This window comes from Vibrio sp. 10N.286.52.C3 (assembly GCF_041468865.1).
Lineage (GTDB): Bacteria > Pseudomonadota > Gammaproteobacteria > Enterobacterales > Vibrionaceae > Vibrio > Vibrio crassostreae_C.
Genome location: NZ_JBFRJM010000011.1, coordinates 61,957 through 145,729, shown reverse-complemented (window position 1 = coordinate 145,729; position 83,773 = coordinate 61,957). Strand labels below are relative to the sequence as shown.

The 83,773-nt window shown below is 44.0% G+C and carries 70 protein-coding genes, 2 tRNA genes and 3 pseudogenes; 35 read left to right on the top strand and 40 right to left on the bottom strand.

The annotated features are described in order from the left end of the window. The 7 genes from AB4138_RS04835 to purF all read left to right on the top strand — a co-directional run. Window positions 1-1,753 (top strand): FimV/HubP family polar landmark protein (locus AB4138_RS04835; RefSeq protein ID WP_372305157.1); only part of this gene is annotated, 1,753 nt, incomplete at its 5' end. A gap of 194 nt (window positions 1,754-1,947) precedes the next feature. Next, window positions 1,948-2,742, top strand: a complete 795-nt coding sequence (gene truA, locus AB4138_RS04830; RefSeq protein ID WP_004734161.1) for a tRNA pseudouridine(38-40) synthase TruA — start codon at window positions 1,948-1,950, stop codon at window positions 2,740-2,742. Window positions 2,743-2,918: 176 nt separating this feature from the next. Further along, window positions 2,919-3,845, top strand: coding sequence for an acetyl-CoA carboxylase, carboxyltransferase subunit beta (gene accD, locus AB4138_RS04825; protein ID WP_017062348.1), 927 nt, complete (start codon window positions 2,919-2,921; stop codon window positions 3,843-3,845). A gap of 42 nt (window positions 3,846-3,887) precedes the next feature. Further along, window positions 3,888-5,150: a bifunctional tetrahydrofolate synthase/dihydrofolate synthase gene (gene folC / locus AB4138_RS04820; RefSeq protein ID WP_017062347.1), complete on the top strand. Its 1,263-nt coding sequence runs from the start codon at window positions 3,888-3,890 to the stop codon at window positions 5,148-5,150. Continuing rightward, entirely contained in the window at window positions 5,151-5,726 is a 576-nt protein-coding gene (locus AB4138_RS04815; RefSeq protein ID WP_017063432.1) for an SPOR domain-containing protein, read from the top strand. A gap of 61 nt (window positions 5,727-5,787) precedes the next feature. Continuing rightward, complete coding sequence (locus AB4138_RS04810; protein ID WP_009848678.1) at window positions 5,788-6,279, top strand: CvpA family protein; 492 nt, start codon at window positions 5,788-5,790, stop codon at window positions 6,277-6,279. A 34-nt stretch (window positions 6,280-6,313) separates the two neighbouring features. Then, a complete protein-coding gene (purF, locus tag AB4138_RS04805; RefSeq protein ID WP_136978829.1) occupies window positions 6,314-7,828 on the top strand; it encodes an amidophosphoribosyltransferase in 1,515 nt (504 codons plus the stop codon). Between the two features lie 100 nt (window positions 7,829-7,928). Here purF and AB4138_RS04800 read toward each other — a convergent pair whose 3' ends face one another. Next, window positions 7,929-8,804: a LysR family transcriptional regulator gene (locus AB4138_RS04800; RefSeq protein ID WP_017062344.1), complete on the bottom strand. Its 876-nt coding sequence runs from the start codon at window positions 8,802-8,804 to the stop codon at window positions 7,929-7,931. Between the two features lie 228 nt (window positions 8,805-9,032). Here AB4138_RS04800 and AB4138_RS04795 point away from each other — a divergent pair, with 228 nt between their 5' ends. The 7 genes from AB4138_RS04795 (at window position 9,033) to recR (ending at window position 14,970) form a co-directional block, all read left to right on the top strand. Next, complete coding sequence (locus AB4138_RS04795) at window positions 9,033-10,136, top strand: response regulator (protein ID WP_102332530.1); 1,104 nt, start codon at window positions 9,033-9,035, stop codon at window positions 10,134-10,136. 148 nt (window positions 10,137-10,284) lie between these two features. After that, the gene (locus tag AB4138_RS04790; protein ID WP_372305154.1) at window positions 10,285-10,422 is read left to right on the top strand and encodes a hypothetical protein; all 138 of its coding nucleotides are present in this window, start codon (window positions 10,285-10,287) and stop codon (window positions 10,420-10,422) included. Window positions 10,423-10,496: 74 nt separating this feature from the next. Then, entirely contained in the window at window positions 10,497-10,868 is a 372-nt protein-coding gene (locus AB4138_RS04785) for a YbaN family protein (RefSeq protein ID WP_029225617.1), read from the top strand. A 161-nt stretch (window positions 10,869-11,029) separates the two neighbouring features. Then, the gene (gene apt / locus AB4138_RS04780; protein ID WP_017062340.1) at window positions 11,030-11,575 is read left to right on the top strand and encodes an adenine phosphoribosyltransferase; all 546 of its coding nucleotides are present in this window, start codon (window positions 11,030-11,032) and stop codon (window positions 11,573-11,575) included. Window positions 11,576-11,593: 18 nt separating this feature from the next. Then, window positions 11,594-13,810 carry a DNA polymerase III subunit gamma/tau gene (gene dnaX / locus AB4138_RS04775; protein ID WP_372305151.1) on the top strand — a complete coding sequence of 739 codons (2,217 nt, stop codon included), beginning with the start codon at window positions 11,594-11,596 and terminating at the stop codon, window positions 13,808-13,810. Window positions 13,811-13,962: 152 nt separating this feature from the next. Further along, window positions 13,963-14,292: a YbaB/EbfC family nucleoid-associated protein gene (locus tag AB4138_RS04770; protein ID WP_017062338.1), complete on the top strand. Its 330-nt coding sequence runs from the start codon at window positions 13,963-13,965 to the stop codon at window positions 14,290-14,292. 78 nt (window positions 14,293-14,370) lie between these two features. Then, window positions 14,371-14,970, top strand: a complete 600-nt coding sequence (gene recR / locus AB4138_RS04765) for a recombination mediator RecR (protein WP_019823189.1) — start codon at window positions 14,371-14,373, stop codon at window positions 14,968-14,970. A gap of 66 nt (window positions 14,971-15,036) precedes the next feature. On the opposite strand, the gene aqpZ is transcribed toward recR, so the two are convergent. The 5 genes from aqpZ to AB4138_RS04740 form a co-directional block, all read right to left on the bottom strand. Further along, complete coding sequence (gene aqpZ, locus AB4138_RS04760) at window positions 15,037-15,726, bottom strand: aquaporin Z (RefSeq protein ID WP_017099207.1); 690 nt, start codon at window positions 15,724-15,726, stop codon at window positions 15,037-15,039. Window positions 15,727-15,967: 241 nt separating this feature from the next. After that, window positions 15,968-16,774 carry an endonuclease/exonuclease/phosphatase family protein gene (locus tag AB4138_RS04755; protein ID WP_170962780.1) on the bottom strand — a complete coding sequence of 269 codons (807 nt, stop codon included), beginning with the start codon at window positions 16,772-16,774 and terminating at the stop codon, window positions 15,968-15,970. Window positions 16,775-16,853: 79 nt separating this feature from the next. Continuing rightward, window positions 16,854-18,482, bottom strand: coding sequence for a PTS transporter subunit IIBC (locus tag AB4138_RS04750; protein WP_017070319.1), 1,629 nt, complete (start codon window positions 18,480-18,482; stop codon window positions 16,854-16,856). Between the two features lie 59 nt (window positions 18,483-18,541). Beyond that, a complete protein-coding gene (locus AB4138_RS04745) occupies window positions 18,542-20,275 on the bottom strand; it encodes an alpha-glucosidase (RefSeq protein WP_102320046.1) in 1,734 nt (577 codons plus the stop codon). Window positions 20,276-20,343: 68 nt separating this feature from the next. Next, the gene (locus AB4138_RS04740) at window positions 20,344-21,309 is read right to left on the bottom strand and encodes a LacI family DNA-binding transcriptional regulator (protein ID WP_017070321.1); all 966 of its coding nucleotides are present in this window, start codon (window positions 21,307-21,309) and stop codon (window positions 20,344-20,346) included. 140 nt (window positions 21,310-21,449) lie between these two features. Between AB4138_RS04740 and AB4138_RS04735 the strand changes: the two are divergent. Then, window positions 21,450-21,791: pseudogene (locus AB4138_RS04735) on the top strand (DDE-type integrase/transposase/recombinase); the annotation flags it as partial. A gap of 20 nt (window positions 21,792-21,811) precedes the next feature. Here AB4138_RS04735 and AB4138_RS04730 read toward each other — a convergent pair. Then, window positions 21,812-22,060: a YkgJ family cysteine cluster protein gene (locus tag AB4138_RS04730; RefSeq protein WP_017059389.1), complete on the bottom strand. Its 249-nt coding sequence runs from the start codon at window positions 22,058-22,060 to the stop codon at window positions 21,812-21,814. A gap of 159 nt (window positions 22,061-22,219) precedes the next feature. On the opposite strand from AB4138_RS04730, the gene AB4138_RS04725 reads away from it, so the two are divergent. Further along, on the top strand, window positions 22,220-22,657 hold the full coding sequence (locus tag AB4138_RS04725) for a YcgN family cysteine cluster protein (RefSeq protein ID WP_017059388.1): 438 nt from the start codon (window positions 22,220-22,222) through the stop codon (window positions 22,655-22,657). A 105-nt stretch (window positions 22,658-22,762) separates the two neighbouring features. On the opposite strand, the gene AB4138_RS04720 is transcribed toward AB4138_RS04725, so the two are convergent. From AB4138_RS04720 to gap, 6 genes are all read right to left on the bottom strand, one after another. Then, window positions 22,763-24,649, bottom strand: a complete 1,887-nt coding sequence (locus AB4138_RS04720) for a BCCT family transporter (protein WP_017063436.1) — start codon at window positions 24,647-24,649, stop codon at window positions 22,763-22,765. Window positions 24,650-24,771: 122 nt separating this feature from the next. Further along, the gene (locus tag AB4138_RS04715) at window positions 24,772-25,125 is read right to left on the bottom strand and encodes a hypothetical protein (RefSeq protein ID WP_017070323.1); all 354 of its coding nucleotides are present in this window, start codon (window positions 25,123-25,125) and stop codon (window positions 24,772-24,774) included. 276 nt (window positions 25,126-25,401) lie between these two features. Then, window positions 25,402-26,355 (bottom strand): ChaN family lipoprotein, encoded by a 954-nt coding sequence (locus AB4138_RS04710; RefSeq protein ID WP_017059385.1) that lies wholly within the window; start codon window positions 26,353-26,355, stop codon window positions 25,402-25,404. Window positions 26,356-26,430: 75 nt separating this feature from the next. Further along, window positions 26,431-27,246 (bottom strand): 23S rRNA (guanine(745)-N(1))-methyltransferase, encoded by an 816-nt coding sequence (gene rlmA / locus AB4138_RS04705; protein ID WP_372305146.1) that lies wholly within the window; start codon window positions 27,244-27,246, stop codon window positions 26,431-26,433. A 111-nt stretch (window positions 27,247-27,357) separates the two neighbouring features. After that, window positions 27,358-28,242: a D-hexose-6-phosphate mutarotase gene (locus AB4138_RS04700; RefSeq protein ID WP_372305143.1), complete on the bottom strand. Its 885-nt coding sequence runs from the start codon at window positions 28,240-28,242 to the stop codon at window positions 27,358-27,360. 236 nt (window positions 28,243-28,478) lie between these two features. Further along, the gene (gene gap, locus AB4138_RS04695) at window positions 28,479-29,474 is read right to left on the bottom strand and encodes a type I glyceraldehyde-3-phosphate dehydrogenase (protein ID WP_017059382.1); all 996 of its coding nucleotides are present in this window, start codon (window positions 29,472-29,474) and stop codon (window positions 28,479-28,481) included. Between the two features lie 319 nt (window positions 29,475-29,793). On the opposite strand from gap, the gene msrB reads away from it, so the two are divergent. Beyond that, window positions 29,794-30,231, top strand: a complete 438-nt coding sequence (msrB, locus tag AB4138_RS04690) for a peptide-methionine (R)-S-oxide reductase MsrB (RefSeq protein WP_080582205.1) — start codon at window positions 29,794-29,796, stop codon at window positions 30,229-30,231. A 175-nt stretch (window positions 30,232-30,406) separates the two neighbouring features. On the opposite strand, the gene AB4138_RS04685 is transcribed toward msrB, so the two are convergent. Beyond that, entirely contained in the window at window positions 30,407-31,213 is an 807-nt protein-coding gene (locus tag AB4138_RS04685) for a DUF2989 domain-containing protein (RefSeq protein ID WP_017059380.1), read from the bottom strand. A 113-nt stretch (window positions 31,214-31,326) separates the two neighbouring features. Between AB4138_RS04685 and AB4138_RS04680 the strand changes: the two genes are divergently transcribed. Beyond that, the gene (locus AB4138_RS04680) at window positions 31,327-31,608 is read left to right on the top strand and encodes a YeaC family protein (RefSeq protein WP_010437067.1); all 282 of its coding nucleotides are present in this window, start codon (window positions 31,327-31,329) and stop codon (window positions 31,606-31,608) included. Between the two features lie 143 nt (window positions 31,609-31,751). On the opposite strand, the gene ansA is transcribed toward AB4138_RS04680, so the two are convergent. Next, a complete protein-coding gene (ansA, locus tag AB4138_RS04675; RefSeq protein ID WP_372305139.1) occupies window positions 31,752-32,768 on the bottom strand; it encodes an asparaginase in 1,017 nt (338 codons plus the stop codon). Between the two features lie 118 nt (window positions 32,769-32,886). Continuing rightward, window positions 32,887-34,737: a signal peptide peptidase SppA gene (gene sppA / locus AB4138_RS04670; RefSeq protein ID WP_102332522.1), complete on the bottom strand. Its 1,851-nt coding sequence runs from the start codon at window positions 34,735-34,737 to the stop codon at window positions 32,887-32,889. A gap of 279 nt (window positions 34,738-35,016) precedes the next feature. Here sppA and AB4138_RS04665 point away from each other — a divergent pair, with 279 nt between their 5' ends. The 3 genes from AB4138_RS04665 (at window position 35,017) to AB4138_RS04655 (ending at window position 40,591) form a co-directional block, all read left to right on the top strand. Then, window positions 35,017-37,026: an NADPH-dependent 2,4-dienoyl-CoA reductase gene (locus tag AB4138_RS04665; protein ID WP_017070327.1), complete on the top strand. Its 2,010-nt coding sequence runs from the start codon at window positions 35,017-35,019 to the stop codon at window positions 37,024-37,026. 207 nt (window positions 37,027-37,233) lie between these two features. Beyond that, entirely contained in the window at window positions 37,234-37,782 is a 549-nt protein-coding gene (locus AB4138_RS04660; RefSeq protein ID WP_017059376.1) for an NAD(P)H nitroreductase, read from the top strand. Window positions 37,783-38,596: 814 nt separating this feature from the next. Next, window positions 38,597-40,591, top strand: a complete 1,995-nt coding sequence (locus AB4138_RS04655; RefSeq protein ID WP_108207988.1) for a DNA topoisomerase III — start codon at window positions 38,597-38,599, stop codon at window positions 40,589-40,591. A gap of 18 nt (window positions 40,592-40,609) precedes the next feature. Here the strand turns inward: AB4138_RS04655 and AB4138_RS04650 are convergent, their stop codons facing one another. Further along, window positions 40,610-41,611 carry a DUF3080 domain-containing protein gene (locus AB4138_RS04650; protein WP_372305135.1) on the bottom strand — a complete coding sequence of 334 codons (1,002 nt, stop codon included), beginning with the start codon at window positions 41,609-41,611 and terminating at the stop codon, window positions 40,610-40,612. Window positions 41,612-41,618: 7 nt separating this feature from the next. After that, entirely contained in the window at window positions 41,619-42,305 is a 687-nt protein-coding gene (locus AB4138_RS04645; RefSeq protein WP_372305132.1) for an SDR family oxidoreductase, read from the bottom strand. 262 nt (window positions 42,306-42,567) lie between these two features. Between AB4138_RS04645 and AB4138_RS04640 the strand changes: the two genes are divergently transcribed. Both AB4138_RS04640 and AB4138_RS04635 read left to right on the top strand, forming a co-directional pair. Beyond that, on the top strand, window positions 42,568-43,488 hold the full coding sequence (locus AB4138_RS04640; protein ID WP_372305129.1) for a histone deacetylase: 921 nt from the start codon (window positions 42,568-42,570) through the stop codon (window positions 43,486-43,488). Between the two features lie 193 nt (window positions 43,489-43,681). Continuing rightward, window positions 43,682-45,808 (top strand): methyl-accepting chemotaxis protein, encoded by a 2,127-nt coding sequence (locus AB4138_RS04635; RefSeq protein ID WP_017071092.1) that lies wholly within the window; start codon window positions 43,682-43,684, stop codon window positions 45,806-45,808. Window positions 45,809-46,078: 270 nt separating this feature from the next. Here the strand turns inward: AB4138_RS04635 and AB4138_RS04630 are convergent, their stop codons facing one another. Further along, the gene (locus tag AB4138_RS04630) at window positions 46,079-47,071 is read right to left on the bottom strand and encodes a tyrosine-type recombinase/integrase (RefSeq protein ID WP_372057217.1); all 993 of its coding nucleotides are present in this window, start codon (window positions 47,069-47,071) and stop codon (window positions 46,079-46,081) included. A gap of 621 nt (window positions 47,072-47,692) precedes the next feature. Here AB4138_RS04630 and AB4138_RS04625 point away from each other — a divergent pair. The 3 genes from AB4138_RS04625 to mobV all read left to right on the top strand — a co-directional run bounded on the left by AB4138_RS04625 (window position 47,693) and on the right by mobV (window position 50,314). Further along, window positions 47,693-48,538, top strand: a complete 846-nt coding sequence (locus AB4138_RS04625) for a replication initiation protein (RefSeq protein WP_372305126.1) — start codon at window positions 47,693-47,695, stop codon at window positions 48,536-48,538. Window positions 48,539-49,048: 510 nt separating this feature from the next. Further along, window positions 49,049-49,318, top strand: coding sequence for a hypothetical protein (locus AB4138_RS04620; RefSeq protein WP_372057220.1), 270 nt, complete (start codon window positions 49,049-49,051; stop codon window positions 49,316-49,318). A 126-nt stretch (window positions 49,319-49,444) separates the two neighbouring features. Beyond that, window positions 49,445-50,314 carry a MobV family relaxase gene (gene mobV / locus AB4138_RS04615; RefSeq protein WP_372158522.1) on the top strand — a complete coding sequence of 290 codons (870 nt, stop codon included), beginning with the start codon at window positions 49,445-49,447 and terminating at the stop codon, window positions 50,312-50,314. A gap of 181 nt (window positions 50,315-50,495) precedes the next feature. On the opposite strand, the gene AB4138_RS04610 is transcribed toward mobV, so the two are convergent. The 6 genes from AB4138_RS04610 to AB4138_RS04585 all read right to left on the bottom strand — a co-directional run bounded on the left by AB4138_RS04610 (window position 50,496) and on the right by AB4138_RS04585 (window position 55,930). Next, window positions 50,496-51,506: a hypothetical protein gene (locus AB4138_RS04610; protein ID WP_372305123.1), complete on the bottom strand. Its 1,011-nt coding sequence runs from the start codon at window positions 51,504-51,506 to the stop codon at window positions 50,496-50,498. A gap of 217 nt (window positions 51,507-51,723) precedes the next feature. Next, entirely contained in the window at window positions 51,724-53,037 is a 1,314-nt protein-coding gene (locus AB4138_RS04605; RefSeq protein ID WP_372057226.1) for a tyrosine-type recombinase/integrase, read from the bottom strand. A gap of 90 nt (window positions 53,038-53,127) precedes the next feature. After that, window positions 53,128-53,218 (bottom strand) — tRNA-Ser (locus AB4138_RS04600). Between the two features lie 418 nt (window positions 53,219-53,636). Next, window positions 53,637-53,727, bottom strand: a tRNA-Ser gene (locus tag AB4138_RS04595). Between the two features lie 138 nt (window positions 53,728-53,865). Continuing rightward, window positions 53,866-55,674 (bottom strand): DUF3413 domain-containing protein, encoded by a 1,809-nt coding sequence (locus AB4138_RS04590; protein WP_017065981.1) that lies wholly within the window; start codon window positions 55,672-55,674, stop codon window positions 53,866-53,868. Between the two features lie 28 nt (window positions 55,675-55,702). Next, window positions 55,703-55,930, bottom strand: a complete 228-nt coding sequence (locus tag AB4138_RS04585) for a YejL family protein (protein ID WP_004734063.1) — start codon at window positions 55,928-55,930, stop codon at window positions 55,703-55,705. Window positions 55,931-56,014: 84 nt separating this feature from the next. Between AB4138_RS04585 and yejK the strand changes: the two genes are divergently transcribed. The 3 genes from yejK (at window position 56,015) to AB4138_RS04570 (ending at window position 59,783) form a co-directional block, all read left to right on the top strand. After that, window positions 56,015-57,019, top strand: a complete 1,005-nt coding sequence (gene yejK, locus AB4138_RS04580) for a nucleoid-associated protein YejK (RefSeq protein ID WP_017061190.1) — start codon at window positions 56,015-56,017, stop codon at window positions 57,017-57,019. Between the two features lie 105 nt (window positions 57,020-57,124). After that, window positions 57,125-58,528, top strand: a complete 1,404-nt coding sequence (locus AB4138_RS04575) for an Hpt domain-containing protein (RefSeq protein ID WP_372305120.1) — start codon at window positions 57,125-57,127, stop codon at window positions 58,526-58,528. Window positions 58,529-58,604: 76 nt separating this feature from the next. Further along, window positions 58,605-59,783, top strand: coding sequence for a hypothetical protein (locus tag AB4138_RS04570; protein ID WP_017061188.1), 1,179 nt, complete (start codon window positions 58,605-58,607; stop codon window positions 59,781-59,783). A 104-nt stretch (window positions 59,784-59,887) separates the two neighbouring features. On the opposite strand, the gene nhaC is transcribed toward AB4138_RS04570, so the two are convergent. Continuing rightward, window positions 59,888-61,324, bottom strand: a complete 1,437-nt coding sequence (gene nhaC, locus AB4138_RS04565) for a Na+/H+ antiporter NhaC (RefSeq protein WP_017063453.1) — start codon at window positions 61,322-61,324, stop codon at window positions 59,888-59,890. Between the two features lie 500 nt (window positions 61,325-61,824). On the opposite strand from nhaC, the gene asd reads away from it, so the two are divergent. Further along, complete coding sequence (asd, locus tag AB4138_RS04560) at window positions 61,825-62,943, top strand: aspartate-semialdehyde dehydrogenase (RefSeq protein ID WP_017061186.1); 1,119 nt, start codon at window positions 61,825-61,827, stop codon at window positions 62,941-62,943. Between the two features lie 152 nt (window positions 62,944-63,095). Here the strand turns inward: asd and AB4138_RS04555 are convergent, their stop codons facing one another. Further along, window positions 63,096-63,938 (bottom strand): ion transporter, encoded by an 843-nt coding sequence (locus tag AB4138_RS04555; RefSeq protein ID WP_029235134.1) that lies wholly within the window; start codon window positions 63,936-63,938, stop codon window positions 63,096-63,098. A gap of 149 nt (window positions 63,939-64,087) precedes the next feature. Further along, window positions 64,088-64,726: a YchE family NAAT transporter gene (locus AB4138_RS04550; RefSeq protein WP_017061184.1), complete on the bottom strand. Its 639-nt coding sequence runs from the start codon at window positions 64,724-64,726 to the stop codon at window positions 64,088-64,090. A 638-nt stretch (window positions 64,727-65,364) separates the two neighbouring features. Between AB4138_RS04550 and adhE the strand changes: the two genes are divergently transcribed. Continuing rightward, window positions 65,365-68,070 carry a bifunctional acetaldehyde-CoA/alcohol dehydrogenase gene (gene adhE / locus AB4138_RS04545; RefSeq protein ID WP_017061183.1) on the top strand — a complete coding sequence of 902 codons (2,706 nt, stop codon included), beginning with the start codon at window positions 65,365-65,367 and terminating at the stop codon, window positions 68,068-68,070. Between the two features lie 186 nt (window positions 68,071-68,256). Here adhE and AB4138_RS04540 read toward each other — a convergent pair whose 3' ends face one another. From AB4138_RS04540 to sodB, 3 genes are all read right to left on the bottom strand, one after another. Next, on the bottom strand, window positions 68,257-68,940 hold the full coding sequence (locus tag AB4138_RS04540; RefSeq protein WP_017061182.1) for an SDR family oxidoreductase: 684 nt from the start codon (window positions 68,938-68,940) through the stop codon (window positions 68,257-68,259). A 278-nt stretch (window positions 68,941-69,218) separates the two neighbouring features. Next, a complete protein-coding gene (locus AB4138_RS04535) occupies window positions 69,219-69,722 on the bottom strand; it encodes a VC2046/SO_2500 family protein (RefSeq protein WP_276605597.1) in 504 nt (167 codons plus the stop codon). A 247-nt stretch (window positions 69,723-69,969) separates the two neighbouring features. Further along, window positions 69,970-70,554, bottom strand: a complete 585-nt coding sequence (gene sodB, locus AB4138_RS04530) for a superoxide dismutase [Fe] (RefSeq protein WP_004734050.1) — start codon at window positions 70,552-70,554, stop codon at window positions 69,970-69,972. A 269-nt stretch (window positions 70,555-70,823) separates the two neighbouring features. Here sodB and AB4138_RS04525 point away from each other — a divergent pair, with 269 nt between their 5' ends. Continuing rightward, entirely contained in the window at window positions 70,824-71,162 is a 339-nt protein-coding gene (locus tag AB4138_RS04525) for a Grx4 family monothiol glutaredoxin (protein WP_004741702.1), read from the top strand. A gap of 98 nt (window positions 71,163-71,260) precedes the next feature. Next, a complete protein-coding gene (locus AB4138_RS04520) occupies window positions 71,261-71,890 on the top strand; it encodes a DsbA family protein (protein WP_372305117.1) in 630 nt (209 codons plus the stop codon). Between the two features lie 191 nt (window positions 71,891-72,081). On the opposite strand, the gene AB4138_RS04515 is transcribed toward AB4138_RS04520, so the two are convergent. Together AB4138_RS04515 and rnt are read right to left on the bottom strand one after the other, a co-directional pair. Continuing rightward, a complete protein-coding gene (locus AB4138_RS04515) occupies window positions 72,082-73,407 on the bottom strand; it encodes a Na+/H+ antiporter family protein (RefSeq protein ID WP_029235135.1) in 1,326 nt (441 codons plus the stop codon). Window positions 73,408-73,472: 65 nt separating this feature from the next. Further along, window positions 73,473-74,117, bottom strand: a complete 645-nt coding sequence (gene rnt, locus AB4138_RS04510) for a ribonuclease T (RefSeq protein ID WP_017061178.1) — start codon at window positions 74,115-74,117, stop codon at window positions 73,473-73,475. 188 nt (window positions 74,118-74,305) lie between these two features. On the opposite strand from rnt, the gene motY reads away from it, so the two are divergent. Continuing rightward, a complete protein-coding gene (gene motY, locus AB4138_RS04505; protein WP_017063457.1) occupies window positions 74,306-75,187 on the top strand; it encodes a flagellar protein MotY in 882 nt (293 codons plus the stop codon). Window positions 75,188-75,282: 95 nt separating this feature from the next. On the opposite strand, the pseudogene AB4138_RS04500 reads toward motY, so the two are convergent. Beyond that, a pseudogene (locus AB4138_RS04500) lies at window positions 75,283-75,717 on the bottom strand (DUF2753 domain-containing protein). A gap of 199 nt (window positions 75,718-75,916) precedes the next feature. Further along, window positions 75,917-76,333 carry a lactoylglutathione lyase gene (gene gloA, locus AB4138_RS04495; protein ID WP_004734046.1) on the bottom strand — a complete coding sequence of 139 codons (417 nt, stop codon included), beginning with the start codon at window positions 76,331-76,333 and terminating at the stop codon, window positions 75,917-75,919. A gap of 765 nt (window positions 76,334-77,098) precedes the next feature. Between gloA and AB4138_RS04490 the strand changes: the two genes are divergently transcribed. Next, entirely contained in the window at window positions 77,099-79,852 is a 2,754-nt protein-coding gene (locus tag AB4138_RS04490; protein ID WP_102321073.1) for a cation-transporting P-type ATPase, read from the top strand. A gap of 180 nt (window positions 79,853-80,032) precedes the next feature. On the opposite strand, the gene nth is transcribed toward AB4138_RS04490, so the two are convergent. The 5 genes and pseudogenes from nth to AB4138_RS04465 all read right to left on the bottom strand — a co-directional run. Next, window positions 80,033-80,668 (bottom strand): endonuclease III, encoded by a 636-nt coding sequence (nth, locus tag AB4138_RS04485; protein WP_048610522.1) that lies wholly within the window; start codon window positions 80,666-80,668, stop codon window positions 80,033-80,035. A gap of 206 nt (window positions 80,669-80,874) precedes the next feature. Continuing rightward, window positions 80,875-81,567, bottom strand: a complete 693-nt coding sequence (locus AB4138_RS04480) for an electron transport complex subunit E (RefSeq protein ID WP_004734044.1) — start codon at window positions 81,565-81,567, stop codon at window positions 80,875-80,877. After that, entirely contained in the window at window positions 81,567-82,196 is a 630-nt protein-coding gene (gene rsxG, locus AB4138_RS04475; RefSeq protein ID WP_108093286.1) for an electron transport complex subunit RsxG, read from the bottom strand. Before rsxG ends, AB4138_RS04480 begins: the two co-directional genes overlap by 1 nt. 13 nt (window positions 82,197-82,209) lie before the next feature. Then, a complete protein-coding gene (gene rsxD / locus AB4138_RS04470) occupies window positions 82,210-83,256 on the bottom strand; it encodes an electron transport complex subunit RsxD (protein ID WP_372220526.1) in 1,047 nt (348 codons plus the stop codon). Next, a pseudogene (locus AB4138_RS04465) lies at window positions 83,256-83,773 on the bottom strand (electron transport complex subunit RsxC); the annotation flags it as partial. The gene rsxD and the pseudogene AB4138_RS04465, both read right to left, overlap by 1 nt.

Here is an 83,773-nt window from a genome sequence, read left to right as displayed (position 1 = left end):
AGAGCCAGAGCCAGAGCCAGTTCGTGCTGCAAACATGCCAGAGATCATTCCAAATGAATTTGGTGTGCCAGAAGACGATGATTGGCTGATTGAAGATGAGGCGTCTGAACCAGAAGCATTAGCGGAAACTGACTTAACACCAGAGCTAGTGACACCTGTCGCTGAACCGAAAGTTGAAGCTACACCACAAGCGGAAGTAGCAGAACAAGCTGAAGTTCTAGGACAAGAAAGCGCAGAAGAATTCTCGTTTGATGACTTCGAATTGCCAGAGTTTAATGAAGAAGATGCACTAGCGGAAGCTGATGCTGAATCAACACCAGAACCAGTAACGCCAGCTATTGATGCTCAACCAAGTGTTGAGCCTCAAACTGAAGCCCAAGTTATAGCTCAGGCGCAAGACGACGAAGAGTTTTCGTTTGATGATTTCGACTTACCAGAGTTTAGTGAAGAAGACGCACTAGCGGAAGCTGATGCTGAATCAACAACAGAGCCAGCAACGCCTGCTATATACTCTCAATCAAGTGTTGAATCGCAACCTACCGCTGAGCCTCAGTTAGATGCTGCACCACAAGTTGAAACTGCGAAACCAGAAAGCGAAGAAGAATTCTCGCTTGATGACTTCGAACTACCAGAGTTTGGTGAAGACGATGCGTTAGCGGAAGTGGTGAGTGAACCAGATGAAGCACAGTTAGAGCAAGACTTAGCGCCTGACACAGAGAAGTTCGAGTTCGATGACCTTGATCTTCCGGAGTACGATGAAGAAAGCGCAAAAGCAGACTCTGTTTTAGATGATATTGAGCAAAGCAATGCCGAGCCGGTGGCGGAAGCCCAAGGCGTAGAGTTCGATGAGTTTGATTTACCGGAATATGGTGAAGATGAAGCCATCTCTGATGCGTTTGCTGAGAAGCCAACACCACTGACTTCTTTCAGCCCACAAGGCGAAGAGCAAGATGCGTTGCATGATCTGTTCTCAAATCCGCAGAGCTATAGTCAGGCTGATGATTTCTCGAATGCTGAAGACTCTGAACCGGCTGGTTTTGCACAGCCAGAACAATCACTGAGCGCGGCTTCAGAGCCAAACTCAACGCCTGCAGCGGTTCAAGACGAGCCACTAGAAGGCTTTGATGACTTTGATGAGACAGCATTAGCTGAGTTGCTTTCTGAATATGTTCAAGACTCTGTCGACAACATGTTCGATAAGCCATTGGACGCAACTTCGATTGATAGCGCAGGGTTAGATATTGACGCCATGCTTGAAGTCGGCGGCGAAGACTGGAAAGGCTTTAACCTAGCGCCAGAACAACAATCGAGCATGCATAATGATGTGCCTGATGACCAACAAGAGATTTGGGCATCGGCTGAACAGCAAGCTGAACCGAAAATCAAAGAAGAGAATTGGGCTGAACAAGACAATCTAACCGAATCAGGCAACAGTCGTGATAAGCAGTACATGACGATTGATGAGCTAATGGCTCAAGTCGAGCAAGAAGGTGAAGAAGTCATTAATCCAGACGATGAAGAGCTTAAACTGGATGTGGGTCTTAACGAATTCCCTGATGTTATCGGTGATATTGGCAATTATGATGTCGACAGCAATGCAGAAGCTGCGGGTAAGCTTGATTTAGCCAAAATCTACATCGAGATGAGTGACTCGCAAGGGGCAATTAAGCTTCTAGAAGAGGCAATCGTTGACGGCAGCGATGATATTCGTCGAGAGGCAAAAAATCTTATCGATACGTTAAACGGTCGATAAATTTACAAATCAGAAAGGGTAGCGTTGGCTACCCTTTATTTTAAGGCGATACAGAGCGCTATCGTTTCATTTGGTTTTTCAACAGCATCGTCTCGGTCGATGCTGATTGTTTATTGAAGTTTTAGCCCCATCCTATTTGGGCTAGCACTGATTTCCGTATATAATTCTCGCCCATTTTCAAAGAGAACAAGAACATGAAAATTGCTTTAGGTATTGAATATAACGGTACCCACTACTTTGGTTGGCAGCGCCAACGAGACGTGAAAAGTGTCCAAGAAGAATTGGAAAAGGCTCTTTCAGTTGTCGCGAATCACCCTGTAGAAGTTATGTGCGCAGGTCGTACAGATGCCGGTGTTCACGGTACGGGACAAGTCGTTCACTTTGAAACTAATGTCGATCGTAAAATGGTGGCATGGACAATGGGCGCGAATGCCAACATGCCAAAAGATATTGCGGTTCGTTGGGCGACAGAAGTGAATGAGGATTTCCATGCTCGTTTCTCGGCTACTGCCCGCCGTTATCGCTACATTATCTTTAACCATGCACTACGCCCAGGCATTTTGAATTCAGGTGTGAGCCATTATCATGGTCATCTTGATGAGAAAAAAATGCATGAAGCGGGTCAGTACTTACTTGGTGAGAATGACTTCACTTCGTTTAGGGCAACACACTGTCAATCTCGTAGCCCATGGAGAAACATGATTCACTTGAACGTGACTCGTCATGGACACTACATTGTGATCGATATTAAAGCGAATGCGTTTGTTCACCACATGGTGAGGAATATTACGGGTAGCCTTATTGCCGTAGGTAAAGGTGAGCAGAAACCAGAGTGGATCCAGTGGCTTTTAGAAGCTAAAGATCGAAAAGTAGCCGGCGCAACTGCAAAAGCGGAAGGTTTGTATCTGGTGGATGTTGATTATCCTGAACATTTTGAGCTACCACGAGAGCCAATTGGTCCTCTATTTTTACCGGATAATTTGAACTAAATGTGAGACTTAGGTTCAAAAATTATTACGGTTTAGTGCGTAAGATAGTCCCAGAAAATAGGTACAACCAGTTTTTTATCTACAGTCGCTGTTTTATGTGCTTTAATTCCCACGCATAATTCCCAAATTTATTTCTTTCGCAATCAAGCGGAAGAATCGAAACAAAAAGGTCTTCCATGAGTTGGCTTGAAAAGATTTTAGAAAAAAGCAACATCGTAACATCTCGTAAAGCGTCTATCCCTGAGGGTGTTTGGACGAAATGTACTTCTTGTGAGCAGGTTCTGTACCATGCTGAACTAGAGCGTAACCTAGAAGTATGTCCAAAATGTGACCATCACATGCGCATGAAAGCACGTCGTCGTCTGGATACATTCCTAGACAAAGGTGAGCGTGTTGAACTAGGTGCTGATCTTGAGCCACAAGACAAGCTGAAGTTTAAAGACTCTAAGCGTTACAAAGAACGTATCTCTGCTGCTCAAAAGAACAGTGGTGAAACAGACGCATTAGTTGCAATGAAAGGCGAACTATTGGGTTTACCTATCGTAGCGTGTGCTTTTGAATTCTCATTCATGGGCGGCTCAATGGGTTCTGTTGTTGGTGCTCGTTTCGTGAAAGCGGTAGATGCTGCTATCGAGAACAACTGTGGTTTAGTGTGTTTCTCTGCAAGTGGTGGTGCTCGTATGCAAGAGGCATTGATGTCTCTAATGCAAATGGCGAAAACCAGTGCTGCGCTTGAGCGTTTATCTGCGAAAGGCCTACCGTTTGTTTCAGTTATGACTGATCCAACAATGGGTGGTGTTTCTGCAAGTTTGGCAATGCTTGGCGATATCAATATTGGTGAACCAAAAGCACTGATCGGTTTTGCTGGACGTCGTGTAATCGAACAAACGGTACGTGAAGACCTTCCTGAAGGTTTCCAACGCAGTGAGTTCCTACTAGACCACGGTGCTATCGACATGATTGTTGACCGTCGTGAGATGCGTCAGCGCGTTGCAAGCCTTGTTGCTAAAATGACCAACCAGCCTTCACCATTAGTAGTTTCTGTGAACGATTCACCGAATGAAGCTACTTATGAAGTACCAGAAGCGCCAGAAAAAGGGTAAAGTACCTTCTAACAAACCAACTTAATTATGGTTATGAGTTAGATGAGTCAACAACCTATTCCTCAAGCCACATCCTCTTTGGAGATGTGGCTTGATTATTTATCAAACATCCACACAAGCGCTATTGATCTTGGATTAGACCGAGTTCAGGCCGTCGCCTCTAAGGCAAACCTCACCAAACCTGCTCAACATGTTATTACTGTTGCCGGAACCAATGGCAAAGGCTCAACATGTGCACTGATGGAAGCGATTCTATTGGACGCTGGTTACTCAGTTGGTGTCTACAGCTCTCCTCACTTAATTCGCTATAACGAACGTGTTCGTATCAACGGCCAAGATCTATCTGATGAAAAGATGGTTCAGTCTTTCGATTTCATTGAGAAAGAGCGTGGCGAAATCAGCCTGAGTTTTTTCGAATATGGCACTTTAGCGGCGTTACGTGCATTTCAAACTGAAGCGGTTGATGTTGTGCTTTTAGAAGTGGGTTTAGGCGGGCGTTTAGACGCGACCAATATCGTTGAGCATGATGTTTCTGTGATTACTAGTTTGGCTGTCGACCATGTTGACTGGCTAGGTGATGACATCAATGTGATTGGTTTTGAGAAAGCGGGCATTTATCGTAGCGGTAAACCCGCTATCTGTGGTCAACCCAAGCCACCGGCTACGGTTGCAGCGCACGCTGATGACATTAAGGCTGAGTTCTACCAAGTCGGTATTCAATACACTTATGATGTTGACGGTGATACGTGGAACTGGCGCAGTGGTGCATTCCAACTAGAATCGCTACCTATTCCAAGCCTGCCGTTACCTAACGCTGCAACAGCGTTGATGGCATTGGGCACATCAGAGCTTAGTATTAGCGACGTGAACGTGGTTAACGGCATGAAGAATGCGCAGCTTCCTGGGCGTATGCAGCAAATTAGCGAACAACCGGTGATTGTGCTTGATGTAGCACACAACCCGCATTCTGCTGAGTACTTTGCGCAGCAAGTCGCGAAGAAGTATGCAGGCAAAAATTTACACGTTGTAGTCGCCATGCTTCATGACAAAGATATCCCCGCGACATTGGAAGTATTAGCTCCAATAACAACACATTGGTACCCAGCTTCGCTGAACGGCCCACGAGCCGCAACAGCCGCTGAATTGTGTCAAAGCTTACCTGAAGGTGTAGAGCGGTATTCAAACCCTGTTGTAGCGTTTGAAGCGGCTTTAGCTTCTGTTAAAGGTGACGATGTTGTGTTGGTTGTCGGTTCTTTCCATACAGTGGGTGAAGTGTTGGAGCATTGGCAGAAAAAAGGAAACTAAATGGCAAGTAAATTCCAAAGCCGGTTAGTCGGCACCATCATTTTAGTGGCCATTGGCGTGATTGTATTGCCCGATGTACTAGATGGTAAGAAGCTCCACTACAAAGAAGAGTTTGCAAGCATTCCAATTAAGCCTGAGCTTGATAGTAATGTTGAAGTGTTTGAAGTACTCGATCCCGTTGAAGATCAGATAGCGCTACCGGATTCTCCGGTTGAGCAAGTGGTTGAAAGTGGTCGTACTGATAATTCAAACACGCAAACCGCGTCTTCTTCTAATGATAAAGAAGCAGACAAAGTGGCAGTTGTGGTTAAGCCGGTACCTGAAAAAAATGAATACCAAGACAGTGCTTGGATTATTCAATTGATGGCTTTGAAGAATGCTGACAACGCAAAAAACGTTGTTAAGGATCTGCAAAAGCGCGGTTATCAGGCTCACACCAAGCAAGAAAAAACTTTTACGCGAGTAATTATTGGCCCGGATGTCTCTAAATCCAAACTTGAGCGACAAATTAAGGAATTAGAAAAAATTACGGGTTCAAAAGGCCAGTTGCTCAAATTTAAACCGTTAAATCCATAAGAAAACGTTTGCGTCAGCATTTTTTCTGTTAAAATGCGCGCCAACTTAAGATGAAGAATTCATGAATTGGTTAGATTTTGTCATTTTAGGCGTGATCGGCTTCTCTGCCGTGATCAGTTTAGTTCGTGGTTTCGCTAAAGAAGCCTTGTCACTCGTTATTTGGTTTGGAGCATTTTTTATTGCTAGCCAGTACTACGCTAAATTAGCGATGTACTTCACCAATATCGAAGATGAGATGTTTCGAAACGGAACTGCGATAGCAGCATTGTTTGTTGCAACGTTAGTTGTGGGTGCCTTAGTTAACTATGTCATCGGTCAACTAGTTCAGAAAACAGGCCTGTCAGGTACAGACAGAATCCTCGGTGTCGTCTTTGGTGGCTTACGTGGTGTTTTGATTGTTTCTGCAGTGTTGTTTTTCATGGATGCGTTTACTGCATTCCCAAGTTCTGAGTGGTGGAAGAATTCGCAATTGGTTCCAGAATTTAGTCGAATCATTGCGCCGTTCTTCGAGCATTTACAAGCAACATCTAGTTTCTTATCTGGCGCGCTCTAGCGCCAGTTAATGTCGAAAAATCGAGGATTAGGACATGTGTGGTATTGTTGGAATCGTGGGTTCAACACCTGTAAACCAGTCTATTTATGACGCTTTAACGGTATTGCAGCATCGTGGCCAAGATGCCGCTGGTATTTGTACCATAGAAAGCAATCGTTTCCGTCTGCGTAAGGCGAACGGTTTAGTAAAAGATGTTTTTGAAGCAAAACACATGCAGCGCCTACAAGGTGAAGTTGGTATTGGCCATGTTCGTTATCCTACTGCGGGTAGTTCAAGTGCGTCTGAAGCTCAGCCTTTCTACGTAAACTCTCCTTTTGGCATTACGTTGGCGCACAACGGTAACCTGACGAACGCAAACGAAGTTCGTGAGAAGTTGTTCGAAAAAGACCGTCGTCATGTAAACACAACCTCTGACTCTGAAGTTCTACTGAACGTATTAGCTCATGAGATCGATACTGTTAAAGGTAACGTAACTTCAGATGACGTTTTCCGCGCTGTGGCAAATGTGCATCGTACAATTCGTGGTGCTTACGCCGTAACGGCGATGATCATCGGCCACGGTATGATCGCATTCCGTGACCCACATGGTATTCGTCCATTGTGTCTTGGTAAGCGTGAAGTTCAAGGTAAAACAGAGTACATGGTTGCGTCTGAATCGGTAGCACTCGATGCTGTTGGTTTCGACTTCATGCGCGACGTAGCACCAGGTGAAGCTATCTACGCAACGTTTGACGGTGAGCTTTTCACTAAGCAATGTGCAGACAACCCACAACTAAACCCATGTATCTTTGAGTTTGTATACTTTGCACGCCCAGATTCATTCATCGACAAAATCTCGGTTTACAGCGCACGCGTTGAGATGGGTGAGATGCTTGGTATGCGTATTAAAGAAGAGTACGCAGACTTAGACATTGATGTGGTTATTCCAATCCCTGAAACATCAAACGATATTGCGCTACGAATCGCTCAAGCGATCAATAAGCCATACCGTCAAGGTTTCGTGAAAAACCGCTATGTTGGCCGCACATTCATCATGCCAGGTCAGCAACAACGTAAGAAGTCGGTTCGCCGTAAGCTCAACGCAATTCGCTCTGAGTTTAAAGGTAAGAACGTTCTTCTGGTTGACGATTCTATCGTTCGCGGCACAACATCAGAGCAGATCATTGAGATGGCTCGTGATTCGGGTGCTAACAAAGTCTTCATGGTTTCAGCAGCTCCAGAGGTTCGCTTCCCTAACGTTTACGGCATCGATATGCCGAGCGCAACTGAGCTGATTGCTCATGGTCGTGACAACGAAACGATTTGTAAGCAGATTGGCGCAGACGCTTTGATCTTCCAAACGCTACCAGACTTAATCTCTGCAGTAGGTATGGGCAACCAAGACATCTCTCGTTTTGATACTTCTGTATTTAACGGTGAGTATGTAACGGGCGATATTGACCAAGCGTACCTAGATTTCCTAGACTCTTTACGTAATGACGACTCAAAGGTTCAACGTGAGATTCAACAAGATCTTGCTAACTTAGAGTTACACAACGAAGGCGCTTAACTAGCGTTTCGTTAGTCATACAGAGTTTCGCTAGCGATAGAGAAAATAAAAAACCAGAGCATCGGCTCTGGTTTTTTGTTTATAGAGAAGGGGATTGACCTTAATGAATGTGGTATGCGATCACAAAATCAATAAACAATCTCACTTTCTCTGGTAGATGGTCTTTGTGGTTATAAAGCATGTAAATATCACGAGGGTTAGCGCTCCAGTCTTCTAAGACTTGCACTAAGCTGCCATCTTCAATGTATTCACGAATCATCACGTCAGGCATCAGGGTGATACCTAGGCCTTCTGAGCACGCTTGTCTTACGACATTAAGCGCATTGGCGTTGAAACGGCCTTTCTCGCTATTCACCACCGTCTCTTCATTCGAATTACTCAGCTGCCACTTAATCAGCGGGTAGCCTTTGAGTAGCGAATGGTTCGCTAGCTCTTCAGCATGGCTTGGAGCTGGGTTCTTCGCTAAGTACTCAGGGCTCGCGATAAGAATATCTTTGACTTCACTGATTTTTCGAGCGATTAGGCTTGAATCACGCTGAGGGCCGACTCGGAAAATTACGTCCCACTCCGTTGGATCCAGCTGATCCGCTTGGTTGTTCATCATCAGCTCAATATTGATATCAGGGTATTGAATCATGAATTCACTGAACATTGGCATCATCATGCGCTTGGTCAGGTTTGAGGGTGCCGTAATACGAATCTTACCGGAAGCGCCTTTGCACACGTCAGTTAACTCTTCTGCAGTAGAAGAGAGACGTTGCAACAGCGGAGAGCATTCATTGAAGAAACGTTCGCCTGCCTCTGTTAAAGAAAGTTTACGCGCGTGTCTATTGAGAAGCCTAAGGTTCAAAGAATCTTCTAAGGCTTGGATGCGTCGTGTGATGGTCGCAACCGGAATCATAGTCTTGCGCGATGTTGCGGTGTAGCTCCCATTTTCAACGACGAGTCGAAAGAGGTTTAAATCATCTAATTTCATAAATCCAGACACATTTGTTTACAATCTCATCTAATTTATACGTAACAGTGAGATCAATGTTTGCGTTACGTCAACTCGTTGCACTATTTACAAGTATTCCAACCCTCGTCACGAATTACCAGTAAAGAGTGCAAATTTGTGTATTTAGCATTTTATTACTAAGTTTTATATTAGTTCTTAGAACAGATAACAATAATAATTCGACTTAGTTTTGTGAGGTTATAGATTATGTACAAAACTCACAGTCAGCCAGTAATGACCTCGGCTCAGGAAGTAATTAACCAAAAATGCGTGATGTTGGTTGATGATGATCCTATTTTTCGCCGTATAACCAGCGCGTACCTAGACAAGGTCGGTTATAAAGTGGTTGAGGCTGAAAATGGACTGGACGCTTTGCAGAAACTTAGAGACTCAGCGCCAGATTTAATTGTGTGTGACTTATCAATGCCAATACTTGATGGCATAGAGCTTGTGGAAGAGCTCAGTTTAGAGTACCCGTCACTGCCTATGATCGTTGTGTCTGGCACTGATGATATGTCTGACGTGGCGAAAGCCTTGCGATTTGGTATTAAAGACTTCTTGGCGAAGCCGTTAGAGGATCACCGTCACCTAGGAAGTGCGATTGCGAATACATTGACAGATTCGTTCGATAACATTTCAGACCAACGAGATTTTTCGAGCCAATGGTTCTGTGTGGATGATGGGGGAGAGATCCCTGAAGACCAAGAACTGCATTGGCACCTGAATTACCTTCAAGATAACCCAAGCGCAGCAAAAGACTTACTCCATGCGCTGCTTCCAGAGAAAGATACGCGACAAGGCTCATGGCGTTGCAGTTACCGGTTACTGCAATCAACAGAGATGATGCCACTTGTGTTTGACTATGCGTGGATGATGAACGGGCAGTTTGCTTTTTACCTCGTCGATTCATCGTCGTCTGATAATGGCGGCTCCGCGACAACATTGTTAGTGAGAGCGCTGTTCCACGATTACATAAGAAACAGAAAAGATTTTAATGTTGATCTCAAAGATATTGCTGAAATCTTAGAGAAGGGGATTCGTTGCTCTAAATGCTCCACCCCAGTGAATGCCTTGTTTGGTGTTGCTGACCTTGCCGAGGGAACCATCTCCATTTTGCCTGCGGGTCTAGACGGGCAATGGTCGAATGGTGAATTGAATCAATATATTGCAGCAGGTGAGCGCTTGGGTGAGAACTGCAAGAAGAACTTTATTACGCGGGACCTTCCGATCGAACAGGGCTGCCAACTGTCGTTGAGCCTACTTGGAGCGGCAAGTTTTAGTTTAGACATACACCAAGGGTCTACTGATTAACCCTATATTTCCTCGGTTTTTGTGAATAATTGATTAAGGTATAGTTGCGCAAATGGTGTGACTATGCCTTTTTTGTTAAATGTCGATTTAGCAAAGCGGGTTTGGTTCGCCGGATACTTACCTTCACTAACAAAAACAAGAAGCAATCATGGCAGATAACAAAGACTTTCAAGACCCGTTTAATGTATTCTACTTTTTAGGATTTTTAGCCGCATTTTTAATGATTCCATTGCTACCAGCAACACTTACGTTGATCCGTGTATTCAATTGTTACGCAACATTCTAGTTAAGCTGTCGTCGCCGATTGGTGATAGCTAACTCAAGGAGGCCACAATTAGCGTTCGAGTTTTAAGCCTCAATATTGCTGGTGGCCTTTGTATATTTCTCGCAGTTCTAGGGATAGTTTTGCCCGTTCTGCCAACCACTCCTTTTCTCCTTCTTGCCAGCGCATGCTTCATGCGAAGCAATCCGAAAGTTCATAAATGGATGCATGAGCACAAAACGCTGGGTCCTTTGCTGAACAATTGGTATCAACACGGTGCCGTCACCAAACAAGTTAAAACGCGTGGCGTATTCTTTATCTTGTTGAGTTTTGCGTTATCCATCTACTTTGCCCCTATCATTTGGGTCAAGGCTTTCCTAATTTGTGTACTTGTTATTCTTCTCACATGGTTTATGCGACTTCCAACCCATGAGTTGGTTGCTGACAGCAAAGAAAATCACTACCATTAAGCCAGTGTGCCTGCTTGTATAGCGGGCGTTTATTATTTCAGCAATCAGAGTTATGACTCTCGTTGCAATGAATACCAATCGTACCTTTCCTTAATTCCGAGCGTTGATGTTTGATTCGTTAACGAGAGTTTGGAAAGCGGCCTAATGAAGTGCATAAGATTATGAACACAGAAAAAATCTCTCTGATCAAAGCAAGCATCAAAAGCATTCCTGATTACCCTAAAGCGGGTATTTTGTTCCGTGACGTAACAAGCTTGATGGAAGATCCAGTAGCTTACAAAGCGACTATCGACCTGCTAGCGGAAACATACAAGGACATGGGCTTTACTAAGATCGTTGGTACTGAAGCTCGTGGTTTCCTATTTGGTGCGCCTTTGGCACTTGAGCTAGGTGTTGGCTTCATTCCTGTTCGTAAGCCGGGCAAGCTGCCTCGTCAAACTGTGGCACAATCTTATGAGCTTGAGTACGGCACCGACACTCTAGAAATCCATACTGATGCTATCGTTGAAGGCGATAAAGTGTTGATGGTTGATGATTTGCTAGCAACGGGCGGTACGATTGAAGCAACAACAAAGTTGATTCGTCAGCTTGGTGGTGTGGTAGAACACGCTGCATTTGTTATTAACCTTCCAGAAATCGGTGGTGACAAGCGCTTACAAGGCTTAGGTCTAGAAGTGTTTAGCATCTGCGAATTCGACGGTCATTAATCCTTTTCGGAATTATTCATGAGCTATCTTGCGTTAGCGCGAAAATGGCGACCAACCAAATTCAAAGAAGTGGTTGGTCAAGCCCATGTTTTAACAGCATTAGAGAATGCCCTTAGCCAGAATAGGTTGCACCACGCATACCTGTTCAGCGGTACACGAGGTGTTGGTAAAACAACCATCGGTCGTTTGTTTGCTAAGGGACTCAACTGTGAAACAGGCATTACCTCAACACCTTGTGGTGAATGTGCAACCTGTAAAGAAATCGATGAAGGTCGCTTTGTTGACCTGCTCGAGATCGATGCGGCATCACGAACTAAGGTAGAAGATACCCGCGAGCTTCTGGACAATGTTCAGTACAAGCCTGCACGTGGTCGCTTCAAGGTTTACCTAATCGATGAAGTTCACATGCTTTCCAGGCACAGCTTTAACGCGCTTCTAAAGACCTTAGAAGAGCCGCCTGAGTATGTGAAATTCTTGCTCGCAACAACGGATCCACAGAAGCTTCCAGTAACGATCTTGTCGCGTTGTTTGCAGTTCCATCTTAAGCCGATCAGCGTTGATAATATTCACGAGCAGCTCGATCATATTCTTGAACAAGAAGATGTGACGTCTGAATCTCGTGCGCTTGGAATGATTGCTCATGCTGCTGATGGCAGTATGCGTGATGCGCTAAGCCTTACAGACCAAGCTATCGCATTGGGTAATGGCAATGTCGTAACAGATACTGTTGCTCACATGCTCGGAACACTGGATACCGACCAAGCTATCCACTTGCTTGAAGCGATTAGCAGTAAGCAGCTACAGCAAGCGATGGCGTGTATCCAAAGCCTTGCTGAGAACGGTGTCGAGTGGGATGGTTTGCTGAATCAGCTTGCGACTCAACTGCATCGTCTTGCGATGTTCCAAGCTTTGCCATCCACACTAGATAAGGCACAGCCTGACGCTGAGAAGCTTGAACTACTGAGCAAAGCGTTTAGCCCACAAGACATTCAACTCTACTACCAGATCGTATTGAAAGGTCGTGAAGACTTACCATTGTCGCCAACCGCTCGCGTTGGTATTGAGATGGTGGTTTTACGCATGTTGGCATTTAGACCAGCTGAACAAGCGGTTGCTACGGCAATCTCGACTCAGTCGGCAAGCCCAGCGCCAGTTCCAGCAGCTCAAGCTCAGAACGTTGCTCAGTCAGTGAGTCAACCTGCGCCAATGGCAGCTCCGAGACAGCCTCAGATGCAACAACAGGCGCCTCAACAGCAAGCTATGCAGCAGCCACCCGTGCAACAGACTCCAGCACAGTATTCAGATTCGCAAGGTTACGCTGAACATTCAGGCAACCAAGGTTATCCTGAGCAGGATTACCCGCATAGCCAGTATGACGCGCCTCCTGCTTATGATGAGCGTCCAAGCTACGGTGCAGAGCAGCCTCAGCAGCAACAAACGAATTATCAAAACCAGAGTCCGGTTCAACAGCCAAGCGCTGCACCTTCTGCTCCGCAAGAGCAGCCAGCGCGTGCAACTTCGCCTGTGAGTGGTTTACGCCACCAATTACGTTCTCAACGTAGAGGCAGTTCGGCAACAGAAAACAAAGGCTCGGCGCCAAAAAAGGCTAAAGCGACACCAGCTAAAACTTCAGTTCTTGATCGAGTTGCTCAGCAACACGGTGGTTCTGAGCGGGTGTCGCCAGCTTCTTTATCATCCTCTTCGACAGAAAATGTGACCAACGATAATGAACCTTATCGCTGGAAACCGTCTAAACCTGTAGTGAAAGAGGTGAGCAAAGAGCTTACACCTACTCAGATCAAGCGTGCGTTGGAGCATATTAAGACACCAGAAATGGTCGATAAATTGCTTCAAGAGTCGATTGCTCAAGATGAATGGTCAGCCACGATTCAAAAGCTAGAGACAGCCAAGCTTGTTGAACAGTTAGCATTGAACTCAGTGTTTGCTAAAAACGACACATCAATCACTTTAACGTTAAGAGCGAGCCAAGCTCATTTGAATACCGACCGTGCGCAGAGTGAGCTATTGCAGTCTCTCAATACTGTGCTTGGAGAAGAGTGTCATTTGAGTGTTGAAATCGGTGATGGTGGAGAAACGCCGCTAGAATTACGAGAACGACTGTATCAAGGTAAGTTGAAAGACGCGTTTACCGCTTTAGAAAACGATGCCAACGTACAGTTCATTGAAAGACGTTTTGCCGCTGAACTCGACAGAGACAGCGTTCGTCCTATCTAGAACGTTTTCTTGTTTAGTGACCGGCATATCATCCCAGATAAGCAAATCTGAGAACTGAACATCGAGGGGTTGAATCACACTGTTTTAACCCCCATTTAAGCTCGTATAGCTTAATTAATTTTAATAAACCAATTAGACCAGAGAGTATTAACATGTTTGGTAAAGGCGGTATGGGCAACATGATGAAGCAAGCCCAGCAAATGCAAGAGCGCATGCAAAAGCTTCAAGAAGAAATCGCAAATATGGAAGTTACAGGTGAGTCAGGTGCTGGCCTTGTAAAAGTAACGATCACTGGTAGCCACAGCGTTCGCCGTGTTGATATCGATGAAAGCCTAATGGAAGACGATAAAGAGATGCTTGAAGATCTTATCGCTGCTGCTTTCAACGATGCGGCTCGTCGCGTTGAAGAAACTCAAAAAGAGAAAATGGCTAGCGTAACTGGCGGAATGCAACTTCCACCAGGTATGAAGATGCCTTTCTAAGTAACTTATTCTTAAAGGTTAATTCAGGTGGTGGTTTGTGTTGAACAGGCTATTACTTGAACATTAGAACGGTTAAATATGCGTACCAGTCATATGCTGGAGCATTTGATGGAGGCCTTACGTTGTCTACCTGGGGTTGGCCCCAAGTCGGCGCAGCGTATGGCCTTTCATTTGTTACAGCGCGATAGAAAAGGCGGCCTACAGTTGGCTGAAGCTCTTAGCCAAGCAATGACCGAAATTGGTCACTGTAATGAGTGCCGTACTTTTACTGAAGAAGATACTTGCCACATTTGTACCAATCCTAAACGTCAGGAAAATGGTCAAATCTGTGTAGTAGAGAGCCCTGCAGACATTGCAGCTATCGAAGCAACTGGCCAATATTCAGGTCGTTACTTTGTATTGATGGGTCATCTTTCACCACTTGATGGTATTGGTCCAAGCGACATCGGTCTTGATGTTTTGGACTACCGCCTGCGTCGTGGTGATATCTCGGAAGTAATCCTAGCGACTAACCCAACAGTTGAAGGGGAAGCGACAGCGCATTACATTGCTGAGCTATGTAATGCCCATGAAGTGAACGCAAGCCGTATCGCTCATGGTGTTCCCGTTGGTGGTGAGCTAGAGCTGGTGGATGGCACCACGCTTTCGCACTCCTTACTCGGTCGTCATAAGATCTAAAAAAGCCGCTTGGTGAAGCATCACTAAGCGGCTTTTTCTTTTATTGCTTTAGACGTTTTTCAGCGCTTAATCTGAACCTCTTACCGCTTTGTATATCATCGCGCCAATCACGGCACCAATAATCGGTGCAATCCAGAATAGCCACAATTGCGAAACGGCCCAATCACCGACAAATACAGCCACGCCAGTACTTCGAGCAGGGTTCACTGAAGTATTGGTTACGGGAATACTGATAAGGTGAATCAAGGTCAAACAGAGACCAATTGCAATGGGTGCAAACCCAGCAGGGGCTTTCGAATCAGTCGCACCCATGATCACGAATAGGAACACCATGGTCATGACCACTTCACAGACCAGTGCAGCGGTCAGTGAATAGCCGCCCGGTGAGTGTTCACCGTAACCATTTGAAGCAAAGCCAGATGCCGCAGCGTCAAAGCCTGCTTGGCCTGAAGCAATCACAAATAACACACCACCCGCGATAATACCCCCAATGACCTGGGCTATAATGTAAGGTGCGACGTCTTTGGCATCAAAGCGACCACCGCTCCAAAGACCTATTGTAACAGCAGGGTTGAGATGACAGCCTGATATATGGCCAATAGCAAAAGCCATGGTGAGTACGGTTAAACCAAAGGCGAGGGAAACCCCGAGTAAGCCGATACCTACATCGGGAAAAGCAGCGGCCAAGACGGCACTACCACAACCTCCTAACACCAACCAAAACGTACCAAACATTTCTGCGATATACCTATTCATAACGATCCTTATTAATCTGTACCAGTATCAACAAGATAGTTTAGATTTCGAAGAATTGTGAAATCTTGTGTATATAGTTGAAAGAAAGAACAGAGAATCTTATGTAATCACTTCGAACTCGCACTAAAAATCGTTAAGGTCAGTCGTATTCTATCGCTATTTTAGCAAGCAGAGTGATCTGATAATTAGCCGTATTTGTGTAGTATTCGTTTTTATTTAAACTACGATGAGTTGATAAAAATTAAGTAAGTTCTACTTCTACCAACACCCCAAAGTGATCTGATACAACCGGATAAAAATCGTGATTAAAAATCACCTTATGCTGCTTTACCACTACAGGCTGATTACTAAGTACTAAATCAATGCGTAGCGCTTGGCTATTTTGCTCCCAACCATCAATGTTTTTAATGACAGTGGTTCCATCATCTTTGATTTCAGCAACTTCATAACAATCCATCAAACCGCGTTGTAATACGTAATCATAGCCTTCATTACGTATATGGCTTGGGTTGTTGAAATCGCCTAATAGAAAGCTCAACTCTGTTGGTAAAGTTGCCTTGATTCGGTCGAACTGATCCTCAAATGAGTTCTCTGAGTCATTCCACCAGCCACAATGACAATTATAAAGATTAAAATCACCCTGTTGAGAGGTCACTTTAATACGCACTGCTCGCCGATGTTTCCAAAAGCTCACATCATAGCTATCACTTAAATCAATGACCTCATGTTCGACAATCGGTAGTCGCGTTAAAAATGAGAGCCCCTCTTGATATACTTCATAACTTTGATGAACGAAATCCCACGTAAGTTGGTAGTGATGACCGTATTCCATGAGTTTTTTCTGTAATAAATAACCATAGTTATTCGCCAACACAGTGTGATTGGTTAATATATTGGCATCAACGGCCGGGCTATCTTGATGTTGATTCACTTCCTGTAATGCAACCACATCGCACCCTTGCTCGATAATGGCTTGCGCGACCACATCTAACTTTTCTAGCTGTTTTTCTTCTTGCCAACTGTGGGTATTTAGTGTCATTAACTTCATTATTATTCACTTATTTATTCTAGTGAGATAAAACGCAGCGCAAGGCTGCGTTTCTCGAGGTTATTTGATCTAAAAAGAATTACGCAGGTTGTGCTGAATATTTCTCTATTAACTTAGATTTAATAACATCCACCCCAGGGCCATAAATAACTTGTACACCCTGTTCTTTAATCACAGCACCAAGAGCCCCTGTCGGCTTCCATGACGCATATTCAGCAACCAACTTCGGATCATTAACTGTAATACGCAAGCGAGTCATACAAGCATCAATCTCAGCAATATTGGCACGGCCACCTAAATTCTGAATAATAATGTTCATCTTCTCATCTTCTGACATCGATTCTGAGCTTTCATCCAGGTAGTTACCCATACGACCCGGTGTTGGTAACTTCAATTTCACGATTAGGAAGCGGAACAATCCATAGTTAACCACAAAGAAAACAATAGAAACTAATGCAAAGCGAACCAGATCACCACCGATGCCCGCTGAAACCATCATAGGTATACGAGTGAGTAACTCAATCAAACCAAAGGCATGTACACGTAGGTCCATCACATCGACCAACGCAAATGCAACTCCTGTTAACACAGCATGTGCAACATACAAAACGGGAGCGATAAACATAAACATGAATTCAATAGGCTCAGTTACACCGGTTAATAACACAGCAAGACAGGCAGATAAGAACATTGGCTTATATTGTGCGCGCTTATCACTATCAACACAGTGATACATCGCAAGTCCAATACCAATCAATGAAGAGGCTGCGATAATAACTTGGCCTGCTTTAAAGCGTGCTGGGTGCACCGTATCTAACAGGTGTTGGTAAGTTGTCGGATCGCTTAATTTAAGATTATTTAAATCGCTGACCCAAGCAAGCCATAATGGATCTTGACCATAAACACTTGAGCCCGCATTCATCCCAGTCAAAAGCTCATAAGTACCACCCAACTCGGTGTAATTCATTGGAATAGTTAAAGTGTGGTGTAAACCAAATGGCAGTAATAAACGCTCTAACGTACCATACAAGAAAGGAGCAGTGATCGGCGCAGTGTCTTTAGAGGTAGCAATCCATTGACCAAAATCATTAAGCGCACCTTGAATTAAAGGCCATATTACAGATAAACCAAACGCAATAATCAGCGAATAGAAAATAACAACAAAAGGTACAAAACGCTTACCGTTGAAAAATGCTAATGCCTGAGGTAAGCGAGCGAAGTCATGATAGCGGTTAAATAAGTTGGCACCTAAATAGCCAGACATAATACCGATAAACACACCCATATTTAGGGCAGGAGCACCCAAAATATTCGTGAAGAATTGAGAGACAGGTAACTCAGAACCAAATAGGCTCATCACAACCGCTTCTGGGTCACTGAGCATAGCGTTATCCACGCCCAATATAACCCCAGTGATACGGTTGATTAAGATGAAGGCAATTAGCGCGGCAAATGCGCCACCTGCACGCTCTTTTGCCCACGAGCCACCAATCGCGACCGCAAATAATAGGTGAAGGTTAACAATGATCCCCCAACCTATGTTTTCCATTATAGCGCCTAGTGTTTCAATGGCACCAAACCCACCCGCATACATTGCGACCACTTTACCTAGTGATATCATGATACCAGCGGCAGGCATCACCGCGATAACAACGATAAGGGACTTCCCAAATCGTTGCCAAAAATCAAACGATAGTAACTTACTCATAAATAGTTCCTTGATTTAAATACAGGCTAACGTTATCAGCGCCTAGCCATAAATATAATTTAGTGCTTTCTTGCAAATATATACGCGGCATAAGCGGGGGCTATTTGCGTTGTTATAAAATCTGAGCGAACGTGTTCATTGTTAATATTCTGATTATCAAGCATTAACTCGCCTAATTGGGTGCAGTCGATATCAACAACGCTCTCTTGTGGACTTAAATTGGTAATAATGGTCCATGTCATATCTTGAGCAACACGTTGATAAACATAGATATTAGGATCGTTAGCTAGCAGTAATTGATAACGGCCAACCACTAAGCTTTCATGTGACTTGCGCAAAGCAATCAACTGCTTATAGAAACCTAAGATCGAATTTGGATCTTGCTGTTGTTGCTCAACATTGATATCTGCATACTGTTGATTCACCGAGAACCAAGGTTGCACCTCAGAAAAACCGGCAAAATCCTGGTCATTCCATTGCATTGGCAAGCGACTGTGGTCGCGGGATACTTGATTTAACAAGGCTAAGATATCGGCATCGCTCTGACCTTGTTGCGATAGCTTTTGAATTAAATTTCTCGCAGACACATCGTTAAATTCGTCAAGAGAAGTAAACTGATGATTTACCATACCAATCTCTTGGCCCTGATAAATAAATGGAGTTCCTTTCATCAAGAAATAACAACTCGCTAACGCGGTAGCACTGGCATACCTAGAGTTAGGATCGGCAAAAGTATCAATACTACGAGCTTGATCGTGGTTTTCTAAATAAAGCGCATTCCAGCCTTTACCTTCTAAGGCATCTTGCCAACGCGATAAAATGCGTTTGAACGCCACGAGATCGAAATTCTCGTTGCTTTGTTCTTCCGACCATAGCTTCATGTGTTCAAACTGAAAAATCATGTTAAAAACACCACCTTGATCGTGCTCGGTCGCTTCAGCAACCCAAGGCAATGCGTTGTCGGCCGTCACCCCATTGGCCTCACCAACGGTCACGATATCAAAAGGCGAAAACGCCTGCTCTTTTAACTCATACAGATGTTTTTCAATCCCTGCCACATTCATATGATAATCGAATGAAGAGACATAGTTTTCACCCTTTGGATTGGGTAAAGAGGGTAAACCAGCTTGTTTTTGAATATGGCTAATTGCATCGACACGGAAACCATCAATACCTCGTTCCAACCACCAATGAATCATTTTAAATAGTGCTTGTTTAACTTCAGGGTTTTCCCAATTAAGATCTGGCTGTTTTTTAGAAAATAGGTGCAAATAATATTGTGCAGTTTTGTCATCATATTCCCATGCACTACCATGAAAAATACTTTCCCAGTTATTTGGTTCGCAAGTCGGCTTTTCAGCTGTAGGCTCACAACCATCACGCCAAATATACCAATCACGCTTAGGGCTATCTTTGTTATCTCGCGATTCGATGAACCATGGATGCTCATCGCTAGTGTGGTTTATCACTAAATCCATAATAATGCGAATGCCACGTTCATGAGCAGCAGTGATTAATTTATCCACATCCTCAAGGGTTCCAAAGTCAGGATGAATCGCTTGATAGTCACTGATATCGTAACCGTTATCATCATTCGGTGATGCGTAGAATGGGCAGATCCATATTAAATCAATGCCCAAATCAGCAAGATAATCTAGCTTAGCAATGATCCCATTGATGTCACCAATACCGTCCTGGTTTGTATCATAAAAACTACGGGGATAAATTTGGTAGGCAGTTGCTTTCTTCCACCACGCGAGTGGTTTTGAGTGTAGATTATTAGCGAGTGTCATCGGTTATACTATGTGTGTTATCGTTAACACATAGTGTTAAATGGAACCTATTTGGACTCAATACAATTTCAGAGAAACTGTGAACTTTCTCTCATTCTTATGTCGAATGTGCCTTCAACGGAACTGAAATCGCGCTTGAGCAATTTTTTGACAGCTTGGTAGCCCACTTGATAGTAGTTAAAAGCGACAGTAGTCAGGCTTGGGACTAACAAATCGCTGTAGTCATAGTCACCCATGCCTACAATCCATAAGTTATGACCAATCTTGAGTTGCTGTTCTTTGGCGCGACGATATAAACGAATAGCAATATTATCGGTGGCACAAAAGTAGACATGATTAGGCTGTAATTGAATTGCCTGGTAGCCGGCTTTGTCCTCCGAGTTGGCTAGAGCTTGTAGTGAAAAATTCAACTCAGGGACGGTGTCAGTAATGGTGGCTTGCATCAACTTAGTGCGGCTGGAAAGCATACGCTCATCATAAATATAATGTACGGCTGCCAGCGGTGCCTGCTGTTGTTTTAACTGAGTGATGGTTTGGGAAACGAGTGCTTTAATTGCAGCATGGTCGGGGTAATATAAACAGCAATGGTGGGGGGTGTTTTTACCAATAAATAACACATTGTCTAAGGTTTGATAAAACGTCTCTTCGACACTGTGCTTTGAAGCAATAATAATAGTGCCCAATGCATTTAAGCCATTAAACTCTCTCACAGCTTGGCATTCTGACTCATGGTTAAACCCTGAGGCATGAAAAAGCATTCGTACTTGTGATTCATTGGCAGCCGCCAGTGCCCCTTTGATTACTAAACTAGTTGTATATGACTCAATGCGAGGAGCAACGAAACCAATAATATTAGATTGGCTACGAATGGAACGAGCAAATATATTAGGGGTATAATGATTTTCTTTGACGATAGCATCAATTTTAAGGCGATTTTCAGCCGAGACATAACCGTCATTAAAGTAACGTGACACGGTCATTGTTGAAATTCCAAGCTGTCTTGAAATCTCCGCCATGGTCATTTTTTTACTCATCACATTTTCCTTCCATAATGTATTATTGCCATATTATCCAATATATTGGCTGACAACAAAGTAAATAAAAACGCTACCTGATGATATACACATAGTACTTCAAGTTTATAAGATATTGTCCACTTCTTGACCTGAACTGAATACCCGTAGTTACGGCCTTGCTCGCTCAGGTCTTCATTGCAACGACTGCTAATTTAAAAATGGGCAGGAGATATCACCGACGTAGCTACAAACAAATATTGGCTATAATTAGTTGCCATTATTGACCTTTATTCAAGGCAAGTTATTGGTTGGTTTATGGGTACGAGAATAAAGGCCTCATTGATCTGTGATGTCTTATCGATGGCTTTATTTCGCCGAGAGTTTCCTGAAACGGTTATTACTCATAGCGAGGTAGTCAGTATTGTTTGAAAGACTATTGAGGCCTCATAAGCACCTATAACCTAAAGCAAAGTATGAGTAGGAAAAGAAATTGCTGGGATATAGAAAAGGGCTAATACGCTTAGGTAATAGCTTCTAACTCGATCAGGTTATCAAGGGCTTCTTGGTCGGTTTTACCACAAATGACAGGGCAAGCTTTGAATTGGTGACATACCTTCGGGCGTGAAGGTTGACCAAATAATTTGCAGAGATCTTGCTCATTTAATTGGATGCAGCGTACCCCAGCAGGCTTACCATTAGGCATTCCAGGAATAGCAGATGTAATACTTGGAGCGATACAGCATGCTCCACAACCTAGGCGACATTCCATCAAATTAAACTCACTAAATAACAGGGTGCGCGATAGTAGCAAAAAATGATGAGAGTGACAGCTGTTGATTGAATCAAAGAATGAACAATTATTATCCTTGAACTTTTTATGGGCTAGCGGTATAACACGCACCCCAGTAAAAGAGTAAGAAGTAATCCTATGACGAATCCATTTTGGCAAGAAAAGACACTAGAACAGATGACCGAGAATGAGTGGGAATCACTTTGCGACGGTTGTGGTAAGTGCTGCCTACATAAACTAATGGATGAAGATAGCGATGAAGTTTACTACACCAATGTGGCGTGTAGCTGGTTAAACGACAAAACATGTTCGTGTAAAGATTACCCGAACCGCTTCACTTCAGGTGAAGAGTGTTTGAAGCTGACTCGTGACAAGATCGATGAGTTTCACTGGCTACCAGACACTTGTGCTTACCGCCTTTTATCAGAATCTAAGCCGATTCCTGAATGGCACCCGTTGATCACCGGATCAAAAACAGAGATGCATGCAGCAGGTGAAAGCGTTCGTAACAAAGTGGTATACGAAATCGATGTTGTCGATTGGGAAGATCACATCTTGAACCACCCGAACCGCTAGTTAACGAAGACTAGTCAATCACCCGAATAAAAAAAGGCTCACATTTCTGTGAGCCTTTGTCGTATTTAGGAGGGTCCAAATCAATGGACTGTGTCATGGCTAATGTCAAGCAAGCGGTAAGTCTGCAACCACCTGATTGAACGTGATACGAGCATTCTGAGCTTGCTCAGATAACTCGATCTTTTTCGCTTGTGCGGCACTAAGATTACTCTCGGCCTGCTCAAGTGCTTGTTGTAGGTTCTCTGGTAACTCGTGAGTTTCCATTTGTGAACCTTGTTCTAACACATAAGCGCGAATTTCTTTCTTCACTGCGGCAAGTTCTGTGTAAGCAACACGCTCAAGTTCTGCGGCTTCTTGTGCTGCATCTCTTTCTTTCTCAAACTGAGCCAACGCCATACCTTCAGCAGACCAAGGGTCCATGTCTGGCAGTTCTTCGATGTTGATCGTTGGCTCGATATACGCATCTTGATGGCGTAGGTCGAGGTTAGTCGCACGAACCGCTGAAATCATCAGCATCACAGAGATAGCAAGCAGTGGTAAGCCACCAACAATCGCCGCCGTTTGTAGCGTACTTAGACCGCCTAAGAACATTAGAATTGTTGGTAAGAACGACAGAGTAAATGCCCAGAACATACGGTTCCAGCGCATTGGCTCTTCGGTCACGTTATTTTGTACAACAGACGCTAGGATGTATGAGATAGAGTCAAATGTTGTTGCCGTGAAAATGATACACAGCATTGTAAATACAGCGATAACCAGCGTGCTCATTGGCAATTGTGCAAGCATCGAGAAGATAGCTTTGGTTGCGCCTTCCGCATTCAAAATGGCAACGACATCTAGCTCACCAGAAAGCTGCAGTGATAGGCCGTAGTTACCTAAGATCATGAAGAACAGGAAACAACCTAGAGAACCAAAGAAGATCGACCCTGACACCATTTGTTTGATGGTTCTGCCGCGAGAGATACGCGCAACAAACAGACCCATACTCGGTGCAAATACTAGCCACCATGCCCAGTAGAAAATCGTCCAGTCTTGTGGGAAGTGAGTGTTTTCGAATGTACCGTAACCACCAAATGGTTCAGCCCACGTTGCCATCACGAAGAAGTTAGACAGTAGACGACCAATTGAGTCTAAGCCTGTTTCTAACATGAAGATTGTTGGACCCGCGATCAGAACGAAAGCCAGTAGACCCATCGCACCCCAGAAGTTGATGTTACTTAGGATCTTGATGCCTTTTTCCAATCCAGCATAAGATGAGTAAGCAAAAATCGCAGTACACACTAAAAGCACCATCACTTGCGTTAGGTTATTTTTAGGTAGACCAAATAGGTGATTTAGACCTTCAGTGATCAGAGGAGCGGCTAAACCTAATGTTGTTGCAGCGCCGCCTAATAGACCGAAAATGAATAGGATATCAACGATCTTTCCTGGTACGCCTTTACTACGGTGTTCACCAAGAACAGGCATTAATGCGCTTGAAATCTTTAGAACAGGTTGTTTACGTACGTAGAAGAAGTAAGCGATAGGAATTGCCGGGATTAGGTAGATAGACCATGCGATTGGTCCCCAGTGGAATAGGCCGTAGGTCGCAGCCCAGCGTACTGCTTCTTCACTGCCAGGTTCTAGTTGGAAAGGCGGTGATTGGTAGTAGTAAGCCCACTCAATACAGCCCCAATACAAGATACTTGCACCGATACCGCCACAAAATAGCATGGCAGCCCATGATGCAGTTTTAAACTCAGGCTCTTCATCAGCTTCGCCTAGTTTAATTTGTCCCATATCACTGAATACTACGTACACCATAAATGCACAGGCTGCGAGACCTAGAGCAAGATACAGGAATCCGAGTTGATCAGTCATGAATGTTTTCGCAACCGCAATCCAGTCTGCGCCCTGTGCAGGGAACAAAATGAGCGGGAAAACTATCGTGAGTAGGAGTGCTATAGCACCAAAAAAGGTTGGCTTATCGATAAGCTCAAAAGTGTTTTTCACGAGTATTATTCCATTAAAATGAGAGCGGAATTATGGAATGAACTCGTTTTTTAGACCTAATCGGGTCTATTGTCGTAACGATAAATCGCTTTTATTCTAGAGAATGCGATAGGTTGGCAAGGCTAAATGAGTGCGAGAAGAATACCGCCTACGGTTGCCGCTGCGGACAGGTATTGCCCCGCTGAATAAGAACCATCATCTTCTTCTTCAATCTTATCTGGGTGATCCATACCCAAGGCACCATGAGCGAATGACTCAACTTTATCGGTAACTGTCGCGTTTTCTGCTTCGACTTTCTTCGCTTCTTTATCAATTTCTTTTAGGGCAGATAAGAGTGCTTTGCCTTCATCAGAAAGCCTAACCGTATTTTGCTCAACCTTAAGCGGTTTAGGCTTTTCAGCTTCGTTAGCTGAACTCTTAGCGTTCATCTGCGAAGGCGAATACAGCTGAGTATTACTCGTTCCTACTGGCGTCATATAGCTCTCCTTACCTATCCTTAAATATAGTATCGGCAGAGGTGTGAAAAACTTGTGCAATTAATCATCGATAGTGATGTTTTTTTATTCGCACATTACATTTTCGTCTGCTTGGTTAAATCGTCTATTTACTAAGCAAGTCTTGTGCCGATAAGAATGTTTGATTTTAGATAGAGTTAGGATGAATGACGGGAACGTGATCAAGTTGTGACGATGGGCTAATTATCTAGGATTAGCCCATCGACTCTTTAGCTTAGAAGAGTGGATCAACAGATCCTACTCACACTCTAGGCTAGCGCTACGTTTTGACAGATGCTTGTATGCCTTCATTCGGTTCTCTTTCTTTACAAAGCGAGCCGGCGGCGAAAGCACTTCAAGCTGATAATCACCGCTATCCGATGAGATCGCTTCAACCGGGCTGATGATGGCGATTTTTAAATCAGGGTTACGACGTAGAATTGATGCCGCCGTCCCTAAACCACCCTCGGTGTGGAACTTGCCAGCCACGTGAATCACTTGTTTATCAGGGTTTGATGCTAGGTAATCCACAATCGACTCAGCCATGGTTTCGTCCCAGGTAACCTGAGCGGCAAACTGCTTTTCTGTTTGCTCTGGCGTACCGTGATGCATAGAAGCCATGAACTTTTCTTTGTAAGGGCTATCGCCAGTATCCACTTCGGCAGCAATCCATTGGCGTTGCTCGGTCGATAATTGGTCTAGGTAAGGCAATCCTTTACGGCCAATACACTGCACGAATGGCTTTGGTGCATTTGCCGCAATAACATCGACGTCGTTGGCTTTTGCGAACTCAACTAACGCGCGGTAATCACTTTCGTAATTTGGCCAAGCTGCCGCTTGAGACATGAGAATTTGTTCGCCAATTTCGCCGTTTAAGTATTGGTCAAGTGTGGCTTGGTGCTCTCGAGTGAACTGTTCCATTGAAAGCGCAATGTTTGATGTTGCGTTGCGGCGCGCTTTTAAGAAGTCGGTTTGGAAGCGGTGAATGGCAGAATGCGTGTGCCATTCGCCAATTAGAACCACATCAGCGTCAATCAGCTGCTCGGGTAATGCATCGAGAGAAAGTGTTTCGCCTTGTGGAGAAGCGAACTGGTAGTCATAGAATGTGGAAACGGATTCCGTTTGAGCCACTTTTTGAGAAGTGTCTTTTGCAGGTTGACTAGCACAAGCCGTGAGAAGAGTAGCTAATCCGATAAGAATAATACGTTGCATGAAATGCCTCCTTGAAGAACACGCATACTAAAGGAGGCAAGATAAGATTTCAATGCAAACGATAATCAATATCAATTAAATTTGTTTGCGGTACACTCGCAGCATAAAGTCAGCTTCACAGTTGAATTGCTCTGCCTCGGTGAGTTGTAGTTTAAACTCTTCACTCGCCTTCCAAGCAAACGGCGTCATCTGTAGCAGGTCGAATGCATCTGACCCCGATAGTTCCATCATATAGTTTAGTTGCTCTTGATGCTCAAGCGTAAAACCTTCGATCACTTCTGGATCTTCGTCGTGCAAGCGAACGCCATCATAAATTGCATCACGCAGTTGATACAGGTGTCGGCTAGCTGGTGTCACGGTGATCACCACACCATTATCTTTGATGGTGCGTTGTAACTCTTCAGCCTTGCAAGGCGCGTAAATGCGTAGAATTCCGTCTAAGCTGTTTTCAGCAAAGGGTAGGCGATGGCTTGATGCAACTGAGAAGTCGACAGCAGGGTAGCGTTTAGCGGCGTATTTGATAGCAATCTTAGAAATGTCTAGGCCAAAAGTAGCCCCTTTCTTTTCTTGAAGATTCACAGCAATTTCGTTGGTGTAATAACCTTCGCCACAACCAATATCCAATAGGCTAGGCGTCTCTTCTGGTAGATAGCGAGAACACAACGTCACCACCGCTTGGCGCATTGGGTCATAGTGGTTACCTTCAAGGAAGCGACGACGTGCCTGCATCATCTCTTTGTTGTCACCTGGATCTTTTGAGCGTTTGTGGTGCGCAGGCATCAAATTGACGTAGCCTTGTTTCGCTAGGTCGAACTGATGGTTCTTTTCACACTTAAACGTACGATCGTTTTGAGATAAAGGTTGGTGACACAAAGGGCATTGGTAAGTCATGGAGACCTCTAAAGGAGAATAGACAGCGCAAGTGTAACGAGCTAAAACCAAAAAGTAAAAGAGCGACATAAAGCCGCTCAAAAATCGTTTTTTATAACTGTATTTATACGGTTATTGGGCACTAATCACAGTAATCAGCTGGTGGCTTTCACCAGGCTGTAATGTTTTTCCTGCTTCTAGGCTTGGTGCGTGCAGTGTTGATTCAACACATAGCATGGTTAGGTAACCGTCGTCTTGCATGTCGCCCATACCCGCAGCGCCTTCTGCCCACGGGTTCCACAGTACTGCAGAGTTATGACCGTGGTTTTCAACTGTTAGCGTGCGATCCAGCTTCTTGTCAGCAACAAAGATTTGCGCTTCTGGTTGCGTGTAAACGCGGTCAATCGTGTCGGTCAGTACCAGTTCAGATCCACCTTGGCAGATCTTGCCACCTTGCAGGCTATCAATGTACTCAGCACCCATACCAGTGGTGGTTGTGTTGTGGATATCGCCAACGTTTAGGTAAGTGTGTAGTGCACCAGAGAAAGTCCATGGCTGAGAATCAGTGTTCTTCACGTCCAGCGTTACTTTTAGTTGTTCACCGATCTCAACATTCAAGCGAGCATCAAACTGATGAGGCCATACTGCTAGCGTCTCTTCGCTTGGCTTCAGACCTAAGCTAACAATCACGCCAGCTTCGCTTTCACGGTGTTCAACCAATTGCCATTCACTTGAACGGGCAAAACCATGTGCTGGTGCTGCAATGCGGCCAAACCAAGGCCAACATACTGGAATGCCGCCACGCAGGGCTGTTTTGCCGTCGAATTTAGCTTGTTGGCTCATCCAAATTAGGTCTTCTTGGCCTTGCGGTTGGAATGACACGACATGGCCGCCAAACAGTGAAATAGCTGCGTTTGCTTTATCGTGGATAACACGAACCAGTTTTACACCTTCGTGCTCAACGATAGTCACGTTATCAGAAAGTACAGTCAGTGCAGGTAGAGTAGATAAATCCATTACATGATCCTTCTAAGGAAATTGAATTCAAATGCAGACTAGAGTGGTGCTTGTGCTTTCACGAGTAACAAGCAGAGTCAGTATTGGAATTAAATTTTGCGTTACCTTGATGAACTGAGATAGACGCGGTCTAAAAGATAGCAGGTATTAAAAAGGCGACACTAAGGTCGCCTTTTTCAAAGTCTGCTCAAAACAGTCTTCGCTAATGCTTATCTAAAGCTATTTCTAAAAAGAAATTACTTAGAGATGTGAGCGATTAGGTCTAGAACTTTGTTTGAGTAACCGATTTCGTTGTCGTACCAAGATACAACTTTAACGAATTTGTCAGTTAGAGCAACACCAGCTTTAGCATCGAATACTGAAGTTTGAACTTCACCGATGAAATCTTGTGATACTACTTGGTCTTCAGTGTAACCAAGAACGCCAGCCATTTCGCCTTCAGAAGCTTCTTTCATTGCAGCACAAATTTCTTCGTAAGATGCAGCTTCTTTTAGGTTAACAGTTAGGTCAACTACAGATACGTTAGCAGTTGGTACACGGAAAGCCATACCAGTTAGAAGGCCGTTTAGTTCTGGAAGAACAACGCCTACAGCTTTAGCTGCACCAGTTGAAGATGGGATGATGTTTTGAGAAGCACCACGGCCACCGCGCCAGTCTTTAGCAGAAGGGCCATCTACAGTTTTTTGAGTTGCTGTAGTAGCGTGAACTGTAGTCATAAGACCAGACTCAATGCCCCACTTATCGTTAAGTACTTTAGCGATAGGTGCAAGACAGTTAGTAGTACAAGAAGCGTTAGAAACGATGTCTTGACCAGCGTAAGATGCTTGGTTAACGCCCATTACGAACATTGGAGTTGCATCTTTAGAAGGACCAGTAAGAACTACTTTCTTAGCGCCAGCAGTGATGTGCTTACGTGCAGTCTCGTCAGTTAGGAAAAGACCAGTTGCTTCAGCAACTACGTCTACGTCGATAGCATCCCACTTAAGGTCTTCTGGGTTACGTTCAGCTGTAACACGTACAGTTTTACCGTTAACGATTAGGTTACCGCCTTCAACTTCAACAGTACCGTTGAAACGGCCGTGAGTTGAGTCGTACTTAAGCATGTATGCCATGTACTCTACGTCGATTAGATCGTTAATACCTACTACTTCGATGTCTGCACGCTCTTGAGCTGCGCGGAATACGAAACGGCCGATACGGCCAAAACCGTTAATACCTACTTTGATAGTCATTGTAGTTGCTCCACAACTTAATTTCTGATTAAAGATAACTGGTAGTAAAATTACAGAATCCAGTATACATCTGCAATAGATAATCCGACTTAACTTGTTTAATGTCAAAAAAAAGCGACGCTTTTCTTAACAATTGGGTGTAAGTGGTTGAAAATTGACCATTGCAAGTGGCTCTGTACCCTTCCAGTTGGGTAAAATACCCCTAAATGATGATTCACTTATGAGTGTATATGTACAATGTTTCCTGGTGAGAAAGTATGTGCTACAAAACGACTCATATGCAAGCCTTTATAGAAAAAAGTAAATATAATAACTGAGAATGTGGAGAGATATTAACGTGATTCAAAAGGGAGGAAATATGATAAAGCCTGATGAATACTGGCGTGAGCGCCTAACGGACGACGAATTTTCAGTGTGTCGTGAGCGTGGTACTGAAGCCCCATATAGCGGCAAGTTACTGCACAACCATAAGACTGGCGTCTATAGCTGCACATGCTGTGAAAGCCCTTTGTTTCTGTCGGATAACAAATATGACTCTGGGTGTGGTTGGCCAAGCTTTGATGCCCCAGTGAATGATGAAGCAGTACGCTATATAGAAGATCTAAGTCACGGAATGAAGCGTGTAGAGATCCGTTGTACCGCCTGTGATAGCCATTTAGGTCACGTTTTTCCAGATGGCCCAAAGACCACAGGTGAACGGTTCTGTGTTAATTCAGTGTCGTTAATTTTCAACAAAAATGACGAAAGTACGAAATAACTTGTAACTATTGTCTAATCCTTACAGGTCGCATTTGTCGATTTAGGAATGCTGAAACGCCCAAGATTTCAGATTTAACTCTAGTACAAATAAAAACAGCTACCAAAAAGGTAGCTGTTTTTATTTGAAAGCAGGTGAATAAGAAGCTTAAGTAAGAACACTATAAATGAAGCGTTCAGTAACTCGGGACGATTGAAGGGCTGTAAATTCCATCCTCAATCGCTTCGACGATGTTATCTGCGTCTTTATTTAGCTTCTTATAGGTTGCCTTGTCGAAATGGTACAACACCGTGAGCTCGGCTTCAGAAGCAATCGGCACGTCAAAGTCTTTGGCAACCATTGCCCAAACGTACGCTTTTTCCATATGTCCCAGGCTGTGGTTGATACTGGCCATCGACTTGAAGATTTCAGTGTTGGCTACCGAGCCATTAGAAAGCGTTAGCGCATTATTGAGTAGCTTAAGTGTCTTTATATGATTGCGGGTGGTATAGAAGGTTGCCAAGGCATATTGCATCTCAGCTGTGTTTAACGCTTCAGAGCCTTCTAGTTGTAGGAAACTGCGTCTGGCATTGGTGTCCCCAGTTTGCGACCACAAGAAGTAAAGCGTTTCCGGTGTATCAGATTTCGATAGCTCATCAACAATGCGCTCAGACTCTTCGATACTGTGCATTAAAGAGGTAAAGCGACGCTCTTGCAGCTTAGATTGATCGATCGTTTCGATCTGTGCCGCGAGCTCTAGGCACTTTTTGTAGGCAGTGACTAATTCGAATTCTTTAATTTTGTTGATTTCGGTGGGTTGCTTCTGAACTTCAAATCGATGCCAGATGAGGTCGGTACGTGCGACACGACATTGCCCATCGTTCATGTTCAATTGTTCACACTGAAGACCCGGATTGCTTTGGCACAGTTGATCGGTATTTTTGTTCCCTTCAAGACACCCAACCAGAGTGAAAGGCAATAGGCTAATCGCCAACCATTTCATAATTTTCATATTCCTTCACTTGTGATCAGATGCACTTATTATTGGTCAGGTTCTTGACTCAATTCTGTTACGGGTTATTTTCTGGTGAAAATTGTTAAAACTAAGGCTTTACCATGGATGCAGAACAACTTCTTAGCGCAATGACACCCGAGGTCTACGAACGTTTAACCTACGCAGTTGAAACGGGTAAATGGCCAGAAGGTACGGCGCTCTCAAAAGAACAGCGCGACTCGTGTATGCAAGCGGTTATGTTATACCAATCTAAACATAACTCTGAAGCTCAACATATGACAATTGCAGCTGGTGGTGAGATTAGCTTTAAATCTAAGTCTGAACTAAAGAAACAGTTTAAGTCAGATCAAGAAGACATTGTTAGGGTTAACCCGAATCATTAAGCTTAAATTACAACAAAGGGGTGGCAATGTGCCACCCCTTTTAGTTTAACTCTTTTATTTATAAGCAATAAAACGATTTAGTTCACGTTAAGCCGCCGTTACTTTCATAGAATAACTGGCTTTAACGTGAATCCTTGAACAGGTTATAAGCTCATCTCACCGCGCAATACTTGTTGCATCTGAGCCTTCACTTCTTCGTAGCCTAGGTTTTGGCTTAATAGATAATGCAACTTCGCCAGTGCCGCTTCTGGTGTCATATCGTAACCACTCACCACGCCCGCTTCTGCTAGTGCACAACCTGTCGCGTAACCACCCATGTTGACTTTACCAGCCAAACATTGAGTTAGGTTCACCACAATAACACCGCGCTCTGAGGCATCTTTCAGGTGCTGAAGCAGTTCTGGGTTTTGTGGTGCGTTACCCACACCGAAAGTAAGCAGAATCATCGCGTTAACAGGTTGTAATAGCGTGTTACGGATAACTTCGTGTGAGATGCCTGGGTACATTGTGATTACGCCGATAGGTTGCGGAGTAATGTTATGAACCTTGAAAGCACCTTTAGGTTGTTCGTTTACCTTTACGTTATTGCTAAGTTGGATATTGATACCCGCTTCTAGCAATGGATTCAGGTTTGGAGACGTAAACGCATTGAAGCCATCTGCGTGTGATTTTGTGCTGCGGTTACCACGCATCAACTTGTTGTTGAAGAACAGTGTCACTTCGTTGATAGGGTAGTTTGCGGCAATGTGTAGCGCATTCAGCAGGTTTGCTTGTCCGTCTGAACGAAGCTCTGCTAGTGGGATCTGAGAGCCCGTAACAATCACAGGTTTGCCGAGGTTTTCAAGCATGAAAGACAGTGCAGAGGCAGTGTAAGCCATAGTGTCTGTGCCATGCAGGATAACGAAACCATCGTACTTATGGTAGTTCGCGCGAATGTCATCAGCGATAGTCTGCCAATCAAGTGGCGTCATATCTGAAGAGTCCATTAATGGAGAGTATTCGTGAATGGTGTACTTAGGCATCTCTGGGCGATGGAATTCAGGCATGCCAGCTAGCTGCTTATCCATGAAACCTGCGACTGGAACATAGCCGTGGTCAATAGACTTCTGCATGCCAATTGTGCCGCCGGTGTACGCGATATAGATGTGTTTTCTTTCCATGGCGATTAATACTTAGTGTGATGTAGGGAACAAGGGGGCGATTATAGCGAATTATCATGCAATAAAAAGAGGCACCTCACACAGAGGTACCCCTTAGTCATTGAGTTATTGGCTCAACTTATTGAACTTGGCAATTTAAGCAGAAAGCGTATCGGCCTTGTGGGTCGTTAAAGCTGCCTAACAGCTGGCTATCTTGAGCTAACTGCTGAGTAACAGGTTGTAAACTGCTTGGTATCATCGATTGAATATCTAGGCCTATCGACATCTGAACTTGGTTCATAAATTCTTGAATAAATTGTTCAGTGGCCGAAAGTGGCTCTTCTACCCAGTAGATGTTGTAGCTTTCAAGCTCTGCAAGTGAAGCCGCAGCTGCAACCGCATCATCGAAATCACCAATCTCATCGACTAAGCCTTTCTGAATCGCATCTTGACCTGTCCAAACTCGACCTTGAGCAATCTTGTCGACAGCATCGACTTCCAGACCGCGATTTTCTCCAACTAGGCTGATGAATCGGCGGTATCCGTTTTCAATGCCCATTTGGAACGCGTCTTTCGCGCCATCGCTAAGTCCAGTTGTAATACCAAGACCTGAGAAAGGTGAGGTGCCAACGCCATCAGTGTAAACACCAATATCGTTCAACCCTTTTTCGAAGGTGGTGATAACACTGAAGATACCAATTGAACCCGTTAGTGTGGTTGGCTGAGCTAGGATCTTATCCGCACCCATCGAGATCCAGTAACCACCCGAAGCAGCAAGGCTCGACATCGACACAACAACCGGTTTACCCGCTTGCTTGATCGCTTCTATTTCATTACGGATAACTTCAGAAGCAAAGGCACTGCCACCTGGGCTATCGACACGAAGTACAACGGCTTTCACTTTATCGTCGTTACGTGCTTGGCGCAGTAGGGCTGCAGTGGTGTCTCCGCCAACGGTGCCACGCGGTTGCTTGCCATCCATAATTGCGCCGCTCGCTACAATCACGGCAACGTCGTGAGATTCACTGGTCATGTCTGGAAGCATGGTTGCACGGTATTCGTAGTAACCAAACGCGTTGTAGCTGTCTTGGCCGTCACTGCCGAAAACATCGGCAAGCTCTAGTCGAACTTGCTGGCGTGTCGCTAGCTCATCCACTAAGCCAAGTTTCTCAGCCAGTTTTGCAATGTCACCGTCCACCGACTCCAGTTCTTTCAAGAAGGTGTCCATGCTTGGATTCAGTGTTTTAGCATCGATCTGGCGGTTGTTACTGACGTCATCAACGTACGCACCCCATAGTTGGCTTAACCAACGAGAAGCGGACTCTTTCGCTGCGTCTGACATGTCGTCACGAATGAAAGGCTCGATAGCTGACTTGTAAGTACCCACACGGAACACGTGCGTGTTTACGTCTAGTTTCTCTAACAACGTTTTGTAGTAAAGCGAGTAAGCGCTATAGCCTTTAAGAAGAACCCCACCATCTGGTGATAGGAAGACCTTAGTTGCGTAGCTGGCTAGGTAGTATTGGCTTTGGTTGTAAAAGTCACCCACCGCATAAATCGGTTTGCCTGTTGCTTTGAACTCATTCAATGCTTTAGCAATGTAGCGTAGCTTGGTCAGGTTGGTTTCTGGCAGCTCTTTGAGAGCTAAAACGATACCAGTAACCTTGTCATCGTCTTTTGCGTAGCGAATCGTTTCAACGATATCAAACAGGATGTTCTCTTTTGGAAGGTCTTTGCCAAGTAGTGAACCTGTGACCGAATCCATCGGATTGATATAGCGGCTTTGTTCCACAATAGGGCCAGACAGATTAAGCACTAAAGCCGAATCCTGAGGAACCGTCGGTTGAGCCGTATCTGAATGGAAGTACACAAAGTAGATGATGGCGATACTGAGTAAAAAGACTAGGTTAACCAGCGCAAGACGTACAAACGTAATGAGCTTCCAAATCCCTTTAAAGAACATGCCTATAAATTTGAATATTTTTTTCATTCTGTCTCCGCAGTGAGATTACGTCGCTTTAACAAGCCGTAGTACCATTAATCTCAATAATATGAACTGCTTAGTATCCTACGATAATTCCCAAGCTCAAACTACACCAAGAATTGTTAATCGATATATATTCTCATTAAGTGTAGTCAAATTAAGGGCTTCTGAACGATTAATACGTGCAGCATTATGATCGGTGTTACAAAAATGTAAACGGTTGTTTGAACTTTTGGTAATTGAACTATACTGTGGTCAGACCACAAGGATAAAATAATAGAAGTGATGTCTGCCATGTACCCACATTTACTTGAACCACTCGATCTTGGATTTACCCAGTTACGTAACCGTGTATTGATGGGATCAATGCATACAGGTTTAGAAGAAAATAAAGAAGGTCTCCACAAACTCGCCGCGTTTTATGAAGAGCGAGCAAAAGGAGGCGTTGGCCTTATTGTTACTGGTGGTTTCTCTCCTAATTTACGTGGCAGATTAACCCCATTCAGTGCTGAATTCAGTAAAGTAAAGCACGCTAAAGCGCACCAAGTTGTTACCGAAGCCGTCCACAAGCACGGCGGTAAAATTGCGCTTCAATTGTTGCATGCAGGTCGTTATGCGATGCACCCATTTGCGCAAAGTGCGTCTGGCATTAAAGCGCCTATCGCTAAGTTCGCTCCAAGTGAGATGAGCCCTCGTCAGATTAAAAAGACCATTGGTGCCTTTGCCAACAGTGCCGAACTCGCCCAAGTCGCGGGTTACGACGGCATTGAGATTATGGGATCTGAAGGTTACTTGATTAACCAATTCATCTGTAAACGTACCAATATGCGTTACGACGAATGGGGCGGTTCTTATGAGAAGCGCATGCGTTTCCCGCTGGAGATTGTTAAATCGATTCGCGAAGCAGTGGGTGACGACTTCATTATTATTTTCCGACTGTCGATGCTGGATTTGGTTGAGCAAGGCAGCACCTTTGAAGATGTTGTTCTATTGGCTCAAAAGCTGGAAGAAGCAGGCGTGACTATTATCAATACCGGCATCGGTTGGCATGAAGCGCGTGTTCCGACTATCGCGACACAAGTACCACGTGGTGCATTCTCTTGGGTGACGGAAAAAGTGAAACCATACGTGTCGATCCCAGTGGTGACATGTAACCGAATTAATACGCCAGAAGAGGCCGAACGTATTCTTAGCTCTGGGCAGGCTGATATGGTGTCTATGGCGCGTCCATTCTTGGCAGACCCGGATTTTGTTAATAAAGCAGCTCAAGACCAAGCTCAGTTCATCAATACCTGTATCGGTTGTAACCAAGCTTGCCTTGATAACGTGTTTAAAGGTAAACGTGCGAGCTGTTTGGTGAACCCACGCGCTTGTTACGAGACTGAAATTGTTGTTCAGCCAGCGCAAGCGACTAAGACCATTGCGGTTGTCGGCGCAGGCCCAGCCGGTTTAGCCTGTGCAACGACTTTAGCTCAGCGTGGGCATAAGGTTGACTTGATTGAGAAAAATGACCGTATCGGCGGTCAGTTTAGATTGGCAATGCAGATTCCGGGTAAAGAAGAATTCAGAGAAACGATTCGCTACTTTGCTAACCAAATCGACGCATCAGGCGTGAACCTGAAACTGGATACTGAGGCAACGTTTGAGATGTTGTTGAAGTACGATGAAGTCGTGATGGCGGCTGGCGTAGAGCCAAGAAAGCTCGATATTGAGGGCATTGACCAAGAAAACGTGGTCGATTACCAAACCTTGATTCGTGAAAAGACACCAGTAGGCGAAAAGGTCGCGATTGTTGGTGCTGGTGGTATTGGTGTCGATGTGGCAACCATGCTGACAGAACCGACTTCACACAGCCTAGACGATTGGCTGCATGAGTGGGGCATCGATAAGAATATGGAACACCCAGGCGGACTTTACCCTTACCCTGATTCATTCAGCGATAAAACGGTGTGGGTGATGCAGCGTAAAGCGGGTCGTGTTGGTAAAGGTCCGGGCAAAACTACAGGCTGGATTCACAAACGCACACTAGAAAAACGCGGTGTTAATCTACTGGGTGGCGTGAGCTACAACAAGATTGATGACCAAGGTCTGCATATCAGCGTTGGTAAGAAAGAGCAGGTGCTGGATGCTGACTCGGTTATCGTATGTGCAGGTCAGGTTTCAGTTCGTCCATTCGAAGACATGTGGCAAGAGTTTGGTGGCAAACTGCATGTGATAGGCGGCGCCGATTACGCGGGTGAATTGGATGCAGTACGCGCAATTCGTCAAGGTGTTGAGCTAGCGATTAAGTTATAGAATCAGCTATCAAACTGTAATCTTATCAGTAGATATTGTTACTTAATTTGCTGAGTTAGATTTTGAACAAGGCTCCTAAGTCATAGATTTAGGAGCCTTTATTGTTTCTAATCTAGCCTAAATGGACAGCCGTTGAGATTTATTATCGTTTGTATTCTGTGCTAAAGTTCAAGTATACAAATAATAAAGAAATAGTAAGGACTTCAAATGGATGCTTTGGATCTATTGCTCAACAGACGCTCAATCGCAAAACTCTCTGATCCGGCACCTGAAGGTGTGGCGTTAGAAAACATCATCAAAGCAGGGCTGCGTGCTCCAGACCACGGTGCACTAACACCATGGCGCTTTGTTATCGCGCAAGGTTCAGGCCTACAAAAGCTTTCAGACATCTTGGTGCGCGCCGCTGAAGCGGATGACAGCGAAGAAGCGGTTATCGAGAAAGTAAAAAAAGCGCCGTTCCGAGCTCCGATGGTGATTACTGTGATTGCCAAAGTAACTGAGCACGAGAAAGTGCCTGCTATCGAACAACATCTGTCTGCGGGTTGTGCTGCACAGGCGATGCAAATGGCCGCAGTCGCACAAGGTTTCCAAGGCTTTTGGCGCTCAGGTAAATGGATGTTCCACCCAGAAGTACACCAAGCATTTGGCCTAGAAGGCGACGATGAAATTGTTGGCTTCCTATACCTAGGCACTCCAGGCTGTACACCAATGAAAGTGCCAGAGCGCGACTTCTCTAAGTTCGTTGAGTTTTTATAAGTGAGCAAAAGCAGCCCAAGATAGGGCTGCCCAACTAAATCTAAAAACTAAATCTGGTGATAAAAGCCATAATAGCTGTAGGTAGTTGAAAGTCTTCAGCAACTAAGAAGTCGATAATCGCTAAAACTGATTCTATTACATCTAGTAAAGAGTTTAACTTTTGAAACATGCCCATATACTCGTTTAAGTAAGTTTAGCACGTTGTTTTTTACATAGACTTTGATATGATTCGCCGTGAAACAAGCCATCATAATCGTTGTCTTAAAGTTTAAAGTCTTCTCCTACAAAGACTTTGAACTCTGCTTATTACAACGTGAGTGATACAGATAAATTAGCCCGCTTTGAGTGGGCTTTTTTATTGCTTAGAATAAGTCATGTTACCTCCCTAAATTCGATTTGTCCTTAGACTACATATAGCCTTAACTTGCACTTCTAATACAACATATTGTGCCCAATTAAACGAGAACCACCAACTTTGAGTATTGATTTAGGTCAATAAAAGCCCCAAGCTGACTAAGATCAATTCATTATTATTACGTTAGTTCTCTCTTTAGGAAAAAATAAACAAAACCAATTATATAGTGTCAAAATCGTTGCTTTTTCTAGAGCCATTGCAGGCAGTGGCCGCGTAGTTATTGGGAGATACAAAACAAGGCAGCTAGTTACGAAAGCTTGTATCAGGCATGTTTTAGTCGTGCATATTTAGTAGTCAGTAGTTTTTTGAATGCTAACTGTATAAACAACCAGTTTTTCTTGATTTATTAGGGTCACATTAGATAATGTGGCTCTAATTGTTTGTAGCATCTGGAAAAACATGTCTCGCCTTATTATTGCTGAAAAACCAAGCCTCGGCCGCGCGATCGCCGCTGCACTACCTAATCCACAAAAGAAAGACCAAGGGTTTATCAAATGTGGCAATGGGGATGTGGTGACTTGGTGTATTGGACACTTATTGGAGCAGGTTGAGCCGGATGCTTATGACGACCGTTATAAGAAGTGGAATTTAGCCGATCTTCCTATCGTGCCGGAGCAATGGCAGCTAAGACCGCGTAAGACTTCAAGCAAACAGCTCACGGTGATCCGAAAGCTATTGAAGGACGCCACTCAAATTGTTCACGCCGGAGACCCGGATAGAGAAGGGCAGTTGCTGGTTGATGAAGTGATCGATTACTGCAAGGTGTCTAAGGCCAAAAAAGAATCGATGGACAGGCTATTGATCAGCGACTTGAACTTACCTGCTGTGAAGCGTGCGCTCTCTCAAATGCGCAGCAACCGCGACTTTATTCCACTGTCTATTTCTGCTTTGGCACGCTCTAGAGCCGATTGGCTGTATGGCATGAACATGACTCGTGCTTATACCTTACTCGGTCAAAAGGCCGGCTACCAAGGTGTGTTGTCGGTCGGACGGGTACAAACGCCTGTACTTGGTTTGGTCGTAAGGCGCGATGAAGAGATCGAAAATTTCATTCCCAAAGATTACTTCACGCTGCACGCTTTGATCCCTTATCAAAATAACGGCCAGAGCTTTGATATTCGCGCACGTTGGAAGCCAAGCGAAGCATGTAAACCATGGCAAGATGAAGAAGGGCGCGTGCTCAATCGAAAGCTGGTTGAGAATGTGGCTAACCGAATTGCGAATCAACCCGCGACGGTGACGGAATCAGAGCAAAAGCAAAGTAAACAAGCTGCGCCACTGCCTTACTCGCTGTCAGCTTTGCAGATTGATGCGTCTAAGCGTTTTGGTATGAGTGCTCAGCAGGTGTTAGACACGTGTCAGTCATTGTACGAGAAACACAAACTCATCACTTACCCACGTTCTGATAGCCGCTATTTGCCTAAAGAGCACTACTCACAGCGAGAGTCGATCGTAGACGCTATCGCTAACAATGCCAAAGAGCTGCAAAGTGGTGCTCAAGGTGCGGATCTTTCTCTTAAATCCAAAGCATGGAACGACAGTAAGGTCGATGCTCACCACGCAATAATTCCAACACCGAAGAAATCATCGGTGAACGGCCTGTCTGCCAACGAGATGAAAATCTATCAGCAAATCGCTCGCCAGTATCTAATGCAGTTCTACCCACCTGCCGTTTTTGCCGATGCTAAGCTGGTCTTTGATATAGCTGGTGGCGTGTTCATTGCGAAAGGACGTCAGCTTATCAACCCCGGCTGGAAGGTGTTGATGGGTAAAACAGACACCGAAGAGAAAGGTGATGGTACTGATACGGTTCCTCCGTTAGATAAAGGCACTGTGCTCACCTGTCGTGAAGGTGTCATTGGCGATAAGAAAACCGAGCCACCAAAACACTTTACAGAAGCGACATTGCTCCAAGCGATGACAGGTATCGCGCGCTTTGTCGCGAACAAAGATCTCAAAGCCATTTTGAAAGAAACCGATGGCCTTGGCACAGAAGCAACCCGTGCGGGTATTCTAGATACTCTATTCAAAAGGCAGCTGCTAACGCGCCAAGGTAAGAGTATTCACAGTAGCCCTGCGGGCAGAGGCTTGATTCATGCCTTACCTGAGGATTCTACCTTCCCAGACATGACGGCACATTGGGAGCACCAGCTGCAAGGCATGGCAGAACGAAATCAAGCGTATCAGCCTTTCATGCAAGCGTTAGAAAGCAAGATTGATGGTTTAATGGGTAAAGTAAAAACGGGAGAAGTTCCTGAATCACTCCGCCACCTTCCTAAAGTCGAGAGACCTGCCTTCAAACGCCGTAAAGGCGGTGGGGCGAAGAAGTCTTACGCCAAGACAGGTACGTATGCTAAGAAAGGTACTTCCGCTAAAAAGAGCACTAAAAGCTAAGACTTATTGAGGTTAGGATTAGCGACCGACTTTACGGCCACAACGTTTAAACAGTTGCTGCCAATAGTCAACATGGCGACGAGTGGATGATCGAAAGGCTTGATGTGCATCTTGGATGGGAAAGTAATAACTGTGCAGTTCAGGTTGCGCGTCAAACATTCCTAGTTGCGGGGCTATGTGCTGATAGTAGCCATCCAGTTGCGCCATGTAAGGCTGAACCTTACCTATGTATTGTTGCTCGAACACATTGTTGAGATAGCGGAACTTAGTGGTGTCTCGTTGTTTACCACAGATGATCTTGTCATCAAAAGTTGTCAGCTGTTTGGTGATGGTATCAAGCTCAACTGACGCCCGAGCGAGCGAGTAGTATAAATCCCCAAGGGTCGAACTCTTCTCTAATACTTCTTGAACCTCAGTGGTTTTGCCGGAAACGAGCGATGTGTTTAACGCTTGATTGACGTGTTCTAACGCATCACTGGTTTGTCGTACCTGATCGCCTATATCAGCGCGTAACCACTGACTACCCCGCATTTGTGACTGCATAGCATCGCTGGCATAGATGAGATTCCATTGATGCAGTGGAAACTGTGCGAGTTTCTGTTGCTCAATTTCTCTTAGTAATTCTACGATCTCTGGGTCTAATTCATTACTGGATAAACACTTGCCCACGCCTTCAAGTAGCGCGACTTGATAATCGTAATTACGAAACTCATCCGCGACCTTGCCCAGAACCGAATTTCTTTCTGCAATCAGATTGAACAATCCACACTGACGAAGCTGGTAGCTGTCGATTAAACCGATAGAAAGCGATGGCACGTCAAGCAGCAGTTCTCTTTTTCTCGGTAGGCTCTCAAACTCCCAATCCTCTTTGAGTTCTTCAGCATCTTGTACTCTAGCGACCTTAGTTTGATAGTCGTCGAATAAGTCGCCGGGGCCATCACTGAAACAGCCAGCTAGCATCACTGTTAGACAAAACAGCGTTGAGTGTTTAACTAGGTTTGAGAGATGCCCTGCATTCATCTGTGGATTACCAGTCTATTTCGCTGCCATCGAAATTGAAGAAGTGACCACTCACTTCGGTATTCGCTGACTCGATGACTTTAATAAGGCCGGAAGCTGAAGTGTCGGTGTCGATCAGAGCATTAGGGCCACCCATTTCAGTCTGCACCCAACCTGGATGCAGTGCTAACACCGTAAAGCCATTCTCGGTTAAGTCGTTACTTAGGCTCTTCACCACGGAGTTTAGAGCGGCTTTAGAGGAGCGATAGATGTAACCGCCGCCTGAGGTGTTCTCTGACATACTGCCGACTCTAGAGGATAAACAAGCGACCTTTTTGATATGGCTGTCTTCTAATAAAGGCAATAGCGTTTCAACAAGTTTCAGCGGAGCGATGGTGTTGACTTCGAATACACGACGCCACTCTTCAACATCGGTATTACCCAGCCCGTAGCCTTTAGGGCCATAGTAGCCAGCGTTGTTGATCAAGATATCAATCGACTCTATTTGCGAAGGGAGTTGGCTTACTGCTTGGTAATCGGTTATCTCTAATTGAATACAGGTAAGGTTGGTGTTGTGGTCTGCGAGTGAGAGCAGTTCTTTTGCTGAATTGTCATCACGATAAGTCGCGTACACCTTGTGATTACTTTCCAAGTATTGTCGAGTCAGGCTTAAGCCAATGCCGCGGTTCGCTCCAGTAATAAAAATAACGCTCATGGTGATTCCTTTTCAGTTCAATTAGTTAAGTTTGATGGCTTAACACGAGAAAATCAACGCTCCACCAACTGGCCATTAGCATTCCTACAAAAATCATTACTGCTGCCGCTGAGCCGCAGATCACCCCAAAGATGAGTATTACGTTTTTCATTATGGTCTCTACTTTATAATTAATAACAATGATAACCATTATCATTAATTAAGGTTGTCGCCAAGTTTGAGGCTGTTATGATTTTGAGAAAGATACGCAATTAGCCTGATTATGATTCCTTTAATTTACCACCCAATCTATTCACAGTTACCTTTACCAGAAGGTCATCGCTACCCAATCAACAAATATCAGTTGCTGCATAGTGCTGTTGAGGCGCTGATAGATAGTGAACCTCGATGGAAGAGCAAGTTTGAAGTGTGCCAACCAATGCCTGTTTCGATAGAACAAGTAAAGCAGGTACACGATAGTGAATATGTCGATTTGCTTGTATCTGGTAATTTGCCTGCAGCAAAGATGAGACGCATCGGTTTCCCTTGGAGTGAGCAACTTATCGAAAGAACACTCTACTCAAGTGGTGGAACCTGCTTGGCCGCTGAAATGGCAATAGAGAGTGGTTTAGCGATTCATTTGAGTGGTGGTTATCATCACGCGCATCATGATTTTGGCAGTGGTTTTTGTTTGTTGAACGATTTGGTCTTAGCGGCAAAACACGCGCTGACCTTTGAACATATCGATAAAGTGCTGATCGTTGATAGCGACGTTCATCATGGTGATGGCACAGCAACTCTTTGCCAAGACAACGACGACATCATTACTCTGTCGTTCCACTGCGATAAAAACTTTCCTGCACGAAAGCCATTATCCGATTTAGATGTGCCGTTAAGTCGTGAAACAGAAGATGCAGAGTTCTTACGTTGTTTTGAACAAGTCACTAAGTTAGCGATTGCTCACCATCAACCTGATCTGATTATTTATGATGCGGGGATCGATATCCATCAAGACGATGAACTGGGTTATTTGAATGTCTCGACACAAGGGATATTTGAACGCGACTGTTTCATGATTGAATTAGCGAGATCAGAGTCTATTCCGATGGCCAGCGTAGTCGGTGGCGGATACCGCACTCAACACCAAGATCTGGTGCCGATTCACATGCAACTGTTAAAAGCGGCCTATCATGTTCACGGTTAGCCTCTCAAATTGGCGCCTGATAGCTCATTGAAATGATGGTGTGAAATAAGCGCATGTTGCACCATAAAAGACACAGCTGCACCATTATGGATCATTTAAAGTTCTTTTTTATTAATTAGTTACATATTTGTGTGATTAATTGTGGTCTGTAAATTGCTTTACCTATGTGTCTATAAAAACACAAGGGATAAAAATGAACCTGACGGACAAGGAACGTAGTTGGCTTAATTGGTTTGGCGCAACAGGAAAACTGGCTATGCGCAGAGCTTGTTTCCTCAATAGAAGTAGGACGGAAGAGCTTGAACAAGCTTTTGAAAGTATTGCTCACACGCGAGTTCAACTTCTGCATAATTGGGTCAAGAATCAATGGGATTTTTTAGAAGACTCTGCGGTTTATTTAGCAAGTCGAACGGAAGAACAAGCTCAGGGGACGTTAGCTAGTCTTCTTAAACGCAGTACGGATTTTTCTGAGTTGGCGATCGTCGATGCCAAGGGGATCGCACAAGCATCGAGTTATCATGAACATATAGGGGTTACTCTTGGAGACAAGAAGGCTTTAGTTGAAGGGGCTTCAAAGCGTTATCTTCATGGGCCGTATATGGATCCACGCACGTTGAACGTAGGGGCCTCGAGTTCATCGTTTCATGACCAAGTGACGTTGATGTTTTATGTCCCATTTTCTCGGGATGAAGGGGCGCCGCAATTCCTATGTGGTCGTGTTCCAAATGATGTTATTGGTGACATTATTCAAAGAGAAGCGGGGCATATTTATAGCGAGTCGGGTGATAACTATATCTTTATGGTCGACTCCATTCATGATCCTCATACTCAGCCGGGTGTTGCGCTCTCTCGTTCTCGCTTTGAAGATAATACCTTTTCACACGGCGAGAACTTAAAGCAAGGGATTCATACTGATTGGGGAACGGTTAAGATCCAGCACCACACCGAATTTGAGATTCGTTTTACAGACCCAGCCACTAATCAGCTTCACCCAGGCGTAAGAGAAACCATTAAAAATGGCAATAACTTGTTTATTGGTTATCCGGGGTATTCTGACTATCGCCACATACCCGTTATTGGCAAAGGTATCACTTTTCAATTGGATGGTTCACCAGATACCTTTGGCATGATGTGTGAGTCCGATTTAGAAGAGGTCTACAGAGACCGAAGTCTAAGTTATACCTTATCTAAGCACTTTATCAGCTGCATGCTACTGCCTCTATTTGTTCCATTACTGTTTGCCAACCTTTATACACTCACACCTTTTATGCAGAGTGGCATTATGTTCGCTTGCGCGTTGCTTTCATTGGGCTTATTCCGTTTAGTTAGCGCCAAACCACTAGCGAAGAAGATTCATGAAATGACCGGGGTAATGCAGACCTTAGCTGAAGGTGATGGCAACTTAAGTCGGAGACTTGATCCCACCACATTCAGTCATAATGAACTTGGCAACTTAGGGCGCTGGACTAACAGTTTTATCGACAATTTAGATAACACGGTGAGTGAGTTGATCCATGCGAGTCACGAAGTTAGAGAGGTTTCGGAATCGATGTTTCGTCGCAGTGTCGTGATGAAGCAAACCAGTGATGATGCATCACAAGCGTTAAGCAATATGCTTCAGTTGAGTCAGTATCAACAGAGCGAAATTACTCATGCGAGTGTCTCAGCAACGCAAATGGACACGGTGATGAAACAAGCCGTCCTGAGCGCAGAGAAGGAGTACAATCAGTCCGTCGAAGGCATGGAGATTGTTCGCAATATCGTAGAAAGCTCGGCGCATAGCGTGAATGAGGTGAATAATGAAATGACTAAGGTGTCTGACATTATAGATATCATTACTGACATTACCGCGCAGACTAACCTTTTGGCCTTGAATGCGGCCATTGAGTCGGCAAGAGCAGGTGAACACGGGAGAGGGTTCTCTGTCGTCGCTTCTGAAGTAAGAACTCTGGCTGACCGAACTTCACAAGCTGCTAACCATATTAGTGACCTAATGAAAGAGCTGCATAGTAAGTCTCGCAGTGCTGTTGAGTCCATGGAGCGAGGTGTCGAGAATGTGAGTAAAGGAAACTTAACAGTCGACTCAAATGCTCGCAGTGAGCAAATTCAATCAGCGGTGAGTGACCTCTTTACCACGATGTCTAACTTAGATGAAAACAGTCAGAAAAATGGACAAACGGCAGATAAAGCCCAACGTTCAATATCTGACTTACAACTGTCTACTAAGCAACTCGCACGTCGAGTGTCCTTGATGGGCAATGCATTGAGCCGTTTAGACCAATTGATTGGGCGTTTTGAAGTGAGCCGAAAGGTGGCGTAGTGGAAAATACGTAAGTTCTTTACGCAAACGCCAGATACAAAAAAGCCGCTGATTTCTCAGCGGCTTTCTTTAATGTGGTGGAGGGATAGGGATTTGAAAACTAGATAGCCCCACCATCTTTTATAATAAAATCAATGAATTACAAATGATTTTCTGCTTGAAAATTTGTAATATTTAGACAAATGTTACACTCTTTAGGTACACCTGTATAGCCGTAGGAGACGAAAAAAAACCGTTCAAGGTGAACGGTTTGTATTGAGTATTTTGATTTTAAAATAGATTATTCATCTGGGTGAGTACCTGAGCACCCTCTGCTGTTTTCCTATATAGTGCGTAACGAGTTTTCACCATTGTTGTTGAACTATGGCCTAACATTGACGCAATATTCTCAAATGAAATGTTTCCATCAGCACAAACTGTTGCGAAAGAATGTCGACAAGGCTGTACACCTCTATAGCAAACGCGGTTTTTTAAAGCGGCTTTACTACGATTATATAAACTTTTGGGATTAACAAATGCTTGGTTAGTCATCGGATCTCGAACAAGCGGCAGCTCTGATGAGCTGGATGACACAGCCTGTTCGAAGCCAATGTTGTTTCGGTTTGAAATTTTTTTGATAGCCTCAACACTTGATGTATTAAGTACAATCACTCGATTTGAGCTTCGGTTTTTTGTGCTCCTTGCGGTGGTTATTGCTAGTGCCTTGTTAATTACAAGTTCAAATGTGTCAGGCGTATCTCCTTTACGCAAGTCATTTAACGTCAGCGCAACTAACTCTGATGGGCGCAGCCCCGTACAGATCGCTAGCAAAAGAATCAATGCCATGTAGCTGGTTAACAAATCACTATCGTCATTGGCAATACGTTTAATTACAGCAATCTCATCATTCGTATACGGCTTTGCAACAACCTCTTCATCACGACCTAAAACCTCAAGCGCTTCAGCGCATGGATTAGATCTGAGTAGTCCTTGTTTGTAGATATATGAAAAAATACGCTTTAAGTATGATGCGTAGTTGTTCCGAGTTTTTTTAGCGTAACCAACGTCACCGTTTGGCTTAGTTGCGCTAAGCATCGTCACATTAACAAACTCTTCAAGATCATGAGTCGTCATGCTTGCTACTTTTTGGTCACCGATGAATTTATCAATAGTATTTGCATAGCTGCAATAGCCAAGATACGTAGATTCCGCAATGTGTGGCTTGATATGCTCTAAAAATTTTTTGTTCAGTTTATTGATTGTGATTGAGGTTGGACGCTTCATTTTCCACTTCTTATTTGCGTTAAGTTGAGAAAATTATTGCGTTCCAAAAGGTTTGGTTCAATACATCTCACGCCCAAATGGACAATTAAAAATCCATAATTATTAATAGGTTAGTGCGAAAACAACCTAAGTGCCTAAAATGCTTCAAATCTTGTGGCAAAATTTTTTTTGCACTAAACGATGAAAAATCACTAGATAATGCCCGTGTAGAACAGAGTCAATACAGAAACGATAAACAATGATATTGGTCAGGTGTGCCGCATACGTAATCATTGAAGGAGTGGTTTGTGTGATATTGCACCTATCCCTCCAAAATCCGCGACGAAGTCGCTGCTGTTGGCTTTAGATCGCTTGTCGATCACCCCGTCACTTGTTTCATGTGACTTAGTAGTAGGTAGTAATCTAGATCTTAAAAGAAAAGATACTAAGGGTCTCCGCAGGTCATTAGCACCAAGTGCTGCAGCGATTCTTTGGTACAGCTCGTGGGGAATATTGCTTGTTATGGGACAACGAAAAGGGTTGTGATGACAATGAGTGGGGCTTTCAGTTACAAAATTAAGGGAAAATTTTTGAGTTGCTATTGAAGGTGGCATTTTGATTCATTAACCTTCAACAAAAATCATGAATCAAACAAAAACTGAAGCTTTACCACAAATCAATCTAAATGATCTAACCCCACCATGTCCTTATAGTGGTGGCATACTAAAGCTCAAAAATGAGTGGGTATTTGCCGACTATGACATGTCGATTCAAGAAATACGCTTGATCTACTATGTTATTAATCGGTTCGATGTGTCGGTATATTTTGCTAAAGACGGAAATTTTATGTCTTCGGCGGAGTGCGATGCGATCCACAAATATGGAAGCGTTGAAAATCGCTCTATATTGCTTCCTCTTAAAGACATGCACAACGCCATATCTTGTAATAGCAAGAGCAAGTCGTACAGCCCGATAGTTAATGCCGCTTATTCACTGGTTAACAAACAAATCAAGTTAAACAATCAGGATAAGTCCTCTGAGGTGATAGATGTGCTGAAGTCAGCATCAATCGTGAAATGCCCAGATACCAAGTTAAAATGCCTGTTACTCACTTTCTCGATAGAATTCATGCCGTTTATCATCGGGGTGAGAGGATACAAGAAAGTAGACATAAATCATGCCTTTAAATTTGAATCATCAATAGCAGTGCGCTATTACCACTGGATGCTTCACTGCCTCAAAGGCAAGCAAAAAAATAGTTTTCCTATCGACATTAATACATTGAGAAATCGGCTTGCACTTGAAGGCGGTATCAAGGAAAAGCACTTTTATAAACGAATGATCGAAAAGCCTCTTAAAGAAGTGATGAAGTTGACAGACCTGAAGGTTACCGTTGAAACAATCGTCAATAAACAAAAAAGAGGTCATCCTCTCCAACGGGTTATTTTTAAGGTGGAGAAGCAATCGGTGAAGTTATCCGCCACCTAAAAAATTTCATATACTTCAAGTAAATGAATTTTTTTGATCTGAAAATATCTACCATTAACCGAGTTCTTGTACAGCTCATAGATGATGACAAACTCAGGCTGAAGTTGTTTAGTACCATCCATGAGCTGAATAAATTGCTTGAAGATTGTGACCGAAAATCTATAGCAATACGCAAAGCGGTCATTCGAGAAATGTTGGAAGATAGACTTCAAACAGATCGAGAGTTACGTTTGATCGTGTTGAGGCTACGCACCGAAGCTCGCAAAGAATTTTTGAATGCAATGAAGAGAGAGCAAGATTCTCTGTGGATCTACTACTTGCTAATGATTAAGGCAGATCTATTGACACCTAAATACAAGAAGAGCTTCTAATTTTTCTGAGAAGTGTCGCGCGCCCAGTTTCGTATGAGCCTAGGCTTACACTCATTTGGGCGTGAGTTGTGTTGATTAGTTTAGTCTGGTGAAAAATAATGAACGGAATACAACTTCACGGCTTTGAGGAATGCTTAAAATGAGTAATGTTAAAAAAGAATTATATATTGAAGATCTTAAATTTGAAGCTGCGCTATGGGCTATAAATAAACACAATAAATACAAGGTTAAAGGTGAGCCAGATTCGGCTCTGGAAATCTACTACAGCTTTGGGGATTACTTGGATGGTGAGAGCCTAGACACAGTAGTCGTAAACCTCAAAGATCGTATCGATTTTTTAAACAACATGTTTAATGATGCTAGAGCCATTAAATTTGCCGAAGACCATTTAGTAATTAACGATATCTAAAGTGGTCGCTTTCTTGGGTGAAACCCCGAGCACAATCGCAGATTGTATAGTGAGTACACAATCTTCGATTGTCGGGGGATTGTGTATACATGTGGAGAATGTGTATTCTTTTATTAAAAAGAGTATATGGCAACGACAATATTACGGTTTGAAAAGATCAAAAATATGGCGAACATCCGCCAATGTGGAGCGCATCAGTTCCGCCATCACCTAGACACCCCAAATGCTGACTCAGCGAAAAAATCGAGAAACCACACCTTCTTCGGCAGCGGTAATCTAAGCAAAGACGTCCAGTCTCGATTGGAACGACTCACTAAACCACCACGTAAAAATGCAGTGTTAGCGATGGACGCTCTTGTGACTCTTTCGCCTGAACTTCTGAAAGACAATAAGAACCTTAATATATGGGCAAATCGAACCAGAGACTGGCTCAAAGAGCGGTTTGGTGACAACGTGGTGAGTGCGGTGGTGCACCTTGATGAGTTGAGTCCCCATATGCATTTTACTGTTGTCCCTATCGATGAAAAGCCTGATGGTAGAATAGTTTTAAATGCGCGAGACCTGTTTAACAAATGGCAGTTAGCAGACATGCAGCGCAGTTATAATCAAGCCATGCGTAAGTACATTCCAGATATCATTCCACCCCGACATGGCTGTAAGGCAAGTCATACCACTATTAAAGCTTTTTATGCCGAAATAGAAGAAATCAGAGAAAATTTGCGTCAGCATTCTCAAGTTATCGCCACCGATGTGAAGGCGAACTTAGTGGACGTAACTAAGCTGCATTTTATAAGCCTTATAGAACGTTGTGTCCAAGAAGTAGAGGGTAAGTTGGGGTGTCAGTTGGAGGAACCCACTAGAGCACAGCTAATCTATGACTATCAACTGACTGTAGAGAAAGAACTCTCCAACATGCTTAATTCAGAGGTTATTTTTGAGTTATTAGATAAGAACATACAGGTATCAGCTAAGAAAACACATCCCAAGCTAAGATGACAAAGTATGAATGGTTTTAGAAGGGTGGCTATTGTTACTTTTCGACCACTCCTAAATTTCATGTAGTTATCGATTAGTATGGTCAAGTCTTTTAATAATGCGCCGCCCATAATGTGCCTCTAGGTATTCAGGTAGAAAAAAGGATGCCAGTTGGCACCCCTTTTATTATCAATGTGAGCAATTATTTTGTTCGTGGTGGAAGTGCGTTAATTGCCGCTTCAAGATCTTCTGTCTTGGTGCCTATAGGTAGGTTGTAGTGCGTGTACAGTACGTCATCAGCATGGTCACTCCATACGCCGTCCCAACCGAAGCCTCGGAAGTGCTGATAGTCAGGCCATCTTAGATTTAGATTATCAGGCTGTTTAAATGAATCGCCAAAGTTCACCCACCCAAGTGCGTGAGCAAGCTCGTGAACAATCAGGAGTTTTGGTGCAGTACATTTGTCATTTTCATCAGGGAGGTGAATCCATCCGAAACCTTCATCGGTTGTGAATTCGTTGTTGCCATTAACCAAGTGGTAGCCTATATTACCTCGCGGGGTAGCTGCCCAAGATCCGCAGTAGAAGCCTTCGCCCTTATCGGACTCCGTGCCAGTTGAAATGATAATTCCGCCTCTTGCGTTGTGCGTATTTTCCGCATCGGAGTAGCGGTTGTCATGGTTTGTAGGCCATGGAAAACTCTCTTCAGGTATCGAGACTTTCGTCATGTATTTACCTTCTGTATCTACATCTTTGAACATTGGACGACCAACCACATCTTCTATGTGCGCAATGGCTTCAAATATTGCATCTGGTATGGGCTTATCTACCCCGTCAGGGTCGTTGAAGAAGATTTGGATCAAGTCATCACCTTCAGCTTTGTAGCGCGATAATACACCTTGAGTTGGTGGATCACTTGGGTCAAGTGCGCATAGAGCTACACTGGTAGTGATTCCGTTCTCTTCATCATTCTCATCTAAGGGGTAACAAAAATGGCGATCACCGTCATGGCCTTGCCTTGTGTCGTAGCTATCAAGGTCTAGAGGGTAATTGTAGTCGTGAATGACACGAAGTTCAGTAAAGTGGTTGTTGTTCAGTGCTGTCAAGATTTCAAGCACTGACTCTTTGGGTGGTTTGTCATCACTGCTATCATCTTTACAGCCGATTAGGGCTGTCGCTGTGAGCGCTATCAGCGCACAATGTTTTAACTTCATACTCATTCTCTTTGGATAATTAATTTGGGTGTTTCTTAACTACACTGACAGCACCTAATAGTTTGATATTAACCATTAGGTTATAAAGCGAATGCATATTAATTTATTGTCACATCATGATACAAAGCAAAACATGTAACCATTTGTTTATAAGAGAATTATCATAAAATGCGCGAATGAAACTTAGTCAATTAAGATTATTTTGTGATGCTAAATTTTATTCTGATTTGGAGGGAAGTGTTCGCAACCATCGGCATACGCGGAGCTTTTCAATATTTTCTGAGAGCACAGAAAGTTGGATGCTCTTACCGTATCGACCATAGGTCAATGTCTGTTTACTGTGGCCTACAAGCTCGCTAGTGATGTACTCTTCTACGCTCGCTTGTTGAAGCTCGTCAATAAAAGTATGCCTTAAGCTATGCAATGTAGGTCGTGTTTTTTCGATGAAGCCACACTGGTTAAGCACTTTGCTAAATCGCAGAGCGAATGACTTTGACCAATCTTTATCAATACCGATTGGCTTGAAGCCAAACAGGTTTACTTGTTGGTGCTCTACACGGTTATTAACGTAGTCAATAAAGCCTAGTTCGATCAAGCATGAATGCAGCGGTACAATGCGACTCGCATAGTGAGATTTTAAATGTCGATCATCACCTTTATCGTTGATATCAATGCACCAAATCCCCTCTTTTTGATATACGTCGTTTGTCTTTAATTGACATATTTCACCTGATCTTGCCCCAGTGTAAAGAAGCAAAAAAGGAAGCCAAAAGTTTTCTTTCATGACTTGTGTGTCAGTGTCTAAATCTGGAACTCTAGTAAAGTTTTGATGTTTAAAGAGCGTATCAAGTTGCGTATTGCTCCAGCGATTTCGCTGAGAAGACGGTTTGGCTTTGGCGCTAGCAGGAATCTTGATCATTAACGAAGCAAGGGGATTGGTGGCTATTACTTGCTTTCTTCTTAACCATTCACAGAATTGTTTTGTTGCAGAAAGGTACTCTTTCTTAGTTTTGTAGCTATTTTTCATATTTAGCAACGTATCCTCATAACGTAAGGAATCATTGTAAGTGAGTTGCTTTAAAGGCTTGTCTAACAGTTTGATGAAGTGGCTAATTCTGGTTTTCAACAATGATATCGAACTATAACGTATTTCGCTTTTCTCTTTAAATTCAAGAAAGTCATTTAAATAGGTTGTATTGGCCTTTTCTGGGAGTTGCTTAGGCTTATGGGGTACTACACCCTTAAGCGTATCTCGTGAAGCAGTAGAGGTGCTATTAAAACTTCTATTCTGTAGATGTTTAACTCTACTACGGAGTGCTTGTATAGATTCAGGGGAGTATGGGGAGCTTGATTGTGTCTTGATCCAAGGCCTCACGATGTGCAACACCATGACTGAACGGTCTATTGCTTCAGAACGATTTTTAGTGTGGAGCGAGAATCGGATTTCGCTTGGATAGCCCAAAGCTTTAAGTCGGGCAGGTAAGCTAATTCTGGTGTAGTAATTGGAGTTGCGGTTCTTTGTTAGATACATGATCGTGACACCTGTTAGGATCATGCAAAAAATCGTAGACAAGAAAAAAGCCCAAGTCTTTGTAAATCAATGACTTGGGCTTTATAAAAGTGGTGGAGGGATAGGGATTTGAACCCTAGAACCGCTATTAACGGTTGCCGGTTTTCAAGACCGGTGCTTTCGACCACTCAGCCATCCCTCCAATGGCGCGTATAATATAAGGGTGGCTTTCGCTTGTAAATACCCTTATTAACTGACTGCTTTTTTTATGAACGCTTTTTGGTGTTTTTGTTCTGAATGATTATTTATTGTTCGGTTTATTAAGAAGCCGACAAAATCTAATATTCAATAAGCCAAGTATTCCCAACTTTTGTTATACGTGAAGTGTTTCTGTGCTATTAAAAAAGAAAGTATCTAATTGGCTTGCAGGTAAAGTTATGAGGGGAGTGGCTTAGGCGCATGAACTTTTAGTTTAGAACGGTGAGATCGGAATTTAAAACTAGGTATAAAGTGAATGGGTTTGAAACTGGGACTGTAGAGAGTTTTGTTAGATGAGCTTTATATTTTAAAAAGCTTCAGATGCAAAAAAGCCGCTGATTTCTCAGCGGCTTTCTTTAAAGTGGTGGAGGGATAGGGATTTGAACCCTAGAACCGCTATTAACGGTTGCCGGTTTTCAAGACCGGTGCTTTCGACCACTCAGCCATCCCTCCAGTGGCGTGAATAATATAAGGGGTGGAGGATCTTGTAAACCCTTAATTTTCATAATTTTGTTTTGTTGCTTGTTTTCTAATCATTCACGGCAATAAAAAAGGGAAGCCATTGGCTTCCCTTTGCTGTTTGCTGATTATTTAGTCATTTTTTGTGTAGAAACGCTGTAGCTCTGTCAGGCCTTGCATCAACACAGGTAAGCGAGGGCTTACGTTTTTCAGGCGCTTGTAATTTTGGTCGTACAATTTGTAGTTACCAAATTTATCCAACACCGTTGTTTGCTGGTCAGTAACAAGAGCAAGTTCACGAGAGTCGCCCGCGAGAATCCACTTTCTGTTACGTTCATTAAACAGGCTGCGACCACTACTGAAATCTGTTGGGTTCGAAGATACACCCAATAGCTCTTGCATCAGTGTTACTGACACGTCTAGATGACTAGAACGGTGGGTGTATTCAGAAGCAGACTTGCCAGGCCAGCTGATAAACAGTGGTACTTGTAACTGATAACGACTGTAGTTGGAGTTTGCACCCCAGCTGTTGGTTTTGGTTTCGTTAAACTCAGTACCGTGGTTAGAGGTAATGATAACCACCGTGTTATCGGCAAGCTCTAAGCGTTCCAGTTCAGCGTAGATAGTTGCTAGCTGAGCATCGGCCGCTGTCGCCGACTTTTGATAGTCTGCTGCAAAACGCTCTGCTGTCGTTAGCGTAGAGTCCGACTCTGAACTTGAATCGTAGCTGGCGAAGTTATCCAGTGTGGTTAATTCAATAAAGTTAAACCAAGGGCGTTTAGCTTGCGGTGATTGAATCCAGTTAGACCAAGCTTTTATGGCACTCTGGTCATCATAAGTTGCTTGCTCTGGCATCACATCACGGCCTCGGAAGATGATATCCGAGTACAGTGCATCACTAAAGTTGTCGCCACTGAAAGCAGCGAACTTGTAATCGTGATTCTCTAAAACATCGAGCAATACTGCGCTTGACCCCTGAGCTTCAATGCTGCTTGCGTAGCTGCTCGGTAGGCCGTAGAACAAGCCAAAAATACCAAACATATCGTTACTTGAACTGTAGTGGTTGGTGAAGTTGATCGACTGTTGTGCGTAGGCATAGCTGTTTGGCATCGCTGTCGCATTAAGAGCGTCAGAGCGAAGGTTGTTCACACTCACCATCAGGATATTAAGATCATCACTGCGGCGGTTGTATTGAATTTTTTCTAGCGGGTAGCTAACTAGGTTTACATTCTCTTTGTTCGCTTCTAAACGCTCAAGGTACTCTTCACGGTCTAATAGGCCATGTTTTTCCATAAAGCTTTTCGCTGTCATTGGGTAAGACAGTGGGAAGTTCGCTTTCTGGCTAGTAATTGGGTTATAGAAGTACGCATCAGCCCACATGTAGGTCAAGTGGCTGCTGATGAAACACAAGAAGAAGACGGCAGTAATCGGACGGCCAATGTGTTTATGAGACAGTTTACGCTGCTTACGCCAAACCCACTCAGATAGACCGAGTTGCAGCAAGAAGATAAGCGGCATAACAATGAAGAGGTGCTGCAAATCAGACGTGAATGCAGATTCCTCTCCACTGAATAAAACCTCCCACACGACAGGCGTCAGGTGGAGGTTTATATTTTGATACGTTTGAGTATCAATCAGTAGGACAGTTAAACCTATGGTCGCGAAGATAACGGCAACCAAACGTAATAACTTCCTCGACGGAAGAATAAAAGTGAGCGGGAACAGCACTAATAGATAGAGCGCGAACACTAAAAAGCCAAAATGACCAACCCACGATGCAGCCAAATAGAATTGGCCTAGCAAGGTTTCTGGCCAAGCAGATTGAGTAATATAACGAGTACCAATCAACATCGCAGCAATGATGTTGAAAAATGCAAACCAGTGACCCCAACCAACCAGTCGAGATACACGATCGCTATATGAGTTTGCGCTGTCTACCATTTATAATTCTTTTATCCGTCAATCAAATTTAGTGAGACTTTTTATCTTCAAGAGAAGAAATTAAAGCCTCGGCAAATTTTTCAGCAATTCCTTTGCGTTGTGAAGCAGCAACATTCTGATTTAAGACATTGGTTGCGATATTTCCAGCGATCATCAGTGAAAGTTCTGGCGAAGCTTTGTGCTTAGTTAGTACAGCACCTACTTCAGCTAGGATTTTTTCAACTTGATCATCTGTGTATTTAGATATAATCGGCATAAGGACTCTAATAATGATAGTAAAAGCGGCTTATGATAACCTACTATGCACGACAACTGAAACCTGAACGGTAATATTTTCACTATGAGCCTTCACCTTTCCAACGTAATTTTACACCAGCTGAGCAAGAACGATCAGGATGAGCTGATTGTTAACTATCGTGCTGAATCTCTAGAAAACGATGCTTCATCTGAAAGCCTAGTTGCTGAACTTCACCGTGTTTTTAATTCAAAAGCAGGCAAAGGGTTTGGTTCTTTCAAATCTGACAGCGAATTCCAGCAGTGGTTGCATCAACTTCGTGCTGGTGAGACAAACTTTTACGATTTTTCTCAAAAGAGTGCGCAACGTCTAAAAGATGAACTATCAAAGTACCCATTCGCTGACGAAGGTATCTTGGTAATGGCTGAATATCAGTCACTTGCAACAGATTATCTTTTCATTGGTTTATTGCCTTCAAACCAAAGCCTAAAGGTAACTGAAGGGCTTGATATTAGTGCGACTGACTACCTTGATATCTCAAAAATGGATATCGCGGCTCGTCTAGACCTTTCAACTTATGAGACTGATAAAGAGTCAAACCGTTACTTAACTTACATTAAAGGACGTGTTGGCCGTAAAGTCGCGGATTTCTTCTTAGATTTCTTACAAGCTGAAGTTGGTTTGGATGCGAAACAGCAGAACCAAGTACTGATGCAAGCGGTAGAAGACTTCGTTTCTGACTCTAAATTAGAGAAAGAAGAAGCGATCAGCTACAAAAAGCAGGTTGCGGATTACTGTAACGAGCAGCTTAAAGCGGGCGATGAAGTACAAGTTCGTGAACTTTCTGGTGAGTTGCCAGCAAGCACAGATGGCACAAGCTTCTTTGACTATACTAGTGAGCAAGGCTACGAGTTAGAAGACAGCTTCCCAGCCGATCGCGCAACTATGCGTAAACTAACAAAATTTGTTGGTGCTGGTGGCGGTTTGAATGTTAGTTTTGATAGTCTGCTTCTAGGCGAACGTATCTTTTACGATCCGGAGACAGACACGCTAACGATTAAAGGCACTCCACCGAACTTACGTGACCAACTGACTCGCAATAAGTCATAGTCCGAAGTTAACGGATAAAAGCGGCAGCAGGACGTTGTCGCTTATTTTGTGCTTAATCTTTTAGCTACGGTCATGGCTTCAAGTTAACACGCACAAGGAATATAGATGGAACAATCAGTAGCAAAGCCCAAACGCTTTAAAAAACCAGCCACCTTTTTGGTTGTGCTCTTGGCTCTGTGGTTACTTCCTTCATTGGCTCTTCTTAATCTAAGCCGTTCCTACACCAATTCTCTAGCTCAAATCGAAGAGCTCGGTATTCGAGTCAACGAATTGAGGCAATCGCTTTATTTCTCAGAACCGCTTCGAGTCTCTCGTATCAATGATCTCGCACTCGATGCTCAGTTGGTTTATTCGATCCGACTGCAGATTGAATCTGATTTCCAACACGCCTTGTTTCGTCCTGATGTCAACCAACTGTTGTACGTAGCTGATCAGTTCCTAGAAAAGTTCGATGAGTTCATTCCAATAGAAAGCCAAGTTCAAGACATCGTTGATAACATTAAGATCTTACGTGCTGATAAAGAGCTTTCCCCTCAGCTAAAACCGCTCCTCAACGAATTCGGTGTTGTGGTATTTGAAGCCATGTATTCTGAAAATCAAAGTTCGTCAGCGACTTATCGCGCCTTTGATTCCATTCTAGAAAAATCTTATTCCTTAGAAAACGAAGAACAAGATGCACTCCAACAACTACTGGCTGATGCGTCAGCATTGTTGAGTGATTACGCTCAGCTTAACTATTTGGTTGATAAGATTAAGAAAAACTCAGTAAATGAACAGATCATAAAACTCGAAGCTGAGTTCCATGATCGTCAATTCAACCTATTGTTGGTGATGCTAGGCTTAAGCTTGGTGGCGATGAGCGGGATAGTGTTTTGGGGCGTTAGGTCCACAAAAACGATGAAAGAAGCAGACCAAGAACTCAGCTCTGAACTAGAAATTAATTCAAGTAAGGAAGACGCTTCTTATAGCGATGTTGTTTCCTCAGCAGTGAAACAAGCAGATAGTGACGCTTATGTATCCGAGAACAGGCCAACGCGCCAGTCTTCCGGCTCTCAACCTCCGCAGAGCGTTAACGTTACAAGCCAACCCGTTGTACCGCAATACTCTATTCAGCAAGTCCCTGAACAGGCGCCAGTAGTAGAGAAACACGTTGCCAGTGTGACAGATTCAAAGCCTGCGATTGATATCGAAGACATGTTAGAAACGCTCGATGGTGATGCTGAGTCTGTCGAACTCTTGCTTGGTGTGTTTGTACAAGACCACGCAGGTGACTACGAGAAGTTTAAGTCTTTGTTGACCAAAGATGAAACCTCCGCGGCTCGCATTGTACATAGCTTAAAAGGCGTGGCTGGCAGTATTAAAGCGTCTCGGTTAGCCATCATTGCCGCAACCATTGAAATGACAATGAAGCAGTCCAGAGCGATCAGTGAACATGATTTAGCTGAACTAGAGCAGGCTATAAAAGCCTCTGTGGATTCTGCTCATGAATATTTAGACAGTCAGCGTTAACTTTTACAGGATTTTTGACAATACTCTGACGAAGCGCTCATACAATCAGCGCCCTTAGTCTTTGTCAGAGGTTTATATGTTACGAGTTTCGAGTCGAAGTTGGATGGTGTTGGTGCTTAGCATTGTGCTAAGTGGTTGTTCTCTCTTAGAAGTTAAGTTAGATAGTCAAACGACGCCTCTCACTCAACAAGAGTTAAATGCTCGGCTCATGACGCGTGAATACGCCAAGATGTTTTTTACACGAGTAGAAGACTCGGCTGATTTAATCGCGCAATTTTATCCTGCTGATGACACTTTACATCAATCTTATGTGTTGCTTTGGAAGATCCATGCAGAGCAGGGATTACAACAAGCGGCTTACCAAACTTCCCCAATGTCTGCGTTAATTGACTCGTGGGTTTTCACTGCCCAAATGAATCAGTTTTATAGCCAAGGCGACGGCGCGGATCTGTTCGCGACGGATGATGCAGTAGAGACCGCTCGTTTTCTTGATCAAGAAGCCGAGAAGCTGGCAAAGGGTGTATTGAGCTCGAGTGATTTCAAAAACAGCAAAGCGTTCGTTGCGCAGTTTTCTGCTAGCCACCCATTTAAAGACCTCACATTCAGAAGCACACCTGCTTACCGTGAATGGCTAAATTACCTTGGTAAAGACGAATCGCAAATCGTTCAGAGCTTAGGCACCATGCCAGAAGCAATGAGTGACGCATCTGATCGTTTAAGCCTTATGGCTGACCAGACACCAAAACTGATGTCGTGGAAAGCGGAGTTGGTTGCATTGAATAGCTCACTAACGGGTGAAGACCTATCGATGACGCTGGAAAGCCTTCGTCAAACATCAGCAAGCATGCAAGACTTCATTGAGAACAATCCGGAGTACATGCAAACACTGGCTTCTATTATGTCGACAGAAATGCAACCATTGCTCAACGACCTCAGTGATAAAACCGACCAAAAATTAGCGATGCTGAGTGATGAACGTGTGGCATTAGAAAAAATGGTGACACGTGAGAGAGAAGCTCTAGTAGAGATGATTGCGAAAGAGCGCATCGAGATTGCCGGCATTGTGACTTCAGAAAGAGAACTGTTCACGCAAGACCTTGATCGCGTCTCTCAAGAGGTGGTGGTACTGGCGATTGATAAGCTAATGGAGTTAATCAAAGGTGTGATTATCTACTTCATCCTGTTTATCTTAGTAGTGTTCTTTGCACCGTTAGGCATCGGTTACTGGTTGGGTAAACGAACCGCCAATAAATAGATAAATAAGTAAATCAGCAGATCAAAAAAGAGCGCTCTAGGGCGCTCTTTTTGCATTTATCCATTAACGTTTTGAGTTACGTTCGAAAGCGTTAGCTCCTGAACTTAAGCTTGTTGCTTGCTTAACTCGGTCGCTTCTTCAGCTTCAAACGCTGGTGCTGTTGGTTCACACTTATCAACGAACCAACCCATGTAAGATGTCACGATAGTCACGATGATACAGATGAAGCTTAACCACATGAACGGTGCGTAAGACAGCGTCGCAACACCAAGAATACTCGCCATGTAGATACCGTTATCACTCCAGGGAACCATACCCGACGTTAGCGTGCCACCAAACTCAGCATTACGAGATAGGTTCTTACGCTTGTAGCCTAAACGGTCGTAGTTTTTCGCACAGATTTTTGGCGTAAGGATTAACGATACGTACATTGCAGAACCGAACACGTTACCCATGAAGGCCGTACCAATTGTGCTCGTCGCTAGTGAGCCTGCGCTGTTTACGCGGCGCTCAAACACCTTAGCGATTGTCTCTAGTACGCCCACTTTATCCAGTAAGCCACCGAAACCTAGACCAAATACGATAACCGCAACTGAACCTAGCATTGAAGACATGCCGCCACGGTTAAGAATCGAATCAATAAACTCTACGCCAGATGAGATTGAGAACGGTGCCCAAGCAGTGTTGAATGCCGTTAGGAAGTCGATATCTTGGATCATGACTGCCCAGATAATACCCAGCAGAGAACCAAAACTGATGACCGGGAATGAAGGCATACGGAAAGCCAACAGACCAAGCACGATAAGTACCGGAACGAATGAGTAAGGCGTGATGTAGAACTGAACTTCCATTGCTTTGATTACAGAGTCTACTTGGCTCATGTCAACGTTGCCCGCGTAGTGGAAACCAAACGCAGTAAACATGATGCCTGTAATCACGTAGCTGATTAACGCAACTGGAAGCATGCCCTTGATGTGTTCAACCACTTCAACACCAGACATTGAAGAAGCCAGAATCACTGAATCAGAAAGAGGAGACATCTTGTCACCGAAGTAACAGCCTGACAGCACGGCACCTGCAGTAATCGGTGCTGGAACACCTAGGCCTTGGCCGATACCCATCATCGCGATACCTGCTGTACCCGCAGCACCCCAAGAAGTACCGGTCGCCAATGCAGTTAGAGAACAGATGATCATGGTCGCTAAAAGGAAGATAGAAGGGTGGATAGCTTTCAGACCATAGTAAATGATAGTAGGTACGATCCCGCCTGAGATCCAAGTACCAACAAGAGCGCCAACGGCTAAAAGTATTAAAACCGCGCCTAAGCCATTGGATATTCCTTTGAGTGCTGCTTTTTCTAAGTCTTTGTATTGGTGTCCAAGACGAATACCAAGAACCATGATAATGAACCAGCCAATATACAAGGCAAGTTGAATTGGAAGGTCAAGCTTTGCAGTAAAGGAAAAAGCAAGGGATAGAAATAGTCCTAACGCGATGAATACCTGCAATAGGTTCGGTAGGCGAGTTTTACTCTGCTTCATAAAAGCCTCTTGTGATTTCGAGCATTTATAGTGCTTCGTTATAGTGTGTGGTGCAAAACGGACACTACAGTAATTAGTTTATTATATCGAAAAAATACGCCCAAGTTGTGATATTTGACTGTTAACTCAATCAATTGTGGTTTCATAATCTAAATTTTTGTTACATTCATGATTGTTACATGTTGAAATCTGTCGCACGTTGTTTTCGTTTTGTAAAATAAAACTCTGATTAACCTTGGTTTAAAAGAGGGATTTACTGTTTGTGATGAGCGTCGATTGAATCGACTTTGGCGATGTAAATGTTTGAATTTGACGATAATGGACGCTTAATCAATGAGGTGGAGATGGAATGTCGATACAGAGATAACTGCACGATTCATTACGTTCACTTAAAAGAAACGAAAAAGTTACACTTTTTGACAAAAAGCACTTGAGTTCTGTTTCTGAAAAACTTATAGATGGGGGAGAGCAATTTTTAATTTATACATGGAGAGTGAGCGATGAGAGTAGGTCTAGTTGGTTGGCGCGGTATGGTTGGTTCTGTACTGATGCAACGTATGGTTGAAGAGAAAGACTTCGACTTGATTGAGCCTGTTTATTACAGCACATCTCAGATTGGTATTCCTGCCCCTGTTTTAGGTGGTAAAGATGCGGGTCTACTTCAAGACGCTTTTGATATTGATAGCCTAAAACAGCTTGATGCTGTGATTACCTGTCAAGGCGGCGATTACACATCAAAAGTATACCCAGCACTGCGTCAAGCAGGTTGGAAAGGTTACTGGATTGATGCAGCATCTACTCTGCGTATGGATGCTGATTCAATCATCACTCTTGATCCTGTTAACTTGGCTCAAATCCAGCAAGGCATTCACAGCGGCACCAACACGTTCGTTGGCGGTAACTGTACTGTGAGCTTAATGCTTATGGCTCTAGGTGGTCTGTACGAGAAAGGCATGGTTGAGTGGATGAGTGCCATGACTTACCAAGCAGCTTCTGGTGCGGGTGCTAAGAACATGCGTGAGCTGATCTCACAAATGGGTGTGATCAACGACAGCGTAAGTTCTGAGTTAGCAAACCCTTCAAGCTCAATTCTTGATATCGATAAGAAAGTGGCTGATACGATTCGTTCATCTTCATTCCCAACAGACCAATTTGGTGCTCCGCTTGCAGGCTCACTGATTCCTTGGATCGATGTGAAGCGTGAAAACGGTCAGAGTAAAGAAGAGTGGAAAGCCGGTGTTGAAGCGAACAAGATTCTTGGTCTAGATGGTCAGCCAATCCCAATTGATGGTACTTGTGTACGAATCGGTGCAATGCGTTGTCACGCTCAAGCACTAACGATCAAGCTTAAGCAAGACGTGCCAATGGACGAGATCGAAGAGATCATCGCAACGCACAATGATTGGGTTAAAGTGATTCCTAATGACCGCGACATCACGGCACAGGAGCTAACACCAGCGAAAGTAACAGGCACAATGTCTGTACCTGTCGGTCGTCTGCGTAAGATGTCGATGGGTAACGACTTCCTAAACGCCTTCACGGTTGGTGACCAACTACTTTGGGGTGCTGCAGAACCACTACGTCGTACTCTACGCATTATCCTTGCTGAGAAATCGTAATAGGCAAAATTGCTTAAATTCTATTAGCTGATAAACCGAAAGGGTTGACGACAAACGTCAACCCTTTTTAGTTTATTGCTACCTCGTTATTCGGCCCTCGAAACTGCCCTTAAATCTCTTCGCATCTCGCTACTCGAATCTCGTGTCTGCTTTTATTTCTCGTCGGTGACGACACGCTTGTCTGGATCCGCTAATTCGCTAGCACAGTGCTTGCAATACATGGCGTCTGAATCATGACCCGCTCGGTTACAGTTCGGGCACTTAACCAACTCTTTGTGCGAGTTCATCTCATTACTGAGTTCTGCAGTAATGATCCCGGTTGGCACTGCTAAGATAGAGTAACCCAATAGCATGGTCAGTGATGCTATGGCTTTACCAAGCGCGGTCTGCGGCACCATGTCACCATAACCTACCGTAGTGATAGTCACGATGGCCCAATAGATACTGTGAGGAATACTGGTGAAGCCATTGTCAGGACCTTCAATAACAAAGATCAAGGCGCCAAAGATAACCACCAAGATGCCGACGGTGCTAAAGAAGATCAGTATCTTTCGTCGTGCCATTAATAGTGAGCGCAACAGAATATTGGAATCTTGCAGGTAGCGAACCAGCTTTAGAATTCGGAAGATACGCATCACACGCAGCAGTCTCACCACACCCATAAATGAAGCGCCTGGGAAGATGATTGCTAGGTAGGTCGGAAGAATCGCCAATAGGTCAACGACACCATAAAAACTGGTGGCGTAAGATTTTGGCTTTGGGGAGCAATAGAGCCTTAACAAATACTCAAGAGTGAAGAGTGCAGTGAAGGTGTATTCGATATAACGCAGCTGTTGTGACCATTCGGTCATCACATTAGGGATGGATTCTAAGATCAGAACCAACAGCGAAGCCAAGATTGCAACGATCAGAGTTATATCAAATGCACGTCCGGCTGGCGTGTGAGTACCAAAGATAATGACGTACAAATGATGCTTGAGTGGCTTGCGTGACATAAGGAGAGGTTCGTCTTCTGTTAAATGCATTAACAGTCATTATACAAGCTTCATAATAACGAGGCGAGTGAAAGCCCAATTGCTTTACTCGCCTCATCTATATTTCAATATTGTTGCCCTTTATAGAGCAACCGAAATGTTGTTAAACGTTATGCCAAGCCTGGGAACAGATTACGTAGGCCATTGGCGATGAACTCGATGCCCAATGCGCCAAGAATCAGACCCATGATACGAGTGATCACGTTGATACCCGTTTGACCTAAAAAGCGAACGATAACCGGCGCTGAACGGAACAAAAGCCAAGAGCACGTTGCGAATGCGATGATGCTAATGCCGATGCCGACCGTATCAATAGCAGCAGGGTAGCGAGAACCATAAACAATGGTCGAGCTGATTGCACCTGGGCCTGCCATTAGCGGCATAGCAAGTGGAACAACGCCGATCTGCTCTTTGCTGATGTATTCAGACTTCTCTTGTTTGTTCTGCTTATCTTCACCGAGCTTACCGCTCATCATCGAAAATGCGATGCTCAATAACAGTAAGCCACCAGCAACGCGGAATGAATCCAACGAGATGCTAAACATATCAAGAAGCATTTGCCCTGCAACAAGTGACATAATCAAGATCACGGCAACAGCAATATTTGCTTGTAAGGCTGTCCTGTTCCTCTCTTCTGGCGGCATATGAGCAGTAAGAGAAACAAAAACAGGCATGATGCCGATTGGGTTTACGGCAGCAACAAGCCCAAGGAAGAATTGCATAAAAATTGCGAGTTCTAAGCCTTGCATGAGAGCGATCTCCAGTTAGCGTACTTAAGGTTGAAGGGTTGATCTGTGAATAGTTTAGGCGCGTAATGTAAGGGACAAACTCAATTTACGCGAATGAAAAAAACTAACTTGAAATGGGTGATTCTTTTTAGAAAAACTAATTGAATCTCACTTTTGTTTTAAGCCTGTTGCAAGCTAGTTGGTAGTGTTTCATTTTGTAATTTATTATTGAGTAACTGTTAACCGACGCACGAAATTAATAAAAATTATGTCAGAATCTAGCCCGTACAACGCTATGGATATACTCTCAGTAGCACGAATATAGCTGTATACATGTAATTTAACGGACTAAAAATGAAACTTTTTTACAGTTTATTACGCTATGTAGAAAAAAGTTGTCTGTTTGCTTGTTTTTTGCGCGAACGAAAAGTGTGAGTTTAATCTATATAAATCATGCACTTAAGTTCATTTTTGCGATTGCCTTACTACTTTCTGGTTAATTCTTTTTGGGTAACTGATCTGGGTCAATTTTTTTCACACAGTGAAATAATATACTCAGCCCTGAAAGCAATTTACTAAGAACGCTGGTGTTTAAGGTTAACGGCAAGCAGCGAATTTAATAAAAAGTTTTTAATATTTATTATTTTAGGAGATCCACCATGCCTGTAACTAACTTAGCGGAACTTGATGCTCTAGTAGCTCGCGTTAAAGCAGCACAAGAAGAGTTTGCAACATTCTCTCAAGAGAAAGTAGACGCAATCTTCCGCGCAGCTTCTCTTGCTGCTAACCACGCTCGTATTCCACTTGCTCAACAAGCAGTTGCTGAATCTGGAATGGGTATTGTTGAAGATAAGGTTATCAAAAACCACTTTGCATCTGAATTTATCTACAACAAATACAAAGACGAAAAAACATGTGGCATCTTAGAAGAAGATGACAACCTAGGCACAATGACTATCGCTGAGCCTGTAGGTATCATCTGTGGTATCGTTCCAACAACGAACCCAACTTCTACAGCAATCTTCAAATCTCTAATTTCTCTTAAGACACGTAACGGCATCATCTTCTCGCCACACCCACGTGCAAAGAACTCAACTAACGACGCAGCGAAACTAGTTCTAGACGCAGCTGTTGCAGCGGGTGCTCCAAGAGACATCATCGGTTGGATCGACCAACCATCTGTAGAGCTTTCTAACGCGCTTATGAAGCACGACGGTATCGCACTTATCCTTGCTACTGGTGGTCCAGGCATGGTTAAAGCAGCATACTCTTCAGGTAAGCCTGCTATCGGTGTTGGTGCTGGTAACGTTCCTGTCGTTATCGATGAAACAGCTGACATCAAACGTGCTGTAGCATCTATCCTTATGTCTAAGACTTTCGATAACGGCGTAGTATGTGCTTCTGAGCAAGCTGCAATCGTAGTTAGCGAAGTATATGACGAAGTTAAAGAGCGTTTCGCTTCTCACAAAGCTCACGTTCTATCTAAAGCTGACGCTGATAAAGTACGTAAAGTTCTGCTTATCGACGGCAACCTAAACGCTAAAATCGTAGGTCAACCTGCTCCAGCAATCGCTGAAATGGCTGGTGTTAAAGTTCCTGCTGATACAAAAGTACTTGTAGGTGAAGGTCTTGGTAAAGTTTCTTACGATGACGAATTCGCTCACGAGAAACTATCTCCAACTCTAGGTCTATTCCGCGCAGATGACTTCGAAGACGCAGTTGCTCAAGCGGTAACTATGGTTGAAATCGGTGGTATCGGTCACACATCTGGTCTTTACACTAACCAAGATACTAACGCAGACCGCATCCGTTACTTCGGTGACAAGATGAAGACTGCTCGTATCCTAATCAACATCCCGACTACTCACGGTGGTATCGGTGACCTGTACAACTTCAACGTTGCACCTTCTCTAACTCTAGGTTGTGGTTCATGGGGTGGTAACTCTATCTCTGAGAACGTAGGTCCTAAGCACCTTATCAACAAGAAAACTGTAGCGAAGCGAGCTGAAAACATGTTGTGGCACAAACTACCTAAGTCTATCTACTTCCGTCGTGGTAGCCTTCCAATCGCAATGAGCGACCTAGAAGGTAAGAAACGCGCATTCCTAGTAACTGACCGTTTCCTATTCAACAACGGTTACGCAGATGACGTAGTTAGCTTGCTTAAAGCACAAGGCATCGAAGTTCAAACTTTCTTCGACGTAGAAGCGGATCCAACGCTATCTGTTGTTGAGAAAGGCGCTGAAGCAATGAAGAGCTTCCAACCTGACGTAATCCTTGCTCTAGGTGGCGGTTCTCCAATGGATGCTGCTAAGATCATGTGGGTTATGTACGAGCACCCAGAAACTCACTTCGAAGAACTAGCAATGCGCTTTATGGACATCCGTAAACGTATCTACAAGTTCCCTAAAATGGGTCAAAAAGCTGAGCTTGTATGTATCACTACAACTTCAGGTACAGGTTCAGAGGTTACTCCATTCGCTGTTGTTACTGACGACAAGACTGGTGCTAAATACCCACTAGCTGATTACGAAATCACGCCAAACATGGCTATCGTTGATGCGAACCTAGTAATGAACATGCCTAAGTCTCTAACAGCGTTCGGTGGTTACGATGCAGTAACTCACGCTCTTGAAGCTTACGTATCTGTTCTAGCGAACGAGTACTCAGACGGTCAAGCTCTTCAAGCTCTTAAGATGCTTAAAGAATACCTACCATCAAGCTACAAAAATGGTGCGGCTGACCCAATAGCTCGTGAGAAAGTACACAACGCAGCAACTATCGCTGGTGTAGCATTTGCGAACGCATTCCTAGGTGTGTGTCACTCAATGGCTCACAAAATTGGTGCTGAGTTCCACCTACCACACGGTCTTGCTAACGCACTACTTATCTCAAACGTTGTACGTTACAACGCGAACGATAACCCAACTAAGCAGACTGCATTCTCTCAGTACGACCGTCCACAAGCACGTCGTCGTTACGCTGAAGTTGCTGACCACCTAGGCCTAAGCCAAGCTGGTGACCGTACAGCTCAGAAGATTGAACGTCTACTGACTTGGTTAGAAGAGCTTAAAGTTGACCTAGACATCCCACTATCTATCCAAGCTGCGGGTGTTAACGAGTCTGACTTCATCGCTAAACTAGACGAGCTAGCTGTTGAAGCGTTCGATGACCAGTGTACAGGTGCTAACCCACGTTACCCTCTAATCACTGAGCTAAAAGAAGTTCTAACAACTTCTTACTTCGGCCAACCATACGTTGAAGGCGAAACTTTCGAAGGTACTACAGTTATCCTTAAGAAAGCAGACCAAAAGCCAGCTGAAGCGAAAGCGCCAAAAGCTAAAAAAGAAAAAGCTAACGCATAATAAGTAAGCATTAGTTTTGAGATAAGTTTTCGCTAGCACGATACTTATCTATCGGGAAAAGATGAAAGCCCCAGTCGAGAGACTGGGGCTTTTTTTATGTTTGGTTCGTTTGTAAAACGGATTGAGAGGCAATAGCTCTGCTACTTAATATGAGCTGAGCCAGTCATGTTCAATTGGAATAGGGAGTTAAACCTCTGCCGCGACAACTCGCCCACTGAAGTAGTCATTCGAGACAATGTATTCGGTTGTTCTGGTCAGCTCGTCTTGCAGCTGCGCCCAGTGACATCGGTTGAGCTTGCCATCGGAGTTATGAACGGCGGGAACAACGCCACCGACTCGAATGCCAAAGGGAGTCAGCTCTTTCGCCCAACTATGGGTAAAGCCAGTGATCATTGAGTTTGCGCTCTCTAAGCCAGACACATCGTGAAAGTCATCATGAGATATCACATTCACAATCACGCCTTCCTTATCTTCCTCTCGCAATCTCTCAGCACTGATTTGCCCAAATGCGAACAGGGTCGATGCCATCGATGAGAGATCATTAATAAAGCTGCTCACAGGCTGATCGCCAATTAGGCTAGGCATTGGGGAGCTTATCCAGTTATTGACCAGCACATCGGGTGTCGTGTTGAAGGTGGTTTGAATAAAATCATATACGCTGAGAATCGCTTGGCTGTCATTGCCTTTGAGCGTGTAGTGGTAAACAGAGTCAGAAAACCGGGCACACTGTAGATACGTCGCTTTAAGTGCTTCCGTGTCTTTATCACAAAGGATGACGGTGGCTCCAAGGTTAACAAAGTGGTTCGCAATCGCCCCCCCCAGTCGCGAGCCGGCAGATGTCACCAATATGATTGAGCTTTTTATTTCCATCCCAGTACCTAAACAAATCGTCCATGTCGGATAAGGATGGGTTAAAATTTATACAACGGGTGTGAATTGGTTCAAACTAAGGTGTGCCAATTAATAAGTTTTTATGAAGTTAGTGGCACGTCACATTTTGTAGTAACTTCAAGCGGTAACCGACATCAGGTGTTTTTAGGTTGCCTAAGGCTAGTGGTTCATATCATTCGTGTGAATACTTTGAAGTGTGCGAGTTAGTCGAAGAAGAGCTATGGATAGACAGCGAAAAAGGGAAAGGTAGGCGACCGCTATACTTGAGCTTGAATTTGATACTGACGTTGCGCGGTGGTTAGCTCATTGTAGAGCGTGGCATGTGGCAAATCAGGTAAATGCTTGTTTGCGAGTTTGCGTCGGTCATGACCAGAAAGGTTTTGGTAAACCTCTTCGGGTAAGTCGGCTGTATCTTCAGGCATGAAGGCAAGCGCTTCAGGTTTCAAGTAATGGCTGAGCTTGGCGCTGGCAAGGCTAGCTTGATGAAAATGATTAGATTGCTGAGCTGAAATCTCATATGAAGACTGGTTTGAACGCAGTTGTTGAGGTTCTGCTATGCCAAATTGTTTGCGCAGGCGATCTTCATTTGTCTCTGTGATTTCAATGGTGTCAATTGGCGTGCAATCACGGACATCATTAGAAAACATAGATAACAGCAACGCGAAATCTGCACGGCGACCTTGCTCAACCGCTTGGCTGATCCCGATGCCGAACTTCAGTTCGTTGATGATTCCTGGTTTGTCTAAAGTATGTATTTGCATGTCGCCTCTCATTGGATACACCTTTAACGGCATGGAGTCGGCAAACTTTAGTGTTTAATTACAGGCAAATAGAGAATTTATCTAGGGTTGGGAAGAAGGCTATCAATAGTTCGAGAAATAAGCGCTATTGGCGGGTTTATTACGAAATGTTTAGATTTTGTGGAACACGACAGATACAAAAAAGCTCACGCCGAGGCATGAGCTTTCAATAGATAACTCGCTATAAATAGCGCAGCGTAAGCAATAATTACTTAGCTAGGTTCTCTTCTACGAAAGACCAGTTTACTAGGTTCCAGAATGCAGCCATGTAGTCAGGGCGAACATTGCGGAAATCGATGTAGTAAGCGTGTTCCCATAGGTCAACAGTTAGAAGTGGAGTAACACCTTCTTCTGTTAGAGGAGTAGCAGCGTTAGAAGTGTTAACGATGTCTAGAGAACCGTCAGCTTTCTTAACTAACCAAGTCCAAGAAGAACCGAAGTTGTTGATTGCTGAATCAGTGAATTTCGCTTTGAATTCTTCGAAAGAACCGAATGCAGCGTTGATAGCTTCTGCAACAGCGCCAGTTGGTTCGCCGCCCGCTTTAGGAGCAAGACAGTGCCAGTAGAACGTGTGGTTCCAGATTTGAGCAGCGTTATTGAAAACACCACCAGTAGAAGTCTTAACGATCTCTTCTAGTGTTTTGCCTTCAAACTCAGTACCTGGGATAAGGCCGTTTAGCTTAACAACGTAAGTGTTGTGGTGCTTACCGTGGTGGAAATCTAGCGTTTCTGCTGAGATGTGTGGTTCTAGCGCGTCTTTCGCGTAAGGAAGAGCCGGTAGTTCAAATGCCATTGCTCAATTCTCCATTGATATGAAAGAGTTAACTCTTTCGATTGCTTCCAGTGATATTATTATTCATGGCTCGCTATACTGCCAACCATGGTCAATTTGCTGACTTGCGATATAGTTTAGCAAGTTTTTACTTTATTAAAAGCTTATTTCATTACTTTTGTGTGAATTGTTAGCTTAGCTTGTTAACCGCTTTTTTTATATGGTTTTTATTCTTTTAGTTTGGGGTAGAATAAAGGCAATAAAAGCCGTAATCCATTAACGAGGAAGCAATGGAAACTATCGATAAAATCAAACAGCAAATTGAAGAAAACACTATTCTACTGTACATGAAAGGTTCTCCTAAGCTACCTAGCTGTGGTTTCTCTTCTCAAGCGTCTCAAGCTCTAATGGCATGTGGCGAAAAATTTGCTTACGTAGATATCCTACAAAATCCTGATATCCGTGCAGAGCTTCCTGCTTACGCACAGTGGCCAACTTTCCCACAACTTTGGGTTGAAGGTGAGCTAATCGGTGGTTGTGACATCATTCTTGAGATGTTCCAAAAAGGCGAACTTCAGCCAATCATCAAAGAAGCAGCGGCTAAAGTTGCTGGCGATGACGCTGAATAAGTTCTAGCCTTTGCGCTGAATAGTTAAAATGAGGGGCCTTAATCAGGCTCCTTTTTTGTTTGAATTGATCGAATCATTGACTCGATAAGGAATGAACAATGAACGTAAAACTTCATTATGTGCATGATCCAATGTGCAGCTGGTGTTGGGGTTACAAGCCAACACTTGAGTTATTGAAACAACAATTGCCTGCGAGCATTGAGTTTAACTATGTAGTGGGTGGTTTGGCCCCGGATTCTGATGAGCCAATGTCAGAAGAGATGAAAGGCAAGCTGCAAGCGATTTGGAAGCAGATCGAAGCTAAGTTGGGTACTGAGTTTAACCATGATTTTTGGACAGAGTGCCAACCTGTTCGCAGTACTTACCCTGCGTGCTGTGCCGTGATTGCTGCAGGTTTTCAAGACCACTACGAAGCGATGCTTGAAGCGATTCAACATGCTTACTACCTTCGTGCGATGTTGCCACATAGCCAAGACACACATTTGCAGTTGGCTGAAGAGCTAGGTATGAATGTTCAACAGTTTGAAAATGACCTTTCTAGCAAGTTATTGGAAAGTGAGTTAGATGACCAGCTAGGCTTTAAAGAAGCGATGGGTGTATTTTCTTACCCGACCTTAATGCTTGAAGTGAACGGCATCTTTAGTGAAGTTGAATTGGATTATCATTCAACGGAAGCGACGCTTAAGTCTATTCGCGAAATTTTAGTGAGTAATGCTCCCGCTGCGTAATTCAGCCAGAGTCATCTGTATTCGCAATGATTTCTAAGGCTTACTCATCAGAGTAAGCCTTTTTTGTTTGGTGTCGCTAGTTCAATGAGAGTGAACGGAAGGAAGAGTAGAATGAATCTCAGAGACAAAAAAGACCGCACGAGGCGGTCTTTATAAAAGTGAGCGTAGGACTGTTTAACTACAGAACCTAATTACAGAACCATGGCTGCAATCCAACCGAATACGATCAGTGGGATGTTGTAGTGCAGGAACGTCGGTACTACGGTTTCCCATACGTGCTCGTGTTGACCATCAGCATTTAGACCAGACGTTGGACCTAATGTTGAGTCAGAAGCCGGAGAGCCCGCATCACCAAGTGCAGCAGCTGTACCTACTAGAGCGATTGTTGCCATTGGCGAGAAGCCAAATGCAGCTGCTAGTGGAACGTAGATAGTTGCAAGGATTGGAATCGTAGAGAACGAAGAACCAATGCCCATAGTAACCAATAGACCAACAATTAGCATAAGTAGTGCTGCTAGAGGCTTGTTGTCGCCGATGCTTGTTGAAAGTGCTTCAACCAAAGATTCAACGCCACCTGTTTGCTTCATAACTGCCGCGAAACCTGCTGCTGCAATCATGATGAAACCGATCATTGCCATCATGTGAACGCCCTTGGTGAAGACATCTTGTGTCTCTTTCCAAGCAATAACGCCACCGAAGGTAAATACCATGAAACCCGCTAGAGCACCGATGATCATAGAGCCAGTCGATAGTTGAACTGTTAGCGCTGCTACGATACCAGCTGCTGCTACTAGGATGTGCTTCTTGTTGATCTCTTTCACTTCTGTTGAAACAACAGTGTGAGAGGTTTCTTTGTATTGGCGAGGCTTACGGTAAGTAAAGAATACTGCCGTAAGAAGACCGAAGATCATGCCCGCAGCGGGTAACAACATCGCCATTGGCACTTGGCTTGCTACTACGTTTTCAAGACCATTGTCGTGAAGGTTTTTAAGCAGAATGTTGTTTAGGAAGATGCCACCAAAACCAATCGGTAGCACCATGTAAGGTGTAATCAGACCAAAAGTAAGTACACACGCAACTAGACGGCGGTCTAGGTTCATTTTTGCGAATACGCCTAGTAGAGGTGGGATTAAGATTGGGATGAAGGCGATATGTACTGGAATCACGTTTTGCGAAGACATGGTCACTAAGATCAACGACGCAAGCATGCCGTATTTAAGACCAGTCGATGCCGCACTGTTCTCTTTGCCGTGAATGCGTTTGATAACACTTTGAGCAAGGAGATCTGTGATACCAGAACGTGAGATAGCAACAGCGAATGTACCAAGCATAGCGTAGCTAAGTGCAATCGTTGCACCGCCGCCTAATCCACTTTCGAAAGCCGCGACTGCGTCGTTCAAGCTCATACCAGAGGCTACGCCACCGATAATTGCACTGAACGTCAGAGCAACGACTACGTTTACGCGCATCAAAGCTAAAACAAGCATGATGCAAACTGAAATTACAACAGGATTCATATTATTCTCGGGATGTTGTGTTTTTTATGAAGGCAATACGAAAAAACGTTTACCGACTCTATTTTTTATTCTTCGTCAACAAGAGGCCAACCACCAAGGGCTTTCCATTTGTTTACAATGCCGCAAAATAACTCTGTGGTTTTTTGCGTATCATACAAAGCAGAGTGTGCTTCTTTGTTGTCAAATTCCATCCCTGCAGTGCGGCAAGCTTTAGCCAAAACGGTTTGACCGTAGGCAAGACCACTAAGAGCTGCAGTGTCAAAAGTAGCAAATGGATGGAAAGGGACGCGTTTAAGCTTACAGCGCTCACTTGCCGCATTAACGAAGTTCAAATCGAATGTAGCGTTGTGAGCAACCATGATTGCACGACTGCAATCTGAAGCTTTTTGTTCTTTTCTCACTAGCTTGTAGATTTCTTTAAGGGCTTCTTGTTCCGACACAGCACCACGTAATGGGCTAAATGGGTCTTTAATTCCGTTAAAGTCTAATGCTGCCTGCTCTATATTTGCGCCTTCAAAAGGCTCAATGTGAAAATGAAGCGTTGATGCAGGGTGCAGATCTCCGTTCTCATCCATTTTTAATGTAATGGCACAGATTTCTAATAATGCATCGGTTTCAGCGTTAAACCCTGCGGTTTCCACGTCGATGACCACTGGAAAATAGCCGCGAAAGCGTTTTTTTAGGGTCAGAGCTTCGTTTTCTACAGTCATGTTAGCCCAAATAAGTGTGATTAAGGCTGCATTATTGCAGATAATAGCAGTGATAAAAACTAGGGAAGGGCAATAAATCTTAAATTACCCAACCCATTACGGCTTGATAATTGCATATTTAAACGTGAGAGAAAAATGCGGCAATTGGCTGCATTGTTAAACGAATTGCTTAAGAGATACTCCACTTTATGAAGAAACAACTCATAACAGGTTCAATGCTATTTTCGCTACTTGTGTCGTCATCGGTCATGGCACAAGAAAAGCGTTACGGAGCATCTCCTCAACAGTCGACATGGGAGATGGTAGCCAACACGCCACTTGAATGTCGCTTGGTTCACCCAATTCCAAACTTTGGTGATGCTGAGTTCTCATCTCGCGCGAGTAAAAAAATCATTTTGGACTTTGAGCTTAAAATGCGCCGTCCAATGGGTGCGACGCGCAATGTAAGCTTGATCTCTATGCCGCCACCTTGGCGTCCGGGTGAAAGTGCTGATCGTATGACAACCATTAAGTTCTTCCAGCAATTTGACGGCTATGTCGGCGGTCAAACAGCTTGGGGCATCTTGAGTGAGTTGGAGAAAGGGCGTTATCCGACATTCAGCTACCAAGAGTGGCAGAGCCGAGATCAACGTATCGAAGTGTCGTTGTCGTCGGTGTTGTTCCAAGAAAAATACAATGTGTTCAGTGACTGTGTTGCTAATCTGCTGCCTTACAGCTTTGAAGATATCTCTTTCACTATTTTGCATTACGACCGCAACAGCGATCAGCTGAATAAATCGTCGCGTAAAAGGCTGAGCCAGATTGCTGATTACGTTCGCTATAATCAAGACATCGACCTTGTGCTGGTGGCAACGTACACCGACTCTGTCGACAGCAAAGGGATTAGCCAAAACCTTTCAGAGCGCAGAGCGGAATCGTTAAGAGAGTACTTCAAATCTCTAGGCTTGCCAGAAGATCGTATTCAAGTACAAGGCTATGGTAAGCGTCGTCCGATTGCAGACAATAACTCGCCAATTGGTAAAGACAAGAACCGACGTGTTGTGATCTCTTTAGGTCGTACACAGGTTTAAGCTAAACAATAGCTTGTTTTGAAATGACAAAGCCCGTCTTGATGACGGGCTTTTTTATGTTTTAGATTTGGAGTCGTTGTTTGGACGTAACTTGTTTAGTTCAAGCGGAAGCGGGCGATCATTTCACAGTTGGTCGCGGTATCGATCTTCTCCACCATAGAGGCAATTTTAGGGTTTGGGTGGCGTTTCATGAAATCGATCAGCGCTTTCTTACAGCAACCAATAGAATCGATAAAGCTTGAACATTGAGTATTAGGGCACTGAGGGATCAGTGTGAGTACCTTTTCAGAAGCCAGTTGAAGATACTTGAGCTCGTATTCAGTGTCGCCAGCCCAACGCCAGAATTGAGCAAGATTGTGGCAAGAAATCACCGAAATCAGTAAGCGCTCATCGGCTTGAATATCGGTGCGTTCTGTAATTTCTTCACTTAAGTTCTAAGCCTGCTGATAATGAAGAATACTTCGTACAGGATCGTCGAGCTGCAATGCAGTATCGGCAAGTAACGTGTGTTTTTCCGATTCGCTAATCATTGTATTACCTCATTAATCAATAGGTGGTTAATTCAAATGATAATCATTATCATGTAAAGTTTCATCAATGAGATTGTTAAGAATAATTGGTGAAGCATATCGATTATGGGGAGAGTGATAAAAAAGAAGCGAGCATAGTGCTCGCTTCTTTTTTATTTCATCAGGCGTTCAAACTCAACTTCTCAAAGAAGTTAAGGAATTAACCTTCTAGACCTGCGCTTGCTTGTTTGTTCTGAATCAGCTCAATCATGTAGCCATCAGGATCTTTAACGAACGCAATGTGTGTAGAGCCGCCTTTAACCGGACCCGCTTCTCGCGTTACGTTGCCGCCAGCTGCTTTAATCGCATCACACGTTGTGTAGATGTCATCAACACCGATAGCAACGTGACCAAAAGCAGAGCCAAGATCGTATTCCGTGGTGCCCCAGTTGTAAGTCAGCTCAATCACTGCGCCTTGAGATTCGTCGCCAAAGCCAACGAAAGCCAGTGTGTATTCGTACTCTTTGTTTTCGTTCTTACGTAATAGCTGCATGCCCATTACATTGGTGTAGAACTCGATAGACTTGTCTAGATCACCCACGCGTAGCATGGTGTGTAAAATACGACCGTTTGACATGATTTGCTCCTAGCTTGTTATTGGTTGTTTCTTTTATAGCACTATATATGAGCAAGCTCATAAGCAACACCAAAGAGATGATGAGTTTGGTCATATTTTCTTATTCTCATCATCTATCTTACTCTCCCCCTCTGCCTTTTTTCTTATTTGTATTACAAGAAATTAAAGAGCGACGGCCTTATTAATTTGTCAGTCACTAGCGCTTAATTCGCAGTTTTGCATAAATAGTAAGTTTGAGTGTTGGTCTTTTTTGTAATGGCCAAGAATGGCCTTGGTTGTTGAATTGTGACTTATATCTCCATCTTGTTGCTGATTTCCTTTCGTTTTTACAATTGGCATCTAACTTTCCATTTTATCAATTTATGATTACGCCAACATCTCCCTGTTTATAGAAAGGTTATTCCGATGTTTTACTTCGTTATTAAGGAATTTTCGATAAAATACGCCGATAACCAATGGTTTTTACGAAAGTGCAAAGGGTGTCTATTTTTTGTGCTTATCTTTTTTAAACAATAGTTTGGGCTTGTATTGTTTGTTTTATGTTTGATGTTTGATGTGGTTGTGTTTTCAAAGTAGCTGTCAAGTGTGTATCAAGTGTATCTTTTGCGATCTTTGCTAAATAGACAATCCTTACTATATAGTTTTTCAAGCGCACCAAATCGACTAAATATTCACTTTTGATTTGTGCGATTTTTCTATCACATAAGAATAAGTATTATTTTATTACATTAGCCTCGGCGTGAGGCATTGATGTGGAGTACTCAAATGACGAGTAAATGGTTTACACAACAAAGTTCAGATGTTTTAAACGAACTGAACGCAGATCAAACGACAGGTTTATCAACTTCTGAAGCGGATGCACGCTTAGAGAAGCACGGCACTAACGAACTGACTGCACAAGAGTCAGCTTCTGCGTGGGAACTGTATATTCATCAATATAAAAACCCACTGATTTTTATTCTAGCTGTTGGTGCAATCGTTTCTTGGTCTACTGGCCACGCGATTGATGCTATTGCTATTGCAGTGATTATCCTTATCAATACTGGTATCGCGTTCTGGCAAGAATTTAAAGCTCAGAAAGGGATGGAAGCGCTAAAAGAAATGGCAGCTCCAGAAGCCGAAGTGATGCGCGATGGTAAATGGATCAGTGTTCCAGCTAAAACCCTCGTTCCTGGTGACATCATCAAAATTAATACTGGCGATATTCTGCCTGCTGATGTTCGTATTCTTGAGTCAAACCGTCTGACGGTAGATGAGGCTGCACTGACCGGTGAATCTGAGCCAGTGAATAAGCAGTCTGAACGCCTTGAAGATGAGACCCTTGGTCTTGGCGATCAGAAGAACATGGGCTTCATGACAACAATCGTGACTACAGGTACAGGCCTTGCTGTGGTAACAAGCACAGGTATGCAAACTGAAGTTGGTCACATCGCTGATATGATGAACCAAACGGAAGAGACGAAAACACCAATGCAAGAGCGTATGGACACCATCGCACTCGCATTATTGGTTGTTGCTCTTGTGGTTGTTGCTATTGTTTGTGCTATCGGTGTTTACCACGGTATGCCATGGTTAGAAATCCTAACAACAGGTATCTCTTTATCGGTTGCCGCTATTCCTGAAGGTTTACCAACGGTGGTTACTATCGTATTAACGATGGGCTCGACTAAGATGGTTAAGAATAATGCTTTGGCTAAACAGCTAGCAGCAATCGAAACGCTTGGTTCTACAACCGTTATCTGTTCAGATAAAACCGGTACGCTAACACAAAACCAAATGCAGGTGATGAAAGCGTACGATGTGTCTGGTCGTTACTGGGATGTGTCAGGTAAAGGTTTTGATCCTAAGGGTGAATTCATTACCAAAGGTCACAATGTCGAAGCGACAAACAGCCCTGCAATGATGAAAGGTCTTGTTGTTGCAACGCTTTGTAACGATGCTGAATATGTAAATGCTGATGGTAAATGGACGGTTCGTGGCAACCCGACAGAAGGTGCACTAATTGTTGCAGCTGCAAAAGCAGGTCTTAAACAAGATGAAATGCTATCAACGGGTGGCTACTCAATCGTTAAGAAGTTCCCGTTCGATTCTGGTCGTAAGATGGCTTCTGTTATCGTTCGTGACCCACAAGGTAAGCACTTCCTAGCATTGAAAGGTGCGCCAGATGTTGTTCTTGGTAAATCAACCAGCTTCATGGTTGACGGTGGTTTCGTACCAACGGTTGGCTGTGAAGTTTCAGGCAACTTGGCTCTCGATACCGCACCGTCTCAAGAGCTTCATTTAAACTTTGAAGCGGCAATCCAAACCTTTGGTGGTGATGCTCTGCGTACACTTGCCGTTGGTTTCCGTGAATTAAAAGAAGAAGAGCTTGAGTTAGATTTCCCTGAGCTTGAAAAAGACGTCAGCATCCTGGGTATCTATGGCATCATGGATCCACCACGCCCAGAAGTACGCGATGCAGTAAATAGCTGTTATAGCGCTGGTGTTCGTACGGTAATGATTACCGGTGACCACGCAGTCACGGCAGCAGCGATTGCTCGTGAAATCGGAATCATCCGTAGCGAAGACGATCTAGTGGTAACGGGTGCTGAGCTTGACCAAATGGATGACGAGAAGCTGTTGTCTATCTGTTCTCAGGTTGCAGTATTTGCCCGTGTTACACCAGAGCACAAGCTGCGTATCGTAAAAGCGCAGCAAGAGAACAATGAAGTTGCCTCTATGACCGGTGACGGCGTGAACGATGCGCCAGCACTGCGTCGTGCAGACATTGGTGTTGCGATGGGTATTACAGGTACGTCTGTTGCGAAAGACTCAGGTGACCTTATCCTGTTGGATGACAACTTCAGTACTATCGTGAAGGCGGTACGTCAGGGTCGTCAAATTTTCGATAACCTACGTAAGTTTATCCGCCAAGCACTTACAGCGAACGTGGGTGAGGTTTCGGTAATCCTATTTGCATTCCTACTCATGGGACCAGATGTAGTACTTCCGCTAACTCCACTAATGATTTTATGGGTTAACCTCGTTTCTGATGGTCTACCAGCACTCGCACTCGGTGTTGAGCCAGAAGAGAAAGATCTCATGGAGCGTAAGCCAGGCAAACGTGACCAAGGCTTCTTCTCTAATGGTCTAGGCGCTCGTATCCTAACTCGTGGTCTCGCATTAGGTGGTCTAAGCTTTGTGACATTCTCTTACGCACTCGACGGTGGTTACAGTGCTCAATACGCACAAACCGTTGCGTTTTTAACACTGATCTTTGCTCAACTTTGGAGCTTGTTCGATGCACGTACGTTTACAACGATTTATCGTAAGAATCCGTTCACTAACCACTACCTACTTGGTGCGGTGGCAGTATCGGCTATCTTGTCTTTAAGCGTTGTGTACACAAGCTTCGGTCAGTTGGTATTCAGCACAGAAGCGCTAGAGTTTAATCACTTAATATCGTTAATCTTCATTGCAGCAGTACCAACATTTGTTCTATCTGCTATCAAAGAAGTGACTAAAGTGGAGTTTATCTAAGACAGACTTCTTAGCTAAATAATTGAATCCCGCCATAAAAGGCGGGATTTTTTATGCCTGTTGTCTTGGGAACGCAGAATTAGAAGTGAAAACTTATGTAGAGGCGGATTCTAGAGAGTGGCAATAAAAAAGCAGCGCTTTAAGCGCTGCCGTATTGATTAATCGTTGTGAACGGAAAGACTAATCTTCGCTCTTTTCTTTGAATTCACAGAGGTCTTCAATGATACAGCTGCCACAGCGTGGTTTACGTGCGACACAGGTGTAACGTCCATGAAGAATGAGCCAATGGTGGACATCCAGTTTGAATTCTTTGGGAATAACTTTGAGCAGCTTTGCCTCGACATCGTCGACGGTTTTACCCATCGCTAACTTAGTGCGGTTTGATACACGATAGATGTGAGTATCAACGGCAATGGTTGGCCAACCGAATGCAGTATTTAACACTACGTTGGCTGTTTTACGACCAACGCCTGGAAGGGCTTCTAATGCAGCGCGATCTTCCGGTACTTCACCATTGTGTAGGTCAAGCAGCATACGACACGTTTTGATGGTGTTTTCTGCTTTCGAATTAAACAGACCGATGGTCTTGATGTACTCTTTTAGGCCATCGACACCTAGGTCGAAAATAGCCTGTGGAGTATTAGCCACAGGGTAAAGCTTATCAGTGGCTTTGTTGACGCTGACATCGGTTGCCTGAGCAGATAAGAGCACGGCGATCAGCAACTCGAAAGGACTGTTCCAGTTAAGCTCAGTTTCTGGCTTGGGATTGTTTTCTCTTAAACGCTCAAGTATTTCTACTCGTTTTACATTGTTCATAGCGACATTACTTTCAAATAGTTAGGGCTTGAGTTCCGGCGGAGTTCTTTCAAACTTACTCGTTTTAAAATAACAAGTTCCGCAATGGTTCAGGCTTTATCATCGGTTACGCGCTCTTATGAGCGTCATTATTATGTGTACTTGGTTAATCTATTTACCTGCTGAGCGGTTGAGTTACTCAGCAGGGTTTAAGCTACTGTAACTTATCAGGCATTGGTAACGCGAGCGCGTTCAATAGCTGGTTTTTCTTGTTTGGGCTGTCTAGCTTTAGCTTGGTTGTCGATGATATTTTTCAAAGCAATCAAGAAACCAACACCAATAAAGGCACCTGGTGGTAGCAGGGCTAACAAGAAGCTGTTATCAAATTGGAATATCTGAATGCGCAATACCGAAGCCCAATCACCAAGGAGCAAGTCTGCGCCATCAAATAGGGTTCCGTTACCAATAACCTCACGCATCGCACCCAATACAACCAGTACCGATGTCATGCCAAGGCCCATCCAGAAACCATCTTGAGCAGCAGGTAAAACTTCGTTTTTAGAAGCGAAGGCTTCAGCTCTGCCAATGATGATACAGTTGGTTACGATCAGTGGGATGAAGATACCCAAAGATAGGTAAAGCCCGTATGCGTAGGCATTCATCAGTAGTTGAACACAGGTTACCAGTGATGCAATGATCATCACGAATACTGGAATACGAACTTCTTTTGGCACATGGTTTCGAACCAAAGAGACAGAAACGTTCGAACCGACCAATACAAGCAAGGTAGCAATACCTAAGCCAAGTGCGTTCGTCACTGTCGAAGAGACAGCCAACAGCGGACACAACCCAAGAAGCTGAACTAGAGCAGGGTTATTGGCCCACATGCCATTTTTAATCAGTGTTTTATGGTCACTCATTATTCACCACCACAATTTAGAGGTTGAGCAAGCAATGCTTGGTTGTTTTGGTTAACGTACTGCACCGCCTGTTTGACGGACTTCACGACAGCTCTTGGTGTGATGGTCGCGCCAGTAAACTGGTCGAAATCACCACCATCTTTACGAACCTTCCAACGATCAAGATTTGACTCGGTTACTTGTTTACCTGCAAAAGAGAGTATCCAATCACTCACTCGAAGGTCTATCTTATCGCCTAACCCCGGAGTTTCCCTGTGGGAAAGCACACGTGTACCCAAAATGGTACCGTCAATTTTCATCCCAACAATTACTTTTATTGCACCATTGTAGCCATCAGGAGCAATGGCTTCGATCGCAATCGCGCTAGGTTCATCGTTGAGTGTAGCAATATAAGCCGGCATTGCTTGTTCAGTGCCCAGCTCTTCTGCTTGAACCAGAGTACAGGCTGAAAATAGTTCATTATCGTGCAGATCGTGCGGGATAACTTGGTTAAGAACAGACAGTAACTGAGCCTGTTCTTGCTGTTTGATCTGATCTTTGGTCAGGTAGTGAGTAACGGCCACCAAACCTGTCGAAGCGCAGGCAAAAATCGCAAGTACAAGACCGTTTTTCTTAATTGCATTTAGCATAGTATCTGCTTCCTTAGTGGCCGTATGTACGAGGTTTGGTGTAGTAGTCAATCAGTGGAACACACATGTTGGCTAACAATACAGCAAACGCCACGCCATCAGGGAAGCCACCCCAACTGCGGATAATAAAGACTAACCCGCCAATCAGAGCGCCAAATACCAAGCGACCTTTCACTGTCGTCGAGGCTGAAACCGGATCGGTTGCAATGAAGAATGCACCAAGCATGGTTGCGCCAGACAATAGGTGAATGGTTGGCGAAGCGGTTTCACCTGGAGTTAAGATTAAGAATATCAGGCTAAACAGCGCAAGGCTGCCGATGAAAGCTACCGGAATATGCCATTGAATCACACGTTGCTTAATCAACACTAGGCCACCAACAAGGTAAGCAAGGTTTACCCATTCCCAACCCACGCCAGCTAACCAGCTAAATTGAGGTTGAGACAGAGCTTCAGAAGCCGTGTTACCTGCCGTTAATGCTGTTTTGAAGGCATCGAGTGGCGTCGCCATAGTGGTACCATCAATACCAAGACGAGCTTGTTGTAGAGATAAACCTTCATTATTGAAACCAGTAAAGATCATCAAGAAGGAGTCAACAAAGCTTGTTGCTTCAGCGGTTAAGCTGGTCGGCGCATTCCAACTGGTCATTTGAACTGGGAATGAGATCAGCAAAACAACGTAAGCAACCATCGCTGGATTAAATGGATTTTGTCCAAGGCCGCCATATAGGTGCTTAGCGATGACAATAGCGAAGAACATACCTATCACTAGAATCCACCACGGAGAGTGTGGCGGAATCGCGACACTGAGTAGCCAAGCGGTCACAACAGCGCTGTAATCACGTAATGCCATCACTGGCGGACGTTTTCTTAGCAGCATTACAGCGGCTTCAAAGGTAACAGCAAGTGCAATAGCAAATACTAACTGGATGAGCGTACCCCATCCAAAGAAGTAGGTTTGAGCTAGTAGACCTGGCAATGCACAAATAGCGACCCATTTCATGAGATCTGGGGTGCTTCGACGATTGTGTGCGTGCGGTGAGCTGGCGATAAAGAAGGCCACTACTCTTTCTCCTCATTATTCTTTTTGTCTTGCTCTTGCTGCGCCTTTCTTGCTTTAGCACGAGCAATTGCGGCAGCAACAGCTGCTTTTTTAGGATCGACTGGTTCTGATTGAATCTCAGCTTCCATTTCAATCTCAACTACAGCTTCAGGAGCGGTTGCTTCTGCTTCGACCTGCTTAGCTTGCTGTGCTTTCTTCGCTTTAGCGCGAGCTATTGCAGCGGCAACGGCAGCTTTTTTAGGATCGGCGGGCTCTTGTTGAGTCTCAGCCTTTATTTCAACTAAAGGTTCAATCTCAGGTTCAGAAGCGGTTTCTTCAGTTACGGCCTGCTTAGCTTGCTGTGCTTTCTTGGCTTTAGCACGAGCAATGGCCGCAGCGACAGCATCTTTCTTAGCATCGCCAGAACTTTCAGCCGGAGCTTCACTTTCGGTTTGAGTAGCTGATTCTGCTTGTTGTGCTTTTTTGGCTTTAGCGCGAGCAATGGCCGCAGCGACTGCATCTTTCTTGGCATCGCCAG

What these genes read in the sequence shown, in the direction of transcription:
- truA (WP_004734161.1), top strand. Translation starts at nt 1,948, where the DNA reads ATGAAAATTGCTTTAGGTATTGAATATAACGGTACCCACTACTTTGGT.
- accD (WP_017062348.1), top strand. Translation starts at nt 2,919, where the DNA reads ATGAGTTGGCTTGAAAAGATTTTAGAAAAAAGCAACATCGTAACATCT.
- folC (WP_017062347.1), top strand. Translation starts at nt 3,888, where the DNA reads ATGAGTCAACAACCTATTCCTCAAGCCACATCCTCTTTGGAGATGTGG.
- AB4138_RS04815 (WP_017063432.1), top strand. Translation starts at nt 5,151, where the DNA reads ATGGCAAGTAAATTCCAAAGCCGGTTAGTCGGCACCATCATTTTAGTG.
- AB4138_RS04810 (WP_009848678.1), top strand. Translation starts at nt 5,788, where the DNA reads ATGAATTGGTTAGATTTTGTCATTTTAGGCGTGATCGGCTTCTCTGCC.
- purF (WP_136978829.1), top strand. Translation starts at nt 6,314, where the DNA reads ATGTGTGGTATTGTTGGAATCGTGGGTTCAACACCTGTAAACCAGTCT.
- AB4138_RS04800 (WP_017062344.1), bottom strand. Translation starts at nt 8,804, where the DNA reads ATGAAATTAGATGATTTAAACCTCTTTCGACTCGTCGTTGAAAATGGG.
- AB4138_RS04795 (WP_102332530.1), top strand. Translation starts at nt 9,033, where the DNA reads ATGTACAAAACTCACAGTCAGCCAGTAATGACCTCGGCTCAGGAAGTA.
- AB4138_RS04790 (WP_372305154.1), top strand. Translation starts at nt 10,285, where the DNA reads ATGGCAGATAACAAAGACTTTCAAGACCCGTTTAATGTATTCTACTTT.
- apt (WP_017062340.1), top strand. Translation starts at nt 11,030, where the DNA reads ATGAACACAGAAAAAATCTCTCTGATCAAAGCAAGCATCAAAAGCATT.
- dnaX (WP_372305151.1), top strand. Translation starts at nt 11,594, where the DNA reads ATGAGCTATCTTGCGTTAGCGCGAAAATGGCGACCAACCAAATTCAAA.
- AB4138_RS04770 (WP_017062338.1), top strand. Translation starts at nt 13,963, where the DNA reads ATGTTTGGTAAAGGCGGTATGGGCAACATGATGAAGCAAGCCCAGCAA.
- recR (WP_019823189.1), top strand. Translation starts at nt 14,371, where the DNA reads ATGCGTACCAGTCATATGCTGGAGCATTTGATGGAGGCCTTACGTTGT.
- aqpZ (WP_017099207.1), bottom strand. Translation starts at nt 15,726, where the DNA reads ATGAATAGGTATATCGCAGAAATGTTTGGTACGTTTTGGTTGGTGTTA.
- AB4138_RS04755 (WP_170962780.1), bottom strand. Translation starts at nt 16,774, where the DNA reads ATGAAGTTAATGACACTAAATACCCACAGTTGGCAAGAAGAAAAACAG.
- AB4138_RS04750 (WP_017070319.1), bottom strand. Translation starts at nt 18,482, where the DNA reads ATGAGTAAGTTACTATCGTTTGATTTTTGGCAACGATTTGGGAAGTCC.
- AB4138_RS04745 (WP_102320046.1), bottom strand. Translation starts at nt 20,275, where the DNA reads ATGACACTCGCTAATAATCTACACTCAAAACCACTCGCGTGGTGGAAG.
- AB4138_RS04740 (WP_017070321.1), bottom strand. Translation starts at nt 21,309, where the DNA reads ATGAGTAAAAAAATGACCATGGCGGAGATTTCAAGACAGCTTGGAATT.
- AB4138_RS04730 (WP_017059389.1), bottom strand. Translation starts at nt 22,060, where the DNA reads ATGGAATGTCGCCTAGGTTGTGGAGCATGCTGTATCGCTCCAAGTATT.
- AB4138_RS04725 (WP_017059388.1), top strand. Translation starts at nt 22,220, where the DNA reads ATGACGAATCCATTTTGGCAAGAAAAGACACTAGAACAGATGACCGAG.
- AB4138_RS04715 (WP_017070323.1), bottom strand. Translation starts at nt 25,125, where the DNA reads ATGACGCCAGTAGGAACGAGTAATACTCAGCTGTATTCGCCTTCGCAG.
- AB4138_RS04710 (WP_017059385.1), bottom strand. Translation starts at nt 26,355, where the DNA reads ATGCAACGTATTATTCTTATCGGATTAGCTACTCTTCTCACGGCTTGT.
- rlmA (WP_372305146.1), bottom strand. Translation starts at nt 27,246, where the DNA reads ATGACTTACCAATGCCCTTTGTGTCACCAACCTTTATCTCAAAACGAT.
- AB4138_RS04700 (WP_372305143.1), bottom strand. Translation starts at nt 28,242, where the DNA reads ATGGATTTATCTACTCTACCTGCACTGACTGTACTTTCTGATAACGTG.
- gap (WP_017059382.1), bottom strand. Translation starts at nt 29,474, where the DNA reads ATGACTATCAAAGTAGGTATTAACGGTTTTGGCCGTATCGGCCGTTTC.
- msrB (WP_080582205.1), top strand. Translation starts at nt 29,794, where the DNA reads ATGTGGAGAGATATTAACGTGATTCAAAAGGGAGGAAATATGATAAAG.
- AB4138_RS04685 (WP_017059380.1), bottom strand. Translation starts at nt 31,213, where the DNA reads ATGAAATGGTTGGCGATTAGCCTATTGCCTTTCACTCTGGTTGGGTGT.
- AB4138_RS04680 (WP_010437067.1), top strand. Translation starts at nt 31,327, where the DNA reads ATGGATGCAGAACAACTTCTTAGCGCAATGACACCCGAGGTCTACGAA.
- ansA (WP_372305139.1), bottom strand. Translation starts at nt 32,768, where the DNA reads ATGGAAAGAAAACACATCTATATCGCGTACACCGGCGGCACAATTGGC.
- sppA (WP_102332522.1), bottom strand. Translation starts at nt 34,737, where the DNA reads ATGAAAAAAATATTCAAATTTATAGGCATGTTCTTTAAAGGGATTTGG.
- AB4138_RS04665 (WP_017070327.1), top strand. Translation starts at nt 35,017, where the DNA reads ATGTCTGCCATGTACCCACATTTACTTGAACCACTCGATCTTGGATTT.
- AB4138_RS04660 (WP_017059376.1), top strand. Translation starts at nt 37,234, where the DNA reads ATGGATGCTTTGGATCTATTGCTCAACAGACGCTCAATCGCAAAACTC.
- AB4138_RS04655 (WP_108207988.1), top strand. Translation starts at nt 38,597, where the DNA reads ATGTCTCGCCTTATTATTGCTGAAAAACCAAGCCTCGGCCGCGCGATC.
- AB4138_RS04650 (WP_372305135.1), bottom strand. Translation starts at nt 41,611, where the DNA reads ATGAATGCAGGGCATCTCTCAAACCTAGTTAAACACTCAACGCTGTTT.
- AB4138_RS04645 (WP_372305132.1), bottom strand. Translation starts at nt 42,305, where the DNA reads ATGAGCGTTATTTTTATTACTGGAGCGAACCGCGGCATTGGCTTAAGC.
- AB4138_RS04640 (WP_372305129.1), top strand. Translation starts at nt 42,568, where the DNA reads ATGATTCCTTTAATTTACCACCCAATCTATTCACAGTTACCTTTACCA.
- AB4138_RS04635 (WP_017071092.1), top strand. Translation starts at nt 43,682, where the DNA reads ATGAACCTGACGGACAAGGAACGTAGTTGGCTTAATTGGTTTGGCGCA.
- AB4138_RS04630 (WP_372057217.1), bottom strand. Translation starts at nt 47,071, where the DNA reads ATGAAGCGTCCAACCTCAATCACAATCAATAAACTGAACAAAAAATTT.
- AB4138_RS04625 (WP_372305126.1), top strand. Translation starts at nt 47,693, where the DNA reads ATGAATCAAACAAAAACTGAAGCTTTACCACAAATCAATCTAAATGAT.
- AB4138_RS04620 (WP_372057220.1), top strand. Translation starts at nt 49,049, where the DNA reads ATGAGTAATGTTAAAAAAGAATTATATATTGAAGATCTTAAATTTGAA.
- mobV (WP_372158522.1), top strand. Translation starts at nt 49,445, where the DNA reads ATGGCAACGACAATATTACGGTTTGAAAAGATCAAAAATATGGCGAAC.
- AB4138_RS04610 (WP_372305123.1), bottom strand. Translation starts at nt 51,506, where the DNA reads ATGAAGTTAAAACATTGTGCGCTGATAGCGCTCACAGCGACAGCCCTA.
- AB4138_RS04605 (WP_372057226.1), bottom strand. Translation starts at nt 53,037, where the DNA reads ATGTATCTAACAAAGAACCGCAACTCCAATTACTACACCAGAATTAGC.
- AB4138_RS04590 (WP_017065981.1), bottom strand. Translation starts at nt 55,674, where the DNA reads ATGGTAGACAGCGCAAACTCATATAGCGATCGTGTATCTCGACTGGTT.
- AB4138_RS04585 (WP_004734063.1), bottom strand. Translation starts at nt 55,930, where the DNA reads ATGCCGATTATATCTAAATACACAGATGATCAAGTTGAAAAAATCCTA.
- yejK (WP_017061190.1), top strand. Translation starts at nt 56,015, where the DNA reads ATGAGCCTTCACCTTTCCAACGTAATTTTACACCAGCTGAGCAAGAAC.
- AB4138_RS04575 (WP_372305120.1), top strand. Translation starts at nt 57,125, where the DNA reads ATGGAACAATCAGTAGCAAAGCCCAAACGCTTTAAAAAACCAGCCACC.
- AB4138_RS04570 (WP_017061188.1), top strand. Translation starts at nt 58,605, where the DNA reads ATGTTACGAGTTTCGAGTCGAAGTTGGATGGTGTTGGTGCTTAGCATT.
- nhaC (WP_017063453.1), bottom strand. Translation starts at nt 61,324, where the DNA reads ATGAAGCAGAGTAAAACTCGCCTACCGAACCTATTGCAGGTATTCATC.
- asd (WP_017061186.1), top strand. Translation starts at nt 61,825, where the DNA reads ATGAGAGTAGGTCTAGTTGGTTGGCGCGGTATGGTTGGTTCTGTACTG.
- AB4138_RS04555 (WP_029235134.1), bottom strand. Translation starts at nt 63,938, where the DNA reads ATGTCACGCAAGCCACTCAAGCATCATTTGTACGTCATTATCTTTGGT.
- AB4138_RS04550 (WP_017061184.1), bottom strand. Translation starts at nt 64,726, where the DNA reads ATGCAAGGCTTAGAACTCGCAATTTTTATGCAATTCTTCCTTGGGCTT.
- adhE (WP_017061183.1), top strand. Translation starts at nt 65,365, where the DNA reads ATGCCTGTAACTAACTTAGCGGAACTTGATGCTCTAGTAGCTCGCGTT.
- AB4138_RS04540 (WP_017061182.1), bottom strand. Translation starts at nt 68,940, where the DNA reads ATGGAAATAAAAAGCTCAATCATATTGGTGACATCTGCCGGCTCGCGA.
- AB4138_RS04535 (WP_276605597.1), bottom strand. Translation starts at nt 69,722, where the DNA reads ATGCAAATACATACTTTAGACAAACCAGGAATCATCAACGAACTGAAG.
- sodB (WP_004734050.1), bottom strand. Translation starts at nt 70,554, where the DNA reads ATGGCATTTGAACTACCGGCTCTTCCTTACGCGAAAGACGCGCTAGAA.
- AB4138_RS04525 (WP_004741702.1), top strand. Translation starts at nt 70,824, where the DNA reads ATGGAAACTATCGATAAAATCAAACAGCAAATTGAAGAAAACACTATT.
- AB4138_RS04520 (WP_372305117.1), top strand. Translation starts at nt 71,261, where the DNA reads ATGAACGTAAAACTTCATTATGTGCATGATCCAATGTGCAGCTGGTGT.
- AB4138_RS04515 (WP_029235135.1), bottom strand. Translation starts at nt 73,407, where the DNA reads ATGAATCCTGTTGTAATTTCAGTTTGCATCATGCTTGTTTTAGCTTTG.
- rnt (WP_017061178.1), bottom strand. Translation starts at nt 74,117, where the DNA reads ATGACTGTAGAAAACGAAGCTCTGACCCTAAAAAAACGCTTTCGCGGC.
- motY (WP_017063457.1), top strand. Translation starts at nt 74,306, where the DNA reads ATGAAGAAACAACTCATAACAGGTTCAATGCTATTTTCGCTACTTGTG.
- gloA (WP_004734046.1), bottom strand. Translation starts at nt 76,333, where the DNA reads ATGTCAAACGGTCGTATTTTACACACCATGCTACGCGTGGGTGATCTA.
- AB4138_RS04490 (WP_102321073.1), top strand. Translation starts at nt 77,099, where the DNA reads ATGACGAGTAAATGGTTTACACAACAAAGTTCAGATGTTTTAAACGAA.
- nth (WP_048610522.1), bottom strand. Translation starts at nt 80,668, where the DNA reads ATGAACAATGTAAAACGAGTAGAAATACTTGAGCGTTTAAGAGAAAAC.
- AB4138_RS04480 (WP_004734044.1), bottom strand. Translation starts at nt 81,567, where the DNA reads ATGAGTGACCATAAAACACTGATTAAAAATGGCATGTGGGCCAATAAC.
- rsxG (WP_108093286.1), bottom strand. Translation starts at nt 82,196, where the DNA reads ATGCTAAATGCAATTAAGAAAAACGGTCTTGTACTTGCGATTTTTGCC.